The following is a 115,343-nucleotide window of genomic DNA, read 5'->3' on the forward strand; positions in this document are numbered from 1 at the left end:
CGCTCCTTTTGGACAGGACGCCAATATCAAGAAGTTTCATGGTTGACCTCAAGTCGACTTGAAGTGGCAGGATAACTCCTCACTGGCACATGAGACAAGAGAGCTTACGATGACTGATACAGTGCAGGCGCAATCTTCCATTCCCATCCTGATCACTCTCGCTGCAGCGACATTGACCGCCTCATTGGGTATCAGTATCGCCGCGGTAATGCTTCCGACGCTGACGCGTAGCTTCGCTGCGACAGTTTCCGAGGTGCAGTGGGTCGTACTGGCTTACCTGACATCCGTGACCATCACGATCGTATCCGCCGGGCGGCTTGGCGATCTATTCGGCCACGGTCGCTTGCTGATTGCTGGTCTCATCGTCTTTATTGCAGCGTCGGCTCTGTGCGCTATGGCCCCGAGCCTGGGCTTGCTGATTGCCGGACGCGCGTTGCAGGGGCTTGGCGGAGCGATCCTGATCGCGCTTCCAATGTCTATCGCACGTGATTTTGTCCCGACTGAGCGGTTGGGCACGGCAATGGGATTGCTTGGCACGACTTCTGCTGCGGGGACTGCCCTTGGCCCCTCACTGGGCGGTACGTTACTGGCGATCGGCAACTGGCGCATGGCATTCTGGTTTCTTGCCGGCTTTGCTGGTGTCACGCTTTTACTGTCTGTCACCGCAATCACGCGCGATTCCGAACGTCCGACAGTATCCTGCCGAGAGTTGGATTTTCCAGGAACCATAGTGTTGGTTATTGCACTGGCGGCCTACGCTCTGGCAACCAGTGGCGGAGCCTCACGTATCCCCGTTCCACCGGGTGCATTGTTTTCTGCTGCTCTGATCGCAATCGTCTTTTTTGGGCTTGTCGAAACCCGTGTAGCTTCACCGCTGGTGCCGATGAAATTGCTCCGCGACCAGAGGACAAGTATCGGGCTTTTTTTGAACCTTCTGGTCAGCGCAATCATGATGTCCACTTTGGTCGTTGGTCCGTTTTTCCTGGCATTTTCTCTGGAATTGAACGAAGCGATCATCGGTTTGGTTATGGCAGTTGGGCCGCTGGTCGCTGCGCTCTTCGGCGTTCCGGCCGGATGGGTGACGGACAGGCTAGGTGCGGATCGCGCGATGACCATCGGCCTTGTGCAGACTACTGTTGGTCTGCTGTGCCTGGCGTACCTGCCGGGATACTTCGGTGTCGGCGGCTATTTGGCTGCACTCATCATGTTGACGCCCGGCTTCCAACTTTTTCTTGCCGCTAACAACACGGCGGTTCTGATCCACGCCGCCAAAGAACAACGTGGCCGGCTCTCTGGCCTTCTCGGGCTCTCGCGGAACCTGGGTCTGATGACGGGTGCCTCTGCAATACCCACGCTATTCGTCAACATAGTCGGGAAGGGAGATACCACTAATGCTCCGGCCGCAGATGTTGCCTATGCTTTTTCGATGACTTTCACGGCCACTGCATGTTTGGCCCTGATTGCCCTGGGGCTGGCAATTGGCAGCCGAGCCTAGCGCGCCCGCAATGCGCCGACCTCCGCCGAGTGACGTTGCCGAGAAAGGTAATCCGCGTATTGCGGGGCGATTGTGGAGGAGCCAGAATTCTTGTTCTCGGATCGAAACGGCCTTTGAAGTCACTACGGCAAAGCAAAGTGGACGGGCAGGTTGCTAATCCTCCCCCTCTGAAGTGGTCCGCCGTTATGGTTAAGAAAATGAAGGAACCACGTGGCGAACAAGCGACCGAAGCCGGAAGAGATTGTATCAAAGTTGCGGCAAGTTGAGTTATTGATGGGAAAGACATGTCCCGTCTGGATGCTTTGGACCGGTGGCTTGAAGCCATGGAATCTTCTGGAATCCCGTTGTGAGGCACCCTTTACTGATCATGCTTGGATTGCGTGCCGGCAATTCTTTCCTGTTCCGACTTATAAACACTGTTGGGGACCGGCATACATGTTCACGCCATAATCAAGAGACTGGCTATTCCGTACAGCCCGGCAATGACGGCTCGTGTGTTTGCGCAGCAGGTGAGTTCGTATCCGCCTCAGATTTCGGTCGCCGCAAATGGCCGGTCTGGTGAAGCCTCACCACGGCTCATAACGGCCTTGCCTAAGTCCGCTATGAGCCGGATGGGTTACATCATCAATGCCTTTCCTACCAATGCTTGCTTGTTTGGATATTGCGAAACATCAACACCGCGCTCCGTCAGTGCTTCGCTAAGTTCTTCCTCGCTCAAGGCTTCGATCGCTTCGGTCGTCATCTTCATGAAATTGATCCGGCGCTTGAGCAGGCCGTTTGTGTCACCAAAAACGTGTCGATCCTCAAATGCGAACTCATCCGCGTATTTGGTCATGAAGTAGGTTAGGAAGGTGTTTAGGCTGGTTCGAACACGGGGATCATCCGCCATCAAATCCGAGGATGCATCAAGCGTTTCTCGCATCAGGGTGACCCAACGCTTGGCCCCTTTGTCGTTCATCAGGGCCATCGCGTTGTGGGTGTGATGGAAGCTCAGCCGGAACTCTGCGCCGTGATAGTACGGGCCGCCGCCCATGACATCGATCCACATTGACGCCTGGGTTGTGACATGGTGGTTCAGCCCACCGACCTGTTCAAACACGGACGTGAACCAAGGCTCATCGGCAAAGACACGTTCATAGAACCTATGCACGATGCCGACGATGGGCTCTTGCCCGAGGACGGAATAGAGTTGCCAAAACTGAATGGGCTTGCTCAGGTCACCGGGGGCAGTCAGCGAGACAACCTCTGCCATCCGGAGTGCTTCCGGTGGTAGCAGCCCCTTATCGATTGCCGATTTAATATAGGCCTGCTGGATTCTCTCGCTCATGTAACCATGGCGGGTCGGAAATTTGGGAAGGTCAACACGGAGCATTGGGCGAATTCCTAGCGCGTCTTGATGCCAGAAAAATGATGGCTGGGGCAGGGCAGACCGTCACCGCCCAAATGCCTTGCGGTACCTCTGGATAAAGAGTTCTTTTCCTTTCATCTTCCGTGTGACCCAGTCACCGACAGTCGCAAAGAGCCAACTGTTTCCGATTTTGGGGCCAAGCGGAACGAGGATCGGTGCCATTTTCCAAGGCGCGTAGGGCTTTTGTTTCTCTACGGGTTGCCCGCTGAGGACCTGTTTCAGGGTCTTGATCAGCCAAGGGTTCTGACGAGAGATCGCAACAATCGTCATACTGTCACCGACGTCGGCTATGTCCCCGGCGATGAAGACATTTGGGTACTCGGACGGGCGCAACCAGCTATCCGTCTTAATCCGGCCAGAGGGCGCCACGGTCACCGCGGGCAGCGTTTGCGCCAATGCAATATTTGGTTTGGACCCGATCACGGGGAAGACCAGATCAGCTTCGATAACGCGGCCATCTGACAGTTTTACTGATCCGGCATAAGGTTTGTCCGCGTGCTGCAGATTCTCTGCCCTTTGGCCTACCACGACGTTCACGCCGGCGCGTTCCAGCTTGCGTTTGAGCTCTGCCCCCAGCTTGACGGGATACGTCGGAAACAAGCTGTTGTCAGACGAAACCAAAGTGATGCCCTTACTGGGCTGTGCCGCTGCAATCTCTCCGGCCAACTCGGTACCGACGGGGCCTGCCCCAACGATGACGACCGATTTCGCAGACGCCAGCCGAGCGCTGACATCGGCACTGGCCTTGCGAAAGTCATCCATACTTTCGCCCGCCGGTTTGAAAGGAGCAGCATAAGACGAACCAGTGGCCAGGACGATGTAATCAGCAGGGTAAGCAGAGCCGTTTTCCAGCGTTACCTCGGATTGAGTCACAGTAGCGGCACGGCCACGGATGACCCGCCCATTCTTCAGCAAGCGGTCGTATGGCAAAATGATCTGATCCAGCAGATCGGGCTCTAGTAGCGCACGAATGGCCGCTGGCGGCTGCATGAAAGCCTCTCGCTGCTCGATCAGAGTGACATCAGCATATTCATCCAACTCTTTTGCGACTTCAAAGCCGACGTACCCACCGCCAACTATCACGACTTTCTGCTTGTCCATTCTGTTCCTCATTGCTTTCCATTCGTCTGAGCCGTAATTAGAAACACAAGATCACAACGACAAGTACGGTCATTTTGGATACTGTTATGGCGCCTGTTGAACCGGATGAAAATTGCCTCATTGAACCTTTGATTGAGGCGATATCGGGTAAGTGGAAGCTCTTGGTCATCTATTGGCTGGCGCAGGAAACCTCGCGGTTCAATCAACTGCAACGAAATCTTGGCAGCATCACGCACCGGACGCTGACCCGCCAGCTTAGCGAATTGCAAGACGCCGGGTTTGTGTCGCGCAAAGATTTCAAAACGATCCCACCGCATGTGGAGTATAGCCTCACACCTTTGGGCCAAAGCCTGATACCAGTGTTACAAGTTATGCATGATTGGGCAGCGGCAAATGTGGACAAGCTAGCCACCAGGAAGTGAGGGCCTCGTACGTCAATTGTTGCGTATTTGCAGGAGAAAGAAGAATAGTCTGAGGCGTTGCGCATCAATGTTCGCTTGTGAATAAGCAGAAACGCTGCACTGGACACTTTGATCAAGGTCAGCAAAGGGCGGCTGGCTGCGATCATTCCTCTCGTAACAACGCTTCATTTCGGTATTCTGTCGGGGTCTTGCCTGTTTGCGAGCGAAAGGCCCGATTGAATGGCCCAAGCGAAGAGAAGCCAACGTCAAAAGCAATGCTGAGCACTGTACGCTCGGCCATTTCCGGCTTTTCCAGCATCGCTTGCGCCTCGTGAACGCGAAATGCGTTCACGAAGCTGGTGAAGTTGCGGTGTCCCATTCCCTGATTAATCGCAGACCGCAACCGATGCTCTTGCGTCCCGAGTTTGGCGGCCATTTGTGCTACGGTCAGCCCTTCCTCTCTCCAAAGACCTGCAGCCATCGCAGTATCAATACGCTTGATCAATGCCGCTTGCGCAGGGTTCGGGTTTATGTCGCGCTGCGAGGCAGCAGAGTGTTCGATCCAAATGTCGGGTGCAACACGCACCGACCAAACCAGGAATGCCGCTGCAGACAGGCAAATTGCTGATGCCTGTAGGGGGAATACCCAATACGGAAGCACCTGATCCAAATGGGTGATTTCAATCACCGTGATGATTATGCCAAGGGTCAATAGCCAGACCAGAAACCAACGGCGAAACCGGCGGCGTTCGGCAATCAAATCTTCGACCTCGCCTGACACAACAATTTTCAGCATGTGCAAAAAGAAGATCAGCACGCATGCGCCACGAACCACACCGAGTGGAAACTGCAGCTGGGTCAACCAGCTTGTCCCAACGATAAGAACCGCGATGGTGATCTGCCAGGGTCGAATGACAACGTCATCCTGAAACAGCTCAATCGCGGCCCAATAGATCAGAACCGGGATCACGCCCGCGATCATCACAAGTACAAACCGGATTGGCCCCTCGCTCAGATCGATACCCGGAGAGGACACGATCACATAAGGGCCTAGGCTCAGGCACAGCAGCACGACGGCCAGACTTTTCCGGGTTCGGGGTCCGCTTGCCAGAAAGATCACAGCACAGAGAAAGAGAACGCCAACGGCGCTGCCACGCAGGAAAATATCGAAGACCGCTAAATCTGACATCACGCGCATAAGCGAAGTGCGAATTGGCTTGCCGGTCAATGGCTGGACCATGTCGAAACTGAAAAATCCTTGCCGAAAACTCAAGTTGCCCATCGATTTTCGAAATCAGAGGGAAACCGATACCCGCCTGCGTCAGGTCGTTTTGCATGTCCTTTCGCACTTGGAGAAGCCAATGACACATCTCACTACACTGCTTTCCGTCTATGCAAATGTCTTTGGCGGAGACTTCTTGCGCTATGTTTTGGGCGCAGGCGGTACGTATCTGTTAATCAATGTCCTTCTGGCACGTCGGCTTGCCGCGCAAAAAGTCCGCCTGTCGGATCCACCCAAGGGCCAGATCCGCCGCGAGATCCTGGTAAGCCTGCGGACCGTTCTGATCTTTTCTGCTGCTGGTACATCAATCGTGCTGGGCGCAAGGGCAGGGGTCATCACGATATACCAACAGGTCGCGACATTTGGCTGGGCCTATTTCGCGTTCAGCATCGTGGCGCTGATCGTCCTCCACGATGCGTGGTTTTATTGGACACACCGCGCGCTGCACTACCCGCCGCTGTTTCGGCGGTTCCACCGGTTGCACCATAAATCACACCAACCTACGCCCTTCACCTCCTATAGCTTCGATGTCGGTGAGGCTGTGGTAAACGCCGTATACCTGCCTTTGGTATTGATTCTCCTCCCGGCGCATCCATTGGCGCTGTTCGTTTTTGTAACCCATATGATGCTGCGCAATGCAGTGGGTCACTGCGGGATCGAGATCTTTCCAGCCGATCAGAAAGGCCGCCCTGTCTTCGGCTGGCTGACAAGCGTCACCCATCACGATCTGCATCACGCCCATGCCGGTTTCAACCTCGGCCTGTATTTTTCTTGGTGGGATCGGCTGATGAAGACGGAACACCCCAAGTACCTCACCGAGTTTGCCCGCGTTGCGCCGCGCATCCGGCCTGTTGGTCTGAAAGCAGCACTTCTGTTTGTAGCGATTGTTGGGGGGCTGGCAGCCAGTCGCGGCGATGCCTTCGAGCTCAGCGGTCGCTACGCGTCGCCCGGGCTTGGTATCATAGTTGAATTCGAGGATTGTGGCGCGGATAGTGCCACCAGATGCGGTCGGTTGCTCTGGAGTTGGGAGGGGCAGACACCCCATGCGAAGATAGGCGATTTGATCCTGACGGGTCTTGTGTTCAACGGTACTGACTGGGAGGGAATGCTGCGGGACCCAGAATCCGGGCGGACATATCGAGGCACAATCAGACAAGCGAGCCAACATCGGCTTATCCTCAAGGGCTGCGCCGGCATCATCTGTGCAAGCCAGACATGGCACTCTACAAACTACCTTCGATCCGTACTTTCTGAACACGGAGGTTAACTCCACGCATTGCGCGTGAACACGTTACCAAATCGGCGTCGGGACCTTAATGCGATAGGCGGCTTTGTCAAAGTTGCGCTGCAGGGCCAGTGTGTTCCATGGATGTCTCCTGTGGGCTGAACTTATCAAATGACGTAAATTGAAGTAACGTATTCTGGTTAACAGCAGGTCTTGTTTTTAAGATGGAAAAAGTGCTGGGACTTGGCGGGTTCTTCTTCAGATCTGAGGATCCTCCCGCGTTGGCAGATTGGTACCGCGATCATCTGGGAATTGATCTTGTTCCCAATGATTATGAAACGCCCTGTTGGACACAGGAAGCGGGCGAAACTGTCTTTGCCCCGTTCGAGAAGGTGACCGAGTATTTCGGAAATCAGGAAAAGGCATTCATGTTGAATTTTCGTGTTCGCGACATTGACAAAATGATTGCGCAGTTGGAATCCAAAGGTGTCGAAGTGCGTCGCGATCCAGATTCTCCTTATCCGAATGGCAAGTTTGCGTGGCTCAATGACCCTGAAGGCAATCCGATTGAGCTTTGGGAACCTGCTTAATTTCAGGGCCCACTGGTTTAATTATCCCGATCCTGTCGGCGTAATAAAGCGCCGTGAGTTTCTGTGCTGCACAATGACTGGATTTCTTCAGATGATCGACAGGAAGATATCGGTCCTCCGGGCGCAATGCGTGTTGCAATTGCGGAACCACGGTATCGCGCCAAACACCCAAATTGGTTGGCTGTCGGATTTGCATGTGCTCGCGCGTCCTTGCAGCATGTATCAAAAGGACGGAGGTAATAATGATCTATGCAATCACGATCTATGGAGAGGCGGGCGTGTTTGAGGCTCTGCCGAGAGACCGCCAGGATGAGGTAATGTCGGGCCATGGTGCACTGCAAACAGCGTTAAATAAGCGGGGAGAGTTTGTTTCGATAAAGCTGATGCCGCCGACCTCTGCAGTGATGGTCGAACCGGCCACCAGCGAGGGCACCGCGCCGCTGATTACCGACGGTCCGTTTGCCGAGACGAAGGAGAACTTCCTTGGGTTCTACGCCGCCGATTTCAAAGATCTTGATGAGGCTTTGGAATACGCAAAGATGATTTCCTCGCCCGTTGCGCGGCTCGAAGTACGGCCTGTGGCCTGGGCCGGGGGTGTCATTTCATCGGAGTAGGTCATGTCGGACTGGCTGGAGGCCACATTCGCCCAACAGCGCCCACGTGCCATTGCGGCCCTGACGCGGGTGTTTCGCGATATCGATACGGCCGAAGAAGCCTTTGCCGATGCGTGCCTGAAGGCGCTGACGGTTTGGCCCAAGGATGGCGCGCCCCGGGATCCGTTGGCGTGGCTACTGACAACCGCCCGCAATGCGGGTCTTGACCATGTCCGCAAATCCCAACGCCGCGCGGCAATTCTGTCGCGCCACACAGAGGAGTTTCAACCAGCGCCCACCGAAACACCTGACCCTGATGAGATGCGCGACGATGTCTTGCGACTGTTGTTCGTATGTTGCCATCCGGAATTGGATCAACGGGATCAGATTGCCATCGCTCTACGCGTGGTCGCGGGGTTGAGCGTCGACGAGATTGCCAGCGGATTCCTGGTTAAACCAAAGACAATGGAACAGCGGATCACCCGTGCCAAAAAGAAGATTGCGAGCAACTCGGTTGCTTTTGAAACGCCCAGCCCGGCAGAGAGGGGAGCGCGGCTGGGTGAAGTTTCCCTGATGGTCTACCTGATGTTCAGCGAAGGGTGGTCGACTTCGGCCGGTCCCAAACAGATGAAGCTTACATTGTGTGAAGAGGCCATCCGCCTCGCCCGCCTGCTTGTGGCGTTGTTCCCGGCCATGGGTGAGCAGTCTGCCTTGTTGGCGTTGCTGTTGCTCCAACACGCCCGTCGGCGGGCACGTATCGATGCGGATGGAAAGCTTGTCGCGTTGGACGATCAGGATCGCGACCTTTGGGACCGTTCGGACATCGCCGAGGCAACGGGCCTTTTGCAAAAAGCCCAACGTATTGGTCATCGCGGGGTCTATATCATCCAGGCCGCAATCGCTGCGGCCCACGCCCGCGCGGCCTCATCTGAAGACGCCGACTGGACCTTGATAGAGAGCCACTACGCCGCCCTTCATGCGCTGCAGCCGACCCCTGTGGTTAAACTCAACCAGATCGCTGCACAGGCCAAGTTGCACGGCCCGCAATATGCGTTGAAGGCGATGGAGGTAGTGGCAGAGGATCTGACCACCTATCGCTGGTATCACGCGATGCGGGGCGGCCTGTTGCAGGAAACTGGCGACCACAAAGCCGCCATCGCCGCCTTTGAAACCGTGATGACACTCGCTCCAACGGGCCCTGAACGCGTTGTGATCGCAGATAAAATCGCGATCAGCCAAAAAGAACTGCGCGGCGTGTAGGAAAACCAGCACCTCGCGCGTCCTTGGATCAGACCCGTATGTGGCGGGCACAACCAAGGGAGACACCCATGAGTATTCTAGAGATGACAACTGTCGGCAATTCCGGATGGATCGGGCATTCCGGACCGGATCAGGGCAAAGCCAAAGCCTTTTATCAGGATGTGTTGGGCTGGGCGATAAACGACATGCCGATGCAGGACGGGTCGAGTTATTCGGCCGCAGTGGTGGGCGAGACGCCCATTGGTGGCTTTTCACCGATGCCTGAGGACAATGGAAGCTGGACGATCTTTTTTACCGTGGGCGACGTGGATGCGAGTGTTGCAAAGGCGCAAGCCAAGGGTGCCGCGGTCATTCAGCCTGCGATGGATATGCCGGGGGTCGGGCGCATGGCGACGCTAACCGACCCGCAGGGCGCGCGGTTCGCGCTGATTACCTATGAAAGCATGGCGTCCTAAGCGTCGCTCGAAAGGAGGGATCAGATGGAACAACTGCCCCAAATTGCGCTGATCGTGACAGCGGTGTTTGTCTTGATGAGCATTCCCATGGCAATCGCCGTTGGCGTGCGTCGTGCTAGGACCGGGATACTTTTGCTCCATGGTGAGGATGAGGGACTGCTACGCCTGATGCGGGCACACGGGAACTTCATCGAATATGTCCCGCTCGCCCTGCTTGCCCTCGCGGGTGCCGAGATTGCGGGAACGGCACCCTGGCTCATAGCTGTCTGTGGTGGGGTTCTGCTGCTAGCCCGCCTCATCCACTACTTCGGTTTGCGCGCATCAGCAGAAAGCAAAGGACGCGCAATTGGGGCGGCCCTGACGACCTTGACTATGATGGTGCTGGCTTTCGCCATCCTCTGGCAACTCGGCACAGCCGTCTGATGCCGGCAGATGAAAACCTTAAAACTCGTGTGCGCGATGCTTTGGCCGCGCATGCGGGCATCTCCGAAAAGCGGATGATGGGCGGCCAGTGTTTCTTTTTAAACGGCAACATGCTCTGCGGCGCTCGCCGTCACAAAGATGGGGTCGGTCGGTTCATGTTCCGGGTGGGTAAGGCGAACGAGAGCATGGCACTGAAGGATCCAATGGCTAAGGAAGTGATCCATGGAACCCGTAAACTGGGGGCTTTGTACATGTTGAAGAGGGCGACTGCGATGACCCAGCATTGCGACGCTGGGTAGAACTTTGCCTCGAACACGTCGCAGCCCTCCCGGCGAAAGACTGAATGGAGGATGTGATGGCTACATTTGAGAGTTTCTCGTCTGAGGTACTTGGTTTTCTTGAGGGTCTTAAGGCCAACAACACGAAGGATTGGTTCGCAGCGCACAAGACAACCTACGAAACCCAGTTGAAAGACCCCAGCAAGCATTTTGCCGACGGCATGGCTGGCGCATTGCAAGACCTGACTGGGCAGGGCCACCGCAGTAAGATCTTTCGCATCTACCGTGATGTCCGGTTCTCCAAGGACAAGACGCCCTACAACGCACACCTGCATATTGCGTTCATTCCGCAGGGCAATGCGGTTCAACCACCGATGTGGTTCTTTGGGCTATCGCCCGAAAAACTGTCCCTTGGCTGCGGGGTATTTCAGTATGACAAAAATGCACTGGACGCGTTCCGCACGGCAATGGCTGGCCCAAAAGGGGCAGAGTTGATCCAGCTCAATGAAGATATGCGACAGGATGGTTTCCGGATCGAGGACCCAGAATTGAAACGCGTCCCGACTGGCTTTGACAAAGATCATCCCCACGCAGAGGCATTGCGCCGCAAGGGCTTTGCCGTTTGGATGGACGCCGGGGCTCCTGCGTTTGTTATCGAACCGAACCTCATAGAACGAACGTCTGTGTTTTTCGGGAAACTCATGCCGGTGTTTCAATTGCTTTCCAGGGTCATGTAGCCAAGAATTTGCGCTCGCAGCGAGCGGCAGCTTAGACGAGTTGCACTGCGGCGAAGTAGTCCTGTTCCGGATCGCCGATCAGATTGTCGAACGGCATTGCAAAACATCGCAGCGGGCAAGCGCTGTTTTTGACTTCAACCTCTCCCAATTCCTCGAGCCTGATATAAATGCGAGGGCGGATTTGATCCTTTGCAGCGCGCGAAAGGCATATTCCACCCGGTGCCGCCAACCGGGTACCTCAGCACTTAGTCCACAGCGGTCCAATCCTAAAATCCACCCTACCTTCAGGATGCTGCGGTGCGCCCCGTCGAAGGAGACATGCGCTGAGAGCACAAATTCCGGAAGTAGTTGAATTCATACATAGCTGACAATGCCACCCTGCAGCGCATTCACGATCAGCTTGCGTGATTTCGTCGAATTTCGGGAACCTTTCCGTGTTTCCTGCATCTAAGGAACCAGGAACGCACTAAAGCGAACCCGGTGAAACCCTTGGAAAGGACCAAACCATGTTCAGAAAAACCGTAGTTGCTTTTGGATTAATTGTCGCTGCCGCCCCAACTGCTAAGGCTCACGATGAACAAGCTCTCGCCAATGCCCCAGCCGGCGATCCTTATGTGAAAGTGAGCGACGTATTGCCATTGCCCGAGTTCATCCCTGGTCTGGGAACGCTCTTCGTCGACCCAACCACTCTGCCCGCAGGCCCGTTCCTCGCATATGATCGCGACGGTCGATTGTCAGCCACGGTCTACATGACACCACTCGACGATCTGCAAAACGGTGCATCATTTGACGGATTGAACATCGGTTCACACACCGTCAGCTCGACAGATATCTATTTCAATGCCGGGCATCCCGGCGTGGACAAGCCGCACGCGCATGTCGTGCTGTTTCACGACGAAAACGCAAAAGAGCGTCTGGCCGAATGATCTGTACGCGCCGTCATGCTGTATGGCTTGGGGGATTGGCCGTTGCTTCCGTCGCCAGTTCGCGGATCGCGCTTGCGCAACCGATCGCCACGGTTGAGATGCGCGGCAGCCCGCGCGGCGAACGTATCTGGTATGATCCTGTTGGACTTGCTGTGTCTTCAGGCACCACCGTCCGGTTCACCAATCGTGATCCCGGTAACAGTCATACAGCAACCGCCTATCATCCGGCGAACTATGATCGAAGGCGACGCATTCCCGCTGCGGCCGACCCGTGGGACAGTGACTTTTTGCTTCCGGATGAGTATTTTGAAGTCACCCTGATTACGCCAGGTGTATATGACTACTATTGCCTACCACACGAAATGGCGGCGATGGTTGGTCGCATAGTAGTTGGAACCCCCAGCGACGCCGGCTGGGAGGGAAGTTCACACGACAAGAGCGATGTTTCGGAAGATATTCTGACAGCTTTGCCTTTGGTAGAGAGGATCCTTTCGGAAGTTACCGTTCGCAGGGAGGACTGATCATGAAGGTCCAAACAAACCTCACTCAACAAGCAACCAGCGATGCGGCCAAATCGGAAGCTGAGCTTGTAAATGCCGCGCGTGAAGGAAGCGAGCTGGCGGTCCGGGAACTTATCCGTCGCTTGAACCCCCGCCTGTTTCGCGTTGCCAGAGGTATCGTTGACAGCGACGCCGAGGCAGAAGAAGCGCTGCAGGAGGCTTATCTGTCGGCGTTCAGCAAACTGCAGGGTTTTCGTGAGCATGCCAGCTTTTCCACCTGGATTACCCGGATCGTGATCAACACGTCGCGTATGCAGCGAAGACGAGAGCGTACTGCTGAAGAGTACAACACCGTGGACGAAACCAGTGCACCGAGTGTGATTATGTTCCCCGGACAAAATTCTGAACTCCCCGACGCAACGCTTGGGCGCGCGCAATTGAGAGATTTGCTTGAATCTGCCGTTTCCGATCTGCCACCCCATCTGCGACTGCCGTTTCTGCTGCGCGAAGCAGAGGAAATGAGTATTCATGCCATCGCCACCGAGCTTCAGGTCAACCCGATAACAGTAAAAACACGCCTCTTTCGCGCCCGCCGCAGGTTGCAAACTACAATTGAAAACCGGGTCCGGGGCGGCTTCGAAGCAATTTTCCCATTTGGAGGCAATCGATGCGCCAACATGACCAATCTTGTAGTAGCGAGATTGCAAGAAGTCGGCGTTCTATGACGCAGTTCTTTCGGCTCAGATCGACCATCCTGCAAACCGCGCTCAGGATTTTTCCCCGGCAACAACGCAAATGCGGCGGCAGATTGACAACGATCAATTCCTTCGCGCCAAAGGAAGCTTAGGAAAACCCGTGTGGTAAACCTTGCTAAAACAGCAGGAGGTCTGTTTGTCGAACCCTCAAAACCCTATTCTGCTATGCTCTACCGCGTGACGGGCGCGCTGCGGGTTGCCCTGCTTACGCCCCTGTCGCGTTCTTTGACCTTTATTGCGCAAAAACGTGAACTGTGTCGCCAGCGTCTCGACCGAAATGTTTGGCGAGGAGCCTTGGCGGATGACTTTCTGCCCGGCGCTCCTGATTTCCACCTCAGCGACGGGTTCCTGATTGACATACGTGGCGCGGAGTGATCCGGGCTGACCAGCGCAACACTATGACTTCGCCCAAGATCGTCCCATACCGTGTCCTGTTTCCCGCGGCATTTCTTTGCGCGTTGTTAACGATTGCCCTCTGGCCCCTAAGCGCATGGATTGATGGTTTTGGTCCTGCGTTTGAGCCTGCAATTGTCTGGCACGTACACGAGCTGATTTTTGGCTTTGTTGGCGCGGCGATTGGTGGGTATCTGCTGACGGCATTGCCAAGCTGGACAGGCCGACCGCCGGTTCAGGGTGGAGTTCTGATCATATTGTTGGCGTTGTGGGCCCTTGCGCGTGTTGCTATGGCGCTGGCGGATTTCGTGCCTTCCGGGCTGCTTGTCGTCTTCAATGCCGGGTATTTTCTCTTACTGGCGGTTGTAATTGGAACTCAGCTTCTGTTGGCGGGCATCTATCAAAAGCTTGGCTTTGTGTGTGCGATAATGGGGCTTGGTATCGGTGAATTCTTGTTTTTGACCGCGACGCTGATGGGGTCCCCGTCCAGAAGCCTGGAAATGGTTGATGTATTTCTGCTTGGTCTCGCATTGCTGATGATCAACATCGGATTGCGCGCAATTCCGGCTTTCACAGGCAATTGGCTTACTCTCCACGACCGCGTCGGCCCTTTGGTCCCGAGCACTCAGTCTTTGGTCGTACCGCAGGTGCTGTTAGGTTTGGCCATTGCGGCCAGACTGATTGGCGCATCAGACTTGGCATATTTCGCGATGATTTGTGCGGCATTGGCAGTTTTGTGGTCAATGCTCAAATGGCGGACGCTGGCGATAATCCGGAACCCATTGCTTGTGGCACTGCACCTGGCCTTTTTCTGGGTACCCTTTGGTTTGATCGCCGTGGGTTTATCGGGGATTGCACCTTCGTTCTATCCTAGAGCGGACGCCTTGCATGCCATCACAATCGGCGGAATGGCCGGAATGATTATGGCGATCGCAGGCCGGGCAGCAGCGCATACCGCCGAAGGTGGCTTGAGGGCCAATTGGGGGTTTACCATTGGAGTTTGGGCGATCTGGATTGCAACTTGCATTCGCATTGCGGCACCGGTTTTTCCGGGTCTGCCTCTCGTACTCTGCGTTGCTGTGCTGTGGTGCCTTGGCTGGACTGCTTTTCTGATCGGATTTATGCCTGCTCTCAGAGGAACACCACGGCGCCCAGTTTTGAGCGGCCGCAGGCATCAGACGAAAGTGAGTGCGGCATACACTGAAAGGACAGAGGGATGAAAATTGCATACGTCTCTTCGCAGAAACGGGGCGAAGCTGACAGGTTGTTATCGGAACTGGCCGATGAGCTGATCAACAACGGGTTTGAACTGCGCGGAATCGTGAAGGAGGCGAGCCATTCGCCCATTTATCAGGATGGGTGCGATATGAGCGTGCGAGTACTGCCAGATGGAGCGGTCATCAAGATTACGCAGAACCTCGGTGTCGGCTCGGAGGCGTGTAGATTGGATCCCAGTGCGCTTGCCGAAGCCGTGGCGCAGGTGGAGCAAAGCAGTTTCGAGAACGCCGATCTGTTCATACTGAATAAGTTCGGTCCCGAGGAATGCGCTGGCCGTGGATTCCGCTCGGTGATGGGCAAGGCCTTGGAACACGGTGTTCCGGTGCTGGTTGGCGTAGGGCCTGCATCCATCCCACAGTTTCAGGCCTTCGCTGACGGCCTTGCCATATCGCTGCCGGATGACGCCGTATCACTTCTTGACTGGTGCCTGACGCGCAGTTAACAGCCAGCTCAATTTGAACGGTTCCCTTGGCGCTGTTGCATTAACCGGCATTGGTAGCGATGGTTCCCGTCTGATCTTCGATCCTTGAAGCTTACGACGAGCCGGAAACCCTCCTCTATGCAAAAACCCTGAATTGTCCCATTGCTGCTGACGTCAGACACGTATGGGCGAATTCTACACCTGGCTTAAAGACGCTGAAGAGGACCCGGCGACAGCAGTCCTCAGGGGATTTTGTGCGTGAAAACTATCCGCTGCAGACCGGTGTGAAAGTTCTGGGTACGGGAATCTCAGCACCCAAACTGATCACGCTTGAACGCGCGCGAGAGCAAATGGCTGCAGTATGATTGACGGCAGTAGTGGGCTCTCATCGCAGGTTCGCAATCGTTCTGTGAGCGTAAAGATCTAGCGATCAGTCTTGTCGCACATCGTAAGTCTCGCACAACAAGCATCAAACAAATGCCTATCCTTCAAAAAATTTCATCTGTTTTTTCGCTTTGTCCCAAGAAGCCCCTAACCTTCTGCTCGAGAGGCTTCTTCCAGCTTCACACCGTTGTTCAACATGCGCCTAGTTTCGTTTGTCCCTGGGATGACCAAGTCCATCAAAAAACCTATTTTCTCGGCTCATCTGATCTTGGGCATCGGTATGCCCCATCCTGGATTTAATTCGGCTCAGCCCGCGTTCGCACTGTGCCGCTAATGGGCGCATTTCCAGATCACTGGAAATCTCCAAGGCACGCTCATAGCATTTCACCGCGTCGTATTCCTCACCAGCGCCTGCATTGCTTAAGACTTCGCCCATCACAAACAAACCAAAGGCTTCGTGACCGCGTTCACCACGACTTCGCGCTATATCGAGTGCGCGCCCCAGACGTTTGGATGCGTCTTCGATGCGGCCAGCTTTAAGGTATCCGAAGGCCAGCTGAGTAAATACCAGGGACTTAAACAAACCAAGCCCGATGTCATCATACAACTGACAAGACTGTTCAAGCCTCGCCAGGCCCGTCTCAACCTCTCCTGCCAGGATTTCAGCAAACCCAAGAAAACCGTTCGTGAAGGGGGATAGATAGGTGAGGCCCCAAACGTCGATGATCGAACTCGCGTTGCCAAGAGTCGCACGCGCAGCCGCGATGTCACCACGTACAATCTGATAATAGCCAATATCGTAACCGATATGCGCGCGGTTGAAAGGATTGTCTTGAAGATCCGCAAGCGCGACGGCTTGTTCTGCATGATGTGAAGAACGTTCAAATTCGCCACGCTCGGCGTAAGACCAGACCAGCCAGGACCGGGCGATAATCGCAGGTGCAAAAGGCAGCCCACACTTTTCGAGCGCAGCATCGCCAGGTAGATTTGAAACAACACGTTCGAAGTATCTCTCGGCTGTGCGCAGTTCACCAGAGGTTACGAATGTACAGCCAAGGTAAAAATCAGCCGCAACTTCCAGCGACCGATCACCGGAATTCCGAGCAATATCGCGCCCGCGTTCGGCGGCTGCCTTGGAGTCAGCCGAGCGTCCGACTTGCCACAAACTTGCGCCACGATAAACGGAAACCCAACCAAGGCGCACATCGTCTTCCAACGTGAGCGACAACTTCTCGGCTTCGTCAAGTGGATCTAGAATGGCGGCGAACTGGCCCAGTGCCCAAAGAACGTTCCGTAGCGCAAATTTCGTATCTATTGCTGCGGTCGCAGTTTCGGCATCCATTTCAAATTTTTTGCGCGCGTCGAGCGCCCTGCGAAACTGGCCTGCTGCTTCGCGCAGCGCCGAGCGTTCAACCGCGTCTTCGCCCGCTCTGCGAAACTCTCGGAAAGCACGCGGCCAATCCTCGCCAAGAAAGGCGTGATGCGCCACAATTCCTGCGGTCTCGCCATTGTTCTCAGAACTTTTTCTTTCAAGCAGATCGGCAAATGCTGAGTGCAGCTCGTGGCGTCGGCTCTTTAATAAGGTGGAGTAGGCAGCATCTTGGACGAGAGCATGCTTGAACATGTAGCTTGCCGTTGGCGGAACGCCCATGCGGAGTATCAATCCAGATTCAACAAGCTTTTCAAGTGCTTGCAGGCAGTCCATGTCGACCTCTGCCGACAAGTCCACAATGTCCTTGTGATCGAATTCCCGCCCAATGACGGACCCAATCTGAGCAATCGCTTTTGCCGACCCAAGCCGATCCAGGCGTGCTGAAAGCGATGTGTGAAGCGTGGCGGGAACAACATCCCCACTGCTCAACCCCGCCTCTTGAAATGCCTTGGTCAGTTCCTCGATGTAGAGCGGCACGCCATCGGCACGTTTAATAATTTGCGCGGCGGCTTCCTCGCTCACGTCTCCCCCAGAAACGGAGTTTAAAATCCGCAAAGATTGCCGCCGACCGACCCGACTAAGGACAATCTCACGCCAATAGCCGCAGTCGTTCCAATCAGGCTGAAATTCCGGTCGGTACGTTAGCAATAACATGATTGGCGCTTCGGCGGCCTCAGAAATCATGTTTTGCAGCAGTTCCAGCGTCGACGGATCGGCCCAATGGATGTCTTCAATAACTATGATGATCGGGTGCTGCGCGCTCATACGCAGCACTTGATCTATCAGGCACCGAATTATCGCGCGGCGCAATTGCACCGGAGGGAAATCCGGGGCATCGTAGCGCCCTTCAGTTTCTACCCTTAACAGCGACGCGATCAAAGGTACGCTTTCAGTCAACGGGATATCCGTCAGCCCCAGTATGTTCTCTAGTTTTTCAAGTTGCGCCGCTACCGAGTCCTGTTCTGCAATCCCGGCAGCTCTCCGCATTCCGGTGATCAATGGAAAAAAGGCATCGTTGGTGTGATGAGGAGAGCATTGGTAACGATAGCCGAAACGCCTGTCTCCAGAGATTTCGTGCCGCATTTCTTCTACCAATCGCGATTTGCCGATGCCCGGATCTCCGGTCAATGAAATCACCTGCCCCGATCCTGCCTTTGCTTGCTGCCATGCATCACGAATTAAGTGAAGGTCCGAAGCTCGTCCAACCAATGGCGTTGAACCTTGGAACCGGGATGCTTCAAAACGTGTTTCGACAGTTGTTTCCGTGCCGACGCGCCAGGCTTGTACAGGCTCGTCAAACCCTTTCAATTCATGTTGGCCAATGTCTTCCACTTCAAATCGGCGGCCCAAGAGTTGACGGGTTAATGGGCCAACAACAATTTCGTATGGCCGCGCCAGGCGTTGAAGCCGGTCAGCCAAGCCGGGTGTTGCCCCGATGACGGCGGCGTCATCATTCATGACATCGCCAACTATTGTTCCAATAACAACTTCTCCGCTAGCTGCACCTGCACGCGCTTGGAGTTGCCGTCCGTCTTGTGAGTGAATTTCCTGGATTGCTGCAAAGGCATCTTTTGCTGCCTTTACTGCTCGTTCAGCTTCATCTTCATGGGCTTCGGGCCACCCAAAATAGGCCAAAACGCCATCTCCGAGAAATTTGGCGACATAGCCTTGATACCGAAGGACAGCTGATACAACTGCCGACTGGTACTTTGTGACCAGATTCCGCATCTCTTCGGGGTCCAGCTGTCTTGAGAGGACAACGGAATCCACAATATCAACGAACAAAACAGTAAGCAGCCGCCGCTCGGGTGCTGCGTTTTCAATCGTGTCTTTCTTTACGGCTTGTGCCGCTGGCGAAATGGCCGCAAGCAGGCGACGACGGTGCCCAAGGCTGAAGCCAAGGTCTTTCAAGTCCTCGTCATTCAGATGGCGCAGAGTCTCAATGTCGACGTCGTTTTCTTCCAACAACGAAGCATAGCTCTCCAATCCCAGGCGACTCAGCCAGGCACGCAATCGTTGATCCACGTTGCCCCCCTCAGGTTCTTCGGGCTTATTGTATCACATCACAGAGAATTTATCTTTCGTATTGACGGTGTGATGGCCAGAGCCATTGGATGAGGGTCACAATGTCAATCGTTGTCCCAAGCCGAGAATTAGCGCATTCCACAGCGTTTTTTGCGGCACTGCCCCTAAAAAAACCCATCCAGTGCTGCGGCGTTTCACCGAAAATTCAAAAAAATCGCAACAAGTTTCAATAACCTGCGGCGTTTATGCAATCAGCTTCCAATTGGGGAATTTTGGAGCCTTTCTGAAATGGTTTTGGCAGCTTGGACAACCGATGCCGCCAGACCTTCAAGCTTGTTTTCGGGAAATCTTGTAACTGGACCGGAAACCGAAACGCCCGCAACAACTTTGCCCAGCGAGTCGAAGATAGGCGCAGCAATACAACGCATACCCAAAAACCGTTCTTCATCGTCCAAGGCCCATCCACGCTGTCTGGACTTGCGGAGTTCTGACTTCAGCTCTTGCAGGTCTGTAATGGAATTAGGCGTCTGGCGGACTAGTGTTTGTGGGGCCAAAAGGGTCTCAACCGCGGCCTTGTCCATAAATGCCATCATAGCTTTTCCCACACCGGATGTGTGAAAGTACGCCGCAGTTCCGTTTTTGAAAGAAGCCCTAATTGGGTTATCGGATTCGACCTGAATGAGAAACAATAGCTGCCCACATTCTTCGATTGCCAGATTTGCTGTCTCACCGGTGTCTTCTGACAGTGTGCGCATCACTGACGGCGCGACTTCGAGCAAATTTGATCCATCTTCAAACGAACTGCCGATCCGGTAGGCCTGCGGTCCAATTCGCCATTTGCCTTGCTCGGCATAATGAACAACCATGCCTCGCTGCTGCAACGTGGTCAGAAGCCTGTGTACCGTCGCAACTGGGATTGCCGTGACTCTGGCCAGTTCCGCAAGTGTCGCGCAGCGCGTATCCGAGAGAGCGATCAGCACGCGAATGCCGCGATCCAGCGCAACAACGGGCGATGTTTCGGCTTTCTCCTCATTCGCTTTTAGACGCGGGCGTCCTCGGCGAAGCGGGTTTTTTTGTTCATTCATACTCAGGGCAACCAATGCTCAGTTTCTTGCTGAAAGATTCTAGCTCGTTCAGCGGGGTAAAAAAATGAAAAATAAAAATATAAAATAATCAATTGGTTGATTGGTTTTGCTGTTCAAATTTCAAGAGTTTTCCAAAATATTTTGAAATAATTGGAATCTGTCTTATCGTTACTCTTATCCGCTGGAGAGCGGATTGGTGCCAATGCCGAGGCAAAATCGGTCAAGGCCCAGTTAAGGGAGGAAACATGACAAAATCTTTGAACCGCAGAAATTTTCTGCGTGGCTCTGCCGTTGTGGGCGCCGGTGCGCTTGCAGCTCCGGCTGTCCATGCTCAGGAAGGAACTAACCTTAAGATGCAGGCCGCCTGGGGAGGCGGTATTTTTCTGGAAAACGCGCAGTCTTACGTTAACCGCGTGAACGAAATGTCCGGCGGGAAACTCACGATCGAACTGTTGCCCGTGAATTCCGTCGTAAAAACAAGCCAGATGCAGGATGCTGTTCACCGCGGCGTTCTGGATGCTGCGCACTACGTGCCGGCCTATTGGTACTCTAAGTCGAAGACAGCGTCGCTCTTCGGAACTGGCCCCTGCTTTGGCTGGTCCAGCCAGGAAGTTCTGGGTTGGGTGAACTATGGTGGTGGTCAGGAACTATTCGACGAATTGATGGGCATTCTGGGCCTCAATGTCGTATCATTCTTCAACTCACCCATGCCGGCTCAGCCGCTTGGCTGGTTCAAAGAAGAAATCACAAGCGCAGATCAAATGAATGGTCTGAAGTACCGCACCGTTGGTCTTGCGGCAGATGTCTTGCTTGAGATGGGAATGTCGGTCGTACAGCTGCCGGGAGGTGAAATTCAGCCAGCAATGAAGTCAGGTCTGATCGACGCGGCGGAATTCAACAATCCAACGTCGGACCGTGACTTTGGGATGCAGGATGTGTCCAAGCATTATCACCTTGCGTCGTTCCACCAGAGTCAGGAATTCTTCGAGGTCACGTTCAACAAGGACAAATACAACGCCCTTGCGCCTGAGCTTCAAGCCATTTTGAAGTATGCGTCAGAAGCCGAAAACTCCAACTTCTACTGGAACAACACCAAGCGCTATTCTGAGGATCTGGTCACACTGGCAGAGGAGCAGGGCGTTAACGTATATCGCACCCCCGACAGTGTGATGCAGGCACAGCTGAATGCTTGGGATGTGGTCGTTGAACGGATTGCCAATGAGGATCCGTTCTTCGCAAAGGTAATTGAAAGCCAGAAGGCCTATGCGAAGACCGTGATGAACTATCTCAACCTGAACCAACCGGACTACAAGCTTGCGTACAAGCACTACTTCGGTTGAGGCCTGAATACTTTTAAATAAGGAGGTCGCGTTGTGGCGCGGCCTCCTGAACTCCGGGCAGAACAGGCGAGGAACTGACCTTGATCAAGACAATCCACGCCATTGAAGGGCTAAGCCAATGGGTCGGCAAAGCCTTTGGATGGTGCATCCTAATTCTGACACTTTCCGTGTCTTACGAAGTGTTCGTCCGGTATGTGCTGAACAAGCCAACCGTCTGGGCGTTCGACATGATGGTCCAGATGTATGGCGCGTTGTTTCTGATGGCAGGGGCCTATGCGCTGGCGCAAGACGCGCACGTCCGCGGCGATGTTCTGTACCGGCTGTTCTCTGTCCGCTGGCAGGCTCGGGTCGATTTTGTTCTATACATTCTGTTCTTCTTTCCCGGCATGTTCGCTTTGTTCTGGTACGGGTGGGAGATCGCGAAAGACAGTTGGCGCTATGAAGAGGTCAGCTGGAACAGCCCCGCGCGCATCCAGATATACTTTTTCAAAACCCTGATCCCGGTCGCTGGTTTCCTTCTTATGCTTCAAGGCCTTGCCGAAATGGCCCGGTGCTGGCTGGCGATGCGAAATGGCGTCTGGCTCGAGCGGCTCGATGACGTGCGGGAAACCGAAGACATGTTGATGGAAAATACAATCGACAAAATTCGAACAACTGGCACTCAAGAAGGAGGTCGCAGCGATGACTGATCCACAAGTCGCCATCCTGATGCTCAGCCTCTTCATTGTTTTGGTGCTGCTGGGTTTTCCCATTGCGTTCACGTTGCTCGCCATGGGTGTCGGTTTTGGGTACTACGCCTACTACCAGTCCGCGCCCGAGACCATTGCGGACATCTTCAACAACAACATCTTCTACCTTCTGAACCAAAACACCTATTCGGTGATGGAGAATGATACGCTAGTTGCCATCCCATTATTCCTATTTATGGGATACGTGGTCGAGAGGGCGAACATTGTCGATCGCCTGTTTTTCTCGCTCTACATGGCGGCGCGAAATCTGCCAGGCTCGTTGGCCATTGCGGCGCTGCTGACCTGCGCAGTTTTTTCGACCGCGTCTGGGATTGTTGGTGCAGTTGTTACTCTGATGGGTCTGCTTGCATATCCTGCGATGGCGAATGCCGGGTATCAGCGCAGCTTCGCCTCTGGCGTTATCTGTGCGGGTGGAACTTTGGGCATTCTGATCCCACCGTCGATTATGCTGATCGTCTATGCCGCCATTGCAGAGCTATCACCATTGCGCTTGTATGCTGCGGCTGTTTTCCCGGGTCTTTTGTTGGCGGGGCTATACATCGTCTATGTGATGGTGCGCGTCTGGATAAACCCGTCGCTGGCACCAAAACCACAAGAGGAAGACATTCCTCCGAAACGTCAGATTTATATCGATTTGCTGGTTTCGTTTGTGCCTTTGACCGTTTTGATCATGCTGGTGCTTGGCTCTATCCTTGGTGGTTTGGCGACCCCGGCTGAAGCGGCGGCAATGGGCGCATTGGGCGGTTTGGTTCTGGCGATGCTGTATCGATCGCTCACTTGGGACAAAGTCAAACAGAGTGTCTTTCTCACAGCTAAGGCAACGGCCATGGTGTGCTGGTTGTTTGTCGGCTCTTGGACCTTCGCCTCGATCTTTTCCTATCTTGGTGGACACGATGTGATCGAGCATTGGGTCGTCGGTATGAACCTTCAACCCTGGCAGTTCTTGGTCCTTGCTCAGCTGATTATCTTTCTGCTCGGATGGCCGCTTGAATGGTCCGAGATCTTGATCATCTTTGTGCCTATCTTTCTGCCGATGCTGGATACGTTTGGGGTCAATCCGTATTTCTTCGCGATGCTGGTTGCACTGAATTTACAGACCTCATTCCTGACGCCTCCCATGGCCATGTCAGCCTATTACCTGAAAGGGGTTCTGAAGAACCAGATCCAGTTGATGGAGATCTTCAAAGGTCTGATGCCCTATCTGGCTATCGTGATCCTGTGCATGGTGCTGATGTATCAGTTCCCGGGGATCGCCCTGTGGCTTCCTGATTATCTGTTTGGGGTTTGGGTGCCATGACAAAGCATGATCTGTCACTGTTCTCGGCGGTTCAATCCGCCGAGGCTATCCGAACCGGGCGCATTTCATCCGAAGCATTGGTTGAGGCCTGCTTGGCGCGAATTGAGGAAACGGATGACAAGGTTCGGGCATGGGCATACCTGGACGCCGGCGTGGCACTCGATCAGGCGCGTGAGCTGGATCGTATTCGCAAGGCAGGGCGGGCGATAGGGGCGCTACATGGTGTACCCGTCGGACTGAAAGACATTGTCGATACAAAAGACATGCCCACGCAACGCGGATCGGCAATTTTTTCAGGCCGCCAACCTGAGACGGACGCTCGGCTGGTCGAGCATCTTCGTGAAGCCGGAGCGGTGATCATGGGCAAGACCAAGACCACTGAATTTGCCTTCATGAATCCGGCCGACACCACCAACCCTTTGGATCACAGCCGAACTCCGGGCGGGTCCTCCAGCGGATCTGCCGCTGCAGTTACGGCCAGGCACGTTCCATTGGCGATTGGAACCCAGACCGGTGGTTCGGTGATCCGCCCGGCCTCGTATTGTGGCGTATACGGTTTCAAACCCTCCCGCGGAACAATCTCGCGTAGCGGTGTCTTTCGCACATCTGTGTCGCTGGATCATGTCGGCGGATTTGCAAATTCTCTGGAAGACATAGCTTTGTTGACAGACGTCCTGTCTAGCTATGACCAAGCCGATCCCGCCAGCTTTGCCAGACCGCGGGCTAACATGCTGAAAGGCGTGCGGGCAGAGGTGCCTGTCGAACCGAACATCGCCTGGCTGGATTTTCCGTTCAATGATCGTTTGGATGTGGATACCGTCGAAGGCCTTAATGCCGTTATCGAAGGCTTGGGCGGCCGGGTCGAGCGATTTTCGGCATCCCGTCAATTAGCTGACCTCATTAATGTTCACAAAACGATCTACGATTTTGAAATTCGCCAGAACATGGTTGAGATTTCCGAAGCTCATTGGCCGGAACTCAGCCTCGAAATGCAGTCTGCAATAACCCGAGGAACAGAAATAAGCTTGGCGCGGTATGAAGATGCCTTGGCTGTCATGATCTCTGCTCAAAGCTATTTCGCAGAATACTTCACCGAATTCGATGCAATCCTTGCCCCTGCGGCTACAGGAGAGGCCGTGCCACTGACAGCAGGGCATACTGGCGATTCAGTCTTTTGCCTGACTTGGACGCTGGCGGGGTTACCGTGCCTCACCTTGCCTTTGCTGGTTGGGCAGAATGACCTGCCAATCGGCGTGCAATTGATTGCCGCAGTCGAGGAAGATGACCGGCTTCTGCGCACTGCATCATGGGTACAACGCACCCTCGCCGAACAAGAACAGTAAGGAAATTAAACGATGTCGCGACTTACAAACATTCTTATGGGCATTATCGGCACCGGTCTGATGATGGTTTTTGTTCTTGGCCTTGCACACAGCATTTCAACTGGCTTTGCCGGGTTTTGGGGCGGTTTGCCTTTCCTGTGTATTGCGGTCTTTGTAATTGCCTTGGCGCTTTATAATTTCTGGGAAGACGCCGTCAAAAAGGACTGAACGCATGAGTGACAGACCAGTCCTATGGCTGCCGCGCCGCGTGTCCGACGCAACCATAGCGCGTGCGCGAAAGGATTATGACGTGATCCTGAACGAAGCCGATACTCCGGGCACGTCAGAAGAGATCATCGAGATGAGTTCCAAGGTGGACGCAATAATGCCCTGCCATTCGGAACACTTCTCAGCAGAGGTCGTGTCAAAGCTTGACTCGCGTTTAAAAATTGTCGCGAACCATTCTGTTGGTGTGGACCATTGCGACCTGCCGGCCTTGGCAGCAAGGGGGATCGTGGTGACAAACACACCCGATGTCCTTTCTGACGCTACGGCGGAACTTGCAATGTTGCTCATGCTTGGTGCGGCGCGTCACGCTGTCCGAGGCGATCGCCTTATGCGTACAGGTGCATGGGACAGTTGGAGCCCATCTTTCATGGTCGGCAAGCAACTCACGGGTGCGCGCCTGGGCATCGTCGGGATGGGGCGCGTGGGTCGGGCATTTGCAACAAAAGCACGCGGGTTTGATATGGAAATTCACTATTTCAACCGCACCCGCCTGTCACCTGATAAGGAACAGGGGGCAATTTATCACGAAAGCGTCGATACTCTTTTGCCAGTGGCCGACTTTTTATCGCTTCACTGTCCTGCGACGCCCGAAACTCTGGACCTTATGAATGCCGAACGGCTGGCTGCGCTGCCTGACGATGCAATACTCGTCAACTCAGCTCGTGGCGCTCTTGTTGATGAAGACGCGCTGCTGCAAGCCATTGAAAGTGGAAAGCTGGCTGCCGCAGGGCTTGATTGCTTTAAGACAGAACCGGGCGGAAATCCAAAGTTCGCGCCGCACGAAAACATCTTCATGTTGCCGCATATAGGTAGCGCCACGACTAAAACCCGGGACGCCATGGGCTTTCGCGCTTTGGACAATTTAGACGCTTTCTTTGCCGGAAAAACACCGCGCGACCTTTTATAGACTAGGAAGCTGTAAGGGCAAAATTCCTTTTTTTGACCTAGGTGTGGTGGACTATCCAAAGGCGAGTCATCCGAGGTCTGGAACGCATTGACCGCCTCGTTTTTTTAACGGGAACGGCAGATCGAAGATTCAGAACTTTGTTGCCTTTGCCCTTTTTTCAGGTCGGTCTGACCCGATCAAAGATGCTGAGCGAGAGTACATGCTTGGGCGGCGATGATCTTTCAGAAGAATTGATCAGTATATTCGATCAATATCGGTGTAAAAGTCGGGTATCGTGAATAACAACCCATTTTCGCGGAGCGCTCCGGTATGTTTCTGGATTTCGAGGAACTGACTCTGAATGTCGGCGAGCAGAAGATTTTTGTTCGTCACGGGGGCGACCCCGGCAATCCGGGCCTTTTGTTGTTGCACGGCTATCCGCAGACATCGGCCATGTGGCATGCCGTTGCCCCGCAGTTCACAGATCAGTTCCATGTCATCTGTCCCGACCTGCGCGGATATGGTCGATCGTCCAAACCCGCCTCGGATGATCAGCATACGCCTTATTCGAAGCGCGAAATGGCAAAGGACATGGTCTCGGTCATGTCTCAGATGGGACATGAGACTTTTCTGGTTGGTGCCCATGATAGAGGTGCGCGCGTCACGCATCGAATGGCTCTGGATCATCCACAGAATGTCCAGGCTATGGTCCTACTGGATATCGCTCCGACGCGTGAAATGTATCGCGACACCTCGAAGGAGTTTGCCACCGCCTATTGGCACTGGTTCTTTCTGATTCAGAAACACCCCATCCCGGAACAGATCATCGGCAATGACCCCGCACAGTTCTGGAAACTCAAATGCTTCAATCAGGCTAAAGGTGAAAGTCCCTTTACCGCCGAGGCGCTTGACGAATACATCGCAGCCTTCAGCACACCCGAGGCCATCCATGCCACTTGCGAAGATTACCGTGCCGCTGCGACCATCGACATCGAACATGACGATCGGGACGACGGGCGGAAGATAGAACAACCGCTTATGGTCCTGTGGGCCAAGCGCGGGGTGATCGAGACCTGTTTTGACGCGATGGCGCTGTGGCAAGCGCGGGCGCATTGGGTCGAGGGCGAGGCCGTTGATGCCACGCATTACATGGCCGAAGAGATCCCAGACGAAATAGCAAGCCGAATGCGCGCATTTTTCCTGCGGCAAATCGATCAGAAGGATGCCGCCGAATGAGCAGGACGCTTTACGATAAACTGGTGGACGCACATAAGGTCTGCGACCTGCCGGACGGCGACATGCTGATCTATGTCGATTTCCATATCATGAATGAATACACCAGCCCGCAGGCCTTTTCCGGGCTGGATCAGAAAGGGCTCTCTGTCTGGCGGCCCGAGGCCCATTTGTCGGTCGTAGATCACGTGAACGCTACACGGCAGCGCGATCCGCATGATGCGGCGTCCAAGCTGCTGATCGACAATCTGGAAGCCAATTGCAAAAAGCACAACATCGCCTTTTATGGTCTGGGTGACTGCCGTCAGGGGATCGAGCATGTTGTTGTCCCCGAACAGGGGCTTGTCGCGCCAGGGATGCTGATTGCCTGCGGCGACAGCCACACCACCACCTATGGGGCCTTTGGAGCGTTGGGTTTTGGCATTGGCACGTCTGAGGTTGAACATGTGCTGGCGACGCAGACCCTGCGCTATAAGCGGCTGAAGACCATGTTGATCAGTATTGATGGCGATCTCGCCCCCGGTGTGACCGCCAAGGACGTCATCATGAAGGTGGTTCAGGTGGTCGGTGCAGGCGGCGCCAATGGCTATGCTGTCGAGTTTTCAGGCTCGGCCATCCGTGCACAGGAAATGTCTGGGCGGATGACAATCTGCAACATGGCAGTCGAGCTGGGCGGACGGGCCGCCCTGATCGGTGCCGACAAAAAGGCGCTTGAGAAAATCAAGGGCCGCGCGCATAGCGATACGCTGGATTTTGGCGGTCTGGACTGGAACGCTGACCCCGGCGCGGAATATGACACGGTGTTTGAGATTGACGCCGCCGACATTGCCCCGCTTGTCAGCTGGGGCACCAGCCCGGATCAGTCGGTTCCTGTCGACGGCTCAGTCCCTGCCGAGACCGAAGGGATGACGCCCAAGGCACGCGAGGCGCTGAACCGGGCGCTGGGCTATATGGACCTGAAAGCGGGGCAGGCGATGACCGATATTGAAATCGACAGCGCCTTTATCGGCTCATGCACCAACAGCCGTATCGAGGATCTGCGCGCCGCAGCCAAAATCCTGAATGGCAAAAAGGTTGCCGCGTCGGTGAACGCCATCGTCGTTCCGGGCTCGACCTTTACCCGCCTGCAGGCCGAGGCTGAGGGGATCGACCGGGTGTTTATCGAAGCGGGCTTTGACTGGCGCCCGGAAAGCGGCTGTTCGATGTGCCTTGCGATGAATGACGATATCGCCATGGATGGCGAACGAATTGCGTCCTCGACCAACCGCAATTTTGAAGGTCGGCAAGGCCGCGGGGCACGCACCCATTTGATGAGCCCGGAGATGGTGGCTGCCGCCGCCATCCATGGTCGTATCGCGGATGTACGCGAATTCCTGAGTGAAGGAGTGGACTAGATGCCAAAAACTGTTCACGGGCTGGCCGCAGCCTTGCCGCTTGCCAATGTCGACACCGATGTGATCATGCCCAAACGCTTTCTGATCACGATCACGCGCGAAGGGCTGGCGGATGGCACATTCGCCGACCTGCGCTTTCACGACGACGATACGCCGCGCACGGATTTTGTGCTGAACACACATCCCTGGCACGAGGCTAGGATACTGATCGTCGGCGACAATTTTGGTTGTGGGTCCAGCCGGGAACATGCGGTCTGGGGGCTGGTTCAACTGGGTATTCAGGGCATCATCGGCACCAGCTTTGCGGGCATTTTCTACGACAACGCGCGCAAGAATGGCCTTGCCTTGCCCATCGTCAGTCCTGAGGTTCGGGATCAGTTGATGCAAGCGGCGTCCCATGAGGATGGTGCCAACTATACGATTGATATCGAAAACCGAGTCATCAGACACGGCGAGGCAAAGCTGCCGTTTGAAATGGACGACGCGACGCAAACCGCCCATCTTGAGGGCCGCGACGACACCCTGAACTCGCTGGAATTTGCGGATGCGATCCGCAAATATGAAAGCGGACTGGGAGAGCGGCAACGGGTGCGCGTCATACATTAGCCGGGGTAGTGTGACTTGGAACTTCGCCAACTTCAGTGCTTTGTGGCCGTCGCCGAAGAATTGCATTTTCGAAAGGCGGGCGAACGCCTCGGCCTTAGTCAGCCGGCCTTGTCCGACCGTATATCTGCGCTGGAACACGAGCTGGGCTTTGCTCTGTTCTTTCGAACAACTCGGCAGGTCAGCCTGACGCAAGCGGGGTCCGAATTCCTGCGCGACACCAAACGGATACTGGCGGATATCGATAAATCCGTTTCCAAAGCCCGACACACGGCCGACAGCGGGCTGAAAACGCTGCGGGTCAGCGGCGTGGACGAAGCAATCGCGATGCTGTTGCCGCCGGCGCTGATGGAATTCCGCAAACGGCAACCTTCGGTGCACGTGGACATTCTTGAGATTTCGTCTTCGGACTACCATACGCAAGAGCTTGCGAACCATCGGACCGACATTGCTTTTGTTCGCAAACCCCCAACGGAAGAATTTCTGCAGGCAGATCTTTTGTACCAGCAGGGTGCCGTTGTGGTGCTGCCCTCCGCATCCGAGCTAGCGGGCCGAGCAATGCTGTCAGCGGCGGATATCCTCGATCAGCCGATTATCGGATTTCCAAAACACGCGCGCCCGATCCTGCATGACCTGCTGTGGAACAGCTTTCGTGCCCAAGGATGGCAACCGGACATCGCCTGCGAAGTCATTGACAAATCCACCATGTTGCAGCTGGTGGCGCACGGGGTTGGCATCGGGCTGGCACCAGCCTGGATCCGCACCCTGGCACCTGCGGGTTTGAGCTGCATCCCGTATCGGACAGACAACCAACGCATCGAACTCTACGTCGCGCGACGGGCGATGGCGAACTCGAAAATGGTGGAGGAGTTTGTGGATGTGGTTAAGTACGTCTCCTCAACCCTGCACCCAGACGGCGCAGGTCAGTGACAGATTGCCGATGTGCTTCACAAAGGCACACGTCGACTAAAGTGGAGCAACTCCGGAAGCCTTGATTAACTGCGTGGTTCACCCCAAAGCTGCGCGACGAGAATGCTCAATTGGCGAAACACCGCGCCAATAGGCGGGTTTTCGCGTCTAAATCGACCACAGGTTGGAGAGCAGTTGAGCAGACCCTACATGTCCAGAAACAAGCATCTAAGACATACGCGTGAACGTAAGGAAACCGACATGAAGAAGACAGCAGTAGTATGCCTGCTTGGTGGCACGTTGCTCTTGGCAGCATGTGGAGCCCCGACAACACCAACTCAGGCTCAAGCACAAAACGACGCCCGATGTGCCGCTGGGATTTTGGGGGGTGCAGCCTTGGGTGGCGTCTTAGGCAATCAGGTTGGTTCAGGCACGGGCCAGACCCTTGCAACGGCGGCTGGTGCCGGACTTGGAATGTATGCTGGCCAGTCGGCTTGCAACTGACGAAAAGGCACAGAAAGTGGGGTGCTGGCCTTTCAAGTGCCTTTTGGTGCGCTGAAATACTGCGTCGGAGTGTCGAAAAAAAGTCGCTCCGGATTGCTGCCCGCATCGTGCCTTAAGGTAAATTAGAAAATGACAAATCCAATAATCAAGCCAACGTCTTCTGACGACATTCCGGGTCTCAAAGCCGTGCTGGACAATACAGGACTTTTCCCAAGCGAGATGTTTCCGGATATGCTGGCACCTACATTGTCAGGGGAAACAGAAGCTCTCTGGCTTACGTGCCACTCAGACGACGAAGCCGTCGGCTTGTGCTACATCGTTCCAGAAGACCTTGCTGACGGAACCTGGAATATGCTCGCGCTCGCGGTGCGCCCAGACTTGCAAGGCAAACGTCTGGGCGCGGCCTTGGTCAAGGCCGCGGAACAGTATTTGAAAGACAAAGGGCAACGTATCTTAATCGTAGACACATCTGGCACTGACAACTTTGCACTCGCGCGCAAGTTCTATGCTCAGAATGGCTATGAGGAAGAAGCGCGCATCCGCGATTTCTGGGCGGAGGGCGATGACAAGATTATCTTCCGAAAGGCCCTGTGACGAAATAGGCCCTCTGCCGCTGATATGGCAGAGGGTACCAGAAGAACGCTAGCAGCTTACGCGCCGTGCAACTTCTTCATGGTCACAGCTTGATGGATAGCACTGCTCCGAATGTGGCCAGTGATCTTAAAGTTGTTTGGCGCCCATTGAAGTCATCGGAACCTAACGCCTGGGGGCGGCCTAATCGGTTGGCTTATTCAATCCGTCAAATCGTGGGTCTGGTGCCGTAGTTTGCCCAGTCACTGCTGGCATCGGCTGCAACTGCACAGCCTGGCGAGTGTATTATAACACTTTGATCCGATGTGGTCGAAACGCTTGAAGGGTGGATTCCATTAGGTCGAGTTCTCAGGTAATACGTATGGATGGATATCGTCGTCATTACGACCATCATCACTTCTCTTTTTGTTGTAATCGGGGTGGCGGAACCACTGGCCGCGCGATTGCGCTTGCCCTACAGCGTTATCCTCGCTGTTCTTGGGATAGTGATTGGGCTTGGCGCGGCATTTTTTCTTAACACCGACCTGACGGATGCGCTGAACCCGGGCGCGCAAGCGATTATTGACCTACCGATCCGGTCTAACGTCTTTCTCTATGTTTTCCTGCCAACATTGCTCTTTCAGGCGACGCTTGGCATGAACCTGCGCAGGATGCTGGACGATTGGATGCCCATCCTGATGATGGCGGTTGTCGCGGTGATCGTGGCGACACTTTCCATTGGCTATGCGCTGAGTTGGGTAAGTACGCTGCCACTGGCCGCCTGTCTGTTGATCGGCGCAATTGTGTCGACAACTGACCCTTCGGCGGTTGTCAGCATTTTTCGATCAATCTCCGCACCGCGCAGGCTGTCGCGAATTATCGAAGGCGAAAGCCTCCTTAACGATGCCGCTGCCATTGCTCTTTTCGGACTATTCATGAGCTTTGTCATGCTCGGAAGGCCCGACCCATTGCTAAGTGAAGCTGTGGGGCAATTTCCGCTGCTAATCGCAGGAGGTGCTTTCACCGGTTGGCTCATGGCGCGCATGGCTGTTTGGGTGATGGCGTTCGTCGACCGCTGGGATATGGCACAAATTTCTATTTCCGTTGCACTGCCTTATCTCGCGTATATCGTTGCAGAACAAAGCATCGGGGCTTCTGGTGTTATCGCCGTGGTGGCCGCAGGTCTTACGCTTAACCTCACGGGTCCCGGTCGTTTGTCACCGGCCGGTTGGACAAATCTTCAAGAAGTATGGGACCTGCTGGCACATTGGGCGGGCGCGCTGATCTTTATTCTTGCGGCATTGCTGATTCCGAGACTGTTGGAAGGGGTGCAGCCGTCTGACTTCGGCCTGTTGGCCGTGGTGGTTCTTGCTGCAGCATTTGCACGGGCAGCGGTTCTGTTCGGCTTGTTGCCATTGCTCACGACAATCGGTCTGTCGCCAGCTGTTGAACGCCCCTATCGCACCGCGATGCTGTGGGGTGGATTGCGGGGTGCCGTGACACTGGCGCTGGCGCTGGCAGTCACCGAAAGCACGCATATCCCGCTGGAGACCAAGCGACTAGTCGGCATCCTGGCCACTGGCTTTACGCTGTTTACACTGATTGTGCAGGGAACAACCTTGCGCGCAGTGATCACAAAACTGGGGCTCGATAGGCTCTCTCCGCTTGATACGGCACTGTCACGCCAAGTGGTCGCCGTCGCCTTGCAATCGGTGCGCGAGGACGTGTCCCGCATTGCAGAAAACTACGACTTGACCCACGATATCGTCAGAAACGAAGCCAAACAGTTCAGTGAACGCCTCGACGAGGCCGTAAACGCGGCTGAAGACAGCGCGCAGATTCTTGATCGTGATCGGATCACACTTGGCCTTATTGCGCTGGCTGGGGCAGAGCGGGATTCCGTGTTGGCCCGGATGCGAGAGCGCACCATGTCATCTGTGCTGAGTGAGAAGATTCTGTCCGACGCGGATCGCCTCATTGAAGGCGCACGGACCGGAGGGCGGCTCGGCTATCAGCGCGCGTCAAACCGGTCCGTCGTTTACGGCAGGTCTTTCCGGATCGCCGTTTTTTTGCACAACCGGCTTCGAATCTCGTTTCCACTCACGCGTATTACAACGGATCGGTTTGAAAGACTGCTCATGCAGCGCCTGATCCTGCGGGACCTTGATGGGTTCGTCCGTGGGCGCATACGTCGAATCCACGGCCGCCGGGTTGCGGAATTGCTTGACGACCTGTTGGCGCGTCGATCCGAGGCGGTTGAGGCAGCGCTTGACGGACTGCGGCTCCAATATCCAGGCTACGCCGAAAAGCTGGAGCGGCGGTTCATCCGGCGAACGGCGCTGCGGCTGGAAGAGCGTGAATACGCGGTCATGCGCGAGGACGGCCTTGTGGGTGAAGAGCTCTATTCGGTGTTGATGCAGGAAGTGGCGGCGCGACGTGCTTTGTCTGAAGGGCGTCCGGTACTGGACATCGCCCTTAAAGGACGGGATCTGGTCCGGCAGTTTCCACTATTTTCTGATCTCGACAAAGCGTCACTGAGGAAACTCAGCAGAGCATTGCGAACCCGATATGCCAACGCGGGTGACACGATCATTTCCAAAGACGAATTCGCGGGGAGTGTATTCTTTATCGCTTCTGGGGCAGTCGAAGTGGAACTCGGCAGACATACTACGCGGTTAGGTCGTGGTGAAATGTTTGGGCAATTGGCCATGCTGTTGAAACGGCCCCGTCGCGTAAACGTGCGGGCATTGGCCCCCTCGACACTGCTAATGCTCGACGAAGCGCGTTTCCGGCGATTGCTCCGGCGCAGTGAGGCAATGCGGAATTCTGTCAAGATGAGCGCAAACAAACGCATGATCGACCCCGCAGTGTTGGATCTGGATGAGCCCGTAGGATCTTCTGAACAAGGGCCCAATTCCTGATAGGCCATCAATGGAAGGAGATTGCGACCCATTCTAGCCGTTTGTAGCCGGTTATTTTTTGCTGGGTCGCGGACGGTAAAACTAGCTATTCGCCGCGTGCGTAAAAAAGGCTGCACGGACACAAACTGCGCGATTGCCGTTACAAAATCTGCACAAATACCTAACGAAAACAAAAAGCTTCAGCTTCGGCCGTTTCATGCGGATATCTGAGATTCAACTGACGGATTTTTCAGCAATTAGCTTCAATGCATCACTCACATCGGTCGTATGCTCACCTCCTGTGATCCTCTCTAAAACGGCACTTAGATCAAAGTTGGCACTTTGCGCTTGTTCAAAACGATTGCATTGCTTGATGTAATCTACCGAGACGCGTAGCTCGAGCATTCCTGCCTTCTGCCGCCTCGCAGATTTCAAAGCCTCACGAAACTCTTGTTCGGCCACTTCATTCTCGCACAGCGCAAGCGCATAGACCCGATCCGTTTCAGATTGGGCCCATCCTTCATTGGTTTGATTTTGGAATTCACGTGCCTGAGCCAAAAAGCTCAAGGCACCTTCCCGATCACCGGTTTTAAGTGTGAGTTCGGCAATCAGAGTAAGAAAGAACGGCTTATAGTTTCCCGCCCCGCTTACCCTCCAAGCTTCTGAAGCTTTCAGTAACGCAAGGATCGTTTCCTGGTTTGGCGAAAGATACGCATTCACCCAGCTTCGCCAGAGGGTCGCAGTCAAGGACATGAACGTGAATGAGTGTTTGATTGAAAGCGCCTCAAGCTTTTCAACAGCCCCGAGTACGTTTTCAGGTTCACGTCTCATTAGGTAAAGCATGCACAGATAGGTCAGCGACTGCGCAATGCTGTGGGCATGCTCAAGTTCTTCTGCGCCCGCCACCGCTTGCGTCTGAACTTCAAGAGCGTTGTCTGGATCCCCGCGCATCCACATGGCCAAACTTAAAAAGCACGAAGTGATGGCCGCATGGTCCGACCCGTAAATGTACGCGAGGTGGCCATCACGTTTCCGGCTGTAGAGTTCTAACGCCTTGTTCAAATGCTCGTATGCTGAACCTAATTCCCCGATATGAAACAACACGGCGCCCATGGCGCGATGTGCCACCATTTGGTGCTGCGTCTCGCGTGTTGTAGTCGCCAATTCCAGCAATTGCGTGGCAACGTTCTTGGCCAAATCATACTCGGCGCGCACCAAATGAAAGGAATACAAACCGTTCAGAACCGGGAACAGATGATCGGTTTCTTCAACGCGTTCGCACAAGTCGCGGATCCTTGCGTAGACCGAGCCGGTCTCATCCGCAGCAATTCCGGAGGTTGATCGTAGAACGCCTGCTTTCAGAACCTGGATCTCAATTTCTTTGCGGTCTCGCTCAGTGCTTTGTTCCAGTTCACTCAATTGCTCGATCGCCAGGGAAAGCTGCGTGTTCGCCTCTGTATTCGCAGATCGTTGGACAGCACGCTGACCGGCAAGATACCGGTAATTGACGGCCTCCTTACGCATGCCCGCCATAGTGTAATGATGGGCCAGCACTTCTGGGCTGGCATCACCCGTGTGCGTCGAAGTGTCATCAAGTTGTTGCGCTACGCGAGAGTGCAAAACACGACGCTCTCGCTTCAATAGGCTGTTGTAGGCAGTGTCACGAATGAGGGCATGACAGTAGCTGAAGGTTTCAAAATCTTCGGCGCGAGAAACGGTAACAATGCCTGCTTCTACCAATAGTTCGAGGTTCGCACGCAGCGCTTTATCGCCAATATCGGCCACTTTAGAGATCAAAGGATAGGTGAATTGAGGCCCGATTACGGCCCCTATCTGGGCCACCTCTTTGGCAGAGCTCAAACGATCAAGGCGCGCCATAAGTGCATCATGTAACGTGCTGGGGACCGAGTTGGCCGGAGAGGCGCCACCCATCGTATAAGTGTCTCGGCCCTTGGACAGAATGCCCGATTCAAGGAGATCTTTGGTCACTTCCTCTATGTATAACGGCACTCCGTCAGATCTTGCCGCGACCGCGTCGTACATCTCGTCCGAGATCACCTCACCTTTTGCGACTTCGTCCACAATGCTCTTCACCTCTTGAAAATCCAACTGCTTCAAAACAACTTTCGTGAGGTTCGATTGCAGCGTCCAGCCCGGGTCGTACTCGGGCCTGAATGTCATGACGACCAGAACCGGAAGGTCGCGAATTCGCTCCACTATTCGGTCCAAAAGCAGCTTGGTCGTTGGATCAATCCAATGCGCATCTTCAAACAAGAATAGAACCGGCTGCTCCCTTGCTTCCGACGTGAGATTGCCTAGCAGCAGGTCTAATGACTGATCCATGAGTTGCTGAGGCGTCAGGTTCAGGGGCCCCAATTGATCCTCGAATGGGATGGACAGAAGGGACGCGGCCAGCTGCAATGCATCGTTGGATTGATCGCCCAGAACAGCACGGATTTTTTCAAGCTTTGCCTCGTTCGAGTCTTCGGAACGGAGCTTGGCGACATTCTCAAGTTGTCGAATTACAGGATAGAACGCAGTCGCAAAATGGTAGGGAGAACACTGATATCGCATCTGCGTGCCGGGCGAGTCCGAAGATTTTTGCCTGAATTCTTCCACCAGCCGTGACTTGCCAATTCCTGGCTCACCCGACACAAGCACAACCTGCCCGTGACCACCGCTGGCAAGCGTCCATTTGTCATTGAGGGTCTCTAATTCTGCGGAGCGACCCACCAACGGCTTAAGCAACACATCATCTATTGCCAAAAAACGGCTGACGGTTTGCCGCTCACCCGTCACCTGCCAAGCTTCGACCTCTTTAGCAAAACCCTTGAGCTTGAACGCGCCTCGCAGAACGTATTCGAAGGTATCACCGGCCAACTGATGCGTGCTGGGGGCGACGATCATCGTTTCTGGATCCGCCATTGCCTGAAGGCGCGCGGCCAGGTTCGGCGTCTCACCCATCGCCGTCCCGTCCTCAAACATGTTTTCGCCACGCAGATCGCCGACGACAACCAATCCGGTCGCAACCCCGATGCGGACGTTAAGTTTCGCGTGGGTGCGAATTTTCGGCATTTCATTCATAATGCGCAGGCCCGCCCGAATTGCCCGCTCTGGATCATCTTCATGCGCGTGGGGAAATCCAAAAAAGACCATAATCCCATCGCCGTAATAGCTGGCAATATGGCCATCAAACGCAGCAACCGACGCAGCACATGTTTCTTTGAAAAGTCGAAGAACATCGGCCAGATCTTCTGGGTCGACGCGTTGGGAAATTTCTGTCGATCCGACCAAATCAATGAACATGACGGTAAGCTGTCGCCGTTCCGCGATGATCTCGGGGCCAGTACCGGTGTTGTGTGGGTCTAGGCCTGGCTCTGCATCGAAGCGAACAGCCTTCATGAAACGCCGCCTTGGTCCGAGGGGGAGGCCGATTGTCACAAGGTCATCGTCTGTTAGCTCAGAAAGATCACCATGTTCGATTTCGTGTTCTGCAAAGGCAGCAGCATACTTGGACAAACCATGTTTTTTTAGCCAAGACGCTATATCGGACATCTACATTTTTGCTTGCCGTTTCAGCAGAACTATCGCCTGCGCCCTACCAGCATGCTTCCCCTTGTTGGTTTGACCCGTCGTGCAAACGGTGTTTTCTGATCATGTTCTACTCAATGAAGAACTCTGATTCAAAGTAGGTCAAGGATTTCATTGGCGTATTGGACGTTAAGCCGTGTACGGCAACGATCGACTTAGATTGGCGGCCTTGGCAAAATCAACATCGCTTGATGCCATAGAACCCGATCTGTGCCCACACGACAGCGACAGATCTTTTCCGGTTCATGTTTCCCATGGTGGCGCTGCGCCAATCTCTGCGATCAGAAAGTCCATGAACACCCGCACTTTGGGGGATAGCACGTTGGACTTGGGATAGATCAACCACAAGACATTGTCCTCTGCGGCTTCAAAGTTCGGCAGAACCTGTGTCAGCCGGCCTGACTTCAGTTGCTCATGCACACTCCATAAAGCGTTCAATGAAATACCGGCCCCAGCCAGCGTGGCGCAGACCTGGCTTTGGCCGTCGTCGATAATCAATTGACCTTTGGCAGATGCGGGGTCGAATACAGCGCGTTCGCCTGCCGGGCCTGTCAGCGGGCGCGGTTGACGGTTTTGGAAGGCGATCAGACGGTGGTTTGCCAGTTCGGCGGGCGTATTGGGGGTTCCGTGCGTTTCAAGATAGTACGGCGCGGCGCACAGGATGCGCCGGTCATCGGCCAATTTGCGGCCTTTCAAGCTGGTGTCCACAAGCGGAGCGTTCCTAAGTGCAAGGTCAAAGCTGCCTTCGATCAGGTCGAACTGAACATCAGAAAGGCGCAAGTCCAGTGTGAGATCAGGGTGCTGTTGAAGAAACCTCGGTAGGATCGGCGCGATGTAGAGTTGGGCAAAGCTGCTTGGCGCAGCAAAGCGCAATGTGCCCCGGATCGTTGTCGTCTGCTTGCCCAGGGCCGCAAGCGCGGCTTCTTCCTGCGCGATGATCTCGCGGGCGAAGGGCAGGAAATCGGCCCCTTCGACAGACAGCGACACTTTGCGGGTCGTTCGGTGCAATAGTTCAGAGCGCAGGCTCTGTTCCAACTTGGCAAGCTTTGCGCTGGAGACAGCTGGGGCCATGTCCAACGTGCGCCCCGCAGCACTGATGTTGAGCATTTCTGCTGCCCTTACAAACAGTCGGAGCGCATCTGTATCAAGGCTCATTATATCCAAAACCCGAATTATAAATCCTGATATTGGCAGTTTATCTGCAATTTGATCGACATTAAATCCCTTTCGTAGACGCAAAAGGGCCTAGGCAGGAGGCACAGATGACACGGACAGCCACAGTCAACTACCATGTTCACAAGCCCTATCGGCAAGCTTTTGAACTTGATTCAGGTGGGGTTGCGGGCAACCTGATTTCCCCAGAACTGGCTCCAACGACTGTTGCGCTGGCGGATACCCGCACGAAGGCAACGTCAGTCACATTTGCATCTGATGCCGTAGAATTCACATTGCTGAAATCGCAGGTCTGGGATTTTACCGGGGAGTCCTGGAAACAGACATATGATGCGGAACTGACCGGGATGCTTCTGGACAGGCTGAGTGCGCAAGAGGTTGTGATTTTTGATCACACCGTTCGGGTCGACGATCCCGGTGCCACGCGCAAGCCCGCGCGGAACGTCCACAGTGACTACAGCAAGGACGGGGCTGAGCAGCGCCTTGTCGATCTGCTGGGGGCCGAGACCGCAGCTGAATGGGCGCAAGATCACTTTGCCTTTGTCAATGTGTGGCGTCCTGTGGAACATCCGATCAATTCCGCCCCGCTGGGCTTTGTTCGCCCGTCTTCAGTTGACCCGTCTGACTGGATTCTGCTGGACCTGATCTATCCCGACCGCAAAGGGCAAATCATGGGGTTGGTGGGAAACCCTGACCATGAATGGGTCTATCTTTCCAAGATGACGCCGGACGAGGTTGCTTTTTTCAACATCTACGACAGTCAAGGGCTACCGTCGGTGGCACATAGCGCGCTTGATATGATCGAGGATCCAAACGTCAACACCATTCGCAAGAGCATCGAGAGCCGCACTTTGGTGCGGTACTAATGGGGGGCCAGATATGTTGAATAGAATCCAGCCCACCGAGTTTGCCCAGATCAATGTGGCTTACAACCGGGTGTTTCGTCCGGGCCGGCTGAGTGTCGGCCTTGTGTTGCCGCTTGAATCCTATGCGGTCGGCGCAAAGCCGACGATGCAGGGCCACTTAGAGGCCGCGCGGAGGGCAGAGGACCTTGGATTTGCAGCACTTTGGCTGCGCGACGTGCCTTTCAATGTTCCAAGTTTTGGTGATGCCGGACAGGTTTTCGATCCATTTGTTTATTTGGGTGCGCTGATAACGGTGACAGACCGGATTGCGCTAGGAACGTCGAGTGTGATCCTGCCACTGCGTCACCCAGCCCATGTAGCCAAGGCGGCGGCGACCGCGGACGTGCTATCGGGTGGTCGGTTGCTCTTGGGTGTTGCTTCTGGTGACCGGCCCGAGGAGTACCCGGCGATGAGCAAGGGCTTTGACGATCGGGGGGCACGTTTCCGCGATAGTGTTGAGTACATCCGCGCGGTCGGATTGGGCTATCCCACGCATGAAAGCGGGCAGGGCACACTGTCTGGCGACATTGATCTGTTGCCAAAGCCGCATGGCACGCGTTTGCCGTTGCTTATCACTGGTGGCAGCCAGCAAACCTCCGATTGGGTGGCACAGAACGGGGACGGTTGGATGACCTATCCACGCAACGCCGCAGCCCAAGGGCGGGTCATCGCGGAATACCAAACACGCACGAAGGCGGCAGGGCAACCGGACAAGCCGGTTATGCAATCGCTTTATGTCGATGTCGTTGCCGATCCCGCTGCACCTCCGCGCCCGATCCACCTTGGGTTTCAGTCCGGAACTTATTTCCTGTGCAACTATCTGCGCGAGATTGAAACCCTTGGCGTCAATCACGTCGCGCTGAACCTCAGGTTCAATCAAGCACCCATCGACACAACACTTGAACGTCTGGCGGACGTTGTGCTGCCAGACTTTTCCTAAAGGATAAAACTGATGACCAAGACTGTTCTTATCACCGGTTCAACTGACGGCATTGGCTTGCTGACAGCAAAGAAACTGGCCGCTGACGGGCACCAAGTGCTTTTGCACGGGCGCAGCGCACCCAAATTGGAGAGCGCCGCCGCCGAAGTCAGTGGCAATGTCGAAACCTATACCGCTGATCTAAGCGATCTGTCCGCGGTTCGAAAACTGGCCGAAACCATACGCGCCAAACATGACCAACTGGATGTGTTGATCAATAACGCGGGTGTGTTGAAAGCCCCGCAAACGGTGCTTGAGAATGGGCAGGACATCCGCTTTGTCGTGAACACGCTTGCACCCTATCTGCTGACCGAATTGTTGTTGCCGATCATTCCTTCCGACGGGCGCGTTGTGAACTTGTCATCGGCGGCGCAGGCCCCTGTAAACGTTAAGGCCATGCAGGGCAATGTGCCGCTGACAGACATGGAGGCCTATGCCCAAAGCAAGCTGGCTATCACGATCTGGACCATGGAATGGGCCAAATTACAACCCGATGGGCCGGTGATGGTCGCAGTGAATCCCGGGTCGCTCTTAGCCTCAAAAATGGTGAAAGAGGGCTTTGGCGTTTCCGGCAACGATATGAGCATTGGCGCTGATATTCTGATGGATGCGGCCCTGGGCGGGCGGTTTGCTGACGCGTCAGGTGCCTATTTTGACAATGACAGTGGGGCCTTCGCTGATCCACATGCCGCAGCGCTCGACAAAGATCACGCGGCCGACGTCATGAACACAATCAAGGGCTTGATTAGCCAGACAGGCTGATCTGGGCGGCGCGGCCGCCCCAAACACACATCCACCTTTACCTCCTATCACCCCTCACGCGCGCCGCGTCGAGGCCCAAGAAAGGACTGCCTGATGAAATACGAAAACTTCCAAACTTTTGAGGTTGCCGTTGAAAAAGGTATCGCCACGGTGACATTCAATTTCGGTTCCGTGAACGTGCAAGGCCAGGAAATGTTGGCCGACCTCAACAGCCTGGCCATGCGGCTAGAGCGCGACCGCGACACCAAAGTAGTGATCTTCCAATCCGCCAACCCAGAAATCTGGGTTTGCCACTACGACACCGATCTTCTCAAAGACATGTCGACCGAGGCGGTATCCCGCGAGGATGCACAGCTGTTGGACCTGCAATCGGTTTGCGAACGGATCAGCAAGGTGCCGCAGGCCACTATTGCCAAGCTGGAAGGGTTCGCACGCGGTGGCGGGCACGAATTGGCACTGGCGCTCGACATGCGTTTTGCCGCGCGGGGAAAGTACAAGTTCATGCAGATGGAGGTCGGTATGGGCATCCTGCCCTGCGGCGGTGGCGCGTCGCGGATGGCACGCCAAACCGGCCTTGGCAAAGCGCTTGAGATCATCCTGAGCGCGCAGGATTATGACGCGGATGATGCAGAGCGTCTGGGCACGATCAACAAGGCTTTGGAGCCGGATGAGATTGGCCCATATGTGACCGCGCTGGCCGAACGGATCGCGCAGTTTCCGGCAGAGTCGATCAACGCCTGCAAGCAGATGGTCTATGAATCCATCGACAAACCCATTCATGAGGCACTGAAGGCCGAAGCCTATTGGCTTTATCAGGCCACCAGCAAAACCCCGGCTGTCAAACGGTTTGCCATCGCGGATGAACAAGGTTTGGAACACGACATCGAAAATCAGCGTAAGTGGGGCGACCTGGTTATGCAGGTGCAAGATATCAACTGAACCCCCATCAAAATAACTACGTCCAGGCGCCCGATATCTCGATGCGCGCCCCAGCGTGGTGCTAGAAAAGGAATTTCCCAATGAAAGCAATGGTTCTGAATACCTATGGACCCGACGCACAGTTTGAGCCCGCAGAAATGCCAGACCCGGTTGCAGCACCCGGACATGTGGTGGTCCAGGTGGCGGCCACCAGCGTCAACACAGTCGACACGATGATCCGAAGCATGGGGGCAGAACTGCCCCTGTCCCCCGCGCTGCCTGCCGTACTTGGCATGGATTTTGCAGGCACAGTTGTTGCATTGGGCGACGGAGTGACAAACTTTGCCCTAGGTGATGAGGTGTACGGTTGCGCCGGTGGTCTGATGGACCTTCCTGGCACTCTGGCCGAGTACATGAACGCAGACGCCCGCCTGATTGCACACAAACCCAAATCGCTGAGTATGCGGGAAGCCGCAGCGCTGCCCCTCGTCGGTATCACCGCCTACGAAGGGTTGACCCGTGCTGGTGTAGGCGATGGGCAGACCGTGCTGGTACAGGGCGGCGCCGGAGGCGTTGGCCATGTCGCAGTGCAAATTGCCCGTCACCTTGGTGCAACCGTGTCCGCAACAGGTCGCGGCGCGGATCAGATGGCTCTGATTGAGGGGTTGAGTGCGCGTCCTTTGGATTTCACAACGCAAAAGGTTGAAGACTACGTGGCTGCGCACACTGATGGCGTGGGCTTTGATGTGGTGTTCGACAGCGTTGGTGGGCCGAACATGACAAACTCGTTCGCAGCGGCCAAGCTCAACGGCCATGTCGCCTCAACCGTTGCGATGGTCGAGATTGATCTGACGCCCGCGCATTTCAAAGGTCTGTCCCTGCACGTCGTCTTCATGCTGATCCCGATGATGCATGATGTCGGGCGGCAAACCCATGGTGACATCCTCAAGACATTGGCGAATCTGGCGGATGCAGGGGGGCTCAAACCTATTGTTGACGAACACAAGTTTGGGTGGGCCGATGTCGGCGCAGCCTATGCGCACCTGACGAGCGGAGCTGCGGTCGGGAAAGTTGTTGTAGAGTTGTAGTCCACACCTGTTGCGTTTGGTGCGCACAGGATGATCGTGCGCACCAATCTTAGGTAGATTCCGGACAAGCGTGAAAAACACGATTGTCCTTTTGACCCCTTCAATCGATGTCCAACATCGGCTTTGTGTGCCGACAACTTACCATCTTTGCTGGTGATCTAACGCGCTTGCGAAATCCTTAGACCTCCGCCTTTCACAAGGAGGTCCACAATTACGTCGACCCCTTTTCTGCGACGAAGAGACGAGAACAAAAACGGCCGTCCTTTGCGCATTCTTTGCGCATCACGTTCCATAACTTCTAACGAAGCACCAACATGCGGCGCCAAGTCGGTTTTGTTGATGACCAGAATGTCCGATTTCGTAATCGCCGGCCCGCCTTTGCGTGGAATTTCCTCTCCGGCGGCGACGTCAATCACATAGATTGTAAGGTCTGCGAGTTCCGGACTGAACGTAGCCGATAAATTGTCCCCGCCGCTTTCGATCAGAACCACATCAAGATCGGGATGGCGGTCTTGCATTTCGGCGACCGCAGCCAAATTAATCGAGGCGTCTTCGCGGATCGCTGTGTGTGGGCACCCACCAGTTTCCACGCCAATGATCCTGTCTTGCGGCAGGATCTGCATGCGCATCAGCGCTTCGGCATCCTCCTGCGTGTAAATGTCATTGGTGATAACGCCCACTGAGCAGACATCGCGCAGGGCTTCGGATAACGCTGCGGTCAAAGTGGTCTTTCCGGCGCCCACCGGACCACCGATGCCAACGCGCAAGGGGCCGTTCATACTGCTCATGTTCGGAACATCCTTGAATACTGTGTTTCGTGTTTCATCGACGCGATGTCTGTCAGGAACGTGGTCGAGTTCAAATCATCCTGGCTGGCCTTTTGCGCCGTTTCGGCAATACGGGCGCATAGCGGTGTCAATTCTCGGATCACTTTCTGAGACGCGGTCTGGCCCAACGGCACAAGGCGTGTTGCGCAAGAGGCTAGGTTGCTTGCAAAGGCTTGCAGAAACATCTTTGTCGTCAGCAAAAGGGGAAGGCCTTGCAAACGCGCGGCGTGGCCTAGTGAGACGGGATAGGAGTACTTTCGAAGGTCTAAATCCCAGACATTTCCAGTCACCGTCCCGAATGCCTGTCCTAGGAACTCGGTTTCCATTTTTCTTTCGGACGACGCGCAAAAGGCCCGTGCAGTAACGTCGACGCCGATAAGTTCATCTTTATCCTGCGCGTTGTATGCCGAAACAACGAACAGAGCGTCGTTCCAACCAGAACCATGTTCCAGCACATCTGAAATCCAGGCTTGGGTGCCTCGTGAATCGGTGACGGTCCCTTCGTCAATTGCGGTCTCTAGCCCGTGAGAATAGGCAAAGCCCCCTACAGGGTAAGCGGGCGACAACCATTGCGTCAGCGTCAGGATGTCGGCGTCAGTGGGCGTGGCCATGAGTCCTGCCATGGCCATAGGCCCCGCCTTCGGGGGTGAACGGTTCATGCACTTCCCGCACCGAAGCCCCGATTTTCAAAAGCATGTCTTGGATGACGTGATCGACTTGGATCAGCAGATGATCCTTTTCTATCTGACAAGGCGTGTGGCGGTTGCCGATATGCCAAGCGACGCGCGTCAGATCCGGGGCTGTTATTTCCAGCAACGCTTCGGGTGCAGCTTGTATTTCTACTTCGCGACCGTCATCCAAAACTAAAGCGCCGCCGTGGTTCAACGACGTCGTTTGCGCCAGATCGACAAGAATCTGTTCGCCACTTTCGCAGGTCAGAACCTTGCGGCGCAAAAAACGGTCATCATAGGTCAGTGACAGGGCGCCCGCAGGCTCGCCGTGTAAATGATCAGAATATTGCCGTGCTGTACAAAGGAGGATGGTCATGCCAACGCCCCCTCTGTGGAACGGGCAGCTGTTACCAGATAGAGCCCGCGAAAACGTGTTGTACGATACGGTCGCGGGACAGGCCGCGTTTGCGCAGTTCTTCGTCGCTCAGCGATTGCAGGAACTGGATTTGATCGGTGCGCGATCGTGCTTCGGCCAATCGAGCAAGAGCCGAATAGATCGACGAACCAATCGTCGAGAACAGACCGAATACGGAAAAACCGGAATGCGGTTGATTTTCTGTGTGTGCCATTGGGACCCTCGTATGCTTGCGAGACGTTGGTCCTCCCTTGCGTGATAGTATCTGTCATATTGCACTCGCTTAGTAGTGGGCAATTGGTCATGCCCGGGATGCGCTTGCTGCAATGCAGCGAAATTTTTAATCAGAACATGAAGTATCGCTGTGCCATCGGTAGAACTTCGGCTGGCTGACAGGTTAGCAATTCACCATCCGCGCGGACCTCGTAGGTTTCCGGGTCGACATCGATCTGGGGTGTTGCATTGTTCAGCAACAGATCGCGTTTGCCGATATTCCGCGTGTTGTGCACGGCGACAGTTTGCTTCGCCAAGCCCAGTGAATCACCAATCCCGTCGGTCTGTGCGGCTTCAGAGACAAATGTGATCGCCGAATGCTCGACCGAGCGGCCATAGGCCCCGAACATCGGACGGCTATAGACAGGCTGCGGTGTCGGGATTGAGGCATTGGGATCGCCCATCTGCGCGCAGGCAATCGTGCCGCCCAGCAGAACCATTTCGGGTTTCACGCCGAAAAACGCCGGGTTCCACAGCACCAGGTCAGCGCGTTTGCCTTCTTCGATATTGCCGATCTGATGGCTGAGCCCATGGGCGATAGCCGGGTTGATGGTGTATTTCGCGATGTACCGGCGGACGCGCAGGTTGTCGTTGTCCCCGGTTTCCTCGGGCAGCCGGCCCCGTTGTTTCTTCATCTTATCAGCCGTTTGCCATGTACGGATCAGCACCTCGCCCACACGGCCCATGGCCTGACTGTCGGAGGCGATGATGCTGAACGCGCCCATGTCGTGCAGGATATCTTCGGCGGCAATGGTCTCGCGCCGGATGCGGCTTTCGGCAAAGGCCACGTCCTCGGGGATCGATTTGTCGAGATGATGGCAGACCATCAGCATATCCAGATGCTCTTCGACCGTATTCACGGTGAACGGTCGCGTCGGGTTGGTCGAGGACGGCAGAACATGGTTCTCACCGCAGATTTTGATGATATCTGGGGCGTGACCACCACCTGCGCCTTCGGTGTGGAAGGCGTGGATGGTGCGACCTTTCATGGCAGCCACGGTATTCTCGACAAATCCGGATTCGTTCAGCGTATCGGTGTGGATCATCACCTGAACATCCATCGCATCGGCCACTGACAGGCAGCAGTCGATGGCGGCAGGGGTCGTTCCCCAATCCTCGTGCAGTTTCAGCGCGCAGGCCCCGGCCTTGACCTGTTCCTCCAGCGCCGAGGGTAGTGAGGCATTGCCCTTGCCCGCAAAGGCAAGGTTCATCGGAAAGGCATCCGCAGCTTGCAACATCCGACCGATATGCCAAGGGCCGGGGGTGCAAGTGGTCGCCAAAGTACCATGTGCCGGGCCGGTACCACCGCCAAGCATTGTCGTCAGGCCGGAATGCAAGGCGTCTTCGATCTGTTGTGGGCAGATAAAGTGGATATGGCTGTCGAACCCGCCCGCCGTCAGGATGCGGCCCTCGCCCGCAATTGCCTCGGTTCCTGGGCCAATGATAATGTCCACGCCAGGCTGCGTATCCGGGTTTCCGGCTTTGCCGATCTTGGCGATACGCCCGTCCTTCAGCCCCACATCCGCTTTGTAAATTCCGGAATGATCTACAATCAGTGCGTTGGTGATGACCGTGTCAACGGCCCCCTCGGCGCGTGTGGTCTGAGATTGGCCCATCCCGTCGCGAATGACTTTGCCACCGCCGAACTTGACCTCTTCTCCATACACATCTTCGCGGTGCCCGGTTTCGCTGAACCGTGCAGCTGTTGCGCGTTCCACGATCAGATCTTTTTCAACCTCTATGATCAGATCGGTATCCGCCAATCGTACTTTGTCGCCGACCGTTGGGCCGAACATAGAGGCATAATCACCCCGACTGATCTTGCCCGGCATCTTTCAAAGCCCCCATGATGTGCATATTGAAACCGTAGATGTGCCGGCGCCCCTCAAATGGCACCAACATAACTTCGCGAATTTGGCCCGGTTCAAAACGCACAGCGGTGCCTGCGGGGATGTCCAGCCGCATCCCCAAGGCCGTGTAGCGATCGAAATCCAAGGCAGAGTTTGCTTCGGCAAAGTGGTAGTGGCTACCGACCTGAACTGGCCGATCACCAGTATTGGCGACAACAACAAGACGGCTGCTGCGACCGGCGTTGAGCGTCAGTGACCCTTCGGCAGATATGATCTCACCTGGGATCATTTCGGCAGCTTCAAGATCACGGTGATGGCGATGACGGCGATCAAGGCCAACCCAGCTGCCAACGCGGCGTAATCGCTGCCGTGTGCATGAACATGACTGTCCGTGTGGGCCATGGCCGGACCAGCCAGAATAAGAGCGGGAAAGAGCATGCGGTTCATTTGTATCTCCTTTGGTAATTAGCGAATGGGGTTGTGGACTGTTACAAGCTTGGTGCCATCCGGGAAGGTGGCTTCGACCTGTACCTCGTGGATCATCTCGGGCACGCCTTCCATGCATTGGCCTCGGGTGATCACTTCGGCCCCGGCTTGCATCATATCGGCGACCGAACGACCATCGCGCGCGCCCTCGACCACGGCATCGGTGATCAGGGCGATAGCCTCGGGGTGGTTCAGCTTGACGCCGCGGGCCAACCGTTTTCGGGCGACCTCGGCTGCCATGGCAACCAGCAGTTTGTCTTTTTCACGAGGGGTCAGGTTCATGTCAGAGCATCCAGCATCGGGGTAACGTGTCTTTGTTCAGTTTGCGCAAAAGCGGCATCAACGCGCGGCGAAGGGCAAAGCTGCTTTTGGCCAGAACACGGATAACCAGCAGGTCGTCCCGGATAAGGGTTGCACCGGCGGTTTCGGGTAGCATTTCGCGAACAGGGTCCAACTGACCTGCGGCGGACCTTGAGGCAAAGACGATCAGCGCCATCGCCCCTGCGCCATTTGCGGTATGCGGCTTGGACATATGCGCGTGCCAATCGCCGGAGAACCGGATTGCATCCAGAAACACCCGCACCCCTTCGCGCCTTATCTCGATCCGATCGTTTAGGCGGATATCGGTCAATGTTTCGCCCATGGCCGCGCGCCCAAAGACCAGCGGCTCTACCATCAGCGTCTGGGCATCCGGGCACAGGTCGATCCTGAGGCGTCGGTCCAAAGTGCAGCCATTGAACAGAATGGTTTCTTGCGGCAACCAGTTCAGCCGGGCGCCTGTCTCGACTGTCAGATGGTTGGTGATCTGGCCGCATTCTTCGGGCTGAGCCTTGTAAGCGCGTTCGCAGGCTTGTGTTGTCAATGTCAGCGCCGTGCCTTCCGCTGCCTTGCCGGAAAACCGGAATGTGTCGCCTCCGGTCACGCCACCTGCTGTGTTCAATAGAACGGCATCAAGATCAGGCGTCGTGGTTCTGGGAAACAGGCACTTAAAGGACCCCGACTGGCGAAACTTGTCCAGAACCGTTCTGTCGCCCAATTTCTTGGTGCTCAAACTGACGGTGCCAGCAGCACGCGGCGGCACCGCACTGTGCGTGGGTAATATGGCTGAAACTTGGGTAATAAGGCACCTTTAGCGCGTGGTTTGGTGCCTCTTGTTTCTCTGTTGAAGGGTCAGAACACTAACTTGCAGTGTCGGAAACTGCTTATTTCCACATCGTGCGTCTAATTTTTAGACAGTGACCTTAGTCTTGGATGAAAAATTGGGCGCTTCTGGCTGATTCCGCAAATTGAGTTAGAGGCAAGTTGCCAATCTTGCTGCAATGCAGAAACCGTATAGGTGCCACCGCGGAGATGACCCGGGGGTGTGTGACGGCTGCGCGAATTGGACCTCGAACACAACCGCCACACGTAAACGCAACAACAGTTGCGGGGATCAGGTAGAAGAGAAACGTGCCTTTGCGCAAGCCCTCTCTCCCGGCCCCGCCAGGAGGATTACATGAAACCGCTCAAATCCACGCTCGCCGGATCGGTTGTCTTTGCGGCCATAGCTACTGCTGCATTGTCGGCCGAAGATACGATCAAGGTCGGAGTGCTGCATTCGCTTTCGGGCACGATGGCAATCTCGGAAACGACGCTGAAAGACACCATGCTCATGCTGATCGATCAGCAAAACGCCAAGGGCGGTCTGTTGGGTAAACAGCTTGAAGCGGTCGTCGTGGACCCCGCATCGGACTGGCCCTTGTTCGCGGAAAAAGCGCGTGAGTTGCTGACTGTTCATGAGGTGGATGTGATCTTTGGCAACTGGACATCGGTCAGTCGCAAGTCGGTTCTGCCGGTGATCGAAGAACTCAACGGTCTTTTGTTTTACCCGGTTCAGTACGAGGGCGAAGAAAGCTCGAAAAACGTGTTCTACACCGGTGCCGCGCCAAACCAACAGGCAATCCCTGCGACCGACTATTTCCTGGATGAACTGGGAGTCGAGAAATTTGCGTTGCTTGGCACCGACTATGTCTATCCCAGAACCACGAACAATATTTTGGAAAGCTATCTGAAGCAGAAGGGGATCGCGGATGACGATATCTTCGTCAACTACACGCCCTTCGGCCATTCCGACTGGTCCAAGATCGTGGCTGACGTGGTTGCGCTGGGCGCAGATGGCAAGAAGGTTGGCGTGATCTCGACCATCAATGGTGATGCAAATATCGGCTTTTACAAGGAACTGGCCGCGTCCGGCGTATCGGCGGATGACATCCCGGTTGTGGCCTTCTCGGTCGGGGAAGAGGAGTTGTCGGGTCTCGATACCGCCAACCTTGTCGGCCATCTAGCGGCTTGGAACTACTTTCAGTCGGCCGACACCGATGAGAACGCCGAATTCGTTGACACCTGGAAAGCCACCATGGGCGACGGGCGCGTGACGAACGATCCGATGGAGGCGCATTACATCGGCTTTAACATGTGGGTGAACGCCGCGACCGCAGCCGGTTCAACCGAAGTCGACGCTGTGCGCGCCGCGATGTACGGGCAGGAATTCCCGAACTTGACCGGTGGTACTGCTGTCATGCTGCCGAACCACCACCTCGCCAAGCCGGTTCTGATTGGCGAGATTCAGGAAGACGGCCAGTTCGACATCATTAGCGAGACAGATGTTGTGCCAGGCGACGCCTGGACCGATTACCTGCCGGAATCGGCGGTCCTGAAATCGGATTGGAAGGATCTTGGTTGCGGTATGTACAACACCGAAACCAAGACGTGCGTTCAGACCCTGTCGAACTATTAATCTGCAAGCAAGGCGGGTGTAATCGCCCGCCTTGCCGCCAAGACACACGGGTTTCACCACATGTTTCGACTATTCCTTGCGAGCCTCGCAATTCTGTTTGCCTGCCTGCCCGCCAACGCGCAAGAGGCTGGCCTGGAGCCGATCTTGCAAAGCCATCAGGAGATCATCGCCAAAAGCTCGCGCAAGACGATCAAACCGGCGATTGATGCGATTACGGCCAGTGGGTTACCACAAGCGCAGGTGATGCTTGAAACATGGGCCGCCAAGGACATGTGGATGCGCAAATCCGATGGTTTGTTCTTTGCGGGAAAAAAGGTTGAAGGGCGGTCATACGAGCTGACCGATTTCGACACAGGCGAGGTAATCGGCACCTACGAGAAATCCGATCTGAAACAATTGAAACCCAACAGCGGCGTCCGCGCCATGATCGGGACCGCTTTGGTGCAGTACCAACTGACCGATCAGGATCGAAAAAGGCGCCTGGCCGCTCTGCAATCTATTCAACGTGACCCCGAAGGCGCTCTGCTTGAACCTTTGCGCGCCTCGATCGAGGATGAAACGGATGCAGATTTGAAGGCGCAGAAACAGCGGCTCGAACGATTGCTGACCATTGGGTACGACGCAGACACCGCGGCTCGCGTGGCTGCGGTTGAGGAAATGTCAAACGACTTGGGTGTCGACGTGCGCGCGGCGCTGAACCCTTTGGTGGTGACCACACGAATGGTCGCGCCGAATCTGCCGACGGATGAGAATATCGCTGTCGTTCTGGAACCCGGATCAGAGGCCTTGTCGCGGGACGAAGCATATGACTTGCTGGTCGCCAGCAACCTTGCGGCTCCGCGTGTGTCTCAGGACGACATCCGCACGGCTTTGTCAGCGAATATCGACCGAGGCCGTGTCGGTGGCGTCACGGTTGCACAATTGAACAACGAAACCGCTCGCACTCAAGCATATGCCGCCTTGGCTGAAACGGGGGCGGTTTCCGCGTTGGTAGCAGAGGCGGATATCGATGACGCGCTGGGCAAACATGTCTTCTTTGAAACCTATCGCGAGGCCTCGCCTGCGGTAACTGCCGCTGCCGAGAAGGCTTTGGATCATATTGAATTCAAGGTCGGGTTGAACCAGACACTCGACCTGTCGCTGGACGCGATCTCACTGGCATCAATCTATTTTCTGGCGGCCATCGGCTTGGCCATCACTTTTGGGGTGATGGGCGTGATCAATATGGCCCATGGCGAATTCATCATGATGGGTGCCTATACGGGCTATGTCGTTCAGCAATTCATCCCCGACCACACGCTGTCGATTATCGTAGCGATCCCGATGGCCTTTGCCGTCACCTTCGCCATGGGTGTCGCGATGGAGCGGTTGGTGATCCGCTGGCTCTATGCCCGCCCGCTCGAGACGCTTCTTGCGACATTCGGTATCTCAATTGCCTTGCAACAACTGGCCAAGAACATTTTTGGCACGCAGGCCCGTCCACTGACAGCGCCGGGTTGGCTGGATGGGGCGTGGGTGCTGAATGATGTGGTTTCTATCAGCTATATCCGCATCGCGATCTTCGTGCTGGCTCTGACCTTTCTGGGGCTGTTCCTGAACATCATGAAACGCACACGGCTGGGGCTTGAGATGCGCGCGGTTACGCAGAACCCACGCATGGCTGGATCAATGGGGATCAATCCCGGGCGGGTGAATATGCTGACCTTTGGCTTGGGTTCCGGCATCGCCGGGATTGCAGGGGTCGCCATTGGCCTTTTTGCCAAGGTCACGTCGGATCTGGGCAGCGACTATATCGTTCAAAGCTTCATGACCGTGGTCGTAGGCGGCGTTGGCAACATCTGGGGGGCACTGGCCGGGGCGGGGATGATCGGCTTCCTGCAAAAAGGGATCGAGTGGATGAACCCCTCGAACACCCTTGCGGCACAAACCTACATGATCGTCTTCATCATTGTTTTCATCCAGTTCCGACCAAGGGGCATCATCGCCCTCAAAGGTCGCGCGGCGGGGGATTGAGACATGGAACGCAGCTTCGTCGCCAAGAACCCTTCTGTGCTGGTCTTTCTGGCCATCCTGTCATTGTTCACATTGGGCGTGACCATCCTGTCCGAAGGGTTCGGGATCGGCGTAATCTCAACCAGTTTCGTCAAGACATTGGGCAAGACCCTATGCTTGTGCCTGATCGCAGTGGCGATGGATCTGGTCTGGGGTTTCACCGGTATCCTGTCGCTGGGCCACTTCGCCTTCTTCGGGCTGGGCGGCTACATGATCGGCATGTGGCTGATGTACGAACGCACCCGCCTGATCGTGGTCGAGTCGTTGTCGCAGGCCGACATCCCGCCAACACCGTCCGAGGTCGTGGACGCCATCGGGACGCAGATTTTCGGCGTCGTCGGATCATCGGAATTCCCGCTGATCTGGGCATTTTCCCACAGTTTGGTTCTGCAGTTGGCGCTGATCGTGCTGGTGCCCGGTCTTCTTGCGCTGATTTTTGGCTGGTTGGCTTTCCGCAGTCGCGTTACCGGTGTGTACCTGTCGATCCTGACTCAGGCGATGACATTGGCCTTGGCGCTGTATCTGTTCCAAAACGACAGCGGTTTGCGTGGCAACAACGGGTTGTCGGGCTTGCAGAACTTGCCCGGCGTGACCGCCTCGCAGGACGTGGTGTCGATCTGGTTCCTCTGGGCTTCGGCATTGGCGCTGGGACTGGGTTACATGCTGGCGGCGTGGATCGTTTCGGGTAAGTTTGGCTCGGTCATCCGCGGCATCCGCGATAACGAGGCGCGGGTGCGGTTTCTTGGATATTCGGTCGAGGTTTACAAGCTGACCGTCTTCACCCTGACCGCCTGCACAGCCGCCATCGCGGGTGCGCTTTATTACCCGCAGGCAGGCATCATCAACCCCGAGGAGATGGCCCCCATCGCGTCTATCTATCTGGCCGTCTGGGTCGCCATCGGTGGGCGCGGGCGTCTCTATGGTGCCGTGATCGGTGCGGCGTTTGTAAGCCTGCTCAGCACCTGGTTCACCGGCGGGCAAGCGCCCAACATTCCGTTGGGTTTCTACACCATCAAATGGGTCGACTGGTGGCAGGTGCTGTTGGGCGTCTCGTTCGTGCTGGTCACTCTGTTCGCTTCGCAAGGGATAGGCGGGTTATTCGACTTATTGAGCGACCGGCGGCACCCGGATCGCCACGGTGCCAACCTGGGCCCCGATGACGGAGCGTTGCGTGAAAAGGAGGCCATTGAATGAGTACTCTGCTAGAGGTGAGCGGCGTCTCGGTCACTTTTGACGGTTTCCGCGCGATCAATAACTTGTCGTTCCAAATTGGTGATGCCGAATTGCGCGCTGTAATCGGCCCTAACGGTGCAGGCAAGACCACGTTCATGGACATCATCACAGGTAAGACACGACCTGATGAGGGGCGGGTTATCTGGGGAAAGAAGTCCATTTCTTTGTTGGACATGACCGAGGCAAAAATCGCGCAGGCAGGGATCGGGCGGAAGTTTCAGAAACCAACCGTCTTCGAAGATCAGACCGTACAGGAAAACCTGCTGATGGCACTTAAAAACAAACGTGGTTGGCTGGGTGTGTTACTTTATCGCCCTTCGGCAAATGATCTGCAGAAAGTCAAAGATCTGGCCGCCGAAATTGGTTTGCATCAGGAACTAAGCCGCAAATCCGGTGAACTGAGCCATGGGCAGAAACAGTGGTTGGAAATTGGCATGCTGCTTGCACAAGACCCACGTCTGCTATTGGTTGACGAACCCGCCGCAGGCATGACACCGCAAGAGCGTGAACACACTACAGACTTGCTTGTTCAGGCTGCAAAAACCCGCGCTGTTGTGGTGGTTGAGCATGACATGGAGTTTGTGCGGCGTCTGAACTGCAAGGTCACGGTTTTGCACGAAGGATCTGTTTTGGCCGAGGGCGGTCTTGATCACGTGACATCTAATCAGGACGTCATCGATGTCTACCTGGGGCGCTAAACAATGCTGAAGCTGACCGATCTGACTTTGCACTATGGGCACTCGCAAATTCTTAACGGGATTTCCATGGAAGCCAGGCAAGGTGAAGTGACCTGCGTCATGGGGACCAACGGTGTCGGGAAAACCAGCCTGATGAAGGCAATCTCGGGCACGCATCCGCGTTCCGGTGGAAAACTGGAGCTTAACGGGGAACAATTGGGTGTCTTACCTGCGCATCGGATGGCCTGGAAAGGTGTGGCCTATGTCCCGCAAGGGCGCGAGATATTCCCTTTGTTGACAGTTCGCGAGAATCTGGAAACTGGGTTCTCTTGCCTGCCTGTCAGTGAGCATTTCGTCCCGGATGAGATATTCGACCTGTTCCCGGTCCTCAAACAGATGCAGAACCGGCGCGGCGGTGACCTTTCCGGCGGCCAGCAGCAACAGCTGGCCATCGCGCGGGCGCTGATCACAAAGCCGAACCTGTTGCTGCTTGACGAGCCAACCGAAGGCATTCAACCGAACATCATCCAACAGATTGGCGAAGTGATCCGGCACCTCAGAACGACAAGTAGAATGGCAATTGTTCTGGTCGAGCAGTATTTCGACTTTGCCTATGACCTTGCTGACAGGCTTGTCGTGTTACGGCGTGGCGAAGTCATGATCAAAGGCACAAGAGATAACCTTACGCGTGATCAAGTGTTGCAGGCCGTATCCGTCTAGTGGGAATTTGATGAAACCCGTAGGTCAAATCGACAAAAGCCATTTCTTGAAAATTCTCACCGAGACTCGATCCTGATCGCTGGGTCGACAGACAAAGTAGAGCCCGCGATCCAGCGGAACATGGCTTTCGTCCAGACGGATCAGACGACCAATTTCCAAGTCTCTCGCCGCCAATAGGTGTCTTGCCAATGCCACGCCCTGTCCGTCAATCGCGGCCTCCAAAAGCACAGCACTATCCACGTATTTGATGCTCTGCGAGTTGATCTGATCCGCGTTCAGACCAACTTGCGCGGCCCAGCTTTCCCAGCCGATGTTGAAGGCATCGTGCAACAGTGGAAGATCGGTGATGTCAGTGGCACGCATTGGCAGCTGTGTATTCTCGACAAGCGATGGCGCGGCTACGACGACCAGCTCCTCTTGTCTTATTTGCTCGTGATAAAGCCCGTCCCAACCCGGTTCTCCAAATCGCAGGGCTACATCAACCTCGGACGTATCGAAGTCGGCAAAGGCATCATTTGTGTCCAGCAATAGCGCGATACCCGGATGTTCTTGTTGAAACGAACTTAGTAACGGCACAAGCCATTTGAGCGCCAATGATGTGGATAAAGACACTGTAATCGACTGGCGGTGATGTAATCGCTTCACCTCCATCACGCCCAACTGCAATGCAGAAAATGCCCCGCGTGTTGAGTGGTGCAGGCGTTTGCCGGCTTTGGTCAATTCAACGCCGTTGGGGCGGCGATGAAAGAGTGTCACCCCAAGGTGCAGTTCCAGCAACTTTATTTGTCGGCTGATCGCTCCGTGGGTGACGTTCAGCACACCCGCTGCCTTGGTCAGGCTGGAATGGGTTGCAGTTTCGTCAAACGCCTGAAGGGCACGAAGGTGTCTGAGGTTTTCCATCATGTGAGAAAATCTAACAGTAACGTGCCAAAATTTCGATAGGTGGGCCTAATTGTAAAAAGTTAGACTGATTTAAACACAAAAAATCTCATACTCTGCTTGCATAAAGAAGGGAATTCCCATGCCCGAATCCAAAGTCGCGCTGATGACAGGTACAGGACAAGGCATTGGCCGGGGCTGTGCGGTCGAAATGGCAAAAGCAGGCTACAAGGTCTCGCTGATGTCCCCGTCGAACCGCTCGGTCGAACTGGCCGAGGAGCTTGGGGGCATCGGCCGCCGCGGTTCTGTGCTGGATGTCGATGATCTGCAAGCAATGATCGACGGCACCATGAGCGAATATGGGCGGATTGATGCAATCGTCAGCAACATGGGCCACGGCGGAACGGTGCCCGAAGCCATCAAAACGGTGGGATTCGACCCCGACTTTGACGGACCGCTTTTGGAGCTGAGCGATGAGTTGTGGCACGAAAGTCTGGACATGTATGTGCTGAACGTCGTCAAGATTGCTCGTGTCGTCACGCCCATCTTGATTGAACAAGGCGGGGGCGCTTTCGTAAATATTTCGTCCATGAACACAATCGAACCACGTGCGCCCTATCCCATGAGCATGCTGCGCGGCGCTTTGCACAGTTTCTCAAAGCTCTATGGGGATCGCTATGCACGTTACAATATTCGAATGAATAACCTGCTGCCCGGCTTCTGCGAGAACGTAAACCTGTCCGAACGGGCCCGCCGTGAAATTCCCGCTCAGCGGTCAGCAACTTTTGAAGAGATTGGACAGGCTTGTGTCTTTCTTGCCAGCGAGGGAGCCCGGTATATTAACGGTCAGAGTATATTGTCCGACGGCGGGATGAACCGCGCGGTTCGGTAGTAACGAGGCAGAAATATGATTGTTAGGGCACTCAATGAAATCCTAGGTACAGATCGGGATGTTTCCGGTCCGGGTTGGAACAGCAGACGACTGTTGCTGGCATCTGATGGCATGGGGTTTTCGCTTACGGATACGATCATCAAAAAGGGTGAAATGCTTGAGCTTGAATACACCCATCATCTAGAGGCGTGTTACTGTATCGAAGGCAAAGGGCAGATAAAGACCTCAGGCGATGAAACCTGGCATTCGCTTGAGCCATTTACTCTTTATGCATTGGATCAACATGACCGGCACCTCGTTCGCGCAACAGACGCTGATTTGCGGCTTGTCTGCGTCTTCAATCCGCCACTCAGCGGGCGCGAAGTGCATCGCAAAGACGGAAGCTATGCGCCGACTGAATCCTGATGAGGGCAGGGACGAACCACCGAAGGACGCCTATTGCTGTAGGCAATCTTATGTATGGAAACCTGGCGCGTTCAGTCAGTCTTGTGACTGCAACACAAGAAGGAAAGCGCAAACCTTGTCGGGTACCCCAAGCTAAAGTGGCCAGACAGGCACTGTGTCGCAAGCTTCATTGATATAACCGGGCGCCACTAAGGTCGAAATGTTTGGGGAACATTGCCCTCAGGAACCGAAAGACAATTCGCATTGCTTCGTCGCGATCAAAGGAATCCGGGTGAAGCAGGTAGTCAGTCCACATGCCTTCCAACATGGCGAGCGTGCCGTGAGTGGCGTCGCGCGCAACTTGATTTGGGTGTTCGATTTCAGTCTCTTTCGCTATGCGGGCGAACGCGTTGAAGATCAGTTTCCGAAGCTTTGCATCGCGGGTATCTGAAAACGCAGCGATTGCCGCTCTGTTCCTGGCCTCACCTCGAAACGCGTACCATATTGCGACGTTTTTCTTATTGAGAATGGCTTCGCTCAAGTCACCCCGAACGATCATCTCAATATGTTCCTGGCCTGTTTGTCCGGTCGTTTCCAGCATGGCATAAATGCCATTGTAATATTGCTCGGACGAATAGCGCGCAGCTTCGTCGACAAGGTTGTCCTTACCCCCGAAATGAAGGTGAATCATGCCGCGGGATAAATCGGCGCGTTGAATGATTTCGCTGACCGACGTCTCGGAAATCCCCTTTTCTGCGACCGAGTCGAGTACCGCCTCGATCAGTGATAGGCGGTTTCGTTCTCGAATTTCTTGTCGTCTTCCAGTCATCTGATCAGGTGGTTTTGTTTGTTTTCAGTCTCTTGCGGGTCCTTCTAATGGCCTTTGGGAAATTGGCCAGCCCCGGTTGTGAAAATATCAGTTGACACAGCTAGCCCTAAAATTCCAGATTTAAATGGACGATTGTCCATTTTGTGATCGATATTGTCGCGCCACCGAAAGCAAAGTTCAGCAGGGAAGCATGGCTGGAGTCATACGAAGTGAAATGGGCAAGGGCCTGGCACTGAGCGCGCCTGCGACGCTCTATGTCGGTCTGCTTGTGGCCGTGCCCCTGTGCATTCTTGTCGCCTACAGCTTTTGGACCCAGACCTATGTCGAGATTGACCGCACGCTGACATGGGCGAATTACCAAGAGGCGTTCACCGATCCGTTGGTCCGGCATCTTATGATCCGATCGGTTGCGATAGCGGGGGCGGTGACGCTGGCAACAGTCGGTCTGGCCTATCCGATTGCCTACTTCATCGCATTTCGGACGCAGAAAAAGACCCTCTGGCTATTGCTGATCACCATTCCCTTCTGGAGCAGCTACCTGCTGCGGGTGTTCAGTTGGAAACTGATCCTAGGCTTTAATGGGGTGATGAATTCGGCCCTTATTTCGCTGGGGTTGATACAGGAACCACTGACCTTCCTGCTCTACAATGAATTCGCCGTTGTCCTTACACTTGCACATGCATGGGCGCCATTTGCGATCCTGCCGATTTACGTGTCGCTGCAAAAGATCGACCGCAGCTTGTTAGAGGCCGCAACCGACCTTGGGTGCAGCAAGCTGGAACGGTTTGTGCGCGTGACTTTGCCTCTGACTGTGCCAGGGATCATCGCCGCCTGCTTGATCATCTTCATCCCCACGGTGGGCGACTACGTCACGCCGGCCCTGGTCGGTGGCTCGCAGGGGAAAATGGTGGCTAATTTGATTCAGGTGCAGTTTGGCGCGGCCAATAATTGGCCCTTGGGTGCAACCCTGTCTCTGCTTGCCATGCTTTCGGTCGGCTGCGTTGCAATCCTGTTCGTGGTGGTCGTCACCGCTCTGGGGCGGAGGATCAGATGACCAAGGCCATTCGTATCCCATGGTTGCTTGTTTACGCGATCGCCTACCTGGTGTTTCTCTACCTGCCGGTTCTGCTTTTGCCGTTGTTTTCGTTCAATGACGGAACCATCGTGGCCTTCCCGTTAAAGGGTTTTACGCTGAAATGGTACGCGCAGTTGGGTCAGCAGGACACGCTGCTTCAAGCGATGGTGAACTCGCTGATCGTTGGCAGCGTGACTGCCTTGATGGCGACGTCTCTGGGCCTTTTCGCTGCGCGCGCCTATGTCCGGTACCGGTTCAAAGGGCGGGAATTCTCCGAAGGTCTGGTCATGCTCCCGCTGGTCGTTCCGGGCATTATCGTTGCCAGTTCCATGCTGGTGCTGTTCATCAGCGTCGGACTGAAGCCATCGCTGACTACAGTGATCCTTGGCCATGTTTTTGTTGCCTTGCCCTTTGCCGTGTCGATCATGAAATCCGCCTTTGACGATTTCGACCAGTCGTTGGAAGAGGCCGCGTTTGATCTGGGCGAAAGCGTTGTGGGAACCTTTCGGCGTGTCACCCTACCAATCGTTGCACCGGGCATCATCGCCAGTCTTTTGGTCACGTTCACCGTGTCATTCGACGAGTTTGTTCTGGCCTTCTTCCTGTCCGGCAACAGCCCGACATTGCCGGTCTATATCTGGAGCCAGATCCGCTTTCCGGCAAAGCTGCCTAATACACTGGCGCTGGGGTCGCTGCTTTTGCTGTCCTCGGTTCTGCTGCTGTTGATTGCCGAATATTTCCGCCGCCGTTCCATCCAATCCTCAGATTGAAACCTAAGGAAACCAACCTGATGAGCGAACAGAACATCATCGAAATACAGGGCGTCGAAAAACGCTTTGGTTCCTTTGTGGCCGTGTCCGACCTGAACCTGACCTTGAAAGAGGGCGAGTTCTTTTCGCTGCTTGGGCCTTCGGGCTGCGGAAAGACAACGGCCTTGCGCATCATCGCGGGGTTTCAGGATCACGAAGAGGGCGAGATCCGGATTGACGGACGGACGATGGGCGAGGTGCCCGCCAACAAGCGGCCCACCAACATGGTGTTCCAAAGCTATGCGATCTTTCCGCATCTGAATGTGGGTGACAATGTCGGGTTCGGCTTGCGAAAGACAAAGCTGTCGCGAAATGAAATCAAGGAACGCGTTGCCGAGGCGCTTGAGATGGTGGAACTCGGCGGCTTGCAAGATCGCAAGGCCAATGAGTTGTCAGGTGGGCAACGGCAGCGTGTGGCGCTTGCCCGCGCATTGGTCATGCGACCCAAGGTGTTGCTGCTGGATGAACCATTATCCGCGCTGGACAAAAACCTGCGCGAAGCGATGCAATTGGAAATGCGCCGCCTGCAGCAAAAGCTTGGCATTACCTTCGTCATGGTCACGCATGACCAGTATGAGGCGATGACCATGTCCGACCGGATCGGGGTCATGTTTGCTGGGCAGCTCAAGCAAGTCGACAAGCCCGAGGTTCTGTATTCCCAACCTTGCAACCGAGAAGTGGCCTCTTTCATCGGCGGGATGAACTTTCTGAATGCCGAAGTGACTGCTGAGAACGCCGACACGCTGGACGTGAATGTTCAAGGGTTTGGCTCGATGACTATTGGGGTGAACCCCAACGTTCAGGTGCATGACATGGATCTATTGGTCGGCGTTCGCCCCGAGCAATTGGAGATCAGCGCAGAAAAACCGGATGGGTACGACGCGCATGTTCAGGGCAAGGTGTCGGACGTCGCATTCTATGGCGAAAGCGTCCACTATTATGTGCGCGTCGACGGGTTGCCGGAAAGCATCGCCGTTGCAGTGCCAAACTACTTTCACACAGTTGATCACAGCCGCGACGATACCGTCTGGCTTGGGGTTCAAAGTGCCTCGGTGATCGACTTGGGCAAACGTGAATCTTTGGGAGGAAACACATGAATAAAACAGCATCACTTACGGCAGCAGTGGTTGCCACCTTCACGGCAAGCCAAGCATTGGCCGACGCGGCTGATCTGACCGTTTTCGACTGGTCCGGATATGAGGATCAGGGATTCTTTGGTGATTACGTCGAAAAATACGGCGGGCCGCCCAGCTACACTTATTTCGGCAGCGTGGAAGAGGCTTTCACCAAACTTCAATCCGGGTTTGAGGCCGATCTGGCCCATCCGTGTACGGACGCCCTGAGAAAATGGGTCGCAGCGGATATGATCAAGCCGATTGACACCAGCAAGCTGGAAAACTGGGACAAACTGATGCCCAAGATCAAAGAGGTCGATGGTATCACGATCGACGGGCAGACCTATATGGTACCCTTCGAATGGGGGAACACTGGCCTGATCTACCGCACCGACATGATTTCGGCTGATGATGTTTCGCTGCAATTGTTGTTAGACCCGGCCTATCAGGGCAAGGTTGCCGTTCCGGATGCAGCCTCCAGCGCGTTCGCCATGGCTGCACTGGCAACTGGTGCCTCAAGCTATTCCGATATGAGCGAAGAGGAGTTCCAGAAGGCGGCGGATTACCTGCGGGCAATTCATCCCAATGTACGTTTCTACTGGTCTGATGCAGGTCAACTGGATCAAGCCATTGCCAGTGGTGAGGTGACCCTGGGTTGGGGCTGGAACCAATCGGAGTTGAACCTGATTTGGAACGAAACCCCGGCAGTCATGATGCGTGATGTGGACAAAGGCATCGCCACCTGGGTCTGTGGTTACGTGCATCTGAAGTCTGCCAAACAGTCCGATGAACAGGTCTACGACATGCTCAACGCGCTCAGCTCGGCCGCCAGCGGTAAGTATATCATCGAAAGCTGGGGTTATGCCCATGCCAATGAAGACGCATTTGCGCAAGCTGATCCAGAGTTGATTGAGACCTACGGGTTCTCGGACGTGGACAGCTTCTTTGACGGCAGCCTGTTCTTCGACGCGGTCAATCCTGAGATTGAAGCGAAGATGTTGAAGGAGTTCGAGCGCATCAAAGCGGGCTTTTAGAACCATCTAACTACACAACTGGGATTGGCGGTGCCTTAGAAAGCCCGCCGATCCCACAGAACCATTTCCAAATTTTCTGGAGGAAGCGCGACAATGTCAGGCGCTGACGGATATTCTGTTCTCTTTGAACCGATTCAGATCGGGCCAGTATCGGCCCGAAACCGGTTCTATCAGGTGCCCCACTGCAATGGTATGGGACATCTGCGACCGCAGGCCGAAGCTGCCATGCGGGCAATGAAGGCTGAGGGTGGTTGGGCCGTAGTGTCCAATCAGGAGACGGAAATTCATCCCACTTCAGATTTGTCCCCATATGCGGAAAACCGACTATGGGACGAACGGGATATTCCAGCGCTGCGCCTGATGACCGATGCAGTTCATGCCAAGGGTTCGTTGGCGGCCATTGAATTGGCACATAACGGCCACCATGCGCAGAACCACCTGAGCCGCGCGCCTTTGCTAGGCCCGTCAGAACTTGCCTTGCAAACAGCGTATCCCAAACAGGCTCGGGCGATGGATAAGTCGGACATTCGCGAGTTTCGCAAGTGGCACCGCGCGGCGGCGCGGCGGTCGCGCGAGGCGGGCTTTGACATCGTGTATGTTTATGCCGGTCATCACATGACCCTGCCGCATCATTTTCTGCTGCCTCAGTTCAATGACCGAACGGATGAATACGGAGGCTCGTTGGAGAACCGGGTGCGCTTAACCCGAGAGCTTCTGGAAGAAACCAGAGAAGAGGTCGGGGATGAGTGTGCTATCGCCTTGCGTTTCGCAGTTGATGAAATGCTGGGATCAGACGGGATGCAGGCGCAGGAAGAAGGCCGTGCCGTAGTCGAATTGCTGGCAGACCTGCCAGACCTATGGGACGTCAACGTCGCGGACTGGAGCAATGACTCGGCGACGACACGTTTTGAGCCCCGCGACGGTTTTCAAACCTCATACATTGAATTCGTCAAACAGGTGACGTCCAAGCCTGTTGTGGGTGTCGGGCGTTTCACGTCTCCGGACTTGATGGTGTCACTTGTCAGGAAAGGTATCCTTGATTTCATCGGCGCAGCGCGACCATCCATTGCCGACCCGTTTCTTCCCAACAAAATAAAGGAAGGTCGGATCGAGGAAATTCGCGAGTGTATTGGCTGCAATATCTGTGTGTCCTCCGACGCGCTGGGCGTTCCTATCCGATGTACTCAAAACCCGACGATGGGGGAGGAGTGGCGCCGGAAATGGCATCCTGAAATCATAGAGAGCCGAGGAAAAGAAGAAGCCGCGCTTGTTGTCGGCAGCGGTCCCGCCGGGCTTGAATGCGCCATGCAATTGGCGCGTCGGGGCTATGACGTAACCTTGGCCGAAGCCAAGCAAGAGCTTGGGGGGCGCGTGTTGCAGGAATCCGGTCTGGCCGGGCTATCCGCATGGAGGCGCGTGACAGATCACAGGATCTATGACTTGCAGCAACGCGGGAACGTGCAACTGTTCACCGACAGTTCCTTGTCAGCAAGCGAGGTTATCGAGTTGGGCATTCCGAATGTCTTTCTGGCAACTGGCGCGTCATGGCGGCGAGACGGTCGCGGGAAGTCTGCGTTTCGGGGCGTATCGATAGAGGTAGGTTCACAAGTATTCACTCCGGACGACATCATGTCAGGGGTAATGCCGGGGGATGGCCCGATTATGGTCTACGATGATGATCAGGCCTATCTCGGTGGTGTGTTGGCGGATCATCTGGCGCAGGCCGGGCGAGAGGTCGTCTTTGTAACCCCGGCCTCGATGGTTTCACCTTTCACTGAATTGACCTTGGAACAGGTCAAAGTGCAACGCGGCTTGTTGGAAAAAGGTGTTCGGCTGGTGTTGTCCCAGACCCTGGTCGAAATCACGCCCGGAATGGCGAAAGTTCAATGCGCCTATACCGGACGCGAACAAAGCGTCGAGTGCGCATCAGTTGTTTTGGTCACGCAGCGCGCGCGAGAGACTGCCCTTTATGAGGAACTGCGAAATTTGCCCGACAAGCCACTGACAAGTCTGGAACTGATCGGTGATGCGGCAAACCCCGGTTTGATCGCTGACGCTGTATATTCGGGCCACATGGCAGCCAGGAATTTTGAACGCGACGCGGGCGACATCGACCGTGAATTTTTCCGTCGGGAAATCGTTTCCCTTGAATCTGCATGAGGTGCGCTATGCCAAAAGATGACTTGCAAGTAATGCGCGACTTGATGGAAGCGCAGCGGGAAGGGTTCGCCTTGCCGCGCCATTTCTATACGTCTCAGGCAGTATACGAAAACGATATCAGCACGTTCTGGAATCGCAACTGGATCTGGGTCGGACATATCAGCCAGATTGCCGAGCCGGGCGACTATTTCCTGTTCGACTACGGACCTGAATCCATCATCATCGTTCGGGATCGCGAGGGTGAGGTGCGCGCGCATCAAAATGTTTGCCGCCACCGGGGATCGCGCGTTTGCATTGAACAGAAAGGCAAGGCGCGAAACTTCATCTGTCCCTATCACGCGTGGACCTTTGACCTGAACGGTAAGCTCAGAAACGGGCGGTCAATGGGGGCGGATTTTGACCCGGGCCAGTACGGTTTGTTCCCGGTTCATGTAAAGATATTTCAGGGTCTGATTTTTGTTTGCCCGTCCGAAGACGCGCCGCCCCTGGACGCCGCTTTGGATAGGCTGGCTCCGCTGTCAAAGCCGTTCGGATTTGAGAATCTGAAGATTGCCCATGAGGCCTCATACCCGGTTCCGGCGAACTGGAAGCTTGCTCTGGAGAATTACTTGGAATGTTATCACTGCGCGCCATCTCATCAGGACTATTCGCGCAGTCATTCCTTGAAAGATCCGGCCCAGGTTCTTGAGTTCAGCGGGGCACTGCACGAACGGATGAAAGAAGCCGGGGTTCCCCTTGATGAGCTTGATCTGACTGGAGAAAACGCAGTCGCACCGGGCGCAGATGTCTATTGGCGGCGTTACCCGCTGTTCCCCGGTTACTTGACTGGCAGCAAGGATGGAGCACCCTTGGCGCCGCCATTGGGTGAGCTGAAATCCCAAGACGGCGGGGCCACCGATCTGGGGATCGGTACGCTAAACTATTTCCTCGTCTATGCCGATCACGTTGTCGGGTACCGGTTCGTTCCGCGTGCTCTGCAAGACACCGATATTCAGATCGTCTGGTACGTTCGCGGCGACGCCGAAGAGGGGCGCGACTATGACAGGGATACCCTGACATGGCTGTGGCATGTCACGTCGCTCGATGACGAACGGATCATCCGGCACAATCAGGAAGGCGTGAACTCGCACCATTTCGTCCCCGGGCCATTGTCCGAGATGGAATGGAGCATTTCGGGCTTCTATCGCAACTACTTCAGCATGATCTGAGACGCGCAAAATTCGGAGAAAGAACATGACAGAGCTAACGCAGCGCAGATCAAGACGGCGCGGGGGCGGGCGTGAGGCACGCGCAGCCGTGCGAACCAGCAACGCAGCCTCGCAAGCAATCTGGCCGGGCATTCCCGGTGGGCGATACAAGCCCCTGTCAGACGCGGACATGTCGCGCATTCACGAGGCCGCGCTTAGCATTCTGGAACGCACAGGCGTGGGGGACCCAACGCAGGAAGTTCTCGATCTTGTGGTGCCAAAAGGGGCGACATTGAACGCGCACGGCAGGTTGTGCTTTCCTCGCGCCTTGATGGAAGATCTGTTGGCCAAAGCCGCCAGTGAATTCTATGTCCATGCACGCGGATCGCGGGCCGGTAAGGACGACATGCACTGCACCAAGGACAAGGTGTATTACGCAAATTCCGGCACGGCGGTGACAACTTTTGATGCCGAGACTCGCAGTTACAGGCCATCAACGCTCAAGGATATTTACGACTTCACCCGCTTGGTCGACCGGCTTGATAATATTCACATGACCGGTGACACGGTTTTGGCGACGGATGTACCACAGGATTATGAGCATGACATGAGCATGCTCTACGCCATTCTGGCGGGTAGCGAAAAACCTTCCTGCCTGACCTTCAGAACCCGCGAGCACATTCAGGATGCGATCCATCTGTTCGATCTGGCATCGGGTGGCGAGGGCAAGTTCCTTGAAAAGCCCTCGGTCATCTTTGGAGGCTGTCCCATCGTATCCCCGCTTAGGTTCGGGCGCGAAAATCTGGAGATCTTGATCGATACGGCGAAGATGGGGCTGGTGTGCGATCTTGCCGTTCCCCCACAGGCCGGGGCGACTTCGCCGGCGCCTTTGGCAGGAACCTTAGCGCAAGCGGTTGCTGAGACCTTGTCTTGCGTCGCCATTGCGAACCTCATCAATCCGGGCACTCCGGTCGTCTTTGCAGCTTGGCCTTTCATCACCGACTTGCGTACTGGGTCCTTTACTGGCGGTAGTGGCGAACAGGCGTTAATTTCAGCTGCGGCCATCCAGATGGGCAATTTCTATAACCTGCCGACCAGCGTTGGGTGCGGCATGACGGATTCCAAAATCCCGGATGCGCAATACGGGTTAGAAAAGGCACTGACCTTTGCTTTGGCGGCGCATGCCGGTGCCAACAGGCTCTGCGAATTTGGCGGTATGCTTGGCAGTCTGATGGGCTGCAGCTTTGAGTCTATGGTCATCGACAACGAGGCTGCGGGCATGATCTCGCGAACGCTGCGCGGGATCGAGGTGAGCGACGACACGCTTTCGGTCGACGTTATCCATGAATGCGCAATTGATCCGGGTCATTTCCTTGGTAACGCGCAGACCCTGCAGTACATGGAGACGGAATATGTCTACCCGACCCTGCTGGATCGGGAACTGACCGATACTTGGGAAAAGGCAGGTCGACAGGACATGTTTGAGCGGAGTCGGTCGGTGGTCAACGACATCCTATCCAATCACTATCCGAACTACTTTGGCAGCAAGGCTGATGCAGAGGTGCGGGCCAAGTTTCCGATTAAATTACCGCCTGAGGCGATGCAGGCGGGTTGAGGACAGCGGAAGGCGATGCGGCATTGCAACTTGTAAAATAGTGATGCCGCATCAAGACGGCTTCTAAGCCTTAAACGCACCCTGCTGTGTCAGGTCTTCAGTCGCCAACCGAATACCTTTCTCAAGGATATCGAACATCCGGTTCAACTCGCCTTCCGTGATGATCAGCGGTGGGGAAAACACGCACATGTTGATGATCGGTCGCAGGATCAGCCCGTTTTCCTGGCAATGCTGGTCAATCAATGCGCCAACAGACTTATCAAGGTCCAAAAGATTATCAGCATTAGCATCGGCAACGCATTCGACGCAGCCAACCAGCCCCATACCTCGGGCGTCACCCACAAGCGGCAAGGCCGCCAGAGCCTGAAGGCGTTCTTCGAACAGCGGCGTAAGCGCGCGGACATGTTCCAGAATACCGTCGCGCTCCATGATTTCTATGGTTTTCAAACCAGCTGCCGCGCTTACCGGGTGGCCCGAATAGGTGAACCCGTTTGAAAACGTAGCCTCCGGCGCGTTCTCACCACTGACATCTGCGATCAGTCGATCAGAGATGATGCAGGCCCCCATGGGGACATAGCCAGACGTCATACCTTTGGCGCAGGTGATGATATCTGGTTGAATGCCAAAGACGTCTTCGGATGCAAACCAATGCCCAAGCCGCCCAAATCCAGTCACAACCTCATCTGAAATATACAGGACATCGTATTTCCGGCAGATGTCCAAACTGCGCTGATGATATCCCTGCGGAGGCACGATGACCCCACCAGAACAAAGGATCGGTTCAGCGATGAAAGCCGCGACCTTGTCAGGGCCGGTTTCAAGGATCATGTTCTCTAGATCAGCGATTTTTTCGTCTAGAAAATCTTCAACCGTTTGATCGGCGCGGCGCGTGTACGGGTTCACATTCGGCAGGAAGCGCGTCAGGTGAGAGGCCTGGTCCAACCACCCTTTGTCGCGCTCTTTTCCAGATACTGAGGCCGCCAAATAAGTCGAACCGTGATAGGCCTTTTGCCGCGATATCACGATCTTTTTTTCTGGTTTGCCAAGCAGGTTATTGCGGAACTGCACAAACCGCAGGGCGCTATCAACGGCTGTTGAGCCGCCCGTTGTAAAGAACACATGGTTCAGGTCACCCGGCGTTCTTTTGGCGATCTCATGTGCCAGCCGGGCTGGGGCCGAGTTGGCGTTGTTGAAGGGCGAAAAATACGCCATCTCTTTCGCTTGCTGGGCCATCGCATCGGCAATTTCAGCGTTCCCATAGCCCAATTGAACGCACCACATCCCCGCAGGTCCGTCAATCAAGCGTTTTCCGTCCTCTGTCACGATGTGAACGCCTTGGCCACTTTCGGCAAAGGTTCGTTCATTTTGGCCAAGGAATGACATCCCTTCCCACGGATGCAGGAAGTGTTCGTTGTCCCAGTCACGTACGGACTGAAAGTCGGAGTTGAACAGGGTCATGGGGCACCTTTATGTAACATATATCACAAAATGAACAAACATTCATTCAATGTCAATCCTTGAACTTTCGCTTCACTAGATGCGAGAAAGCAAAGGCGAGTAACCCAGCGAAGGAAAAACAAGATTACTCTCGAGGCCGATACTCCGACCAATGCCCGCGACCTGAGTAAGTTGCAGAACCGACAGCAGCTGATTCAGGCGGCTGCGGATGCCATCCATAAATACGGTATTCGCGGCACGACCTCGGCCAGAATCCAGGAGCTGTCAGGACTGTCGAGGGGGATGGTGAACCTGCACTTTGGTTCCAAAGAGAAATTGCTGCTTGCCGTGGCCGAGGAGTTGTCAGCGCGCTATGCCGGGCAGTGGAAAGCAATCGCGGACAGTCCGGAATTAGGCCCTGCGGACAAGTTGATCTCAATCCTCAAGGCGGATTTCGACCCTTTGGTCCTGAATGCACGGGACGTTGCGATCTGGTTTTCATTTCGGGCCGAAGCGCTCTCGAACCCCGACATATTCCCTTTCATCGACTCACGGGACAAAAGTTTCCGGGCAGTGATCCTTGAACTGTTGCAGCAAATCATAAGCGAAGGTGGGTACAAAGACGTAGACGCCAAACTTGCAACAGATGCATTGATTGCTTTGTTGGAAGGGCTCTGGACCGACTTCCATTTGCACTCAGATATTTTCAAACCCCGAGAGGCTTTGAAAATCTGCTTGTTTGTCTTGCAGTCGATGTTTCCAGGTCATTTTGATTTTAAATCAATATCTTAAATTGCGAGGCGGCGCTTCTGCGAGCCACCTCAGAATTGGACTCAATAAAAAAACTGGCGGCCTTCCAGGTCCCATCTCGCGCATGTTCGTACTGCATTGCAGTAAGCCGACGTCAGTTCAATCGACCGTAAAAGGTCATGCGGGCACTCTCTGACAGTTCCACATCAGGTTCCGAGTTATAGGCCAACACGGCGAGCATTCTTGTCTTGTCACTCTCATTCGGTGAGACCCGGTGAATGGAGTTTCTACCGCGAAACAGAACCAGCGTGCCTTGATCCATGTTCAGAACTTGTGGCTTTAGTTCCTTGTCCAGAACAGCCCTGACACCTTCATAGTTCATGTCGCCTGCGCTCGCGTCCCGCAGGTCCTTTACATATTCGAAACGGCTACCGGTGTCGGGTTTCTGGATCAGCAATGTGATTGCGAACGAGGAATTGTCGAAATGCCAACCGAGTTCTTGTCCGCGGGTTGCGTAGTGAATGTTGATAGACGACAGCGGATCGACATAAGGGTGCAGTTCAGTCTCGCCCGTGACCTGCTTGATGAAGCTGTGAAAGGATGGGTCGTTATACAGAATGCGCAGGGGCGATGTCGGTGACACCACGTCGTCGCAGATACATCCTTTGGACGACTCCACTTGACGATTTGCCGGGTGTGATGCGTCAAACTCTGGATTTGGCGGCGTTAGGTAAACCGAGTGGCTTTGAGTGCAGAAATATGCCTGGTCGTGTCCCGTCAAAGCCTCGGCTTGCATCATTGCCAGTGCCTCGGGGCGGATGAATTCCTCAAGGACCAAGACACCGTTTTCATTCAGTGACGATCTTGCCTTCGTACCGAAATCTGCATTTCCCAGGGGGTAACGCCCAAAGTCGACGATGTCTGCAATATTCATGCCACTGACCCATTTAGCAAAAGCTTAAAACGGGTGGATTAAACCTTTTCTGACAGCGCGAGAAAAGCCGCTTTTTCAGTGCTGCTTGTTTGCCTCCCAAGAACGAACACAGGCGAATTCGGGTCGGGGGAACGTTTCAGCTTACTTTGAACGTCTCGGTACAGAATTGCCGCCCTTTGCCGCGGCAGCGCGTGCGCGGTTTTTCTTGCTGTTTGGCTTTCCCTTGGGCGGCGGCGGGCCCTTTGGGCTGCGGTTTGGTTTTTTGCCTTTACTGCTTAGGCTATCGCCATCGCGCTTGGGCTTAGTGTCGACTTTGGTTTTCTCAGGCGGCTTTGATGCCGTCTTTTTTCGCGCCTTCGCAGGCTGTGGATCAACAAGGCGAGGCGGTCTGCGCTCAGACTTTTGCGGGTCTCTCTTGCCTTTCACGCCTCGTTTTGGGCCTGTCTTTGTCGGTTTCGAAAAGTCGGGGACCGTGTCCAACCGCACGATGTCTTTTGTGCCCTCGACCTTCATCTCAGGTCCAATCGCGTCCAAAAATTCGGAAACGCTGCTCTCGCGAATTTCGATAAAGGTCATATCGTCAGCGATACGGATCGCGCCGATATCGGATTTGGTGAGGTTCCCGGCCTTGCACACCATGGGAAGAACATAGCGCGGAGACGCGTTATCGTTGCGTCCTTCCGACAGCGAAAACCACACACTCGGGCCAAAAGGTGCCTCTGACTTTGTCCCTGTGGTTTTGACGTCGCTTAACTCTTCCGGAGCAGAATGCTGACGTTTGTATTGACGGACATAGGCCGCGGCGAGTTGTTCCGGCGAGAATCTGGCCACCAGTTCGTCGACCGATGTGCGCTCGCTCTCGACGAGATCCACCTGCCAGTCGTCCGAGCCGAACATCCGCTGTAGATCCTGTGCGTTGACTGCGTCTGCGGAAGGTGCCGGACCCCAATCAGCAGTCAGTTTGGCGAATTTCAACAGCCGTTGAGCCTTTTTGAACGAAGCCGGTGCGACGATCAGGGCGCTGACCCCTTTGCGCCCCGCGCGCCCGGTTCGACCTGAACGGTGCAGAAGAGTTTCGTGACTGTTGGGCAGTTCGGCATGGATCACCAGATCCAGATTCGGCAGGTCAATCCCGCGCGCGGCCACGTCGGTCGCCACACAGACGCGGGCACGCCCGTCGCGCATGGCCTGCAGGGCATTTGAGCGTTCGCTTTGGGTCAGTTCACCGGACAAAGCAACAACCGAGAACCCACGGTTCGACAAGCGGGCAGTCAGGCGTGCAACCATCGCACGTGTGTTGCAAAAGACGATGGCGTTCGGGGCCTCGTAATAACGCAGCACGTTGATGATCGCGTTTTCACCATCGCGCGGGGCCACATTCATTGCACGGTATTCGATATCGGCGTGTTGCGTCCGTTCACTGACGGTACTTACACGCTCGGCATCCCGTTGATACCGGGTGGCAAGGGTGGCAATGGCGCGCGGAACCGTGGCGGAAAACAACAGTGTTTGGCGGTCTGTGGGCGTTTCGTCGAGAATGAACTCCAGATCCTCGCGGAACCCAAGGTCAAGCATTTCGTCGGCTTCATCCAAAACCACAGCGCGCACGGCCGTCAGATCAATCGACCCGCGCATGATATGATCGCGCAAACGCCCCGGTGTCGCGACCACGATATGCGCCCCACGTGACAGGGCCCGGCGTTCGTCGCGCATATCCATTCCGCCAACGCACGAGGCAATGAACACCCCCGCGTCGGCGTAAAGCCATCCCAATTCGCGTTTGACCTGCATTGCCAGCTCTCGCGTTGGCGCGATCACCAGTGCCAAAGGCGCGTCTGAGGTGCCGAAAACCTGCGCATCGCCCAAAATGGTCGGCGCGATGGCCAGGCCGAACCCGATGGTTTTTCCCGATCCTGTCTGTGCCGAAACCAGCAGGTCTTTTCCTTGCAATTCAGGTGCGGACACGGCCTCCTGGACCGGGGTCAGGGTATCATATCCTTTGCGCTTCAGCGCATCTGCGATTGTCTGTTTCATAGCTCGGCTCTCTTGGGTGATGCGGTCACCCTCAGAGCGTCCAACACACGGATCATTGTCGAAGCACGCTCCTTACCGAGAGACGAACCGGATGTATAGAGTGGAAGATGAATGGCCGCTGAACCGGCGGATTTTTCGACCACAGTCGCGCGGTGTGTTCCAAAAAATCTGTGATCCAGCGGATTTTCCAGTTCAACGCCAAGGTGGTGGACTGTACCGTCCAACGTCATTTGCCCGGTAGGACAGGCAGCCGCACGGTCCTGCCTTACAAGCGCGCTAAGGGTTCGCCTATTTTATCTGTTTTCAGGGCAAAACCCCTGTTTGCGCCAAAATGGGCGAAAAAATTAACTGTGATTTCAACACTGTCCGGCGCGCTACGGGAAACCCCCTATATCGAAATTCAGGCCGATTCGTTAACTGTGTTTTATCGAACGGGTCATATCGGACGATACCACTTTTCCCCTGTGAGGGGCTGGCTACTTACCCCCTCGGCCGGCCCCTCAGTCACTGGCCGCGACCCGTTTCGATCCCCCTCTAGAAATAGGCTCTCAGGCGCTTTGCTCCAGAGATAGCAGTACTTGTGCAACCAGTTTGGGCAATTCAGAGGATCGGTCGTAGCTTGCTGTATGTGGAATGTCGGCAACCGGTGATTTTCGATAACCTTCGGTGAACAACAAAAACGGCACTTGTGCACGTTGAGCGGTTTCGGCATCCACCTCGCTATCTCCGACAAACAACTGCGGACCGGCTGTGGTAACGGCGGCAAAGCTGGCCTCAAGATGGGCCGGGTCGGGTTTGCGGGTGTTCAGGCTGTCACCGCCAAGGACGGCATCGAAATGGGGTGCAAGCCCCATCGCCTCAAGCACATGGCGGGCAGGGGCTTCGGGTTTGTTGGTACAAACCCCCAGAACGCAGCCCATGTCACGCAAATGCTTCAGCGCCTGCAGCACACCGGGATAGACCACGGTTTTATCGCTGGAGGCGGCGTTGTAATGGGCAAGCGTCATCCGGGTCAGATCACCGTGCTGGACCATCGGCAGGTCGCAATGCTCAATCACACGCTCGACCAGTTTGGGTAGCCCGTTGCCAACAAATTGTTTGATCTGGTCCTGTGATAAGGGCGCTACGCCGGCGTCACGCAACATATTGTTCGCGGCCGCTGCAAGATCAGGAAGACTGTCCACGAGCGTTCCATCCAGGTCAAACATGATAGTCGCGGCCATTGACTGCCCCCTTGGTTTGATATTCTGAGAAAGTGGTACCCTGCCTGAATTTTTGGTGCAATCGTGCGAGGTTGGAGAATTCACCAGAACGGGCCTTGACATACCTGACTATTTTAATCAGATTATTATTCAAGTCCACAGCCAACCCCTGTCAGGGTCAGCCAGATCAAGTGAAACGCGAACAGATTAAGGCATTTCGCCCCAGCCCCCTCTGGAGTTGTCCTGATGAATATGCAGACCCCGAATCCCAGCCAATCCTATGCTGTATCCATGCTGCCATCGCATAAGGCCGAAGAACTGACCAATGGCGGTAACCTGGCCCATATCGAATTGGGCGACCAGCTGTATACGCTGCGCATCACCCGCGCAGGCAAATTGATCCTGACGAAATGAGCGCGACTTCCTCTCGGGGTGGGGCGGCTGTTGGCCGCTTAACTGACCTTGGCCCCGTCGAAGCCGGAGCCGTGATGTACTTGCGGCTTTGGGGTGATGGTGCCCAGGGCCGCGCAGATGCCGCCAGCGATTTTGAAATTGCGTTGGGCGCAGAATGCGGGCGCGCTGCGATGATGTCGCTTGACCGCCTGTGTTCGCTGTGCGCGCATCACGGGCGCCGCCCGTTGATCCGTCACGGATTGGGGTGTTCTTGTCTTGGCGCTGACGAAAATTGCTTTGCGCAGATGATCGCGGCGGCCTCTGAAGGCTCCCGTGAAGACGCGATGATGATGGCGTCCCTGATTGTGCGACCGGATTTTGCCCCCGCTCTGGCCTCATTATCAGAACAACTTGGACTGGCGCTGCGACGCATGACCGCGTCGATTCCGCTGCCCACAACCGGGCACCAACCCCCCGCAGCCCTGCTGCATTAGGCAGCAGCGTGGCGCAGAACCCCGGCCCTCCCTAGGCCGGGGTTTATTTCTCAGCAGCACCCGCACCCAGCATGGTGATGCTCGTGATCGCAGGCTGGGGCAGGGGTGAAATCACCCACTCCGGTCAAAACGTCCCGCAAAGCCCAGAGGATCATGTCGACGTCCTCGGCCTCGATCGTCAGCGGTGGGCGGATTTTCAGGATGTTGTCCATGGGCCCTTCGCTGCCGATCAGAATACGATGATCGCGCATCCGGTTTTTGACGTATTTGCAGATTTCGGTGCCCTCGGACCCATCCGGGTTGATCAGCTCAACCCCAAGAAACAGGCCCATTCCTCGCACATCGCCAACGCATCCGAAATCGGACTCAATCTGACGCAGACCATCCATCAGGCGCGCGCCCATATCGCGGGCGTTGTCCTGCAGGCCTTCGTCATCGACGATGTCCAACACCTCCTTGCCGATCCGGCATGACAGGGTCGAGCCGCCAAAGGTTGAAAAGAACTCGATCCCGTTGTCAAAGCTCTGGGCGATTTCTTTGGTCGTAACCAGTACGCCTAGCGGATGGCCGTTACCGATAGGTTTGCCCATGACGATGATGTCCGGCAGCGCGCCTTGATGTTCAAAGCCGAAATAGTACTCACCCAGTCGCCCAAGCCCGGTTTGTACTTCATCGGCAATGCACACACCGCCCGCAGCGCGGATTTTCTCATATACCGCTGGCAGGTAACCTTTGGGCGGAATGATTTGGCCGCCGACCGAGGGGAAGGTCTCGGCAATGAAACCTGCGACCCCGTGCCCCTTGTCTTGGAGAGCAGCGACTGCAGGGTCTACAAAATTCGCGAATTTTGTAGCGCGGTCCGGGTCGTCACGTTTGAATGACCCGCGATAGTCGTCGGCGACCTCAACCAGCTCGACCCAGTCGGCCTGACCGACACCGCCGGGTTTGTTGAACTTATAGGCCGAGATCGCAACAGCCGCGTTGGTGTTGCCATGATAGCCGTGATCCGGGGTGACAATGCCCTTGGCGCCGGTATGGGCGCGGGCCAGACGCAAGGCCAACTCGTTCGCCTCGGTGCCTGAATTGACAAAAAAGCAGACCTCGAAATGATCCGGCAGTTTCGAGAGAATCTTGTTGGCAAAGGCTGTCTGGGCGGGGTGCAGATAACGGGTGTTTGAATTCATCCGCTTCAGCTGATCCGCCGCCGCCGCCTGAATTCGCGGATGCGCGTGGCCCACATGGGGCACGTTGTTGTAGGCGTCCAGATAGGGTCGCCCCCATTCGTCGAACAGGTGATGTTTCCAACCGCGCACCAGCATGACCGGATCGTCATAGGTCAGGCTGAGGTTGCCGCCGAAATGATCGTGCCGCCCCTGCAGGATCGCTTGCTTGTCGGTGGGGCGATAGAACACTTTCTCATCCGGCAGGTTCAACAGCGCCGCGGGGTTGGGGCAGACGGCGTGCCACAGCTCCATCTCATCGGGATCGCCGACACCGGGCCAGTCGGTCTGCATCCCATCCGTGGTTAGCGCCAGTTGGAAATGCACATGTGGGGCCCAGCCGCCATTCTGACTAGCATCGCCCAGCCGGGCAAATGCCGCGCCTTGCGCCACCGGATCGCCCGGCTTCAGACGGTCACAAACTTCGGGGTCCAGATGACCATAAAGAGTATAGAAGGGATCGCCCTCGGGCGTTTCATGATGCAGGATCACGACGCCGCCATAGTCCAAATGGGCGTCGCGGTTCTCGACCGCTTCGACCCGGCCGCTCATCGGCGCGTGCAGCACGGTGCCTGCCGGGGCAAACACATCCACCGCCAAATGCACGGTGCGCCGGTCCGAAGCCTTCCAGGGCCCCTTGCGGAACCCGGGCTCGGCATAGATCAGGCGGGGTTCGTTGTAAAAGCCCAACCACAGGCCTTGGCCAAATTCCTCACCCACACGCGCGGCCTCTTCCAGTGGCATTTGGAACGGGTTCTGCGGCCAGGTCGAGTTCTCAACCGAAAGCGAGCCCATGGGCGCATCGCTTAGATCCTGATTGAACATCAGGGCGAACTGGCCGCGATGTTCGGATAGATAGGCGTGGATGCGTTCGGCCCCGTCAGTAACGGGCAAACCGCAGGCCGTTCGTAGCCGCGCCGCCATCAGGTCACCGTTCACGCCTGCATTCTCAAGGAACCGCCATGCGGGGGCCTGACTGATCGTCACATAAGGATCGTCCGGGTTCTCGATCGCCATAAGGGTCGAGTTTACAACGGACACCGCCAGCCGCATCCGCAGCAAGGGCCAGATCAAATCAATCTCATCGGGGCGCAGCCGATTAGCCACGTGATAGCCCTGCACAAGAGCGGCAAGCGCGCGTTCCGGCTTGGGGTGATCCAGAACGATATAGGCCCCCGCAATCGCCAGATCACAGACACGCGGCGCAGCACACATATCGCCCAGATCAATCAGGCCCGAGATACTCTGACGTTGACCCAGTTCGCCCTCAACCAGAATGTTGTAGTCGTTGACGTCACTATGGATCGCCTGTTTCGGCAGTTCCGCCAACGGACCCGAGATCGCCGCGAACTGGTCACAAATCTCGGACAGCAAAACCCGACGAGCAGGATCAGTGATCGCATCCAGCCGATCGGCGATCCAACCGGCTTGCGTAAGGTCCCATTTGAAATCTGCACGATGCAGCCCGTCATGGGTAAACCGCTCCAACGCTTTGTCGGTGGCACCCAGAACACGCCCCAATTTCAAGATCAACGCCTCGGATTTAGGCGCGGCCTTGGCGTAACATTGCCCCGGCAGGCATTCCAGCAACCAGACCAGCCGCATCTGCCCTTGCTGATCGGCAATTTGCGGCAGCTGCGCCCCGGTAAGGGCGGGATAGACCTGAGGGAATGGCAGCCCCGGCGCCTCACCCGCGATATGGGCCAATGCCTTGACCTGCAGATCAACGAACTCTGCTTCGCATCCGGGGCGCATGACTTTCAGTACATAATCCTGACCATTGGTAGCCCGCACCATAAAGTTCAGATCATATTCGCCATCCAGCCGCGTCAGCTTGACGTCCAGCCCCCAATGGGCGCGCAGGGCATCCGCCCAGAATACGGTCAAGTCGCTCATACGCTTCCCTGTCCAATTTTCACGAGGTTCCCCTTCATCTGGCCGAAAATATCCTCGGGGGTGAATTGGCCGAACGGTCCAAAAGGGGCAGACAGCCCCCCAATGCCGTCAGTCCAACGCGCGCAACCGCTTGAACAGCGAAGATGTATCCCACCGTCCGCCGCCCAGCTTTTGCACATCTTTGTAGAATTGATCGACCAACGCCGTAACCGGCAGGGACGCCCCGGTTTCGTTTGCCGTCTCAAGGCAAATCCCCAGATCCTTGCGCATCCAGTCAACCGCAAAACCGTGTTCGAAATGATCATCCAGCATGGTTTCATAGCGGTTCGCCATCTGCCAGCTGCCCGCAGCGCCCTGGCTGATCACCTCAACAACGGATCGACCGTCCAATCCGGCTTTTTCAGCGAAATGTAGCGCTTCGCTGAGACCCTGAACCAGACCGGCAATGGCGATCTGGTTGCACATCTTGGTCATCTGCCCTGCGCCGCTGTCGCCGATCCGACGGCAGATCTTGGAATAGACCTGCATGATCGGTTCAGCCGCATCATAGGCGGCCTGATCACCACCGCACATGATCGACAAGACGCCATTCTCGGCTCCCGCCTGACCGCCCGAGATCGGGGCGTCCACAAATGCGATACCCTTGCTTTGGCCCGCCGCATAAAGCTCACGGGTCACCTTGGCGGAAACGGTGGTGTGATCAACGAAAGTTGTGCCGTCGGCCATTCCGTCAAAGGCACCATTTTCACCCGTGCAGACCATCCGCAGGTCATCATCGTTGCCGACGCAGGCCATGACGAACTCCGCGCCCTGGGCGGCCTCTTTCGGGGTGGTTGCCATCGCGCCACCATGTTGGGCAACCCAGGCTTCGGCCTTTGCGGCAGTGCGATTGTATACGGTTACTTCATGGCCCGCCGCCTGCAGGTGACCGGCCATTGGATAGCCCATGACGCCCAAACCCAGAAACGCAACTTTTGCCATATTGTGATCCTCTCTGTTGTCCGGGCCATTTCATTTGGCGGGCCGGATTGCCAGGCAGAGACAAAGCAAAGCCGCGCGCAAAGAGCAACCCCGTGTCAGGGTTTGCCACCCAAATCCTGCAGGATCGGACAATCAGGCCGGTCATCTCCGGCACAGGCGTCGATCAGGTGGCCCAGCGTATCGCGCATCGCGTTGAGGTCGGCGATCTTGGTTTCGATCTGCGCCAGATGCGCGCGGGCAACCTTTTTGACATCGGCACTGGCGCGGGTTTCATCCTCATAAAGGGCCATCAGAGTACGGCAATCCTCGATCGTGAACCCCAGCGCGCGGGCACGGCCCAGAAAGTTCAGCTTGTGTACGTCCTGTTCACGGAACCGACGATAGCCGTTGTCGTCCCGCATAGGCTTGATCAGGCCGATATCCTCGTAATACCGGATCGTCTTGGCGGGCAGGCCGGTCTGGGTTGCAACGTCTCCGATATTCATGGCGTCACCGTTTGGGATGTGTGGTCTTGGGATGTTTCGGGCAGTGCAGCCCGGACACGGCGCAGGCGCAGCGCGTTGGCGACCACGAAGACGCTGGACAACGCCATTGCCCCGGCAGCGAGGGCAGGGGACAACAGATGCCCGCTGAATGGGAACAGCACCCCAGCAGCTACCGGGATCAGCAGGATGTTGTAACCAAAGGCCCAGCCCAGGTTCTGGCGAATGTTGCGCATGGTGCGGCGGCTGATCTCGACCGCATTGGCCACACCGCGCAGATCACCCGACATCAACACCACATCCGCCGTTTCAATCGCTACGTCAGTGCCGGTTCCGATGGCCACGCCGATATCCGCCGCCGCCAACGCTGGGGCGTCGTTAATACCGTCGCCGACAAACGCCAATGTTCCGAATTGTTCACGCAGCGCGGTAATCGCGGCCAGTTTACCGTCCGGCAAAACCTCGGCCGTGACATGGTCGATGCCCAGTCTGTCGGCCAGCGCTTGTGCAGTGCGGGCATTGTCGCCGGTCACCATCGCCAGTTTCAGGCCCATCGCGTGGAATCGTTCTAACGCGTCCTGCGTGCCGGGTTTCACCGGGTCCGAGACCGCCAATAGAGCCGCCGCCTGATCGTCAATGGCGACGAACAGAGGTGTGGCCCCTTCGCTGGCGCGCAGATCGGCCTCGGCAGTCAGGGTGGTTAAGTCCACCCCGTTCTGCGCCATCAGCCGCGGCGACCCGATCAACAGATCGTGTCCGTCGACCGTCGCTTGAACGCCTAGCCCGGTTAGGGATTTAAATGCGGATATTGCGGGCAGATCGTCCGGGCCCGCGCGGGTGATTGCGGTGGCAATGGGGTGTTCTGACTGCGCCTCTACCGCTGCGGCCAACCGCAGAACGGTGTCGCGATCAAAGCCGTTGGTGGTGGTGACGCTTTCCAGTTCGGGCCGCCCCAGCGTCAGGGTTCCGGTCTTGTCCAGCGCGATGACCTTAGCCTGCTGCAATTGCTGCAGCGCATCGCCTTTGCGGAACAAAACCCCCAGTTCAGCTGCGCGCCCGGTGCCGACCATGATCGAGGTCGGCGTCGCCAGACCCATTGCGCAGGGGCAGGCAATGATCAGGACCGAGACCCCGGTGACCAGTGCCATCGGCAGCGCAGGCGCAGGGCCAAAGATCAGCCAGACGACAATCGTCAGCAGCGCGACGGCGATGACCACCGGCACGAACCATGCGGTGACCCGGTCGACCAGCCCCTGAATCGGCAGCTTGGCCCCTTGCGCCTGTTCGACCATCCGAATGACCTGCGCCAGAACCGTATCAGCCCCGACCCGCGTGGCGCGCAGGCGCAGCGCGCCGGTGCCGTTGACCGTTCCGCCAACAACCTGATCGGTTGGGGATTTGCCCACAGGAACGGGCTCGCCCGTGATCATGCTTTCATCCACGTAGGAGGTGCCCTCAAGCACCTCTGCGTCCACAGGAACCCGCTCACCTGGGCGGATTTGCAGGATGTCCCCAACAGTAATCTCGGCGATCGGACGGTCGATGAAGCGACCGTCCATTTCGACCCGCGCGGTTTTGGGTTGCAAGCCTACCAGTTTGCGGATTGCGGCCCCGGTGCGGCCCTTAGCGCGGGCTTCCATCACGCGACCCAGCAAGATCAAAACGACGATGACCGAGGCGGCCTCGAAATACACGTTTGCGCTGCCCTGCGGTAGGATCTGCGGCGCAAAGGTGGCCGTGGCCGAGAACAAGTACGCCGCGCCCGTGCCCAAAGCCACAAGCGCATTCATATCCGGAGATCCGCGCAGCAGCGAGGGGATGCCCTTTGCGTAGAAAACCCGCCCGGGCCCCAGCAAGATCACTGAGGTCAGCGCGAATTGGATCAGATGGCTGGTTTGCGCGCCGATGCTTGCCTGCACCCAGTGATGGAAAGCCGGGATCATATGCCCGCCCATCTCTAATACGAACACGGGCAGGGCCAGGATGGCGGCAAACAGGGTGGCGCGGGTCAGCGCATGGGCCTCTTCGGTTTTGCGCCCATCGGTCTGGGGGTCGGCAGCGTCCGCCACGCGCGCCGGATACCCGGCCTCTTCGCAGCGTTTCGCCAGCATCTGTGGATCAGTTACGCCGTCGACATAGGTGATTTGCGCGCTTTCCGTGGCCAGATTGACCTGAGCGTCGACCACTGCCGGATCAGCTTTCAGCGCGCGCTCGATTTTAGAGACGCACGAGGCGCAGCTCATACCGGCGATCTTCAGGGTCGTTTGCCGGGTCGCAGCGGGATATCCGGCATGCGACAGTGCGTTGATCAAACCGATGACCTGACCGTCATAGGTAACCTGCGCAGTTTCCGTCGCAAAGTTGACCGATGCGTCAGACACACCCGGCACATCCAGCAAGGCGCTTTCCACCCGACCGACGCAAGAGGCACATCCCATGCCTGAGATTTTCAACTGAGTTGTCTGCGGCGCAGCCATCCGACTCATCCTATCGTCACTTTTACCCTCCAGATGAGGGTTCCAGTCACGGGAAGGTCAAGGGGTCATGTCAGATTTCCGTAGAATTTCGCAGCGCAGATCAATTGTTCGATAGCTGATCAAGCAAAAGGGAATCGTGCGAAAAGGGAAGAGGGGAACGCACGGATTCAGGCGAGGCAAAAAACGCCAAAGCAAGGCCCATAGCCAGCAACAGTGCCCCAATCAGGCCGAGATGAACAACATTCAAGGCAAAGCGTAGCATGGTTGTGGACCCTATTATCTGATTTAGTTTGCGAATTTTGGGTGCAACGGGGTCAGGACCGTTGCGCTAGTTGCTGTCTTAGTTTTTCGTTCTCGGCCTGTAACTGAGCCAGTTGCTGGCCCAGCGCGTTAAGATGGGGGCGCAACTCGGCTTCGGTAAAGCGGGGTGTGATGTTGCTGGGGCAGTTCCAGTCCAGCGCCTCGACCCGAATTCGGACGGCGCGTTCGGCGGGGGCTTTTGCACCTTCGGGATAAAGGTCGGCGGCGGCGGCCGCGCCCTCAGTAAAAACCACCCGACCCAAAATCTTGAGGCGCCTCTGGTTGGCATAATCCATCAGGATCAGGGCGATCCGGTCGTTTCCATCCAGGTTCCCGCGCGAAATATACTGTTTATTCCCCGTGAAATCGGCGTATCCGATGGTCTGTGGGTCCAGAACCTTTAGAAACCCAATCGGTCCTCCGCGATATTGAACGTAAGGCCAGCCGGTCTCGGAAACGGTGGACTGATAGAATCCATCGCGCGCTTCGATAAAGGCCTTTTCAACCGGTCCGATCTGATGGCCTTGCTGCGGACCGCCGTCAACAAACTTGGCGTAAGTCTTGGCTGAGCCCATCCTTTCCTGATGCGCACGGACGGCTGGTGTAAATGTCAGTTCGGAAAAGGCACGCGGCATGTTTTTACCCCTTTACAACCCCAGGTCAGACAGCCCGGCGTGATCATCGGGACGGGGCCCTTGTGGCCAATGAAACAGGCGATCGCCCTCGGAAATTGGTAAGTCGTTTAATGAGGTATAGCGTTTGGCCATCCGCCCATCTTGTGCAAATTCCCAGTTCTCGTTGCCATAGGACCGAAACCACTGTCCGCTGTCGTCCCGCCATTCGTATGCATAGCGCACGGCGATACGGTTGCCGGAAAAGGCCCACAGTTCCTTTATTAAACGATAGTCCAGTTCCTTGCTCCACTTTCGGGTCAAAAAGGCGTGGATTTCGGCGTGACCGTTTAGGAACTCTGCCCTGTTTCGCCACTGGCTGTCATCAGTATAGGCCGGAGTGACCACATCCGGGTCGCGGCTGTTCCAAGCGTTTTCCGCCATTCGGACTTTCTGTTTGGCGGTTTCCAAACTGAACGGGGGCAACGGGGGTCGGCTCATTGCGTGGTCTTTCATGTCAGTATGGCTGCAAGCATCGCCAAGGTTAAAACAACCGGGACGTACTGGGGTGGGAAAAGGCTGGCATGGTGTCTCATCTGAACGCTCCATGGTTTACTGATCGGTACATCTATTGGCAATGTGTACCGATCTGTAAACTTTTGCAAGTCTTATTTTGAAATTTCACCGCAGCGCACTCTACGGTTGCCGTGAGGACAGTGCAGTATTATGTACTGATCTGTACATGTAGGAGGTGACACATGCGCCCAAACAAACGCGATGAACTGGTCCGCAAGTCTTTGCAGGTCTTTTATCGTGACGGATTTCACGCCACCGGAATGGACAAGCTGGTGGTGGAAACGGGCGTGTCAAAAACCTCGATGTACAAACACTTTCGCACCAAGGAAGAGCTGATTCTGGCTGCCTTGCAGTTGCGGGATGAGAACTTCCGAAAAGAATTCTTTTCTCGGATCGAGGAGCTCGCAGATACCCCTGTCGGCCAGTTGCTCGCCAGTTTCGATGCGCTGGGCGAGTGGTTTGATGAGAAAGAATACCGCGGCTGCATGTTCATCAAAGCAGGGGCGGAGTATCAGGAAATTGACCACCCGATCCACAAGCAATCCGCCGAGCACAAGCGCATATTGCTCGATCATTTTATCGATCTGGCTCGGAAGGCCGGTGCCCGTGATCCAGAACATCTGGCCTGCCAGATTGTTCTATTGCAGGAAGGCGCGATTGTGACGGCTGTGTTCTTGAAAACCTGTGACCCGGCGGGGGATGCTAAGGCGGCTGCCCGGGTCTTGCTGGACGCGGCGCTGGTCTGACCGGACCCGAACATTCAAAAGAACGTTACGTTCCAACGCGTTGGGTGGATTGGATTGCAATGCCTCCAAAGCTACCTTGATCAACGGAAGATTTGGGGAGGATACCGCATGCAGCTATTTACCACGACCGCCAGTTGGGTAACCGAAGAACACCGGATGTTTGCCGAAATGGCGGATCGGTTCATGGATGATGAGCTGATCCCCAACATCGAACGCTGGATCGAAAATGGTGTCGTGGATCGCGACATGTGGCGCAAGGCTGGCGACATAGGGCTAATGGCAGGCGCGATCCCCGAAGTTTACGGTGGCGTGGGTGGCGGCATAGGTTTTGACGCGGTTACGATGTACGCGCAGTCCTCGCACGGGGATTCCGGGTGGGGGTATGCGATCCAATCTATCGTTATCCACTATATCAGCGCCTATGGTAGCGAAGATCAAAAGCAAAACTGGTTGCCGAAACTGGCGTCGGGCGAGATGGTCGGCGCGCTTGCCATGACCGAACCCGGGACTGGCTCGGATGTGCAGGCCATTCGCACGACGGCCGACAAGGATGGAAATTCCTACCGTTTGAACGGATCCAAGATATTCATCACCAACGGGCAATCGGCAGACTTGATCCTTGTGGCGTGCAAGACGGACAAGGCGCTGGGCTCAAAAGGGGTTTCACTGATTGGGGTTGAGACCGAGGACGCCGAGGGCTTTCGCAAGGGGCGTAACCTCAAGAAGCTGGGGATGAAGGCCAATGACACGGCTGAGCTGTTCTTTGAAGACGTTAAGGTGCCTATGACCAACCTTCTGGGCGCGGAAGAGGGGCAGGGGTTCTACCAAATGATGAACCAATTGCCCTGGGAACGCCTGACGATTGGCATCGGTGCGCTGGGCGCAATTGATTTCGCCATCGCTGAGACGGTGAAGTACACGCAAGAACGCAAGGCATTTGGTCAACGGGTGATGGATTTCCAGAACACCCGCTTCAAGCTGGCCGAGTGCAAGACCAAGGCTGAGGTTTTGCGCAGCTTCGTCAATGATTGCATCGCGCGGCTTGAAGCTGGCACGCTGGATGCGGCGACCGCTTCGATGGTGAAATACTGGGGGTCGGAAGTTCAAAACGAAATCATGCACGAATGCTTGCAGCTGTTCGGTGGGTATGGGTTCATGATGGAATACCCGATTGCCCGCCTTTACGCGGATGCCCGCGTTCAGATGATCTATGGCGGCACCAATGAGATCATGAAGGAACTCATTGCCCGATCTTTGGATACTTAATCAGACCGGTTACTCCCGCCCGTCATCAATGTTTCTGGCGAAACATCTCCTCCCGTTGGGCCAGGCAGACGCGGGCTATGCGCGCGCCTGCCTGGCCCCTCCTACTTCTGCAGGACGCAAGGCCGAAGGCGGCGCAGAACCGCATTGCACCTCTGGCTTACGTGTTGGGGGCCGGATCAATCTGACCTTGCAGCCACGCTCGGAATGATCTGAGTGGTTCGGATTCCGCCCGCGATTGTGGCCAGACCAGATAGAAATTCCCAAGGCTGACGCCCGGACCGTGCCACGCTGGGACAAGCCGCCCCGCTGCCAGATCAGCCTCGATCAAGTAACTTGGGAGCAATGCCACGCCCAGCCCGTGGATAGTGGCCTGTCCCATGGTCGAGAATTGATCGAATAGCATTCCCTGTATCCCAGAAACCTCGCGGCCTTGTGCGGCGAACCATTTCTCCCAGGCTTCGGGGCGTGTTTCCAAATGCAACAGGGGCGCTTTGATCAACCACTCAGTGTCATCGCTGTCGTCGGGCAGCATATCGGGTGCGCAAACGGGCACTACATCTTCGCGCATAATGGGCAGGTAATTCACGCCGGCCCAGTCGCGTTGACCAAAGTGGATCGCGGCGTCGAATTGTTCTGTGTCGAAATCAAAGGGCCGCAACCGCGTATTCAGATTTACCGTGACTTCTGGATGGCGGCGGGCGAAATCCTGCAGGCGTGGCGCCAGCCAGTGCATGCCGAATGCAGGCAGGATCGACAGGTTTAGCGACCCTCCGGTCGGGTTGGCCTTGAGCTTCAGCGACGCCTGCGCCAGTTGGTTCAGCGCTTTGCGGGCGACCTGGACATATTCCTTTGCCGCAGGCGTCAGATGCAACCGCATCTGGCTGCGCTGGATAAGGGCGACGCCAAGCTGTTCCTCCATCGTCTTGAGCTGACGGCTGATTGCGCTTTGCGTCAGTGACAGTTCTTCAGCGGCGGCAGAGGCGCTGCCAAGGCGATCAACGGCCTCAAGTGCCAGCAAAGAGGGGATCGAGGGCAAAAAGCGGCGCGGGGCGATCATATGACAATTCCTCATACCTTTCGAAAGGAATATCACTGGCTTTTGCCGCGCGCCAGCCCGATACAAATGCAGGTATTTCTTCAGGGTATGCGCGTGTAAGCCTGTGCATCGGATCGGAGGTTTATTTCCCGGGTGCTTGCGGCTTTCTTTTGCCTCTGCCCTCGAATGCCTGCAAGAAAGGGGGGGTGCTGCTGCGGCAACACTCCGGATTAAGTCACACAGGATCAGGGAACCGACCATGGATCGCGCTCAGATCGTTCACGAGAATTTCCTGACCCGAGTCGCACAGACCGATTTACCTGATGGGGCCGCCCCCAGACCGGGTCTGAGCAACCCCGATGCGGTGTCATTGTTTCGGTCGCAAGTCCTCAGCCGTGCGCTGGACCGCACCAGCCGTGCGATGCAAAAGGCGGGGCAGGGCTTCTATACGATAGGCTCTTCGGGGCACGAGGGGATGGCAGCCGTCGCCCACGCGCTGCGCCCGACCGACATTGCCTTTCTGCATTATCGCGATGCGGCGTTTCAGATTGCCCGGGCCGAACAGGTGCCGGGCCAGCAGATCGCCTGGGACATGTTGCTTAGCTTTGCGTGTTCCAAGGATGACCCGACCTCGGGCGGGCGACACAAGGTGCTGGGGTCAAAGGCGCTGACGATCCCGCCGCAGACCTCGACCATTGCCAGCCACCTGCCCAAAGCGGTGGGCGCGGCCTATAGCCTGGGCGCGGCGCGGCGGCATGATCCGGAACACCGCGAGTTGCCCTTGGACGGGATTGCTGTTTGTTCTTTTGGGGATGCTTCGGCCAACCATTCGACCGCGCAGGGGGCGTTCAACACGGCCGGTTGGACCAGCGTGCAATCGACGCCGTTACCGTTGTTGTTCGTGTGCGAGGATAACGGGATCGGAATCTCGGTAAAGACACCGAAGGGCTGGATTCAATCGTCGATGGAGCATCGGCCGGGCGTCAAGTATTTCCAAGCCAATGGGTTAGACATATTCGAGACCTACGCCGTGGCCAAGGAAGCCGCCGATTACGTGCGAACCCGCCGAAAACCCGCCTTTCTGCACCTGAAAACAGTGCGTCTCTACGGTCACGCCGGGGCGGATGTGCCGACCACCTACCTGCCGAAAGCCGAGGTCGAAGCTGATGAGGCCAACGACCCGCTGCTGCATACTGTGCGTTTGTTGGATCAAGCGGGCGCGTTGCAGCCGGATCAGGCGTTGAAGATTTACAATGATACCTGCGCCCGCACGGATCGCATCGCCGCCGAGGCCGCCACCCGCCCTCACTTGTCAGATGCCGCCGAGGTGGTGGCCAGTCTGGTTCCACCGAAACGTATCTGCAAACCCACCAACGGCCCGGATGCCGAGGCGCGCGCCAAAGCCTTTGGCGGCGATTTGCGGGCGATGAATGACCCCCAGCCCATGAGCCGCCTGATCAACTGGGCGCTGACCGATCTGATGCTGGAACACGGTGAAGTCGTCTGTATGGGTGAAGACGTGGGCCGTAAGGGAGGCGTCTATGGTGTGACGCAGAAATTGCAACAACGCTTTGGTCCGGATCGGGTGATCGACACGCTGTTGGACGAGCAATCCATACTTGGGCTGGCGATAGGAATGGGGCACAACGGCTTTATTCCGATCCCCGAAATTCAGTTCCTGGCCTACCTGCACAATGCCGAGGATCAGATCAGGGGCGAGGCCGCGACGCTGCCGTTCTTCTCGAACGGGCAGTTCACGAACCCGATGGTGCTGCGGATTGCGGGGCTGGGGTATCAGAAAGGGTTCGGCGGGCATTTCCACAACGATAACTCCCTGGCGGTGCTGCGCGACATTCCCGGCGTGATCATTGCCTGTCCGTCCTCTGGTGCAGATGCGGCACAGATGCTGCGTGAATGCGTGCGGTTGGCGCGGGAAGAGCAAAGGGTGGTGGTGTTTCTAGAGCCCATCGCGCTCTATCCGATGCGCGATTTGCACGGGGCGCAAGATGGCGGATGGATGACCACCTACCCTTCGCCGGATCAACGTATTTCGTTGGGTGAGGTTGGCGTGCATGGGGATGGCACCGATCTGGCCATCGTGACCTATGGCAACGGGCATTACCTGTCGCAACAGGCGCTGCCCAAACTGGACGCAGCCGGGATAAAGACGCGCATCATCGACATGCGCTGGCTGGCGCCTTTGCCAGTCGAGGCCCTGCGCGAGGCCACCAAGCCCTGCGCACATGTTCTGGTCGTGGATGAATGCCGCCGCACCGGCAGCCAGTCCGAGGCGCTGATGACATTCTTCGCCGAAGAAAATCCCGCAACGCCAACCGCACGCGTTGTGGCCGAGGATTGCTTTATCGCCACGGGTCCGGCCTATGCCGCGCCACTGCCATCCAAGGGCGGTATCGTTGCCGCCGCGCTGAAACTGGCCGGAGGCCGCCAATGACCCGCACAGCCGTCGTCATCTGCCCCGGTCGGGGCACCTATAACAAGCCCGAGCTGGGCTTTCTGCACCGCCATCACGCGCAGTGGATGGACCTGTTCCACAACTTCGACGCCATCCGTGCCGAGACGGGGCAGGACGCCGTGACCGCCCTGGATGGTGCAGGCCGGTATACGATGTCCAAGTATTCGCGGGGCGATGTGGCCTCGCCCTTAATTTATGCGGCCTCGTTTGCCGATGCGCAGGCTTTGGCGGACGATATCGAGGTTGTCGCGGTCACCGGCAATTCGATGGGCTGGTATATTGCCCTGGCCGTTGGTGGTGCGCTGTCGCCGCAGGATGGTTTTCGGGTGGTGAACACGATGGGCACGCTGATGCAGGAACAGTTGATTGGCGGGCAGCTTGTCTATCCATACGCGGGCGACGATTGGCGGGATGCTCCGGCGCGCAAGGCCGAGTTGCTGGCGGATGTGGCGCGGATCAACGCAACCGACGGGTGTGATCTGGCGCTGTCCATCGATCTGGGTGGGATGTTGGTGCTGGCCGGGGACGAAGCGGGGTTGAAGGCGTTCGAAGCTTCTCAGCCTGTTGTACAGGAACGCTTTCCGATGCGGTTGGCGAACCACGCGGCGTTTCATACGTCCTTGCAGACTCCGGTCGCTGCGGAAGGGCGCGCGCGACTGGCACCGGATCTGTTTGCGCAGCCTGATCGCCCCTTGATCGATGGGCGCGGCAAAATCTGGTGGCCGGGCGCGACAGATACGCAGGCGCTGTGGGATTACACTCTGGGCCATCAGGTGACCGAGACCTATGACTTTACCCGCGCCATCCAGACCGCTGCGCGCGAGTTCGCCCCTGACCTGTTCATCGTCACCGGCCCGGGCGCGACCCTGGGGGGTGCCGTGGCGCAATCACTGGTTCTGGCCGATTGGAAGGGCATGTCGGACAAGGCGGCGTTTCAGGCGCGGCAACAGGTCGAGCCGTTTCTGATCGCAATGGGCCGTGATGATCAAAGGGCACTTGCAACCGGCTGAGTCCACCGCAATGATCCGCGCAAAATTCTGGAGCCCAGCGTGAGTGACCACGACCAATCCCTGTGGTTGAAAACCTGCCGCGAGCATGTGGAAGACCGCCCCCTAAGCGGTGATCTAACGGTTGATCTGGCCGTAATCGGCGGCGGCTATACTGGCTGTTCCGCGGCATTGACGGCGGCGCAGGCCGGGGCGTCGGTCTGCCTGTTGGAGGCGCAAGGCATTGGCCACGGTGGTTCAGGCCGTAACGTTGGTTTGGCGAATGCCGGACTGTGGTTGCCGCCCGAGGATATCCGCGCGCATCTGGGCAGGCAGGCCGGGGATCGGTTGATCGATCTATTGGCCGCAGCACCTGCGGATGTGTTTGACCTGATCGAACGGCATGGCATCGACTGTGATCCTGTGCGCAATGGGACGTTGCACTGCGCGCATTCTGCCTCAGGCCTACAGGATTTGCAGAGGCGTCACGCACAGCTGACCGCCACCTGCGCCCCAGTTGAATTGTTATCGGCTGATCAAGCAACACGTAGGACCGGCAGCGCGGCGTTCCATGGCGCACTGTTTGATCCGCGCGCGGGAACGATTCAGCCATTGGGCTATGTGCGGGGTCTGGCCCGTGCCGCTGCCGAGGCCGGGGCGCGGATTGTCACCCAATGCTCGGTGCAGTCGATGCAGTACGACAACGGTCAATGGGTGCTGAAAACCCCGCATGGCTTGGTGCGGGCGAAATCGGTAATCCAGGCCACCAATGCCTATCATCAGGGTCTTCAAGATACCGCCCCGGACTATGTTCCGGTCTATTATTTCCAGTTCTTCACCGCGCCGTTGTCGGACAATCTGCGGGCCAGTATTCTGCCGGGCGGAGAGGGGTGCTGGGACACTGGATTAGTCATGACTTCATTCCGTATGGATGCCGAAGGGCGGCTGATTATTGGGGGCATGGGCGATCTGGGCCAGGCAGGCCGTAAGGTTCACGCGGCTTGGTGCAGGCGCAAGCTGGCCGAGCTTTTTCCACAACTTTCCGGTCAGTCGTTGACCGAAGGATGGCATGGGCGCATCGCCATGACCTTGGATCACATCCCCAAGATCACGCAGATCGGTCCCAATGCCCTTTCAGCATACGGATATTCTGGACGGGGCATCGGTCCGGGTACGGTTTTTGGCCGCTTGATGGCAGAAAGCCTGCTGCAGGACGACCCGAGCCTGCTGCCTGTGCCTGCGGTTCCTGAATACCGCGAAAGCTGGACCGCCCTGCGACGTGCTTATTTCGAGACCGGCGCGACGTTGATGCATTTGATCAAGGCACGGTTCTGATCCGCGACCGCCCCGGTGATCAATTCTGCAGCGTCGTGGCAATGGCCTCGATCCGTGCGCGCAACCAGCGATGGGCCGGGTCATTGGCCGAACGTTGATGCCAGACCATGTAGATCGAGACCGGCTCGCACTCGAACGGCAGTGGCGCGCAGTCCAGTGCCGCCAACGGCCCGTGTTTCATCAGCACAGTGTCCGTCGATATCAGGTCGCTGCCCTTCACAAAGGACGGAATCGCGTGGAAATGCGGCAGGGTGACGGTTGGTGGCCGGATCTGGCTTTGGTCCACACCACGCATCACAGCGCGGGAACTGCGTCCGTCGGTAAATCGCACTTCAATATGCTCAGACTGGCAATAGGCCTGCCAACTGTCTGGCGGATTGCGCTGATCGGCATCGTAGAAAATCATTAGCGGGCTGATCAGTACGCGTTTTTGAAAAATATCCGGCCCATCGGGCGGCAGCGGGGTCAGCATCAACTGACACCGGTCGCTGCGCAGCAGGTCGGGGTCGGGGACGCCGGACGGGATGAACCCCAGCCGCAGGCGCACGCCTTCGGCCCGAAGCGCGTGCAGCAATGGCGGAAAGATCAGGTCGCGCGGCATGTCGTTGGTGGCGATCTGGATGCTGATCTCATCGGCCAGCGGATCAAACGGACGCTCGTCAGTCAGCGCCCGCATGCCGTCCAGCACCTGTTGTACCGGCTCTTTCAGCGATAAGGCGCGCTCGGTCGGGGTCAGGCCCTGACCTGAGCGCACGAACAACGGATCCCCCAGAACCTGCCGCAGTTTGGCCAGCGTGTGGCTGATTGCCGATTGCGTCACACCCAACCGGTCGGCAGCCTTTGAGACCGAGCTTTCCTCGAGGATCGTCAGAAAGGTGCGCAAGACTTTGCCGTCCAGATCGGTGAAATCAGTTTTGCTCATATCATCTATGACTATTCATGAATGGATTTGCTGTCTACGGCGCATTAGGTGACAGTCAGCAACAGGAGGCGCGCAATGGGAATCCGCTTTTTCTCGGATAAGAACAGACCTGTCCATATGGGCCGGTATCCGCTGGAGCGGTTGGAGCGGCAGATCGAGATGCCGGATCTGTCTGTGGTGCCCCCGATGCCAAAGCTGAGATTTCGCCAACCGGACCAGCCCGAAAGCATCGTCAACGCGATGGGTGAGTTTCAGGCGATGATGGACGCCATCCGCGACGGGTTCGTGAATCCGGTGAGATCAGAGATTCCGGCGGACCCGTCCGAGCGCGCCAACCACCTTAAGGCATTTGGCTATTTCAATGATGCCTCGATGATGGGCTGCGGCCCGTTGCCGTCTGAGGCGTTGTTGTCTGAGCCACGTCGCAACCCCGATATCGACCGGTTATCCCATGCGCTGAAGACGCGACAGACCAAGACGTTGGCTTCGGGAATCGACCTGATCATGGCGGACCTGAAGGAAAGCATGGAGGCCGCGCCCAAACCGATGGAAACGCATCGCCACGCCATCGTTTTTCTGTACGAACACAATCGTGATCCAGACCCGACCGAGCCAGGGGCCGAGTGGATCATCGACGCGCAGGATCATCGCGCCTGTCTGCTGGCGACCGAGAATGCGGTGGTGATTGCCAATTACATCCGCCTGCTGGGCTATGACGCGCGGGCGCATACCGCGATGTCGTCCGAGGTTGATCTGGGCCGGCTGGCAGTAGCGGCGGGTCTAGCCACGGTTGAGGGTGGCGACATAGTGGCCCCGTGGTTGGGCAAACGGTTCGGTCTGGCCGCCGTAACGACCGAGTTAGAGATCACGCATGACCAGCCTCTGATGCCCATGGCGCAACAGCCGTGGTTTCACACACAGGGTCCGGCCTGGTGGTTGGGCACCGGGTTTGCCAAGAACGCCTTGAACCGCGACGTTTACGCCAAACGGCGCTATGTGGACGGCGCACATCCGTTCGAAAAGCTTAAACGCGTTGAGAGCCCTACCACTTATATCGACGAAGAAAATGTCGCCCGCGTCCCCAAGCGTGCTGACATGTTCGCCCGTGCGTTGTTTGGCGATATGGGCAAACCGCTGCAGGACGCGGCAAAGGGTGGGCATTATGTCCGCAAATCTGCCCCCAGCTTTGCGCAGCGCCGGGCGCTTGGGGCCTTCGTGCTTTTGCAGGATGGTGAAAGTGCTGAGGTGTCGCAGCCTACCGATGCCGCGCGCAATGCCGCGAATATTAAGGCCGCAAGCTATTTTCTAAGTGCCGATGCCGTTGGCCTCAGCCGGTGCCCTGAATGGAGTTGGTATTCCCACGACGCTGCTGGAGAGGAAATCAACCCCCCGCATGATCAGGCGATCAGTATGATCATCGACCAGGGGCGTGAAACCATGGAAGGGTCCAGTGGTGACGACTGGATCGCGGTCAGCCAGTCCATGCGGGCTTACTTGCGGTTTTCCCTTCTTGGCGGCGTGATTGCGCAGCAAATCCGTAACCTCGGATACAAGGCCAAGGCGCATACCGTCATGGACGGCGAAGTGCTGCAACCGCCGCTGTTGCTTCTGTCTGGTCTGGGTGAGGTCAGTCGGATCGGAGAGGTGATCCTGAACCCCTATCTGGGTCCGCGCCTGAAGTCCGGTGTGGTGACAACGGATATGCCGATTAGCCACGACAAGCCCATCGATTTCGGTCTGCAGAGCTTTTGCGAGGCATGCAACAAATGCGCGCGTGAATGTCCTTCGGGGGCGATCACGGCCGGGCCGAAGCTGATGTTCAACGGCTATGAAATCTGGAAATCCGACAGCCAGAAATGTGCCACGTACCGGATCGGCACGTCCGGTGGGGCCATGTGCGGACGGTGCATGAAAACCTGTCCATGGAACCTTGAGGGTATTTTCCAGGAGCGCCCCTTTCGCTGGGCCGCGATCAACCTGCCTCAGGCCGCAGCTGTTTTGGCAAAGCTGGATGATGCGGTCGGAAATGGCGGTTTGAACGACGTCAAGAAGTGGTGGTGGAATATCGAACTGCAGACTGATGGTGCCTATCGCCCCACCGCTCACCCGCTGAACCGGCGTGGTCTGCAAACAGACCTTGACTTGAAATACGAAGATCAGACGTTGGCCGTCTACCCCGCTTATCTGGCGCCGCACCCGTGGCCCTATCCCTTTGCGATGGACCGCGAGGCCGGGATTGCTGCCTATCAGGCGATGGTCACGGCTGAGGAATACAAGGCCCGCAAAGCGGCCGGTGATGTGTCGGTAATCCACCGCTACACTATTGCGGGCGACGCGCCAGTGATGCGGGTTGAGCTGACCAAAGTCGACAAGATGACGGCGGATGTGACCAAGTACGAATTTGCGGCCATCGACGGCGCGCCCTTGCCCGACTGGACCGCAGGGGCGCATTTGGACGTGCTGGTCGCGCCGGAATTCCTGCGGCAGTATTCTATGTCTGGCGATCCGTCTGACCGGTCCTCCTATCAAATCGGAGTGCTGCGCGAGGATGACGGGCGCGGCGGCTCAGCCCTTTTGCACCGCATCTTTAACGAAGGGCGCAAGGTGTTCATCTCAAAACCGATCAACCATTTCGAATTGGATGAGACGGCCACCAAGACCTTTTTGATGGGCGGCGGGATTGGCATTACCCCCATGATCGCCTTTGCCCACCGCCTGCACGCGCTGGGCAAGCCGTTCGCGCTGCATTATTCAGCCAGAACCCGCGCCAGTGCGGGGTTTCTGGACGATTTGGCGGCGATGCCCTGGGCGGAACATGTACATTTTCATTTCTCGGACGAAGGCACCCGCGCCGATCTGGATGCGGTTCTGTCAGGCTACCAACCGGGTTGGCACGTTTATACCTGTGGGCCGGACCGCTACATGGACAGTGTGATACAAGCGGCCGAGGCGCAGGGCTTCCCCGAGGACGCGCGGCATCTGGAGTATTTCTCGGTCCCTGAACAGCCTGAATATGAAAACCATCCGTTCACCTTACGGCTGGCAAAATCGGGTCGGGAATTGATCGTACCTGTGGAAAAGGACGCCGCACAGGTGTTGACCGAGGCGGGGATTCACGTGGACGTCAAATGCTCAGACGGCATATGTGGGGTTTGCAAATGCGGTGTGATTTCGGGAGACATTGAACATCGCGATTTCGTTCTGTCGAACCAGCAACGCGCGGATGCGATGATCCTGTGCCAAAGTCGCGCGGCGCAGCCAGACGGCGTGATCGAGATCGACCTCTGACCTCAGGTCTGGAAACGACATCGGGTAACATGAAATTTGGTCGCTCCTGCCATGGACGCGGCCATGCTGCTGCACTAACGTCCCCTCTGAACCCAGTGAATCCTGATCAACAGGTGCGAGGTATTTCATGGATTATCACAGCCCCGCCAGCTTTGCCGAAGCTTCGGCACTGGCCGCAAACGCGACGGGCATCACACGGTTTCTGGCAGGCGGCACCGATGTTCTGGTGCAACTGCGATCAGAACTTGTGACGCCCGATACGCTGATCGACATAAAGAAGATCGACGGCGTGCGCGATATCAACAGCAACGCCGACGGCAGTTGGACGCTGGGCGTCGCTGCCACTGGTGCCGAGATGAGCGAACATCTGGAACTGGGTCGCGACTGGCCCGGCGTGGTCGAGGCGATGGATCTGATCGGCTCGACCCAGGTTCAGGGGCGCGCGACGCTGACCGGCAACCTGTGCAACGGCTCTCCGGCGGCGGATTCGGTGCCTGCCATGGTTGCGGCGGGTGTCACGGTCACGGTGACCGGCCCGGATGGCGACCGTGAGGTAGCGGTCGAAGACATCCCAACCGGACCCGGTAGAACGTCGCTGGCCAAGGGCGAGTTGATCTCGGCCGTCCACATCCCCGCACGGGGCGACAATGGCGGCGACGCATACCTGCGCTTTATCCCGCGCACTGAGATGGACATTGCCGTGGTTGGCGTTGGCGTCAGCCTGCGTCTGGACGGGGACACCGTCACCGAGGCGCGCGTATCATTGGGCGCTGTCGCGCCGACCGTGCTGCTGGTTGAGGACTGTGCCAAGGCCATCATCGGCAGCGCGCTGGACGACGCTTCATTGGACGCACTGGCCGCTGCGGCATCCGCCGCCTGCAACCCGATTGACGACAAACGCGGCACTATCGAATTCCGTACCGAGGTCGCCGGCGTTCTAGCCAAGCGCGCCGCGAAAATCGCCTATGCCCGCGCCAAGGGAGAGGAAGCATGAGCAAGTTCCACGTATCCACCACAGTGAATGGTGACGCGGTCGATTACCTTTGCGATCCGCGCGAAACCCTGCTGGATTGTCTGCGCGACAAGCTGAATCTGACTGGTGCGAAAGAGGGCTGCGGCACCGGTGATTGCGGCGCATGCTCGGTCACGGTTGATGGCCGTTTGGTCTGTTCCTGCCTGATGTTAGGGGTCGAGGCCGATGGCAAGCAGATCGAAACCGTCGAAGGCATCGCGGAGGGTGACGTTCTGCATCCGCTGCAGAAAAAGTTCATCGAGCATGCCGCCCTGCAATGTGGTATCTGCACGCCGGGCATTTTGGTCGCGGCCAAATCGCTGCTAGAGAAGAACCCCAACCCGACCGAAGAAGAGGCCCGGTACTGGCTGGCAGGCAACCTGTGCCGCTGCACTGGGTATGACAAGATCATTCGCGCCGTGATGGAAACGGCCGAAGAACTGCGGGAGGCTTCATAATGGCACTCGACGATCGTAAAACGCAATTCACCTTCGTCGGCACGCGCCCGGATCGGCCCGATGGTCTGGACAAGGTCACTGGTCGCGCCAAGTTCGGGGCGGATGTTTCTGCGCCAGGCATGCTGCACGGCGCGATCCTGCGTTCGCCTCACGCCCACGCACGGATTGTGAAGATCGACACCTCGCAGGCCGAAGCGCACAAGGATGTCAAAGCCGTCGTCACCCGCGCGGATTTTGCCGAAGTGCCGTTCAAACCCGGCCTTGAGGGTGAATTCTGGAATGTTCTGGAAAATGTCATGGCTGGTGAAAAGGCGCTCTATGACGGGCACGCAGTCGCGGCTGTGGCGGCGACCTCGGCCTTGGCGGCGCGCGATGCGCTCAAGCTGATCGAGGTTGAATACGAGGTGCTGCCGCACGTCACCGACGTAGACAAAGCGATGGAGCCGGATGCGCCGGTCTTACGCGAAGGTGCTGCGGATTATTCCGTACCCGAGGGGATGCACCCGAACGTCGTGCGGTACCACGAAAGCGGGCACGGCGATGTAGAAGCTGGCTTTGCCGAAGCTGACTTGATTATCGAAGACAGCTTTGTCACCGAGGCAACCCATCAGGGGTACATCGAGCCGCATGCCTGTTTGGGCATGTTGGGCAACGACGGTAAGGGTGAGCTGTGGTGTACCACTCAAGGCCACTGGATCGCACAAAAGACCTGTGCCGCGCTATTGGGTATCGAAACCTCGCAACTGCGCGTGACTGCGTCCGAGATTGGTGGTGGTTTTGGTGGTAAAACCACAGTCTTCATCGAACCTGTCGCGCTGGCACTGAGCCGCAAGGCGAACCGCCCGGTTAAGCTGGTGATGACCCGGTCCGAGGTGTTCCGGGCCACTGGCCCGACATCCTCGGCGTCGATGGATATCAAGATCGGGATGAAGAAGGATGGCACCATCTCGGCAGCCCAAGGCGTGTTCCGCCTGCAGGGCGGGGCGTTTCCGGGCGCCCCGGGTGACATGACCGCCATGTGTGCCTTTGCACCCTATAACCTGACCAATGTCAGCCAGATTGGGTATGACGTGATGGCCAACCGCCCGAAACAGGCCGCTTACCGCGCGCCGGGTGCACCGATGGGGGCTTTTGCGGTTGAATCGGTGATTGACGAGCTGTGTAAGAAGCTGGGCCTCGATCCGATCGAAGTTCGTCTAAAAAACGCCGCCCATGAAGGCACCAAGGCCAGCTATGGCCCGACGTATGAGCGGATCGGTTTGGTGGAAACGCTTGAGGCCGCGAAGGCCCACCCGCATTACTCAGCCCCGCTGAAGCCGGGGCAGGGCCGTGGGATTTCCTGCGGGTTCTGGTTCAACCACGGGGGTGAAACGTCGGTTTCGCTGGCGCTGTCCGAGGATGGCTCGGCACAGTTGATGGTGGGCACGCCCGATATCGGCGGCTCACGCGCGTCAATGGCGCTGATGGCGGCCGAGGTTCTGGGCATTCCGTATGAGAACATCCGTGTGACCGTCGCCGATACTGCGACGCTGGGGTATAACGACGTTTCGCATGGTTCGCGCGTGACCTATGCAAGCGGCTTGGCAACCATCAAGGCAGCAAAACACGCGGTTGAAAAGCTGTGCGAACGAGCTGCCGCCAGCTGGGGAATTCCGGCGGATGCGGTTAAATGGGAAAACGGCTGCGCTGTACCTTCGGGTCCAAACGCGGGTGATTTCGACCCGCGCCCACTGGCCGATATCACCGCCCACATGGGTCAAACCGGCGGGCCTATCTCGGGCCATTTCGAGGCCACGCCAGAAGGCGCAGGCGTATCCTTTGGCACCCATATCGTTGATGCTGAGGTCGATCCGGAAACAGGCAAGACTGCGGTTACCCGCTATACGGTCATTCAGGACGCCGGTAAGGCGATCCATCCTACCTATGTGGAAGGCCAGTATCAGGGCGGTGCCGCGCAAGGCATCGGCTGGGCACTGAACGAGGAATATATCTATGGCGAGGATGGCCGCCTGCAGAACTCGATCTTCCTGGATTACCGTATCCCTGTCGCCAGTGACTTGCCGATGATCGACACGGTGATTGTCGAAGTGCCCAACCCCGGCCATCCGTTTGGCGTGCGTGGTGTGGGTGAGACGGGCATCGTGCCACCTTTGGCCGCCATCGCAAATGCGGTGTCGCATGCGGCGGGCGTTCGGATGAAGCAACTGCCGATGTCACCGCCCCGCATTCTGGCGGCGCTTAAGGACAATGGTTGAGGTTCACCTCTGGTCCAGCCTCCGGTCACTGACCGGGGGCCAGCAGGTGGTGGAGGTTGAGGCCAGGACCACAGGCGAGTTGCTGCGAGAACTGGTGAAGATTCATCCGCAATTGCAGGCCCCGATTGATGCGGGGGTGTCCATCGCCATCGACGGGCGGGTCATCGCCAGCGGGTTAACCGAACCGATCCCCGAAGGCAGCGAAATCTATTTGATGCAACGACTGAGGGGCGGTTAACCCTTAGGCGACCACGGTTCGCGCCCGACCATGCGGTCGGCTTCGGCGGTGATGTCGTTCATGTGCTGCTCAAGGCTTTGGCGCAGGGTTTCGATCTGTTCTTCCGACGCTTTGCGCGGCACGGTTTCAGTCCATTCCCGGCACAGAAAGACACCCTTATTCCGCCAGGGGCGTGGCATCAAAAGACGATCCCATGTCCCCGCCTCGCGGCCATGTTCTGCCGAAAAGGTGATGCCGAACACCCGCTTGCCCGAGGTGCGCGCCCAGACCAGAGGCACAGTGGACAGTACCCGTTCGGGACCGCGCGGACCGTCTGCGGCGATGCCTATGGATATGCCCTGCTTAATCTTGCCGATCACTTGGCGCGATATGGCAATGTTATTTGCGTTTTTGCTGGTCATGGCGATGGTATCCATGCCGAACAATTTCTGCACTCGGCCCACCATACTACCCGCTCTTGCGGATGAGGTGATCGAACAGATCGGCCCTTTTTCCAAAGGAAAGAAATAGGGGGATTGCGCCAGCCTTTGGTGCCACAGCACCACGATCACCGGCTCACCCTGTTCGACCAACTGGTCCAGTTCGTCGTACCCGATGCGTTGCCATGTGGTGTTGCGATTGACCATCCGAATATAGCTTGCGATGCGGCGCGCAGCCCAGTTCAGAACGGCTTCGCTGTCGGCGATCTTTTTGCGGATACTCACGGATGGGGTCCCTCGTACTGACCAAACCGTGTCTTATAGAACTCAACGCCGCACGCAACTTGTTTGTCGAATGCAATTGTCGCGCGGAATCTGAAAAAGCCTCTTGAGTCCGTCGCGCGGCTGGCATATCTGAGGCGCACCTTAGGGGTATAGCTCAGTTGGTAGAGCGACGGTCTCCAAAACCGTAGGTCGCGGGTTCGAACCCTGCTGCCCCTGCCATTCCACTCAAAACGCTGTTTCAATGGATGCGCATGAGTCGTGCGACCTGCATATGGGTTGTTGTGAGAAGTGACAGCCTGCAGAAGTCTTACGCGCACTCTTGCACGCCGATGCTTATCAGATATTCACCGGACACATACAGAAACTCATCCGGGCCCACAAACCTTGCCTTGGACATGAACCAGTTTCTTATCGGTCGCGGGTAGTACGTGGCAAGCGAAGTGCTTTTCTGGTCGAATTCCTTTTCGGTCATCTTTGTCCGGTTTACACGGTACGGGCCGTGAAACCCGAAAAGCGTTTCGGAGGATACACACACATCGTCTGCCCCCAACAGCATGGTGCAGCTGGAGTTACAGTAATCCCCGACAATGTGTATGCGCGCGTTGGTCCTGTTGGCGATTTCGATCTGAACCTTGCGGTCCAGAATCCGCCCGCCTGGATCATTGCCAACCTGTATTTCTTTCGATGCCAATGGCGTGCTCATAGTCAAGAGCACTGCCAACGCTGCGGTTAGACCTCTCATCTGCTCGTCTGCTCAAGGATGTTTTTTTGTTTTGTTTTTTTTGTTTAGCAGGAATTTGAAGAGGTAGATACACAGCGCCGAGATACAGCGGGATGGGCGGGTAAGGAGGACACACCTTGATCCGAATTTTAGAGTTTCCAGAGGCATAGTCCGCTTGAAACGGCCACGCCACAGTCTTGGGTTCAGCAAGCCAGGCCATTGCCGCGCTTTTCGTGGTGGTGACAATTGGCCAATCCCGGTTTCCTACAGCGACGGAATGACATAATGTCCGACCACCACGAACACACGTAAGAGGACCCATGTCGCGCTTTGATGGATATTTCCTGCGGCAATTGCTGATTCTGTTCGGCTTTTTCACCTTGGTTCTGGTCGGTGTGTTCTGGATCACCCGATCGGTTAGCCTGTTTGACCGGGTCATCAGCGGTGGCCAATCGGCCATGGTGTTTCTGGAATTCTCGGCGCTGACATTGCCAACGCTGATCCGCACGGTGATGCCGATGGCGGTGTTTGCCGCCGCTGTTTATGCCACCAATCGGCTGAGCCGCGAAAGCGAGATGACGGTGATGCTGGCCACCGGTTCCAGCCCATGGCGGCTGGCCCGTGCGGTATTCCTGTTTGGGTTGGTGGCCGGGCTGATGATGGCCGTCATCAGCGTCTTTTTGCGCCCCGCATCTGTTGAGCAGCTTGAACAGCGCCAAGCCGAAGTAGCAGGGGACGTCACCGCGCAATTGCTGAATGAAGGCGAATTCCTGCATCCCGCCTTTGGCGTTACTGTCTATATCGGCAAGATTGACCTGGACGGCACGCTGTCCGAGGTTTTCGTATCAGATCGGCGAGATGCGCTGAACCCGGTCAGCTATTCCTCAAAAACGGCCTATTTGGTCAACAATGAATCTGGGATCCACTTGGTGATGTTGGACGGGATCGCGTTGCGTTTGAATCAGGAGGGCAGAACCTTGTCCTCGACGCTGTTCGAGGACGCCTCATATGACATTTCCGCACTGACGAATTCGAATGTCATGGCCGAGCGCAGTCTCGAAGCCATCCCCACCATTGAACTTTTGCGAGACCGCGCCGCCATCAGCGTCGCCGAAGGCTTTCCCATCGGAGAATTGGTCGACGAATTGCATCAGCGGTTTTCGTGGATTGCCATTTGTATCGCCGTGGCAATGGCCGGGTATGCCACGTTGATGTTGGGTAGCTTTTCGCGATTTGGTCTGTGGCCGCAGATCCTGGGGGCGTTTTCGATTCTGGTCGTGCTGGAAGGCGTGCGGGGCTTTGTTTCACCCGTTGTAATCGAAGAACCGAAATTGTGGATACTGTTGTATCTGCCGGCGGTCATCGGCATCGCGGTCGCCTGTCTGTTCTTGCTGGTTGCCGGGCGGCCGTTGCTGCGCAGGCGCCACAGAGATGCCTCGAGCGCGATCTCTCAGGCCTAGGCTGCGCGCAGCTCGGTCAGGCAGGTCAGGACATCGTCGCTGGTTGTGCTGTCACGGCGGGTCACCAGATGCAGCGGCAGCAGCAGGTCAATGGCCCCGGCCACGGGGGTCAGTTGACCCGCGGACAGATGATCTCGGATGACGTATTCCGGGAAATACCCGGTTCCGCCCCGCCGCAGGACATAGCGCAGGGCCATCAGGCAATTGCCCAGAAACACCGTTTGCCCCGTGGCCTGCCGCGCAGCCGAACGGACGTGGTCCTGATAGACCTCGCCCAGTTCTAGATTGACGAAAACTGGATTGTCCGTTTCCGGAGTTTTGACAAGCAACAGGCGTTCGGGGTTTAACTCGTGCGATTGCACGCGCGGATCGTTGGGTGTTTCGTGGGTCAATGCGGCGTCCAGAACATGGGTGGCGACCGCGTCGACCATGCTCAGATCGTGGTCATAGTTCAACGTCAGCAAAAGTTGCCCGAGGCGCTGTTCGAACTGAACGGCCAGATCGACAAGCAGCGGGTCCCAGATGCTCAGTTGCGCACCAAGACGCAGCGCGATCCGGTTCTGCGTTTGGGCTGGCAGTTCGCGTGCCGCAAAGGACCAAAGCGACAGCATCTGTTCGGCATATGGTCGGAACTGTTGCCCGAATTCAGTCAGGCTGGTGCCGCCTGCACCGCGGGTGAACAACGCCTTGCCGGTTTCTTCTTCGATCAGCCGGATACGGGCGCTGACAGCGGTTTGTGTCACGTTCAATTTGCGTGCGGCGGCATGGAAGCCCCCGGTCTCGGCCACGCATAGAAAGGTCTCGATTGCTTTGAATTGCATGGCGATACTATTTTTTCATCAGATTGATAAAATCAATTCATTTTTTTGAGTAGGAGGGATGCGTTACTCTGATTCCAACAGATCAGCCAAAGGACCGCGCCATGCTGGACAAAAGCCACAAACCCACCTGGACCAGTTTCGAAGAGGCCACCAAGGCCGACTGGGACGCCGTCATGGAGTATGAAGAGGCATACAATGCCGCTTTGCCTGACCGGATTTTGGACGCGATCCGGTCGCTGGACGAAGACTGGACGCCCTATCCCGTGAACCGCTATCAGCACAGCCTGCAGGCCGCGACGCGCGCTTTTGAAGACGGCGCGGACGAGGAAATCGTGGTCGCAGCACTGATCCACGACACCGGCGATATTCTGTCACCCTATAACCATGGTGAGCTGTCAGCGGCGATGATGAAGCCCTATGTCAGTGAGAAGACTTATTGGATTCTCAAACATCACTGTGTGTTTCAGGGGTACTACTACAACCATCATCTAGGCGGCGACCGCAACGCCCGCGACAAGTATCGCGACAGCCCTTATTGGGAGGACTGCCGCTATTTCTGCCATGAATACGACCAAAAGGCGTTCGACCCGGATTACCCGACCAAACCGCTGGAGTTCTTCGAACCCATGTTGCGCCGTGCCCTGAACAAGGGCGAGGGGCACATGGAACTGAACGAAACGTCCGAGGGTTAACAGGCAGCCATCAGGCGATAGACGATCTGCGCTGCGGTAAAGTCCCAGGCGGCATTGCCATTGGGGGCTAGTTCGACCACGTCGAAGCCCACGCATTTGCGGCCTTTCAGGGTATGTTCGACCAACCGCAGCGCTTGATAGTAGCCCAGCCCACCGGGCACCGGTGTCCCGGTGGCGGGCATGATGGCGGGATCCAGCCCGTCCACGTCAAAACTGACATAGACCAGCTCAGGAAAATCCTCGGGCAGGTCGACGGCGTGGATATTACCGGTGACCAATTCCTCAGCATCCACGTGGAAAACGTGATTTTTCAGGCGGCTTTGCGCTTCTTCGGTCGAAAAGGCGCGCACGCCAAACTGCGCCAATCGGATACCTTCTTCAGCGAGCAGATGCATGACCGATGCGTGGGAGTGTCTTTCCCCCTGATAGGCATTGCGCAGGTCGGCATGGGCATCGATCTGGACAATGCCTATGGGTTGACCCAAGGCGCGAGCCACACCCATCACAGCGCCGTAACTCAGCGAATGTTCGCCCCCCAAAGTGACCGGCACCTTGCCCGCGCGAATGGCGGCTTCGGTGCGCTGGGCAAGGCGCTCCATGATCTCGGACAGGGACGCATCGCAATCCACGGGCTCTTCGGTGAAAATCCCCTCGACGCAGGGCTCGGCGTGGCCGGTGGTACGTTCCAGCTCATTGCTGGCCTCGATGATGGCCTCGGGGCCTTTGGCCGTTCCCGAACCGTAAGAAACCGTGCGCTCCAGCGGTACCGGGATCACGCGGAACCGGGCATCTTCGGTGCGCTCAGTTGCGGTCAGTTCACTGTCGAGGAAAATGCTCATTAGAGTCGGTCCTTAAAGTCGTCATAGCCGAACTGTTTGATGATCTTCAACTCGTCCGATTCGCTGTTCCACAGGGCGATGGTGGGCAGGGGTACGCCGTTGAACGTGTTGGTTTTCACCATTGAGTAATGCGCCTGATCAAGGAAGGCAAAACGCTGGCCGATCTCCAGCGGTTTGTCCCATGTGTAGTCTCCGATCACGTCACCGGCCAAACAGGACGGGCCGCCCAGACGGTAGGTGTGGCCTGCCTCGGCCTCGTCCATCAACGCGGGGCGATAAGGGGCTTCGATCACGTCAGGCATGTGACAGGTGGCCGAGATATCGGTGATGGCAAGGTTCATTCCGTTGGTGGGCAGGTCGAGGATTTCGCCGACCAGAATACCTGCATCCAGCGCGACAGCCTCGCCGGGTTCGAGGTAAACGTCGAGACCGTATGTCTCTCGGATGTTCTTGATGAACGCCACCAGACACTCGCGGTCATAATCGTCACGGGTGATGTGGTGACCGCCACCGAAGTTCAGCCATTTCAGCTGTGCGAGGAAAGGTTTGAGTTTTGGTTCGACGGCCTTCCACGTGCGCTGCAGCGGTTCGAACCCCTGTTCGCACAGCGTGTGCATGTGCAGACCATCAACTCCGGTCAGGGTCTCGGCGGTCAGTTGGCTGACCGGCGTGCCCAGACGCGAGCAGGGCGCGCAGGGGTCGTATTTGGGCACCTCGCCCTCGGAATGCTCCGGGTTGATGCGCAGGCCCACCTGAACATTCGCGGTTTGGGCTTTGGCAAGGAACCGGCCCTTTTGTGCCGGAGAGTTGAAGATGATGTGGTCGGACAGCGACAGAATTTCATCCATGTCGGCGTCTTTGTACCCGGCGCAGAAGGTTGCGACCTCGCCGCCGTATTCCTCACGGCCCAGACGCGCCTCGTAAATGCCGCTGGCGCAGGTGCCACCGAGGTGCTGGCGCACCAGTGGGGCCAACGAAAACATGGAAAACGCTTTGAGCGCCGAAAGGACATGCGCGCCGGACAGGGTGCCGATATCGGAGAGGATGGTCAGGTTTCGCTCGACCGCTTTTTCATCGACCACAAAGCAGGGGGTTGGCACACGGTTCAGGTCGAAATTGCGGAAGGCTCCGGCGTCGCCAGCCTGTGTGGTCATCATGTCGGACATGTCCGGCGTTTCCTTGTGGTGGAGAGGCCGGGGGCTCTGCCCCCGGACCCCCGGAGTATTTGGCAAAAGATGAAATGAGTGGACTTAGAACTCGACCGGGCCGCCGAGTTCGTGGACTTGCCAAGGCAGGCCTTGCTCATTCAGCATGTGCATGAAGTTGTCGGGGTCAAGCTGTTCCATGTTCCACACGCCGGGCTCGGACCAGTTGCCTTTGATCACCTGCGCCGCGCCGATCATGGCGGGGACGCCCGTGGTGTAGCTGACGGCCTGGCTGCCGACCTCGGCATAGCATTCCTCGTGATCGCAGATGTTGTAGATGTAATAGGTCTTCTCACCCGAGCCGTCCTTGGCCTGACCGGTAGCGATGTCGCCGATGCAGGCCTTGCCTTTGGTTTCGGCACCCAGATCGCCGGGATCGGGCAGCAGAGTTTTCAGGAATTGGATCGGGATGATTTCCTTGCCGTCATGCATGACCGGATCGATGCGTGTCATGCCGACGTTCTGCAGTACGGTCGCGTGTTTGATATAGGCGTCGCCAAACGTCATCCAGAATCGGGCGCGCTCGATCTCGGGGAAATGGGTTGAGAGCGATTCCAGTTCCTCATGGTACATCTGGTACATGTTTTTCCGCCCGATGGCAGGAAAGTCGTATTCAACCTTGTTGGTCAGCGCGGGGCTATGGTGCCATTCGCCGTTTTCCCAATGGCGAACCTCGGCCAGAACCTCACGCAGGTTGATCTCGGGGTTGAAGTTAGTGGCGAACTCCTGATCGTTCGAGCCGCCATTGGCATCCAGAACGTCGATCTGGCGGATGGTGTCCAGCTTGTGTTTCTTAAGCCATTTGGCAAAGACGCTGGTCACGCCTGGATCGAAGCCCGATCCAAGAATGGCGGTCAGCCCAGCCTTTTTGAACCGATCCTGATAGGCCCATTGCCAGTGGTATTCGAACTTGGCCTCATCCTCGGGCTCATAGTTCGCTGTGTCGAGGTAGTGGATCCCGGCCTCAAGGCAGGCGTCCATCAGCACCAGATCCTGATAGGGCAGGGCGAGGTTCACCAGAATCTCGGCCCCTGTTTCCTTGATCAATTTGACCGTGTCTTCAACCTTGTAGGCATCCAGTTCCGCCGTGGCGATATCAACGCCCACACGCTCTTTCACCGCTTTGGCGATAGCGTCGCATTTCGATTTGGTCCGGCTGGCCAGAGTGATTTCGGTGAAGATATCCGAATTCATCGCCATCTTATGCACGGCAGCGTGGGATACGCCGCCCGCGCCGACAACCAGTGTTTTGCCACTCAAAGTTCCCATGGGGGTAATCTCCTCTCTGGGGTTATTCGTAATAGGTGTAGCCGTTGATCGAGTCGCGATAGGCGCTCATCAGGGTTTTGCGGTCCTTGGCCATCAGAGTACCGGTCGAGATCGCCTCGTCCACCATTTTGCGGAAGGCGGCGACGCAATCATTGGGATCGAACTCGACATAGGACAGGACCTGGCTGATGGTGTCGCCCTCTTGTTCGTGCAGCAGGTCAAAGCCACCGTCAGCGCGCAGGTCGATGGTCACGACATTGGTGTCCCCGAACAGGTTGTGCAGATCGCCCAGTGTTTCCTGATAAGCACCGACAAAGAACACGCCCATCAGGTATTCCTGGTCCTCGGGCAGGGAATGTACCGGCAAGCTGGGTGAGACACCGTCGGCCAGAATGAACCGGTCGATCTTACCGTCGCTGTCGCAGGTGATGTCGGATAGGACCGCGCGGCGGTCGGGTGTCTGGTTCAGCCCCTGCAGCGGGACGATCGGGTGCAGCTGGTCAATGGCCCAGACATCGGGCAGCGACTGGAATAGCGAGAAGTTGCAGTGGTAGATATCGGCCACTTTTTCCAGTTGGTCGTCCACATCCGTTTCCAAATCATCGCTTGCTGCCAGCGCCTTGAGGCGGGCCATCAGCGATAAATAGATGCGTTCGGCGCGGGCCATCTGGCGCAGGTCGACATAGCCGCGGCGGAACAACGCGCGCAGCTCGTTGCGGTAAAAATTTGCGTCGTTCCAGCATTCTTGCAAACGCTCGGTACTGAGGTACCCGTTGATCGCGGCAAGGTCTGAGACCAGATGGTGATCGTCCGCTTCGACCTCGGGGCCGTTCGGTGCGTCATACAAGGTGCTTTCCAGAACATTGAACACCAGCATCGACGACGTCGCCACCACGGCGCGCCCGCTCTCGGTCACCAGCGTTGGATGTTCGACCTCGGCCTCGTCCATCGCGTAGGCCACGGTTTCAACCACGTTGGCGCAGTATTCTTCGACCGTGTAGTTGATCGAGTTCTCGGCAGCCTTTTTCTCACCGGTATAATCCACGCCCATGCCGCCACCGAGGTCCAGATGGGTCAACGGCACGCCCTCGCGCGTCAGTTCGGTGTAGTACCGGCAGGCCTCGCCAACGGCGCGGCGCACGTCGTTGACGTCCTGCACCTGAGAGCCCAGGTGTGAATGTTGCAGCTTCAAACAATGCAGCAAACCTGCCGCTTTCAGCTTGTCCACCGTGGCGACCAGTTGGTCAGTGTTCATGCCAAAGGCAGACCGGTCGCCCGAGCTTTCTTCCCACTTGCCGCTGATCTGATTGGTCAGTTTGACCCGCACACCAATCAGGGGTTCGATGCCCAGTTCGTTATAGACCTCGATCACCGTGTCCGCCTCTTTCGGGCTTTCCAGAACGATGACCGTGTTGAAGCCAATCTTACGACTGAGGATGGCCAGTTGGATGAACTCGGCATCCTTGACGCCATTGCAGACAATCAGCGCCTCGCGGGCCAGACGGTGCGCCAGTGCGACAACCAGTTCGGGCTTGGAGCCAGCCTCGAGCCCATAGTTATACTTTTTACCGAACTCGACGATCCGGTCGACCACCTGGGCCTGCTGGTTCACCTTGATCGGGAATACGCCGCGATAGCTGCCTTTGTAGCCGACACGTGCAATCGCATCGCGAAAGCTTTCGTTGATATGCGCGATCTCGTTTTCCAGATACGAACTGATGCGCAGCAACATCGGTGCCTTGATACCGCGTTCGTCCAGATCATGCAGGATACCTGGCAGGCTGATTGCCGCCGCCTCGGGCACCAGGGGATTGCGCAGACCGATCTCGCCCTGCTCCGTCACCTCAATGAGGCCTTTGCCCCATTTCTCTACCCCGTAGATGGAATGCGGTGCGTCGGGCGTCTGTTTCAATCAGGTCAGTCCTTGCGGTTAAAGTGCCGGTTTAGCGCCCGCCAATACGGCAGCATTTTGATTCTTCCAAGTGTAATCTATGTGGGGGGATTTGCCGAGTTTATGCAGGCTTGCGAATTGGGATCAGGTGATTGTCCCAATGACAGTCCGGCCGGGCTGAAATGCGGGGGGTGGATGTCAGCTCTCCGACTATCCCGGTGCCGGTGGTGAAAACGAACCCTTTGGGGCCGGAGCCAAGGCCACAGACGTCTTCCAACAGGAAATCCCCGTTCAGTTGGCCATTCGCGACGTCGAACCGGTGCAAGGCGTTGCCGCGTGGGCAGGTGATGGCAACCGTGGTTTCATCCCCGGCAAAGGCGACACTGCCCGCGTAGCCTTGCAACGTGCTTTGCGAGGCATCAGGCGCTGAAAGCAAACGCGGTGCTTCGCCCCGACGATGTAGGCCCAGCAGAGGGGGGTGATGCACCTTGTCCCCCTGCCACTGCATCGCAAATGCCACCAAACCGTCGTGCCGTACAGCCAAATGGCGGATCGAATTCTTATGCAGCGCGCGTGGCAGTTCCACCTGTTCCAAAACCGTGCCGGACAAATCCAGATAGGTCAGCTGCGGCTGCATGGTAGGCAGGTTCAGCTTGGTGCGCCCTGTCTCGGGGTGGGTTTCGATGCCGCCATTGGCGATGACCAGCGTCTGACCATCGGGCATCAATCGCATGTCATGCGGACCGATCCCGCCCGAAGTGAACTCGCCTATGCGGGTGTAGCTGTCTGTGTTCCAGACGCCAATCACGCCGTCTCCGGAATCATAGTCGTTTTCAGTTGTGAACAGACGAGTGCCGTCGGGGGAAAAGACGCCATGGCCATAGAAATGGCGGCCAGCGGGGGCGTTAAGTCGGGTGACTTCGGTGCCTGTGGCGCAATCGATGACCACCGCAAAGGTGCCGGGACGACGGGCAAAAGCCACGGCCTGTGCGCGGTGCGGATGGGCTGCCGCCGCGTGGCCGCGCGCAGGTAGAGGTATGGAAAACAGGATGTATCCACCCGTATCCAGCCCGGCTAGTCGATAGCTGCCATCCGGGAACAGGGCAGCGGCGAGATAGGCGGGTGAACCAACTGCGGCCCAGCTTTGTATCGGCGAAAGGCTGGTCGCGGCCAGACCGGCAAGAAAATGACGACGGCTGGGCAACAGGTCAGTCCCCGTCCAGTGAATTGAACCCGGCGCTGATGCCTAGTGTCGGACCCAGCTCGGCCGAGGCAATCGCACGGATATCGTTGATGGCTTGCTGCAACGCCTCGACCCTAAGGCGGCCCTGCGGAGTGGCGACCCCGGCCAGCACCGGGTCGTCCAGCGATTGCGCGCGGATGATGGCCTTGTCAAAGGCGCTGTCCAGATCGGCGGCAATCTTGGGGTGGTCCGTTGACAGGCGCGCGGCCAGATCGCGCAGGGCGATCAGGGACAGTTCCACATGACGAAGCGCGCGTTCCGAACGGCGTGCCTCGGCCCGGTTGGGGCGCGGGCGGTCGAAGGTGCCCATCGGACGACCAAGGCGGGTGTCGCCAGTGAATTCAAGTCCGGTTACCAACGCCTTGTAAAGCTCTTGCATGGCCTCATCGTCGGACCGATAGGGGCTGTCGTCGCCCGGTTGGGTTAGGGCAGTTGCATAGCCGCCCCAATCTGCGTTTATCGCGCGGGCATTGCTGACGATATCGGTGGTGATGGCCTGTATCAACGCGCAGCGATACGGGACGCTGCCCTGATCGGCAAAATTGGGCTCATAAAGCATCTGTTCTAAGGCAAAAAAGCCACGTCCGGCGACGGATGTCTCGGCGAATCTTTCGGGGCTTTCCACAGCCGCATCCTCGGTCGCGATCAGGCTGGACAGGGCTTTGGGGGTGAACCCTTTGGTGTCGGGCCAGAAGGCCAGCGCAAAGGCGCGGCCGTTCACCTCGGACGGGCCAAAGCGCAGATGGCTGACCGAGATCCAGTCGTCAAAGGCCGCGTGATAGGCGCCCCGCAATTCGGGCGAGGTTTGGGTGCAATCGGTTTGTGCTGTTTGGGCCAACACCCCGGTCGTTTCAGCCAGTGCGGCAAAGCCGGGAAGGATGTGCCCTTCGACCGCATCCGACAAGATCGGCTCACGGTCCTGCGCCAGCGCAATTAGGGGCAGCGTCAATGCGACAGCGGCAACAAGGATACGCATGTGTCAGAGGCTTTCCAGAAAATGGATCAGGGCATCGCGGTCGGGTTTGGGCATGGCCACGACCGTATCGCGGGCTGCCTGTGCCTCACCCCCATGCCAGAGGATGGCTTCCAGCAAGGATTGCGCGCGACCATCATGCAGGAACTGGGTGTGGCCCGAAACCTGTTCAGTCAGCCCAACGCCCCAAAGCGGTGGCGTGCGCCATTCGCGCCCTGTGGCGCGACCCTCGGGGCGGTTATCAGCCAGCTCTTCGCCCATATCGTGCAGCAACAGGTCGGAGTAAGGCCAGATCAGCTGAAAACTCTGTTCGGGCCGGTCTGACATGCGATGAGTGACAAAGGCAGGCGTGTGGCAGGACGCGCAGCCAGTGTCGTAAAACACCTGCTTACCGTGCAGCACCTGAGGGTCGTCCATGTCCCGCCGCGCGGGAACGCCCAGGTTGCGGCTGTAAAAGGCAACAAGGTCCATTCCGATCTGGTCGATCTCGAACTCGCGCACGTCACCGTCCCCGTGCGGGGCGGTCGCACAACCAATCTGAGCATCGGTGCAATCGCCGTGGCTGGCGGGGTAAAGTGGGCTTGATATGCCGATATCACCGGCAAAGGCCGCCGCCGATTGTTCCATGATCGTGGGCATCCCGGCCTTGTGCCCGAACCGACCCATCATCGGGGCGCCATATTCCATCGCCCAGACGATATTGGGACGCCCGGAAATCCCATCCCCATCGGCATCGTCGGGATCAGCGTTGGCCAGCAGATCCGCGACCGGTATCGCTTCGAGCAATCCAAGGCCGATCATTTGCGGCGCCACACGTGGACTGAGCATCGCCTCTGGATGCAGCGGCCCGTATCCAAGGTCAGCCGCCGCGTAGGTCGGTTTGCGTAAAGTGACGGTTTCGCCATCTGACAAAGTGACCGGGACGTCCTCGTAAGTGATATCCAGGCGATATTCAGCCGGATGACCGGGCAGGGCCAAATCCTGCATCTGGCTGCCGTAATTTGGTTCGGGCTGGGTGGCGATGTAATCCTCGATCTCGTCATATCCGCCGCCACCGGGGATCGAAACCCGCAGGAACATCGAAATTGCATTGTCATCCGGACCGTTGGGCGTGTGCCCGCGCCCGTCCTTGATATGGCAGCGCTGGCACGACCGGGCGTTGTACAGCGGCCCCAGCCCATCCGAGGCCAGAGTTGAGGCCGGAGAAGACACCCAGATTTTCTTGAACAGTCCGTTTCCAACCTTAAAGTCCAGCTCTTGCTCAAAGCTCAGGTTTCCTGAGGGCTGCGAAAATGCGTCAGCATCGGCACGGGCGCGAACGGTGGCGGCACCGGCGGGCAAGTCCTCGAACCTTTGGGGCGTGCTGAAATCGGTGGGCGCAGCGGTGACACGGGCGATGCGCGCACGCTCATCCTCGGTTCTGGGTTCGAAATTCAGGTGATAGTCCCGCAGCTCGGCGGCTGGGGTTTGGGTGGCCGCAAGGGCGACCACCGACAGGATGAAAAGGCTACTCGCCCTCGTCCATTTTCGATGCGTTGAGTTGCGCATAATGGGCGTCGCCAATCCTTTCGTACAGGTCGAGCTGCGTTTCCAAAAAGTCGATATGACTTTCTTCATCGCGGATCAATTCTTCGAACAGCGACATAGAGGCATAGTCTTGTGCTTCTCTACAGTAATCCCGCGCTTCTACGTACAACGCGCGCGCGTCCTGCTCGGCTGCCAGGTCGCATTCCAGTGTTTCCTTGGGGTTCTGACCAATTCTCAGCGGGTCCAGTTTCTGCAGGTTGGGATGGCCTTCCAGAAAGATGATCCGTTCGATTAGCTTGTCGGCATGCCCCATCTCTTCGATGGATTCTTCACGGCTTTTCTTGGCCATGTGGCCAAGGCCCCAATCTTCCTGCAGGCGGTAATGGAGCCAGTACTGGCTGACGGCTGTCAGCTCATGCCGCAGAGATTTGTTGAGGTATTCTATTACCTTGGGGTTGCCCTTCATCTGCTTTCTCCTGAGTTGCTCTGGTGCGTAGGGCACGGAGCTGCATGGGGACTTCCAGATTATCGTTCGATCGCATTGTGTCCAGAAAAAGCGGCATGCAGCCGCCACAATCCGCTGATTTTCCAAGGGCGTGGTAGACCTTGCCGGGGGTGATGATCGTGTGTGCATCTGCTGTCCGCATCCAATCGATCGCGGCGCGGATATCATGGTCAGTTATATTTGTGCAGTGACATACGATCATAGCGAATCTGTGCTCGATAGATTTCTTACTTAATTAGTAAGTTATTTGTTTCGGGTCCAGCTGAAAGTCACAATTTTGCGTGACAGGAAAGCCGGGGGCGTGAATTTGCGCACGCCCCGATCCGGGGTTTGTTTAGTGGAAAACCGCGTCAGGGTTATCCAGGCTGTCGGAGCCTTCGAACTCGATCTGATCCAGTTCCAGAGCGGTCACGATACGCTCGATCGTTTTGGTCTGATCGACCAGACCGTTGACGCCGCCCATGATCAGTTGCTCGCCGCCCTCATTGCCGCGTTCCAGCATCTGGTCATAAGCGAAACCGGCCTCGGCGGTCGACTTCAGACGGCCCAGGGCCTGCATGGTATTGGCCAGCTTGACCTTCATCTCGGCGTCCAGCGACGGATCGGACGAGATCACCAAGTCCGAAAGCGAAGCGCCCGAAACCGGGGTGCCGTCGATGCGGGTATAGCTGCCCAGATACACGTTCTGAATACCCAAGCCGTCGTAATAGTGGCTGTTGTGAGTGTTGTCCGAGAAGCAATCATGCTCTTCCTCGGGGTCGTTCAGCATCAGGCCAAGGCGCATACGTTCACCTGCTTGCTCGCCATAAGACAGCGAACCCATACCGGTTAGGATCGCGCTGACGCCAGCGGTTTCATTCGCGTTCAGTGCAGCACGCGCCTCACCACCTTCGGCCCATTGTGCGGCCATCCATTCCAGATCGCTGACCAGCAGGGCGGTTGCAGCGCTCAGGTATTGGGCGCGGCGATCACAATTGCCGCCGGTGCAGGCGTCACCTTGAACATAATCGGTATACGGGCGGTTGCCCGCGCCGGAACCGTGACCGTTCAGGTCCTGACCCCACAGCAAGAATTCGATGGCGTGGTAACCGGTGGCGACGTTTGCCTCGATCCCGTCAGCCTCGTGCAGGGTTTCGCCCAGCAGTTCGGGGGTGATTTCGCTGGCGTCGATGGCCTCGCCCGACAACTCAAAGCTTGGATTGGCGATCACGTTCAGCGCGGCAAACTCGTTTTCATCAGTGGGTCCGCTATAGGAGGCATCGACATAATCAATCAGGCCTTCGTCCAGCGGCCAGGCGTTCACTTTGCCTTCCCAGTCATCAACGATGGCGTTTCCAAAGCGGTAGACCTCGGTCTGTTGATAGGGCACGCGCGCGGCGACCCAGGCGGCGCGGGCCGCGTTCAGGGTGGCATCGGATGGGTCGGCGATCAGGGCGTTTACGGCCTCTTGCAGCGCTTTGGCAGCGATCAGGCTATCGTCATATTTGGCTTCGGCGATTTTTGCGTAGGTATTCAGAACTTCGGCTTTCGAGGGTGCGTCAGCTGCAAAAGCTGCGGAGGCAGCACCAATTGTAAGGATGCTGGTGGCGGTGAAAAATCGGGTCATGGGGGTGACCTTTCCAGTCAGAAAAAGGTTTTCATACGCCGGTTATGTGGCGCGTATGATGTATTAACTGAGTGAATTAGTCACCTATGTCAACCTGAGTTTTATAGTCGGATAATATTGGTCACCCCGATACTCCCCAATATTGGTGGGGCGCGATGCGTGGGGCCAAGATTGCACGGGATTTGAAACATATTAGAATAATCCGGGTGATTCTTTGTTTAGTGGTGCCTGTTTATGAAAAGCGCAGCTTTCGCCCTGATCCTGATCT

Annotated in this window: 107 protein-coding genes and 1 tRNA gene (1 of these 108 running past the window's edge); 65 read left to right on the forward strand and 43 right to left on the reverse strand. The window is 56.6% G+C overall.

Going from position 1 to position 115,343, the window contains the following annotated elements:
- Positions 1–109 precede the first annotated feature (109 nt).
- On the forward strand, positions 110–1,495 hold the full coding sequence (locus ACR0DL_RS15280; RefSeq protein WP_480689973.1) for an MFS transporter: 1,386 nt from the start codon (positions 110–112) through the stop codon (positions 1,493–1,495).
- Positions 1,496–2,111: 616 nt separating this feature from the next.
- Here ACR0DL_RS15280 and ACR0DL_RS15285 read toward each other — a convergent pair.
- Both ACR0DL_RS15285 and ACR0DL_RS15290 read right to left on the reverse strand, forming a co-directional pair.
- The gene (locus tag ACR0DL_RS15285; protein ID WP_480689975.1) at positions 2,112–2,747 is read right to left on the reverse strand and encodes a globin domain-containing protein; all 636 of its coding nucleotides are present in this window, start codon (positions 2,745–2,747) and stop codon (positions 2,112–2,114) included.
- A gap of 180 nt (positions 2,748–2,927) precedes the next feature.
- Positions 2,928–4,016, reverse strand: coding sequence for an NAD(P)/FAD-dependent oxidoreductase (locus ACR0DL_RS15290; RefSeq protein WP_480689977.1), 1,089 nt, complete (start codon positions 4,014–4,016; stop codon positions 2,928–2,930).
- 74 nt (positions 4,017–4,090) lie between these two features.
- Between ACR0DL_RS15290 and ACR0DL_RS15295 the strand changes: the two genes are divergently transcribed.
- Complete coding sequence (locus ACR0DL_RS15295; RefSeq protein WP_170362002.1) at positions 4,091–4,426, forward strand: winged helix-turn-helix transcriptional regulator; 336 nt, start codon at positions 4,091–4,093, stop codon at positions 4,424–4,426.
- Between the two features lie 142 nt (positions 4,427–4,568).
- Here the strand turns inward: ACR0DL_RS15295 and ACR0DL_RS15300 are convergent, their stop codons facing one another.
- Complete coding sequence (locus ACR0DL_RS15300) at positions 4,569–5,645, reverse strand: helix-turn-helix domain-containing protein (RefSeq protein ID WP_480689979.1); 1,077 nt, start codon at positions 5,643–5,645, stop codon at positions 4,569–4,571.
- Between ACR0DL_RS15300 and ACR0DL_RS15305 the strand changes: the two genes are divergently transcribed.
- From ACR0DL_RS15305 to ACR0DL_RS15370, 14 genes are all read left to right on the forward strand, one after another.
- Complete coding sequence (locus ACR0DL_RS15305) at positions 5,644–6,954, forward strand: sterol desaturase family protein (protein ID WP_480689981.1); 1,311 nt, start codon at positions 5,644–5,646, stop codon at positions 6,952–6,954. The genes ACR0DL_RS15300 and ACR0DL_RS15305 overlap by 2 nt on opposite strands.
- A gap of 182 nt (positions 6,955–7,136) precedes the next feature.
- A complete protein-coding gene (locus ACR0DL_RS15310; RefSeq protein WP_170413724.1) occupies positions 7,137–7,502 on the forward strand; it encodes a VOC family protein in 366 nt (121 codons plus the stop codon).
- Between the two features lie 242 nt (positions 7,503–7,744).
- Complete coding sequence (locus ACR0DL_RS15315; RefSeq protein ID WP_170398084.1) at positions 7,745–8,116, forward strand: YciI family protein; 372 nt, start codon at positions 7,745–7,747, stop codon at positions 8,114–8,116.
- 3 nt (positions 8,117–8,119) lie between these two features.
- Entirely contained in the window at positions 8,120–9,355 is a 1,236-nt protein-coding gene (locus tag ACR0DL_RS15320; RefSeq protein ID WP_170413721.1) for an RNA polymerase sigma factor, read from the forward strand.
- Between the two features lie 68 nt (positions 9,356–9,423).
- Positions 9,424–9,810: a VOC family protein gene (locus ACR0DL_RS15325; protein ID WP_170413718.1), complete on the forward strand. Its 387-nt coding sequence runs from the start codon at positions 9,424–9,426 to the stop codon at positions 9,808–9,810.
- A gap of 24 nt (positions 9,811–9,834) precedes the next feature.
- Positions 9,835–10,233 carry an MAPEG family protein gene (locus ACR0DL_RS15330; protein ID WP_170413715.1) on the forward strand — a complete coding sequence of 133 codons (399 nt, stop codon included), beginning with the start codon at positions 9,835–9,837 and terminating at the stop codon, positions 10,231–10,233.
- Positions 10,233–10,532 (forward strand): hypothetical protein, encoded by a 300-nt coding sequence (locus ACR0DL_RS15335; protein WP_480689984.1) that lies wholly within the window; start codon positions 10,233–10,235, stop codon positions 10,530–10,532. Before ACR0DL_RS15330 ends, ACR0DL_RS15335 begins: the two co-directional genes overlap by 1 nt.
- A gap of 56 nt (positions 10,533–10,588) precedes the next feature.
- Complete coding sequence (locus ACR0DL_RS15340; protein ID WP_480689986.1) at positions 10,589–11,248, forward strand: DUF2461 domain-containing protein; 660 nt, start codon at positions 10,589–10,591, stop codon at positions 11,246–11,248.
- A 506-nt stretch (positions 11,249–11,754) separates the two neighbouring features.
- A complete protein-coding gene (locus ACR0DL_RS15345) occupies positions 11,755–12,174 on the forward strand; it encodes a hypothetical protein (RefSeq protein WP_170350788.1) in 420 nt (139 codons plus the stop codon).
- Positions 12,171–12,695, forward strand: a complete 525-nt coding sequence (locus ACR0DL_RS15350) for a plastocyanin/azurin family copper-binding protein (protein ID WP_480689988.1) — start codon at positions 12,171–12,173, stop codon at positions 12,693–12,695. The genes ACR0DL_RS15345 and ACR0DL_RS15350 overlap by 4 nt, the downstream gene beginning before the upstream one ends.
- Before the next feature lie 2 nt (positions 12,696–12,697).
- Positions 12,698–13,399 (forward strand): RNA polymerase sigma factor, encoded by a 702-nt coding sequence (locus ACR0DL_RS15355; RefSeq protein ID WP_480689990.1) that lies wholly within the window; start codon positions 12,698–12,700, stop codon positions 13,397–13,399.
- A gap of 132 nt (positions 13,400–13,531) precedes the next feature.
- A complete protein-coding gene (locus tag ACR0DL_RS15360) occupies positions 13,532–13,804 on the forward strand; it encodes a hypothetical protein (protein ID WP_480689992.1) in 273 nt (90 codons plus the stop codon).
- 23 nt (positions 13,805–13,827) lie between these two features.
- The gene (locus ACR0DL_RS15365) at positions 13,828–15,042 is read left to right on the forward strand and encodes an NnrS family protein (protein WP_480690187.1); all 1,215 of its coding nucleotides are present in this window, start codon (positions 13,828–13,830) and stop codon (positions 15,040–15,042) included.
- The gene (locus ACR0DL_RS15370; protein WP_480689994.1) at positions 15,039–15,542 is read left to right on the forward strand and encodes a DUF2478 domain-containing protein; all 504 of its coding nucleotides are present in this window, start codon (positions 15,039–15,041) and stop codon (positions 15,540–15,542) included. Before ACR0DL_RS15365 ends, ACR0DL_RS15370 begins: the two co-directional genes overlap by 4 nt.
- A 565-nt stretch (positions 15,543–16,107) precedes the next feature.
- Here the strand turns inward: ACR0DL_RS15370 and ACR0DL_RS15375 are convergent.
- On the reverse strand, positions 16,108–19,362 hold the full coding sequence (locus tag ACR0DL_RS15375) for an adenylate/guanylate cyclase domain-containing protein (protein WP_480689996.1): 3,255 nt from the start codon (positions 19,360–19,362) through the stop codon (positions 16,108–16,110).
- Between the two features lie 251 nt (positions 19,363–19,613).
- Complete coding sequence (locus ACR0DL_RS15380; protein ID WP_480689998.1) at positions 19,614–20,447, reverse strand: IclR family transcriptional regulator; 834 nt, start codon at positions 20,445–20,447, stop codon at positions 19,614–19,616.
- 245 nt (positions 20,448–20,692) lie between these two features.
- Between ACR0DL_RS15380 and ACR0DL_RS15385 the strand changes: the two genes are divergently transcribed.
- From ACR0DL_RS15385 to ACR0DL_RS15445, 13 genes are all read left to right on the forward strand, one after another.
- Positions 20,693–21,787: a TRAP transporter substrate-binding protein gene (locus ACR0DL_RS15385; RefSeq protein ID WP_170350796.1), complete on the forward strand. Its 1,095-nt coding sequence runs from the start codon at positions 20,693–20,695 to the stop codon at positions 21,785–21,787.
- Between the two features lie 80 nt (positions 21,788–21,867).
- Positions 21,868–22,476 (forward strand): TRAP transporter small permease subunit, encoded by a 609-nt coding sequence (locus ACR0DL_RS15390; RefSeq protein ID WP_170350797.1) that lies wholly within the window; start codon positions 21,868–21,870, stop codon positions 22,474–22,476.
- Entirely contained in the window at positions 22,469–23,833 is a 1,365-nt protein-coding gene (locus tag ACR0DL_RS15395) for a TRAP transporter large permease (RefSeq protein ID WP_480690000.1), read from the forward strand. The genes ACR0DL_RS15390 and ACR0DL_RS15395 overlap by 8 nt, the downstream gene beginning before the upstream one ends.
- Positions 23,830–25,176, forward strand: a complete 1,347-nt coding sequence (locus tag ACR0DL_RS15400; protein WP_480690002.1) for an amidase — start codon at positions 23,830–23,832, stop codon at positions 25,174–25,176. The genes ACR0DL_RS15395 and ACR0DL_RS15400 overlap by 4 nt, the downstream gene beginning before the upstream one ends.
- 12 nt (positions 25,177–25,188) lie before the next feature.
- Positions 25,189–25,383, forward strand: a complete 195-nt coding sequence (locus ACR0DL_RS15405; protein WP_170350800.1) for a hypothetical protein — start codon at positions 25,189–25,191, stop codon at positions 25,381–25,383.
- A 4-nt stretch (positions 25,384–25,387) separates the two neighbouring features.
- Complete coding sequence (locus ACR0DL_RS15410; RefSeq protein ID WP_480690004.1) at positions 25,388–26,350, forward strand: 2-hydroxyacid dehydrogenase; 963 nt, start codon at positions 25,388–25,390, stop codon at positions 26,348–26,350.
- A gap of 309 nt (positions 26,351–26,659) precedes the next feature.
- Entirely contained in the window at positions 26,660–27,565 is a 906-nt protein-coding gene (locus ACR0DL_RS15415; RefSeq protein WP_480690006.1) for an alpha/beta fold hydrolase, read from the forward strand.
- Positions 27,562–28,956, forward strand: coding sequence for a 3-isopropylmalate dehydratase large subunit (gene leuC, locus ACR0DL_RS15420; RefSeq protein WP_226689611.1), 1,395 nt, complete (start codon positions 27,562–27,564; stop codon positions 28,954–28,956). Before ACR0DL_RS15415 ends, leuC begins: the two co-directional genes overlap by 4 nt.
- Positions 28,957–29,562 carry a 3-isopropylmalate dehydratase small subunit gene (gene leuD / locus ACR0DL_RS15425; protein ID WP_226689612.1) on the forward strand — a complete coding sequence of 202 codons (606 nt, stop codon included), beginning with the start codon at positions 28,957–28,959 and terminating at the stop codon, positions 29,560–29,562. It abuts the gene before it with no gap.
- 15 nt (positions 29,563–29,577) lie between these two features.
- Positions 29,578–30,489, forward strand: coding sequence for a LysR family transcriptional regulator (locus ACR0DL_RS15430; RefSeq protein ID WP_480690009.1), 912 nt, complete (start codon positions 29,578–29,580; stop codon positions 30,487–30,489).
- Between the two features lie 240 nt (positions 30,490–30,729).
- Positions 30,730–30,972, forward strand: a complete 243-nt coding sequence (locus ACR0DL_RS15435; RefSeq protein WP_170350802.1) for a glycine zipper 2TM domain-containing protein — start codon at positions 30,730–30,732, stop codon at positions 30,970–30,972.
- A gap of 129 nt (positions 30,973–31,101) precedes the next feature.
- Entirely contained in the window at positions 31,102–31,566 is a 465-nt protein-coding gene (locus tag ACR0DL_RS15440) for a GNAT family N-acetyltransferase (RefSeq protein ID WP_170413665.1), read from the forward strand.
- Positions 31,567–31,928: 362 nt separating this feature from the next.
- Positions 31,929–34,463: a cation:proton antiporter gene (locus ACR0DL_RS15445; RefSeq protein ID WP_480690011.1), complete on the forward strand. Its 2,535-nt coding sequence runs from the start codon at positions 31,929–31,931 to the stop codon at positions 34,461–34,463.
- A gap of 213 nt (positions 34,464–34,676) precedes the next feature.
- Here ACR0DL_RS15445 and ACR0DL_RS15450 read toward each other — a convergent pair whose 3' ends face one another.
- Positions 34,677–37,997, reverse strand: coding sequence for an ATP-binding protein (locus ACR0DL_RS15450; RefSeq protein WP_480690013.1), 3,321 nt, complete (start codon positions 37,995–37,997; stop codon positions 34,677–34,679).
- A 279-nt stretch (positions 37,998–38,276) separates the two neighbouring features.
- Positions 38,277–39,188, reverse strand: a complete 912-nt coding sequence (locus tag ACR0DL_RS15455) for a LysR family transcriptional regulator (RefSeq protein ID WP_480690015.1) — start codon at positions 39,186–39,188, stop codon at positions 38,277–38,279.
- 107 nt (positions 39,189–39,295) lie between these two features.
- Here ACR0DL_RS15455 and ACR0DL_RS15460 point away from each other — a divergent pair, with 107 nt between their 5' ends.
- The 5 genes from ACR0DL_RS15460 (at position 39,296) to ACR0DL_RS15480 (ending at position 43,858) form a co-directional block, all read left to right on the forward strand.
- Positions 39,296–40,072: a CmcJ/NvfI family oxidoreductase gene (locus ACR0DL_RS15460; protein ID WP_480690017.1), complete on the forward strand. Its 777-nt coding sequence runs from the start codon at positions 39,296–39,298 to the stop codon at positions 40,070–40,072.
- Positions 40,073–40,085: 13 nt separating this feature from the next.
- On the forward strand, positions 40,086–41,051 hold the full coding sequence (locus ACR0DL_RS15465; protein WP_480690019.1) for a TIGR03571 family LLM class oxidoreductase: 966 nt from the start codon (positions 40,086–40,088) through the stop codon (positions 41,049–41,051).
- A gap of 12 nt (positions 41,052–41,063) precedes the next feature.
- Positions 41,064–41,852 carry an SDR family NAD(P)-dependent oxidoreductase gene (locus tag ACR0DL_RS15470; protein WP_480690021.1) on the forward strand — a complete coding sequence of 263 codons (789 nt, stop codon included), beginning with the start codon at positions 41,064–41,066 and terminating at the stop codon, positions 41,850–41,852.
- A gap of 93 nt (positions 41,853–41,945) precedes the next feature.
- Entirely contained in the window at positions 41,946–42,791 is an 846-nt protein-coding gene (locus ACR0DL_RS15475; RefSeq protein WP_170350810.1) for an enoyl-CoA hydratase/isomerase family protein, read from the forward strand.
- An 80-nt stretch (positions 42,792–42,871) separates the two neighbouring features.
- Complete coding sequence (locus tag ACR0DL_RS15480; RefSeq protein WP_480690023.1) at positions 42,872–43,858, forward strand: zinc-dependent alcohol dehydrogenase family protein; 987 nt, start codon at positions 42,872–42,874, stop codon at positions 43,856–43,858.
- Between the two features lie 158 nt (positions 43,859–44,016).
- On the opposite strand, the gene ureG is transcribed toward ACR0DL_RS15480, so the two are convergent.
- From ureG to ACR0DL_RS15525, 9 genes are all read right to left on the reverse strand, one after another.
- Positions 44,017–44,646 (reverse strand): urease accessory protein UreG, encoded by a 630-nt coding sequence (gene ureG / locus ACR0DL_RS15485; protein WP_480690025.1) that lies wholly within the window; start codon positions 44,644–44,646, stop codon positions 44,017–44,019.
- A complete protein-coding gene (locus ACR0DL_RS15490; RefSeq protein ID WP_480690027.1) occupies positions 44,643–45,308 on the reverse strand; it encodes an urease accessory protein UreF in 666 nt (221 codons plus the stop codon). The genes ureG and ACR0DL_RS15490 overlap by 4 nt, the downstream gene beginning before the upstream one ends.
- Positions 45,280–45,732, reverse strand: coding sequence for an urease accessory protein UreE (locus tag ACR0DL_RS15495; protein WP_480690029.1), 453 nt, complete (start codon positions 45,730–45,732; stop codon positions 45,280–45,282). The genes ACR0DL_RS15490 and ACR0DL_RS15495 overlap by 29 nt, the downstream gene beginning before the upstream one ends.
- Before the next feature lie 31 nt (positions 45,733–45,763).
- Entirely contained in the window at positions 45,764–45,985 is a 222-nt protein-coding gene (locus ACR0DL_RS15500) for a DUF1127 domain-containing protein (protein ID WP_170350815.1), read from the reverse strand.
- Positions 45,986–46,115: 130 nt separating this feature from the next.
- Positions 46,116–47,876 (reverse strand): urease subunit alpha, encoded by a 1,761-nt coding sequence (gene ureC / locus ACR0DL_RS15505; protein WP_480690031.1) that lies wholly within the window; start codon positions 47,874–47,876, stop codon positions 46,116–46,118.
- Positions 47,851–48,183, reverse strand: coding sequence for an urease subunit beta (locus ACR0DL_RS15510; protein ID WP_480690033.1), 333 nt, complete (start codon positions 48,181–48,183; stop codon positions 47,851–47,853). The genes ureC and ACR0DL_RS15510 overlap by 26 nt, the downstream gene beginning before the upstream one ends.
- Entirely contained in the window at positions 48,180–48,341 is a 162-nt protein-coding gene (locus ACR0DL_RS15515; protein WP_480690035.1) for a hypothetical protein, read from the reverse strand. Before ACR0DL_RS15515 ends, ACR0DL_RS15510 begins: the two co-directional genes overlap by 4 nt.
- An 18-nt stretch (positions 48,342–48,359) precedes the next feature.
- On the reverse strand, positions 48,360–48,662 hold the full coding sequence (locus ACR0DL_RS15520) for an urease subunit gamma (protein ID WP_170350819.1): 303 nt from the start codon (positions 48,660–48,662) through the stop codon (positions 48,360–48,362).
- Position 48,663: 1 nt separating this feature from the next.
- Positions 48,664–49,431: an urease accessory protein UreD gene (locus tag ACR0DL_RS15525; RefSeq protein ID WP_480690037.1), complete on the reverse strand. Its 768-nt coding sequence runs from the start codon at positions 49,429–49,431 to the stop codon at positions 48,664–48,666.
- A gap of 444 nt (positions 49,432–49,875) precedes the next feature.
- On the opposite strand from ACR0DL_RS15525, the gene urtA reads away from it, so the two are divergent.
- From urtA to urtE, 5 genes are read left to right on the forward strand one after another with little or no spacing between them, the layout of a single operon-like run.
- Positions 49,876–51,156, forward strand: a complete 1,281-nt coding sequence (gene urtA, locus ACR0DL_RS15530) for an urea ABC transporter substrate-binding protein (protein ID WP_170362035.1) — start codon at positions 49,876–49,878, stop codon at positions 51,154–51,156.
- A gap of 60 nt (positions 51,157–51,216) precedes the next feature.
- Positions 51,217–53,169 (forward strand): urea ABC transporter permease subunit UrtB, encoded by a 1,953-nt coding sequence (gene urtB / locus ACR0DL_RS15535; RefSeq protein WP_480690039.1) that lies wholly within the window; start codon positions 51,217–51,219, stop codon positions 53,167–53,169.
- A 3-nt stretch (positions 53,170–53,172) separates the two neighbouring features.
- The gene (gene urtC, locus ACR0DL_RS15540; RefSeq protein ID WP_480690041.1) at positions 53,173–54,402 is read left to right on the forward strand and encodes an urea ABC transporter permease subunit UrtC; all 1,230 of its coding nucleotides are present in this window, start codon (positions 53,173–53,175) and stop codon (positions 54,400–54,402) included.
- On the forward strand, positions 54,399–55,139 hold the full coding sequence (urtD, locus tag ACR0DL_RS15545; RefSeq protein WP_480690043.1) for an urea ABC transporter ATP-binding protein UrtD: 741 nt from the start codon (positions 54,399–54,401) through the stop codon (positions 55,137–55,139). The genes urtC and urtD overlap by 4 nt, the downstream gene beginning before the upstream one ends.
- A gap of 3 nt (positions 55,140–55,142) precedes the next feature.
- On the forward strand, positions 55,143–55,838 hold the full coding sequence (gene urtE, locus ACR0DL_RS15550) for an urea ABC transporter ATP-binding subunit UrtE (RefSeq protein ID WP_480690045.1): 696 nt from the start codon (positions 55,143–55,145) through the stop codon (positions 55,836–55,838).
- Positions 55,839–55,862: 24 nt separating this feature from the next.
- Here the strand turns inward: urtE and ACR0DL_RS15555 are convergent, their stop codons facing one another.
- The gene (locus tag ACR0DL_RS15555) at positions 55,863–56,741 is read right to left on the reverse strand and encodes a LysR substrate-binding domain-containing protein (RefSeq protein WP_480690047.1); all 879 of its coding nucleotides are present in this window, start codon (positions 56,739–56,741) and stop codon (positions 55,863–55,865) included.
- Positions 56,742–56,859: 118 nt separating this feature from the next.
- On the opposite strand from ACR0DL_RS15555, the gene ACR0DL_RS15560 reads away from it, so the two are divergent.
- Positions 56,860–57,609, forward strand: coding sequence for an SDR family oxidoreductase (locus tag ACR0DL_RS15560; RefSeq protein ID WP_480690049.1), 750 nt, complete (start codon positions 56,860–56,862; stop codon positions 57,607–57,609).
- Between the two features lie 15 nt (positions 57,610–57,624).
- Positions 57,625–58,014, forward strand: coding sequence for an ectoine synthase (locus tag ACR0DL_RS15565; protein ID WP_170350828.1), 390 nt, complete (start codon positions 57,625–57,627; stop codon positions 58,012–58,014).
- A 166-nt stretch (positions 58,015–58,180) separates the two neighbouring features.
- On the opposite strand, the gene ACR0DL_RS15570 is transcribed toward ACR0DL_RS15565, so the two are convergent.
- A complete protein-coding gene (locus tag ACR0DL_RS15570) occupies positions 58,181–58,822 on the reverse strand; it encodes a TetR family transcriptional regulator C-terminal domain-containing protein (protein ID WP_170350829.1) in 642 nt (213 codons plus the stop codon).
- Between the two features lie 190 nt (positions 58,823–59,012).
- On the opposite strand from ACR0DL_RS15570, the gene ACR0DL_RS15575 reads away from it, so the two are divergent.
- The 7 genes from ACR0DL_RS15575 to ACR0DL_RS15605 all read left to right on the forward strand — a co-directional run bounded on the left by ACR0DL_RS15575 (position 59,013) and on the right by ACR0DL_RS15605 (position 67,817).
- Positions 59,013–59,876 (forward strand): ABC transporter permease, encoded by an 864-nt coding sequence (locus ACR0DL_RS15575; protein WP_170350830.1) that lies wholly within the window; start codon positions 59,013–59,015, stop codon positions 59,874–59,876.
- Entirely contained in the window at positions 59,873–60,667 is a 795-nt protein-coding gene (locus ACR0DL_RS15580; protein ID WP_170350831.1) for an ABC transporter permease, read from the forward strand. Before ACR0DL_RS15575 ends, ACR0DL_RS15580 begins: the two co-directional genes overlap by 4 nt.
- A 20-nt stretch (positions 60,668–60,687) precedes the next feature.
- Positions 60,688–61,803, forward strand: a complete 1,116-nt coding sequence (locus ACR0DL_RS15585) for an ABC transporter ATP-binding protein (RefSeq protein WP_170362043.1) — start codon at positions 60,688–60,690, stop codon at positions 61,801–61,803.
- Positions 61,800–62,855 (forward strand): ABC transporter substrate-binding protein, encoded by a 1,056-nt coding sequence (locus ACR0DL_RS15590; RefSeq protein ID WP_170413609.1) that lies wholly within the window; start codon positions 61,800–61,802, stop codon positions 62,853–62,855. The genes ACR0DL_RS15585 and ACR0DL_RS15590 overlap by 4 nt, the downstream gene beginning before the upstream one ends.
- Positions 62,856–62,948: 93 nt before the next feature.
- On the forward strand, positions 62,949–65,015 hold the full coding sequence (locus tag ACR0DL_RS15595; protein WP_480690051.1) for an oxidoreductase: 2,067 nt from the start codon (positions 62,949–62,951) through the stop codon (positions 65,013–65,015).
- An 8-nt stretch (positions 65,016–65,023) separates the two neighbouring features.
- On the forward strand, positions 65,024–66,223 hold the full coding sequence (locus ACR0DL_RS15600) for an aromatic ring-hydroxylating oxygenase subunit alpha (protein WP_480690053.1): 1,200 nt from the start codon (positions 65,024–65,026) through the stop codon (positions 66,221–66,223).
- A 25-nt stretch (positions 66,224–66,248) separates the two neighbouring features.
- Positions 66,249–67,817, forward strand: a complete 1,569-nt coding sequence (locus tag ACR0DL_RS15605; RefSeq protein ID WP_480690055.1) for a trimethylamine methyltransferase family protein — start codon at positions 66,249–66,251, stop codon at positions 67,815–67,817.
- A gap of 63 nt (positions 67,818–67,880) precedes the next feature.
- Here ACR0DL_RS15605 and ACR0DL_RS15610 read toward each other — a convergent pair whose 3' ends face one another.
- Positions 67,881–69,275 carry an aminotransferase gene (locus tag ACR0DL_RS15610; protein ID WP_480690057.1) on the reverse strand — a complete coding sequence of 465 codons (1,395 nt, stop codon included), beginning with the start codon at positions 69,273–69,275 and terminating at the stop codon, positions 67,881–67,883.
- A 171-nt stretch (positions 69,276–69,446) separates the two neighbouring features.
- On the opposite strand from ACR0DL_RS15610, the gene ACR0DL_RS15615 reads away from it, so the two are divergent.
- Entirely contained in the window at positions 69,447–70,046 is a 600-nt protein-coding gene (locus tag ACR0DL_RS15615) for a TetR/AcrR family transcriptional regulator (RefSeq protein ID WP_170378072.1), read from the forward strand.
- Between the two features lie 112 nt (positions 70,047–70,158).
- On the opposite strand, the gene ACR0DL_RS15620 is transcribed toward ACR0DL_RS15615, so the two are convergent.
- The 3 genes from ACR0DL_RS15620 to gph all read right to left on the reverse strand — a co-directional run bounded on the left by ACR0DL_RS15620 (position 70,159) and on the right by gph (position 74,195).
- Positions 70,159–70,938 carry a HalD/BesD family halogenase gene (locus tag ACR0DL_RS15620; protein ID WP_480690059.1) on the reverse strand — a complete coding sequence of 260 codons (780 nt, stop codon included), beginning with the start codon at positions 70,936–70,938 and terminating at the stop codon, positions 70,159–70,161.
- A gap of 141 nt (positions 70,939–71,079) precedes the next feature.
- On the reverse strand, positions 71,080–72,972 hold the full coding sequence (locus ACR0DL_RS15625; RefSeq protein ID WP_480690061.1) for a DEAD/DEAH box helicase: 1,893 nt from the start codon (positions 72,970–72,972) through the stop codon (positions 71,080–71,082).
- 548 nt (positions 72,973–73,520) lie between these two features.
- Positions 73,521–74,195 (reverse strand): phosphoglycolate phosphatase, encoded by a 675-nt coding sequence (gene gph, locus ACR0DL_RS15630; protein ID WP_480690063.1) that lies wholly within the window; start codon positions 74,193–74,195, stop codon positions 73,521–73,523.
- A 225-nt stretch (positions 74,196–74,420) separates the two neighbouring features.
- On the opposite strand from gph, the gene hemP reads away from it, so the two are divergent.
- Together hemP and ACR0DL_RS15640 are read left to right on the forward strand one after the other, a co-directional pair.
- Positions 74,421–74,588, forward strand: a complete 168-nt coding sequence (gene hemP, locus ACR0DL_RS15635) for a hemin uptake protein HemP (protein WP_170350842.1) — start codon at positions 74,421–74,423, stop codon at positions 74,586–74,588.
- Positions 74,585–75,061 carry a hypothetical protein gene (locus ACR0DL_RS15640; RefSeq protein WP_170362053.1) on the forward strand — a complete coding sequence of 159 codons (477 nt, stop codon included), beginning with the start codon at positions 74,585–74,587 and terminating at the stop codon, positions 75,059–75,061. The genes hemP and ACR0DL_RS15640 overlap by 4 nt, the downstream gene beginning before the upstream one ends.
- A 50-nt stretch (positions 75,062–75,111) precedes the next feature.
- On the opposite strand, the gene ACR0DL_RS15645 is transcribed toward ACR0DL_RS15640, so the two are convergent.
- From ACR0DL_RS15645 to ACR0DL_RS15670, 6 genes are all read right to left on the reverse strand, one after another.
- Positions 75,112–78,177: an aminotransferase class III-fold pyridoxal phosphate-dependent enzyme gene (locus tag ACR0DL_RS15645; protein ID WP_480690065.1), complete on the reverse strand. Its 3,066-nt coding sequence runs from the start codon at positions 78,175–78,177 to the stop codon at positions 75,112–75,114.
- 108 nt (positions 78,178–78,285) lie between these two features.
- Positions 78,286–79,158: an NAD(P)-dependent oxidoreductase gene (locus ACR0DL_RS15650; protein WP_480690067.1), complete on the reverse strand. Its 873-nt coding sequence runs from the start codon at positions 79,156–79,158 to the stop codon at positions 78,286–78,288.
- A gap of 95 nt (positions 79,159–79,253) precedes the next feature.
- On the reverse strand, positions 79,254–79,643 hold the full coding sequence (gene cueR, locus ACR0DL_RS15655) for a Cu(I)-responsive transcriptional regulator (protein ID WP_170362056.1): 390 nt from the start codon (positions 79,641–79,643) through the stop codon (positions 79,254–79,256).
- Positions 79,640–82,117: a heavy metal translocating P-type ATPase gene (locus tag ACR0DL_RS15660; protein WP_480690069.1), complete on the reverse strand. Its 2,478-nt coding sequence runs from the start codon at positions 82,115–82,117 to the stop codon at positions 79,640–79,642. The genes cueR and ACR0DL_RS15660 overlap by 4 nt, the downstream gene beginning before the upstream one ends.
- A 314-nt stretch (positions 82,118–82,431) precedes the next feature.
- Positions 82,432–83,052 carry a pyridoxamine 5'-phosphate oxidase family protein gene (locus ACR0DL_RS15665; RefSeq protein WP_170413572.1) on the reverse strand — a complete coding sequence of 207 codons (621 nt, stop codon included), beginning with the start codon at positions 83,050–83,052 and terminating at the stop codon, positions 82,432–82,434.
- Positions 83,053–83,064: 12 nt separating this feature from the next.
- Positions 83,065–83,529 (reverse strand): nuclear transport factor 2 family protein, encoded by a 465-nt coding sequence (locus ACR0DL_RS15670; RefSeq protein WP_217354102.1) that lies wholly within the window; start codon positions 83,527–83,529, stop codon positions 83,065–83,067.
- A gap of 257 nt (positions 83,530–83,786) precedes the next feature.
- Here ACR0DL_RS15670 and ACR0DL_RS15675 point away from each other — a divergent pair, with 257 nt between their 5' ends.
- Positions 83,787–84,350, forward strand: coding sequence for a TetR/AcrR family transcriptional regulator (locus ACR0DL_RS15675; protein ID WP_480690072.1), 564 nt, complete (start codon positions 83,787–83,789; stop codon positions 84,348–84,350).
- Between the two features lie 108 nt (positions 84,351–84,458).
- Positions 84,459–85,616 carry an acyl-CoA dehydrogenase family protein gene (locus tag ACR0DL_RS15680; RefSeq protein ID WP_170350851.1) on the forward strand — a complete coding sequence of 386 codons (1,158 nt, stop codon included), beginning with the start codon at positions 84,459–84,461 and terminating at the stop codon, positions 85,614–85,616.
- 157 nt (positions 85,617–85,773) lie between these two features.
- Here ACR0DL_RS15680 and ACR0DL_RS15685 read toward each other — a convergent pair whose 3' ends face one another.
- Positions 85,774–86,673, reverse strand: coding sequence for a LysR substrate-binding domain-containing protein (locus ACR0DL_RS15685; protein ID WP_480690074.1), 900 nt, complete (start codon positions 86,671–86,673; stop codon positions 85,774–85,776).
- 238 nt (positions 86,674–86,911) lie between these two features.
- On the opposite strand from ACR0DL_RS15685, the gene ACR0DL_RS15690 reads away from it, so the two are divergent.
- From ACR0DL_RS15690 to ACR0DL_RS15700, 3 genes are read left to right on the forward strand one after another with little or no spacing between them, the layout of a single operon-like run.
- On the forward strand, positions 86,912–89,104 hold the full coding sequence (locus ACR0DL_RS15690) for a dehydrogenase E1 component subunit alpha/beta (RefSeq protein WP_480690076.1): 2,193 nt from the start codon (positions 86,912–86,914) through the stop codon (positions 89,102–89,104).
- On the forward strand, positions 89,101–90,135 hold the full coding sequence (locus tag ACR0DL_RS15695; protein WP_170397969.1) for an ACP S-malonyltransferase: 1,035 nt from the start codon (positions 89,101–89,103) through the stop codon (positions 90,133–90,135). The genes ACR0DL_RS15690 and ACR0DL_RS15695 overlap by 4 nt, the downstream gene beginning before the upstream one ends.
- A gap of 39 nt (positions 90,136–90,174) precedes the next feature.
- Complete coding sequence (locus tag ACR0DL_RS15700; RefSeq protein WP_480690078.1) at positions 90,175–91,446, forward strand: NAD(P)/FAD-dependent oxidoreductase; 1,272 nt, start codon at positions 90,175–90,177, stop codon at positions 91,444–91,446.
- A 19-nt stretch (positions 91,447–91,465) separates the two neighbouring features.
- Here ACR0DL_RS15700 and ACR0DL_RS15705 read toward each other — a convergent pair whose 3' ends face one another.
- Entirely contained in the window at positions 91,466–92,368 is a 903-nt protein-coding gene (locus ACR0DL_RS15705; protein ID WP_170350856.1) for a LysR family transcriptional regulator, read from the reverse strand.
- 75 nt (positions 92,369–92,443) lie between these two features.
- Here ACR0DL_RS15705 and ACR0DL_RS15710 point away from each other — a divergent pair, with 75 nt between their 5' ends.
- From ACR0DL_RS15710 to ACR0DL_RS15730, 5 genes are all read left to right on the forward strand, one after another.
- A complete protein-coding gene (locus ACR0DL_RS15710; protein ID WP_480690080.1) occupies positions 92,444–95,656 on the forward strand; it encodes a 2Fe-2S iron-sulfur cluster-binding protein in 3,213 nt (1,070 codons plus the stop codon).
- A 127-nt stretch (positions 95,657–95,783) separates the two neighbouring features.
- The gene (locus ACR0DL_RS15715; RefSeq protein WP_170413541.1) at positions 95,784–96,650 is read left to right on the forward strand and encodes an FAD binding domain-containing protein; all 867 of its coding nucleotides are present in this window, start codon (positions 95,784–95,786) and stop codon (positions 96,648–96,650) included.
- Positions 96,647–97,126, forward strand: a complete 480-nt coding sequence (locus ACR0DL_RS15720; protein ID WP_170350859.1) for a (2Fe-2S)-binding protein — start codon at positions 96,647–96,649, stop codon at positions 97,124–97,126. Before ACR0DL_RS15715 ends, ACR0DL_RS15720 begins: the two co-directional genes overlap by 4 nt.
- Positions 97,126–99,381 carry a xanthine dehydrogenase family protein molybdopterin-binding subunit gene (locus tag ACR0DL_RS15725; protein ID WP_170397955.1) on the forward strand — a complete coding sequence of 752 codons (2,256 nt, stop codon included), beginning with the start codon at positions 97,126–97,128 and terminating at the stop codon, positions 99,379–99,381. Before ACR0DL_RS15720 ends, ACR0DL_RS15725 begins: the two co-directional genes overlap by 1 nt.
- A complete protein-coding gene (locus ACR0DL_RS15730; RefSeq protein ID WP_170413529.1) occupies positions 99,374–99,619 on the forward strand; it encodes a MoaD/ThiS family protein in 246 nt (81 codons plus the stop codon). Before ACR0DL_RS15725 ends, ACR0DL_RS15730 begins: the two co-directional genes overlap by 8 nt.
- Here ACR0DL_RS15730 and ACR0DL_RS15735 read toward each other — a convergent pair.
- Positions 99,616–100,323 carry a lysophospholipid acyltransferase family protein gene (locus tag ACR0DL_RS15735; protein WP_170362068.1) on the reverse strand — a complete coding sequence of 236 codons (708 nt, stop codon included), beginning with the start codon at positions 100,321–100,323 and terminating at the stop codon, positions 99,616–99,618. The genes ACR0DL_RS15730 and ACR0DL_RS15735 overlap by 4 nt on opposite strands.
- Positions 100,324–100,466: 143 nt before the next feature.
- On the opposite strand from ACR0DL_RS15735, the gene ACR0DL_RS15740 reads away from it, so the two are divergent.
- Positions 100,467–100,542, forward strand: a tRNA-Trp gene (locus ACR0DL_RS15740).
- 88 nt (positions 100,543–100,630) lie between these two features.
- On the opposite strand, the gene ACR0DL_RS15745 is transcribed toward ACR0DL_RS15740, so the two are convergent.
- Positions 100,631–101,026 carry a hypothetical protein gene (locus ACR0DL_RS15745; protein WP_170350863.1) on the reverse strand — a complete coding sequence of 132 codons (396 nt, stop codon included), beginning with the start codon at positions 101,024–101,026 and terminating at the stop codon, positions 100,631–100,633.
- A 338-nt stretch (positions 101,027–101,364) separates the two neighbouring features.
- On the opposite strand from ACR0DL_RS15745, the gene lptF reads away from it, so the two are divergent.
- On the forward strand, positions 101,365–102,504 hold the full coding sequence (gene lptF, locus ACR0DL_RS15750) for an LPS export ABC transporter permease LptF (protein WP_425082091.1): 1,140 nt from the start codon (positions 101,365–101,367) through the stop codon (positions 102,502–102,504).
- Here the strand turns inward: lptF and ACR0DL_RS15755 are convergent.
- The gene (locus tag ACR0DL_RS15755) at positions 102,501–103,325 is read right to left on the reverse strand and encodes a LysR family transcriptional regulator (RefSeq protein WP_480690082.1); all 825 of its coding nucleotides are present in this window, start codon (positions 103,323–103,325) and stop codon (positions 102,501–102,503) included. The genes lptF and ACR0DL_RS15755 overlap by 4 nt on opposite strands.
- A gap of 101 nt (positions 103,326–103,426) precedes the next feature.
- Between ACR0DL_RS15755 and ACR0DL_RS15760 the strand changes: the two genes are divergently transcribed.
- Positions 103,427–104,017, forward strand: a complete 591-nt coding sequence (locus ACR0DL_RS15760) for an HD domain-containing protein (RefSeq protein ID WP_480663726.1) — start codon at positions 103,427–103,429, stop codon at positions 104,015–104,017.
- Here the strand turns inward: ACR0DL_RS15760 and speB are convergent.
- The 10 genes from speB to ACR0DL_RS15810 form a co-directional block, all read right to left on the reverse strand.
- A complete protein-coding gene (gene speB, locus ACR0DL_RS15765; RefSeq protein ID WP_480663724.1) occupies positions 104,014–104,856 on the reverse strand; it encodes an agmatinase in 843 nt (280 codons plus the stop codon). The genes ACR0DL_RS15760 and speB overlap by 4 nt on opposite strands.
- On the reverse strand, positions 104,856–106,022 hold the full coding sequence (gene nspC, locus ACR0DL_RS15770; protein ID WP_480690084.1) for a carboxynorspermidine decarboxylase: 1,167 nt from the start codon (positions 106,020–106,022) through the stop codon (positions 104,856–104,858). The genes speB and nspC overlap by 1 nt, the downstream gene beginning before the upstream one ends.
- Before the next feature lie 84 nt (positions 106,023–106,106).
- Positions 106,107–107,330, reverse strand: a complete 1,224-nt coding sequence (locus ACR0DL_RS15775; RefSeq protein WP_480690086.1) for a saccharopine dehydrogenase family protein — start codon at positions 107,328–107,330, stop codon at positions 106,107–106,109.
- Positions 107,331–107,352: 22 nt separating this feature from the next.
- Positions 107,353–109,242, reverse strand: coding sequence for a biosynthetic arginine decarboxylase (speA, locus tag ACR0DL_RS15780; protein WP_170362076.1), 1,890 nt, complete (start codon positions 109,240–109,242; stop codon positions 107,353–107,355).
- A 100-nt stretch (positions 109,243–109,342) separates the two neighbouring features.
- Positions 109,343–110,425, reverse strand: a complete 1,083-nt coding sequence (locus tag ACR0DL_RS15785; protein ID WP_480690088.1) for a DUF1513 domain-containing protein — start codon at positions 110,423–110,425, stop codon at positions 109,343–109,345.
- A gap of 4 nt (positions 110,426–110,429) precedes the next feature.
- Entirely contained in the window at positions 110,430–111,440 is a 1,011-nt protein-coding gene (locus ACR0DL_RS15790; RefSeq protein ID WP_480690091.1) for an imelysin family protein, read from the reverse strand.
- A 3-nt stretch (positions 111,441–111,443) separates the two neighbouring features.
- Positions 111,444–112,985: a di-heme oxidoreductase family protein gene (locus ACR0DL_RS15795; protein WP_480690093.1), complete on the reverse strand. Its 1,542-nt coding sequence runs from the start codon at positions 112,983–112,985 to the stop codon at positions 111,444–111,446.
- Positions 112,945–113,430 (reverse strand): bacterioferritin, encoded by a 486-nt coding sequence (gene bfr / locus ACR0DL_RS15800; protein ID WP_480690095.1) that lies wholly within the window; start codon positions 113,428–113,430, stop codon positions 112,945–112,947. The genes ACR0DL_RS15795 and bfr overlap by 41 nt, the downstream gene beginning before the upstream one ends.
- The gene (locus tag ACR0DL_RS15805; protein WP_170350875.1) at positions 113,378–113,671 is read right to left on the reverse strand and encodes a (2Fe-2S)-binding protein; all 294 of its coding nucleotides are present in this window, start codon (positions 113,669–113,671) and stop codon (positions 113,378–113,380) included. The genes bfr and ACR0DL_RS15805 overlap by 53 nt, the downstream gene beginning before the upstream one ends.
- 132 nt (positions 113,672–113,803) lie before the next feature.
- Complete coding sequence (locus ACR0DL_RS15810) at positions 113,804–115,075, reverse strand: imelysin family protein (RefSeq protein ID WP_480690097.1); 1,272 nt, start codon at positions 115,073–115,075, stop codon at positions 113,804–113,806.
- Between the two features lie 234 nt (positions 115,076–115,309).
- On the opposite strand from ACR0DL_RS15810, the gene ACR0DL_RS15815 reads away from it, so the two are divergent.
- On the forward strand, positions 115,310–115,343 hold the 5' portion of the coding sequence (locus ACR0DL_RS15815) for a ZrgA family zinc uptake protein (RefSeq protein WP_480690099.1). The gene runs 500 nt beyond the window's last position; 34 of the gene's 534 nt are visible here — the first part of the coding sequence; it begins with the start codon at positions 115,310–115,312; its stop codon lies beyond the right edge, outside the window.

It is taken from the genome of Ruegeria sp. BB5, from assembly GCF_056539405.1.

Bases quoted from the DNA above. Each gene is read 5' to 3' on its own strand.
- ACR0DL_RS15745 (WP_170350863.1), bottom strand. From the start codon at position 101,026: ATGAGCACGCCATTGGCATCGAAAGAAATACAGGTTGGCAATGATCCA.
- ACR0DL_RS15660 (WP_480690069.1), bottom strand. From the start codon at position 82,117: ATGGCTGCGCCGCAGACAACTCAGTTGAAAATCTCAGGCATGGGATGT.
- ACR0DL_RS15710 (WP_480690080.1), top strand. From the start codon at position 92,444: ATGGGAATCCGCTTTTTCTCGGATAAGAACAGACCTGTCCATATGGGC.
- ACR0DL_RS15595 (WP_480690051.1), top strand. From the start codon at position 62,949: ATGTCAGGCGCTGACGGATATTCTGTTCTCTTTGAACCGATTCAGATC.
- ACR0DL_RS15395 (WP_480690000.1), top strand. From the start codon at position 22,469: ATGACTGATCCACAAGTCGCCATCCTGATGCTCAGCCTCTTCATTGTT.
- ACR0DL_RS15400 (WP_480690002.1), top strand. From the start codon at position 23,830: ATGACAAAGCATGATCTGTCACTGTTCTCGGCGGTTCAATCCGCCGAG.
- ACR0DL_RS15495 (WP_480690029.1), bottom strand. From the start codon at position 45,732: ATGACCATCCTCCTTTGTACAGCACGGCAATATTCTGATCATTTACAC.
- ACR0DL_RS15345 (WP_170350788.1), top strand. From the start codon at position 11,755: ATGTTCAGAAAAACCGTAGTTGCTTTTGGATTAATTGTCGCTGCCGCC.
- ACR0DL_RS15280 (WP_480689973.1), top strand. From the start codon at position 110: ATGACTGATACAGTGCAGGCGCAATCTTCCATTCCCATCCTGATCACT.
- ACR0DL_RS15305 (WP_480689981.1), top strand. From the start codon at position 5,644: ATGTCGAAACTGAAAAATCCTTGCCGAAAACTCAAGTTGCCCATCGAT.
- ACR0DL_RS15520 (WP_170350819.1), bottom strand. From the start codon at position 48,662: ATGAACCTGACCCCTCGTGAAAAAGACAAACTGCTGGTTGCCATGGCA.
- ACR0DL_RS15465 (WP_480690019.1), top strand. From the start codon at position 40,086: ATGTTGAATAGAATCCAGCCCACCGAGTTTGCCCAGATCAATGTGGCT.
- ACR0DL_RS15450 (WP_480690013.1), bottom strand. From the start codon at position 37,997: ATGTCCGATATAGCGTCTTGGCTAAAAAAACATGGTTTGTCCAAGTAT.
- ACR0DL_RS15805 (WP_170350875.1), bottom strand. From the start codon at position 113,671: ATGATCGTATGTCACTGCACAAATATAACTGACCATGATATCCGCGCC.
- nspC (WP_480690084.1), bottom strand. From the start codon at position 106,022: ATGTCCGACATGATGACCACACAGGCTGGCGACGCCGGAGCCTTCCGC.
- ACR0DL_RS15490 (WP_480690027.1), bottom strand. From the start codon at position 45,308: ATGGCAGGACTCATGGCCACGCCCACTGACGCCGACATCCTGACGCTG.
- ACR0DL_RS15695 (WP_170397969.1), top strand. From the start codon at position 89,101: ATGACCCGCACAGCCGTCGTCATCTGCCCCGGTCGGGGCACCTATAAC.
- ACR0DL_RS15600 (WP_480690053.1), top strand. From the start codon at position 65,024: ATGCCAAAAGATGACTTGCAAGTAATGCGCGACTTGATGGAAGCGCAG.
- ACR0DL_RS15330 (WP_170413715.1), top strand. From the start codon at position 9,835: ATGGAACAACTGCCCCAAATTGCGCTGATCGTGACAGCGGTGTTTGTC.
- ACR0DL_RS15405 (WP_170350800.1), top strand. From the start codon at position 25,189: ATGTCGCGACTTACAAACATTCTTATGGGCATTATCGGCACCGGTCTG.
- urtC (WP_480690041.1), top strand. From the start codon at position 53,173: ATGGAACGCAGCTTCGTCGCCAAGAACCCTTCTGTGCTGGTCTTTCTG.
- ACR0DL_RS15640 (WP_170362053.1), top strand. From the start codon at position 74,585: ATGAGCGCGACTTCCTCTCGGGGTGGGGCGGCTGTTGGCCGCTTAACT.
- urtA (WP_170362035.1), top strand. From the start codon at position 49,876: ATGAAACCGCTCAAATCCACGCTCGCCGGATCGGTTGTCTTTGCGGCC.
- ACR0DL_RS15340 (WP_480689986.1), top strand. From the start codon at position 10,589: ATGGCTACATTTGAGAGTTTCTCGTCTGAGGTACTTGGTTTTCTTGAG.
- ACR0DL_RS15610 (WP_480690057.1), bottom strand. From the start codon at position 69,275: ATGACCCTGTTCAACTCCGACTTTCAGTCCGTACGTGACTGGGACAAC.
- ACR0DL_RS15685 (WP_480690074.1), bottom strand. From the start codon at position 86,673: ATGATCGCCCCGCGCCGCTTTTTGCCCTCGATCCCCTCTTTGCTGGCA.
- ACR0DL_RS15325 (WP_170413718.1), top strand. From the start codon at position 9,424: ATGAGTATTCTAGAGATGACAACTGTCGGCAATTCCGGATGGATCGGG.
- ACR0DL_RS15285 (WP_480689975.1), bottom strand. From the start codon at position 2,747: ATGGCAGAGGTTGTCTCGCTGACTGCCCCCGGTGACCTGAGCAAGCCC.
- ACR0DL_RS15775 (WP_480690086.1), bottom strand. From the start codon at position 107,330: ATGGGAACTTTGAGTGGCAAAACACTGGTTGTCGGCGCGGGCGGCGTA.
- ACR0DL_RS15650 (WP_480690067.1), bottom strand. From the start codon at position 79,158: ATGGCAAAAGTTGCGTTTCTGGGTTTGGGCGTCATGGGCTATCCAATG.
- ACR0DL_RS15725 (WP_170397955.1), top strand. From the start codon at position 97,126: ATGGCACTCGACGATCGTAAAACGCAATTCACCTTCGTCGGCACGCGC.
- ACR0DL_RS15295 (WP_170362002.1), top strand. From the start codon at position 4,091: ATGGCGCCTGTTGAACCGGATGAAAATTGCCTCATTGAACCTTTGATT.
- ACR0DL_RS15760 (WP_480663726.1), top strand. From the start codon at position 103,427: ATGCTGGACAAAAGCCACAAACCCACCTGGACCAGTTTCGAAGAGGCC.
- ACR0DL_RS15475 (WP_170350810.1), top strand. From the start codon at position 41,946: ATGAAATACGAAAACTTCCAAACTTTTGAGGTTGCCGTTGAAAAAGGT.
- ACR0DL_RS15665 (WP_170413572.1), bottom strand. From the start codon at position 83,052: ATGCCGCGTGCCTTTTCCGAACTGACATTTACACCAGCCGTCCGTGCG.
- ACR0DL_RS15445 (WP_480690011.1), top strand. From the start codon at position 31,929: ATGGATATCGTCGTCATTACGACCATCATCACTTCTCTTTTTGTTGTA.
- lptF (WP_425082091.1), top strand. From the start codon at position 101,365: ATGTCGCGCTTTGATGGATATTTCCTGCGGCAATTGCTGATTCTGTTC.
- ACR0DL_RS15315 (WP_170398084.1), top strand. From the start codon at position 7,745: ATGATCTATGCAATCACGATCTATGGAGAGGCGGGCGTGTTTGAGGCT.
- ACR0DL_RS15440 (WP_170413665.1), top strand. From the start codon at position 31,102: ATGACAAATCCAATAATCAAGCCAACGTCTTCTGACGACATTCCGGGT.
- ACR0DL_RS15460 (WP_480690017.1), top strand. From the start codon at position 39,296: ATGACACGGACAGCCACAGTCAACTACCATGTTCACAAGCCCTATCGG.
- ACR0DL_RS15350 (WP_480689988.1), top strand. From the start codon at position 12,171: ATGATCTGTACGCGCCGTCATGCTGTATGGCTTGGGGGATTGGCCGTT.
- ACR0DL_RS15755 (WP_480690082.1), bottom strand. From the start codon at position 103,325: ATGCAATTCAAAGCAATCGAGACCTTTCTATGCGTGGCCGAGACCGGG.
- ACR0DL_RS15575 (WP_170350830.1), top strand. From the start codon at position 59,013: ATGGCTGGAGTCATACGAAGTGAAATGGGCAAGGGCCTGGCACTGAGC.
- ACR0DL_RS15705 (WP_170350856.1), bottom strand. From the start codon at position 92,368: ATGAGCAAAACTGATTTCACCGATCTGGACGGCAAAGTCTTGCGCACC.
- speB (WP_480663724.1), bottom strand. From the start codon at position 104,856: ATGAGCATTTTCCTCGACAGTGAACTGACCGCAACTGAGCGCACCGAA.
- ACR0DL_RS15335 (WP_480689984.1), top strand. From the start codon at position 10,233: ATGCCGGCAGATGAAAACCTTAAAACTCGTGTGCGCGATGCTTTGGCC.
- ACR0DL_RS15730 (WP_170413529.1), top strand. From the start codon at position 99,374: ATGGTTGAGGTTCACCTCTGGTCCAGCCTCCGGTCACTGACCGGGGGC.
- ACR0DL_RS15715 (WP_170413541.1), top strand. From the start codon at position 95,784: ATGGATTATCACAGCCCCGCCAGCTTTGCCGAAGCTTCGGCACTGGCC.
- ACR0DL_RS15310 (WP_170413724.1), top strand. From the start codon at position 7,137: ATGGAAAAAGTGCTGGGACTTGGCGGGTTCTTCTTCAGATCTGAGGAT.
- ACR0DL_RS15480 (WP_480690023.1), top strand. From the start codon at position 42,872: ATGAAAGCAATGGTTCTGAATACCTATGGACCCGACGCACAGTTTGAG.
- ACR0DL_RS15470 (WP_480690021.1), top strand. From the start codon at position 41,064: ATGACCAAGACTGTTCTTATCACCGGTTCAACTGACGGCATTGGCTTG.
- ACR0DL_RS15565 (WP_170350828.1), top strand. From the start codon at position 57,625: ATGATTGTTAGGGCACTCAATGAAATCCTAGGTACAGATCGGGATGTT.
- ACR0DL_RS15590 (WP_170413609.1), top strand. From the start codon at position 61,800: ATGAATAAAACAGCATCACTTACGGCAGCAGTGGTTGCCACCTTCACG.
- ACR0DL_RS15670 (WP_217354102.1), bottom strand. From the start codon at position 83,529: ATGAGCCGACCCCCGTTGCCCCCGTTCAGTTTGGAAACCGCCAAACAG.
- ACR0DL_RS15605 (WP_480690055.1), top strand. From the start codon at position 66,249: ATGACAGAGCTAACGCAGCGCAGATCAAGACGGCGCGGGGGCGGGCGT.
- ACR0DL_RS15680 (WP_170350851.1), top strand. From the start codon at position 84,459: ATGCAGCTATTTACCACGACCGCCAGTTGGGTAACCGAAGAACACCGG.
- ACR0DL_RS15290 (WP_480689977.1), bottom strand. From the start codon at position 4,016: ATGAGGAACAGAATGGACAAGCAGAAAGTCGTGATAGTTGGCGGTGGG.
- ACR0DL_RS15620 (WP_480690059.1), bottom strand. From the start codon at position 70,938: ATGAATATTGCAGACATCGTCGACTTTGGGCGTTACCCCCTGGGAAAT.
- bfr (WP_480690095.1), bottom strand. From the start codon at position 113,430: ATGAAGGGCAACCCCAAGGTAATAGAATACCTCAACAAATCTCTGCGG.
- ACR0DL_RS15555 (WP_480690047.1), bottom strand. From the start codon at position 56,741: ATGATGGAAAACCTCAGACACCTTCGTGCCCTTCAGGCGTTTGACGAA.
- hemP (WP_170350842.1), top strand. From the start codon at position 74,421: ATGAATATGCAGACCCCGAATCCCAGCCAATCCTATGCTGTATCCATG.
- ACR0DL_RS15795 (WP_480690093.1), bottom strand. From the start codon at position 112,985: ATGCGCAACTCAACGCATCGAAAATGGACGAGGGCGAGTAGCCTTTTC.
- ACR0DL_RS15410 (WP_480690004.1), top strand. From the start codon at position 25,388: ATGAGTGACAGACCAGTCCTATGGCTGCCGCGCCGCGTGTCCGACGCA.
- urtB (WP_480690039.1), top strand. From the start codon at position 51,217: ATGTTTCGACTATTCCTTGCGAGCCTCGCAATTCTGTTTGCCTGCCTG.
- leuD (WP_226689612.1), top strand. From the start codon at position 28,957: ATGCCAAAAACTGTTCACGGGCTGGCCGCAGCCTTGCCGCTTGCCAAT.
- ACR0DL_RS15380 (WP_480689998.1), bottom strand. From the start codon at position 20,447: ATGAATGAACAAAAAAACCCGCTTCGCCGAGGACGCCCGCGTCTAAAA.
- ureC (WP_480690031.1), bottom strand. From the start codon at position 47,876: ATGCCGGGCAAGATCAGTCGGGGTGATTATGCCTCTATGTTCGGCCCA.
- ACR0DL_RS15455 (WP_480690015.1), bottom strand. From the start codon at position 39,188: ATGAGCCTTGATACAGATGCGCTCCGACTGTTTGTAAGGGCAGCAGAA.
- ACR0DL_RS15580 (WP_170350831.1), top strand. From the start codon at position 59,873: ATGACCAAGGCCATTCGTATCCCATGGTTGCTTGTTTACGCGATCGCC.
- ACR0DL_RS15365 (WP_480690187.1), top strand. From the start codon at position 13,828: ATGACTTCGCCCAAGATCGTCCCATACCGTGTCCTGTTTCCCGCGGCA.
- ACR0DL_RS15645 (WP_480690065.1), bottom strand. From the start codon at position 78,177: ATGAGCGACTTGACCGTATTCTGGGCGGATGCCCTGCGCGCCCATTGG.
- ACR0DL_RS15510 (WP_480690033.1), bottom strand. From the start codon at position 48,183: ATGATCCCAGGTGAGATCATATCTGCCGAAGGGTCACTGACGCTCAAC.
- ACR0DL_RS15585 (WP_170362043.1), top strand. From the start codon at position 60,688: ATGAGCGAACAGAACATCATCGAAATACAGGGCGTCGAAAAACGCTTT.
- ACR0DL_RS15300 (WP_480689979.1), bottom strand. From the start codon at position 5,645: ATGGTCCAGCCATTGACCGGCAAGCCAATTCGCACTTCGCTTATGCGC.
- ACR0DL_RS15370 (WP_480689994.1), top strand. From the start codon at position 15,039: ATGAAAATTGCATACGTCTCTTCGCAGAAACGGGGCGAAGCTGACAGG.
- ACR0DL_RS15690 (WP_480690076.1), top strand. From the start codon at position 86,912: ATGGATCGCGCTCAGATCGTTCACGAGAATTTCCTGACCCGAGTCGCA.
- ACR0DL_RS15385 (WP_170350796.1), top strand. From the start codon at position 20,693: ATGACAAAATCTTTGAACCGCAGAAATTTTCTGCGTGGCTCTGCCGTT.
- ACR0DL_RS15500 (WP_170350815.1), bottom strand. From the start codon at position 45,985: ATGGCACACACAGAAAATCAACCGCATTCCGGTTTTTCCGTATTCGGT.
- ACR0DL_RS15435 (WP_170350802.1), top strand. From the start codon at position 30,730: ATGAAGAAGACAGCAGTAGTATGCCTGCTTGGTGGCACGTTGCTCTTG.
- ACR0DL_RS15720 (WP_170350859.1), top strand. From the start codon at position 96,647: ATGAGCAAGTTCCACGTATCCACCACAGTGAATGGTGACGCGGTCGAT.
- urtE (WP_480690045.1), top strand. From the start codon at position 55,143: ATGCTGAAGCTGACCGATCTGACTTTGCACTATGGGCACTCGCAAATT.
- ACR0DL_RS15810 (WP_480690097.1), bottom strand. From the start codon at position 115,075: ATGACCCGATTTTTCACCGCCACCAGCATCCTTACAATTGGTGCTGCC.
- ACR0DL_RS15790 (WP_480690091.1), bottom strand. From the start codon at position 111,440: ATGCGTATCCTTGTTGCCGCTGTCGCATTGACGCTGCCCCTAATTGCG.
- ACR0DL_RS15560 (WP_480690049.1), top strand. From the start codon at position 56,860: ATGCCCGAATCCAAAGTCGCGCTGATGACAGGTACAGGACAAGGCATT.
- ACR0DL_RS15675 (WP_480690072.1), top strand. From the start codon at position 83,787: ATGCGCCCAAACAAACGCGATGAACTGGTCCGCAAGTCTTTGCAGGTC.
- urtD (WP_480690043.1), top strand. From the start codon at position 54,399: ATGAGTACTCTGCTAGAGGTGAGCGGCGTCTCGGTCACTTTTGACGGT.
- gph (WP_480690063.1), bottom strand. From the start codon at position 74,195: ATGGCCGCGACTATCATGTTTGACCTGGATGGAACGCTCGTGGACAGT.
- ACR0DL_RS15355 (WP_480689990.1), top strand. From the start codon at position 12,698: ATGAAGGTCCAAACAAACCTCACTCAACAAGCAACCAGCGATGCGGCC.
- ACR0DL_RS15515 (WP_480690035.1), bottom strand. From the start codon at position 48,341: ATGAACCGCATGCTCTTTCCCGCTCTTATTCTGGCTGGTCCGGCCATG.
- ACR0DL_RS15570 (WP_170350829.1), bottom strand. From the start codon at position 58,822: ATGACTGGAAGACGACAAGAAATTCGAGAACGAAACCGCCTATCACTG.
- ACR0DL_RS15320 (WP_170413721.1), top strand. From the start codon at position 8,120: ATGTCGGACTGGCTGGAGGCCACATTCGCCCAACAGCGCCCACGTGCC.
- leuC (WP_226689611.1), top strand. From the start codon at position 27,562: ATGAGCAGGACGCTTTACGATAAACTGGTGGACGCACATAAGGTCTGC.
- ACR0DL_RS15415 (WP_480690006.1), top strand. From the start codon at position 26,660: ATGTTTCTGGATTTCGAGGAACTGACTCTGAATGTCGGCGAGCAGAAG.
- ACR0DL_RS15625 (WP_480690061.1), bottom strand. From the start codon at position 72,972: ATGAAACAGACAATCGCAGATGCGCTGAAGCGCAAAGGATATGATACC.
- ureG (WP_480690025.1), bottom strand. From the start codon at position 44,646: ATGAGCAGTATGAACGGCCCCTTGCGCGTTGGCATCGGTGGTCCGGTG.
- cueR (WP_170362056.1), bottom strand. From the start codon at position 79,643: ATGAATATCGGAGACGTTGCAACCCAGACCGGCCTGCCCGCCAAGACG.